Origin of the sequence: Changchengzhania lutea (assembly GCF_006974145.1) — a bacterium.
In the GTDB taxonomy this organism is placed as follows: Bacteria; Bacteroidota; Bacteroidia; order Flavobacteriales; family Flavobacteriaceae; genus Changchengzhania; species Changchengzhania lutea.
Window position 1 is genome coordinate 3,843,572 of the sequence record NZ_CP039456.1, and the last position, 115,343, is coordinate 3,958,914.

Sequence of the window (115,343 nt, forward strand, 5' to 3'; positions counted from 1 at the left end):
TGACCAACAGTAGCTGTCCCCCCATTGATGGTGTAACTATACGTTGACGCAAAATTTGAAACTGTAAATTCCCCAGATCCATCGGCTCCACCATTACAACCCACATCACTCAACAATAATCCTGAAACCGTAATATTGATTACTGGATCTATGGTATAAGATTCTGTATAATAGCATCCGTTGGCATCAGTAACTCTAAATACATAAGTACCTTCGGTTAATCCTGAAAATGAATTTGATGTTTGTTTTGCTACGATTATTGGTGAAGGTGAAATGGTTTCATATTCCAATGGCCCAACACCATCTGTAGCTGTTAGATTTACCGTTGATGTGGTTGCGGTACAGGTTATTTCCGTAGACGTAAAATCTAAATCTGTTGGAGGGTTTAATTGTAATATGGTAACAGAGCCTCCTGCAGTACAACCTTGTGCATCTTGAACAGCATATGTTATAATTTGATCTGTTCCATTGTCATTTACAGTTAAAGCATTATTCGAACTGTATCCAGAACCGTTAAAACTATAAAGGTAAGGTGCTGTTCCTGTTGTTGGTAAATTTATAGTAACCACTGCTGATTGCTTTGTATTTGCAGCGTCACAACTAAAAGTGGTTACACTTGCCGAAGCTATCAATACGGTTGGCTCAGTTAAGATGACTGAACCAGTAAAAATACAATCTTTAGTATCTCTTACTTCATAAGCATAAGTGCCTGCACTTAAACCTGTGTAAGATGACGTTGAAGTAAATGCACTGCCATCAAAACGATAGGTATAAGGGCCTACGCCATCAGCAGGTATAATTTGCACCGAGCCATTAGCATCACCGTTACAACTTGGATTTACAACTGTTGTAGTTGCTGTTGGATTTGATATGGGATTAACCGTAATTACATTCGATACTACCTGACAACCATTATCATCAGTGACTTGAAATTGGTATGTTCCATCTGTTGTAGCATTATATGTAAACGATGTTCCAATAGCCCCTAAATCGGTGTAAGCACCTCCATTAAAAGATACAGCATACATATAAGGCGTATATCCATTTGAAATAGTTCCTGTTATAACAGCATTTGGAGAACTGGTACAATCCAATTCTTTTGTGAGCGTTACATTTACTGAAACTTGTGGTGCTATAGTTTCAACTGGTAAAGTTAGAGTACAACCGTAGGCATCTCTTACAATTATAGTATAAGTACCTGATGCTAGATTACCAAATACTGGATCAGTTTGAAAAGCACTTCCATTGATATTATACTCATAAGGTGGTTGTCCACCCGAAGCTGAAACCTCAAGACTTGCTCCATTGGCAGCATCATAACAATAGTCAGCGTTAATAATAGTTGCCGTTGGTGGCGTTGGGTTTATTAAGTTTAATGTTGTTGTTTCAGTACAACCGTTGGCATCTGTTACTCGAATGATATAATCTCCAGCACCTACATTAGTTAAAACACCATTACTTGGAAAGTTTGACACCAAATTCAAAGATGTATTCAATAATTCATAAGAGTATGCAGCTGTACCTCCTGTAGCAGTTGCAGTAACCGTAGACCCATCTAGACAGGTGATTGCTGTTGCTGAAGCATTAACACTTACAGCCATAGGTGTGTCAATATCTTGATTAAAAGTAAAATCACAACCCGTTACCACACTATCATAACGCATTTGCACGCTATAGCTACCATCGGCTAATCCAGTAATAGTATATGGCGATGTCATTTGCGTAATCCAAGTGACACCGTCCAAAGCATATTGAAAACCGTTAGCAGAATCAAAATTTTGTGCCGAAATAGTGATTGTTCCATCGTTAGCACCAGCACATGTTACATCTGTAGCACTTACAATACTTGCTGTAAAAGCATTTCCTGAACCAATAACAATAGGGAAATCACTTTGTTTAATACACGAAGTAGTTCCGCTTTGTAATTGATAAGAAACACTAATGGTATGAGAACCTGCTGTGACATTTAAAAATGTTGTTGGATCTGCTGTATTTGTATTTTCAAAACCATCAATTAAATACGTATACGTAAATGTATTCGTTCCAGAATTGGTTACCGTTACTACAAGGTTTGCTGTACCGTCACAATTAAAATCAGGGTCTGATATATCTATAGTTGGTGCTACTGGCTCTGGTTCAATAGTGATATCTGTCATGGGGAAAACACAACCATTAGCATCCCTAATATATACAGTATATGTACCTGGGTCTAAATAAGCTTCATTTGTAGTTGCCCAAGTCGTTTGATTATCAAAACTATATTCATAAGACGTAACGCCTCCTTGAGGATTAGTAATACTTATCCTACCTTCTCCCGTAGGACCACAACCCGCTAATTCCGTAACTTCGGCTGTAGCGGTTACAGCTGCAGCGGGTTGAGTTATAGTAATAGCTTCTGGAGTACTAAAACATTCATTTCCATTTAATGAATATCTTATAACAGTTTGATATGTTCCAGCAACTAAATTTGAAAATGTTGGATTAGCTACATAAGTTACACCATTGTCAATACTATATTCAATAGCATACCCGTTGGCATTCGTGACATTAAATTGTATTTCTCCAGAACTATCCCCATAACATAAAACATCTATTTTGCTTACGTTAAAATCTGGTTCTGGGATTTGATCGACAGTAATAGATGTTTGAGCAGAACAGTTGTTAGAATCTACTACCCTTACGTCAAAAGTTCCAGGCGCAGTTACTGCAATTGTTGGAATCGTTTCAAAGTCTGTACTGCCATTAAGAAAATAAAAGTATGGTGGTGTTCCACCAACGGGGTATATAGTAATTTCACCATCTGTACAAGTTAATGGGGTTGTTAATGCTGAAGTGGCTTCTAATAAAGGGGGATCAATTATTTGAACATCGTCTGTAAATACACAACCATCTTCAGTAGAAATATCAATCGTATACGTGCCCGGATTTAAATTTGAAAACGTATAATCCCTATCCACTATGGGTCCAACACTATTAACTAGTGTGCCTCCTTGAGAAATTGAATAGAAATATTGTGGTCTTACATCATTAACTGCAATAACCACATTACCAAGATCGCCATTACAAAAAGGTTGATTAATAATTGTTGAAACCGTAAAATCACGTGCTCTTATTTGAACATCTGGAACAGTAAAAATACAAGGGTTAGGAGAAACGCCTACTTGTTTAATGTAAACTGTATAGAGATCTGGAACCGTTACAACAAATGTATTGCTACTTTGGTAATTTGTTCCATCAATGCTATACTCATAGCCACTAGGTACGCCTCCCACAACAATTTCACCTTGTGTAGTACAAAATATATCCCGTTTAGTTACCGTAGGAGTTAATAAATTCGTGTAAATATTAAAGTAAAATTGGTTAAAGCACCCTCCTGGGTAATTTAAGGTCAATCGATATTGGCCAGCAGTATCTGCCATATAATCTGGTCCTGTGGCTACTTGATTCCAAGAACAATCAGGATCTTCATTAGCACAATCTTGATCTATAACAGCAGCACAACTAGCCTCATCCAGTTTCTCCCAAATCAACGATGTCGTATCAGTAAGATTAGTTTGAATAAATTTTCCACCAGCTCCTCCACATAAAAAGATATTTGGTAATTGCTTCCCATCATTAGGGCAGGTTACAAGTTGATCTGCATAAGGAATTACAGGGTTTTCTACATCCGCTCCAAATGTAATAACTTCAACTTCTTGATTTGTAGATTGACACGGTGCTAACGCTGTGTTACGAACATAATATGTTCCTGTACTTGTAATTGTAATGGTTTGTGTTGTACCTATTATAGGGGTTCCTGATGGGCTACTTGACCATTCATAGGAGTCATACCCGTCAGGAGCCGTTAGCGTCGTGCTTGCACCACAAAGAATAACTTCTTCGTAATAAGTACAGTTTGCTATATCTGCTAAAAAATTAGTGGCCTGTGGGGATAACAAACAACCATTATTTGCATCATAACTCGGATCATCTGAAATAATAAAAGAAGGATTTAATTCACTTCTGTATGTGGCAAAAGCTTGATTGCTTACGCTATCAGAACAGGCATCATTTAATTGGTTACAAAACTCAACAACTTGAACGCTAAAGCGAATTTCGGTTACCGGTCCAAACTCTTCTACCAGTGAGTCATCAACTCTAAATATTATTTCTCTGGTAGCGTCGTCGTAACTTTCTATGGTAACACCCGCTGGTAGAGGATCTATATCTGATGGATAGTTGAAGTTAATGTTAGTAGGAAGAATATCTCTAATTGTAAAATCTGTAGCATCATCATTTCCTATATTTTGAAAACCAATAACATAGTTTAATTGATCACCTAAATCTACGACCTCTCCCCCTATATCCATTCCCATTTCATCTTGTACAATTTTTGTTAAAACGATATTGGGTTCAATAATATCTACCGCAAAAGAGGTCACGAAAGCTCCATAACCATCACCACTTGTTGTTAATCTTAAATCACCTGCTGTGGCATCATTAGGTAAAACCGAATTATCTGGATTTGGTATAATAACATTGGCAATATCATAACCAAGAACATTGGTACTGTTTGGATTCCTATTATTCATATAGGCACCATTATTTGTTATTTTAGAGTTAAAAAAATTGTTGGTTGAATTTAAGGCATCACTGATACGCGTATAAGAGCCAGATGTACTTGCTCTAAATCTAAATGAATCACCACTTATACCTAAATCACCTTCTAATGCTGCTACACCAATTTTAGCGTTTACTGGTAATGGTGCTGGTAAGGTTTGAAATCCTGAAACTGGGATATCCAGCGCTGTGCTTCCTTGAACTCCCGCATAACCATCAAAAAGTGAAATAAACTTACTTGGAAGTAAAGGGCTTTCATATATAACCACAAGTGTCCAACCAGCAGCACAACCACCTCTTCGTCTACCTCGAGTAGCTCTCAAATTGGCAACGGTATAGGTCCCATCTGCTTCAGTTAATCCTTGTAATAAATTTGTTACGTTTTTATAACATATTATTGGTGAATCTTTAAAAGAATTATTAATATTTACAGGATCATAGCCATCAAAAATGATATCATCTTCCTCTCCAGTTGGGTCTGCATTGCCATCTGCGACCAAGTCTATAAATGTCCCTGTTGGTAATTTAAACTTTATTTGATTCCAATCTTCGATTCTTGGTGTCCCTTGAAACTGTTGACTACTATTGTTGGCAACCTCTAGAGGATAAACAGATGCCCAATATAAACCGGCATATATAATATTTTTACATGAATTATTTATTTCTAAATCTGCAGTACTTGAACTAAAAATGGATGGATCTCCCCCACTCGCAACATTTATATACTCACCTGTATATGAGTTATTATTCCCATTACCATTAAATGGAAGTGATAATCCTTCTCCAGTAATAATACTATTCCCAATTAAAACAATATCTCCTTTTACTTTAATACTACCATTTGGCAGCCTTGAAGAAAATGGCACTGCTAGTTGTGCAAATACATTATTACTAACAATAATCATTAAAAAAATTGTAAAAAGAATTGTGCCTTTTTTTTGAAAGAAAAAAAAATTTGAATTTACTTTAAAAAAACGTCTGAAAAGAAAAAGTATAAATACAAAAAAAGTAGGTTTTTTCATGCTGATTGTGTTTAGTATTTCTTTATTGCTTGGGGTTCAAAAGAAATAATACTCTAAAATTAATTACATTATAAAATACTCGTAAGTATATTACTTCTTACAAAATTTAATATTTAATTTTTTTAAAAGATATAAAAATCATAATTTTTTTATAACAACAATAATAATTTTTCTTTATATTTCATTCTTTTTTTACATTTCATCGATTTTTTGAGTTGTTTAAACGGGTATAAATTATATTTTTGTAAGAAATGTAATTTAATCAAAACTATGTGTAAATGTTTCTTACTTAAAAAATGTTAAGGAAAAAAATTATTAATTAATTTTCTATTTTAACCAGCGACATTTTGCTTTTATAGGGAGCATCTCCATTTGATTCAATAGCTCTTTTAGCACTGCTTATATCATCGTATTTTTCTTGGTAGATATAGTATTTACTCGTATTGACATCATAAAAGAAGTTTATATCTTTCTCTCCAGTAGATACTGTTTTTCTTAAAAATTCATCGCGTTTATCCATATCTGTATGTACCGCTAACACCACGTAATAACCACTATCTACATTCTTGATATCTTTAACAATTTGAATATTCTTCTGTGTTTCCCCAAAATCAAAATCTTCTTCTTGCAGCGGCACATTACTAGTAGGTGTATTTTGTGTGATTTGATTTAATGTGGATTTATCTTTTAAATATCTGTCTTCCTCATTATCATAAGCCGCTCGCTTAATTCTACGTTTTCTCTCAAATTCAGTAGCTACTTTAATCTCCTCTAAGGTTGTCATTAAAGTCTGCTTTGATTGCATGGCTACCATTTGTTCAGATTTTAAAACTTGTATGGAATTTTGGTAAAATGCATTAGTAGCATCATTTACATTAGAAACCGTTTTGAGTCTTTCTGCATATAAATTCTCTAATTCTTTAATCTTATTATTTTGAGCAATGATAACATTGTCAATTTCCAACGTTAAAGATTCTAATGCTGCATTTTCTGCCGTGAGACTTTTAAAAGGCTTTGGTGCTTTAAAAATTCCTTGTTCACTTAAGTCATTTTCTTCTTTCAAATCTTTAAGATCCTGTTCTTTACTAGCAACTGTTTCACTTAACTTAGTTAATAATTGCTGCTGCAATAACTTTGATTCTTCTGTAGATTTCGCTAGATTATCAAGCGATATTGTCGCAGCATCAGTAGGTGCACTGTTTTCTTTCACTTGCGCCTCCGCTAACAACTTAGCCTCTTGCTCTGCTAACAATTTAGCCTGTGCTTCTTCATCAGCCTTAGCCTGAGCTTCTACTAATAACTTAACTTTGGCTTCTTCATTTGCCTTTGCTTGCTTTTCTGCTAATAACTTAGCCCGTGCTTCTTCGTCTGCCTTAGCCTGAGCTTCCGCTAACAACTTAGCCTGAGTTTCTTCAGTCGCCTTAGACTGAGCTTCTGCTAATAATTTTGCCTTTGCTTCTTGTTCTTCTTTTGCTTTTACTTCAGCTAATAACTTAGCTTCTTCATCTTCCTTAGCTTGTGCATTCGCTAATTGTTCAGCCTGCGCATTTTCATCCTTCTTAGCCTGAGCTTCTGCTAGTAACTTCGCTTGTGCTTCTTGATCTGTTTTTGCCTGTGCATCTGTTTGGCTATCATTGTTAGCAACAGGTTTAGATCTAGCTTTTGTAATTGATTTAGTCGGTGATTTTCTGCTCGCAACAGGTCTACGCTTTCTTTTAGCAGGTATTATAAGTGCTTGTTCCTCGTCATCATCACTATAGTTATATCTATTGCGCTTCTTAAATTTATATGCCAATGTTATTTCATGCGAATTACCAAAAGCTGCAAAATCCCCGAGTAACTTTTCGTAATTGTATTCCATAGCAATTTGTGTGCTAATATTCAATCCGACACCAGCTGATGCCCCATAAAGCGTATTATATCCTAATTGTGCCCAAATTCCTTTAGGAATGGTTAGCATGACCAGTCCAGAAATAACTGTTTGCTCTTTTTTAAATTCTGATCTTACCAACCCTGAAAATTTGCTTTCATCAAAAAAACCGCGACTATCAAAATATCCCGTATACATCATATGCGCTTGAATACTTTGTTCTGGATTTTCTTCAATAATCCTAGAGGTTTGTAAATTGTACTGAACTATATTATTGAAAGCCAAACCAAAATCAAAAAAAGTGGTACCATAATTAATACCAGGATTGATGGTGATTAAAGAATTGGACGGAATAGTCTCTAATGATGGGTCGGGAAAATTAGTAATCACTTTGCCTTCGTTAACACCACTTTTATAAAAACCTAGGTTTACACCAAAAGTCAAATTACTATCTCGATTAAGTACAGCATTATAGGCATAATTTAAAACACCACCAAACGTGGTTAACACACCATAATCTTGTTGAAATACCCCCACTCCAATCCCTGCATTTTCTCTAAACCTCCCTGCGTAACTAAATAAGTATGTTTGTGGTGCATCATCAAATTGCACCCATTGTCTTTTATTGGAAAAACTCACATATTTATTTTGCTCTCGTACAAAACTGAAGGTTGGATTTATAACATATTTATTAAATTTTAAAGAATTTCTAACGGGTAAATTAAATGCAACAACACCATTTTCCTGAGAAAATGACAGCTGCACAAGACTGAAAAATAAGACGATATGTAATACGTGTTTTTTCACCTTATTTAATGACCGTTATTGAGCCTTTTCTCGTTTTGTTATCTGACGTTGTAATGATATAGTAATAAACTGGGTTAACATCTTTAAAATTGATTTCGGTTTGAGGCCAGTTGTTTAGGTAATCCTTCGTTTTAAGTACAATTTCTCCTTGTGAATTTAATATTTGTACTTCTGTATTGGTGCCACTCACATAATTTTGAGGAATAACCCAAGTATCATTGAAACCATCTGCATTGGGACTAATGAGATTAGGAATCTTTTCTACATCAGGAAAGGCTTCTGTAATTTGAAAAAGAAATTCAGTAGACGCCACACAACCTATGGTCTGTGTAACCACCGCTTTATAATTGCCAATTTGTGTAGCTTCAAAACTACTTTCTGTAGCATTCAAAATCATAGTATCATTTAAATACCACTGAAATTCTGGATTGTTGGCCGTAGTCGTTATAGTAGCAATCAATGATTCATCTGACTCAATAACATTGTTTTCTGGCACATCAATGCTACTTGTATAATCTTTACTTTGAAGATCAATAGATGCATCAGCAGTACAATCACCTAAATCTATAGCCACGGAGAATATACCAGATTCATCCGTTGTGTACATTTGTCCTGTAGCCTCTGGAATTTCAATACCATCTTTATACCATTGATAACCGTTCCCATTTATAGTGCTTAAAGTGGTCGTCCCTTGACTAGCACAAAACGGATTACCAAGACTAGAATTAATAGAAGACACACTTGTGGTGCCTGATTCACTAACGGTCACTCGATTTGAAAATGAATTCGATGTACAGGTGCCATAATTCGTTTCAGCAAAATATGTCCCTGATTGATTGACGGATAAACTATTTCCTGAGGCAACAAAAACAGATGTTGTGGGACTTGTTTCTCTATACCAATTGAAAGTAAGAGATGGGTATTGTAAAGGCGAGTCGTTATCGCCTGTTCCTGGGTTATCTATAGTTAACAAATAACTCCCTCCATTACAATACACGCCACTATCAATTAAATTATTGATTGAAAATGGGGTATCTTGAATTTTATAGTATGCTGCAAAAGCATCTGAACCTGTACTTGTAGCTACTGGTGACGTACTTTTTACTCTAACTTTATAAGCCTCTCCAGCAATAGTAGTTGGAACTGAAAAGGATAATGTGGCGGGTGATACCGTTACCGTTCCCTGAACTGATGTATAAAGGACTGTAGGGTTTGAAAAGCTTCCCGAATCATCCGACAATTCTATAATAAATTGATTTGAAGCACTTATACCAGCTTCTGGAGAAAAGCTAAATGTAACATTATATGTATTGAATGAAGGGCTCGCACAAGCCTGACTAAAACCAAGGTTTGGTTTGCTTATTACAATCTGCGCATGGGTAACTTTAGAAAAAGCTAAAAAGACAAAAACAACGATATAAATAATAGTAAAATTTCTCATTCGATATTATTTTCTTAATTAAATAAGACTCTAGAAACAATTATCGCTCTAACCTTGTTATTAGAATTGAAATTCACTTATATCATTGTTTTAGATTTAATCGGAAGAATTCCTAAAATTTATTTGGGAAATAAACTGAAATAAAAGGGATCTAAGGTTTAATTAGAAACTAGTATTTAAATTATCAATTAGTCGCCTTCTCTTAAATCTGGATCTACTTCGTTTGAAGCAATAATTTTATTAATTCTTAATCTATAATCTGGTCTTCTTTCGTTTCTTAAATCAATAAAGGTCTCAGAATTGGCACTTTTAGAGTATACATTAAAAAAGGCCCTATTGCCGTACCAGTTTTCTAAATCTTCATTATTTGAATTGTTTTCAGTAAAAATGTTTCCGTTACAGTTATTAAAATACATATCTGTAAATTTAATTTTCTCTAAATTTTCCTGATTTACAGTAATCTTATCTTCTAGCAAAACTGCTGGATTAAAACCTGAAATCACGCTTTTATTCATGTCCAGTGATGCGAAATGACCAACGTACACAGCTTCTTTAACTAAACCTTTATCTATATCTGCTTGTAAGTTTTCACTATCATTAATCAAGGTTAAGTTCCTTGTGATGATTGATGTTCCTTTTTTTGTAAAATCAACTTCTTCTTTTTTAACATACGAATTGATCTGCATACACCTAGCTCCATTACTACTAGAGACATAAGGCGAACGAATGGCTAAAGAATTATTTACCTGAGATTGAGAACCATAATTGAAATAAAAATCGTTACTGTTAGATTTATAGGACACTACTTTATCTAGATTTACTGCGCCTCCCCAAATTTCAAACGAATCTCCTTCAGAGAAACTCACCATAATATTTTCCAATACAGTTTGTGCGCCAACTCCTGCTAACAATAAACCATTAAAATAGCCTGCATTTTTAACACGTTTCCCTGCATATTCTATTCTAACATATTTTAATACACCGGAACAACTTTCTATATTTTCACCTCCAAAATTTGCACTGCCGTAAGCGGATGGATCTAGCTGCGAATAAAATGACGCCACAGAACCATTACCAAACTTATTGCTTGGGGCATCACCAAGAATAATTAAACCACCCCAATCTCCAGATCTTTTAACACCTCTATTGGAAGTAAATACAATTGGATCTGTCTCTAAACCATCGGCCATAATAATAGAACCTTTTGAAATTGTAAGCGACGCTTTTGAGTCATAATCTCCCAGAATAACGGTACCCGGTTCTATAGTAAGTGTCACTCCATTTGTAACAAACACATTTCCAAGTAACAAGTACGTATCTCTTTTATATAATTTCGTGTCTTCGGTAATATTGCCTGCCAAAATTTGAGTAGGTTCATCATAATCTTCTTGGCCAGGTTGAAAATTGGTCCAGTTATACAACCAATTGTTGGTGCCTATGATTCCTTTTTCTTGTTGTCCAGACACACTTCCTATCACAATAAGAAACATCCATAACATTTGGGTAAATTTTTTCATCATCTTAAATTTAAAATTAAAACCACTAATGATTTTATATAAAAGTAATGCTCAAATATAAACAAAAAAACCTATGAAATACCAATTGTTTCGATAAAGTGTATTATTTAATTAAATTATATAGATTTTTCTTACGACGAAATGCATCTTTTACTAAAATATTTTAAAAAATAAGTCATCCCCTTAAATCCTTTCTATTTGAGACATATGAAATTTAAGAAATTTCTCTGTTTTTTGTATAGAATACATGTGGGCAACATAGAAAAAAGGATTAGTTAGACTAAGTACTTAGTCTAACTAATCCTTTTATAATACTTGATAATAAAAATGAATGACATTGTTGATGTCATCTTTTTTACTGAAATCATCTTGACTTTTTGTTTTTAACCGAAAACGAGATAAAATTTGTACAGATGAGATACTTTTTGAAAGGCATAGCATCGCTACGAATAAAAAAAATAACGAAATATGGATAAATTTTAGCCGTTTTTTAGGAAATAGAAAAAGTCAAGATGATTTCACTATAAGCCCAAAACATTAATTAATGAAATTCACTGTATTCGTGCAATGATTTCATGCTTTCTTCGTAAAACAAAATAGCTGCAACCAAGTTGCTGGTATCTGAATACGGTAATATTTTTTTATGAAAATCAACTGTAGATTCTAAAAAGTCTCCGGTTGCTTCAAACTGATTGTCTAAAACTTTTCGGTTATCATTATTATTAGGAATACCTAATGTTGTCATAGTAACACCTGGTTTTGTAGCAAATGCTATGTAGGGCAATGTTTTTACTAAACTTTCAATACGTTCAATATACAATGTTAACAATTCACCTTTAGGCATACGCTCTAATTCTTCTTTATTATGATATTTTTTTATCGATACGCGCTCGCTAATAATGCTTTTAGGTTGATTCTTTTTTTGGGCATAACCAGCACCAATAGCTAAGAAAAAACTAAAACTGAATAAAATGATTTTCATTCTCATGACTAAGATTTAAGGGTTTGATTTCACAAATCTATGTAATTTATCGTAAAAAACAAGCGCTTTATCGAATTTTTTGACAATAAACTTTAAATACACTTGATTTTATATTAAGTGATTAGATTGTAAAATACTATGATTCAGCTAAAAAACAGTCCTTTTATTTATAATTTAAATAAGCAACTGCAACATCTAGAGCAGGTTAAAAACCAAAACAAAAGCTAGTGATAGGAATAAAAAATCACTGAAAAACCAAAATCTCTTTGTTCTCCTAGCATTTCTGCAATAAGAAAAAACATGATATAGACCATAAAAAATTTCTTGAAACCGACTTCCCCGAAACAGAGCCATTGGGGAATTATTTAGATTAAAATGTCGATATAACAGAGGGCATCATAAGTAAGGAGTTTATTTAAGATTTCTTTTTTTTGGAATTATTTTTTTTGGAATTATTTTTTCTTTTTCTAGAGTTTTTATGAGTTTTTCAGCGTACATACTAATGGTTTTATTTGAGCTATTGGGATCTACTAAATCGAAAGATCCTACCCAAACTAAAGCTTTATCGGCATCCTTTTTTAAATTATAAATGGATGTTTCAATATTAAAAACCTTGTAGCGCGTGTAGTAGTTTTGTTCAAAATAAGCATCTTGATACATTAAATAGTAAAAAATAAAGCGACGCAAATGATAATCTGTTTTTGAAGATTCACTACCATAGGATTCGTTCTCATCCACACCTTTTACTAAAGAGACTAAAACCGTATCATAGCCTTTTGAAAGTAAGATTTCTACTTGATCTTCAATTTCTTTTTCTGTCTGTTTAGAGTCTTGAAATGACGTTTCAAAAACCACAGCACTTTGTAATGCATATATTTTTCTGGCGTTTAATGCGTTTATGAGTTCAAATTCAAAAGCTTTACGTGCCTCTTTATTTGGTGTGACACCAACAACCAATATTTTTTTAGGCTTAAATATTTGATATTCTGGATTTTTCCAACTTGTTACAAGCTTTGTTGAAGAGCAACTTATCATCAATGACATTAGAATTAAAGACCCTACCCTTTTAGATATTAAAATTATATTACATAATAGCGTTTTCATTTATATGATCTTCCAATAGCACTGGATTGATAAGCTGCTGCTCTTCTAGTACAACAATGACTAACCTAACATAATCATTTATAGTCTCACTCATGGAGTGTGGGTCCATAATGTCTATATACCCTTTCCAAATAAGTTCTCTTTCTTTTGTTGGGCATATACAATACATGGCTGTTTCTGTATGATAAACAGTATATTCTTCATAATAATCTGGATTGTAAAAGGCGTCTTGATATTTTAAATAGTCCTCACTAAATCTCCTATATGTATTATCGTAGCCATCATAATACTTCTTGTAGGCAATTTTATCTTCTACACCAATTACCTTTGTAAACAAGATGGTATCAAACCCATTAATAATGAGGCTATCTTCTAGTGTTTTTAGTTGTTCTTCGGTCTTTTTTTCCAAAAGAAACGATGGTTCAAAAAATTCCAAACTCATTACAGATTCTATACCTCTGGATTCATATTCCCTTTTTAATTGTTTTTCAAATTGTTGTCTTGCTTTCTTGTTAGAAGTCATGCCTACCAATAAAACTTTATCTGGACTATAACTCTCTATATCTGGGTTTTTCCAGTTTTCAACGAGTTCTGCTGTTGAGCAGCAACATGCTAATACGCATAGTATCAATCCCTTTAAAAGTTTCATTGCTTTAGTTTTAATGTATCATTACGTCGAGTGATAAAGAAATTACAAGTATTATTAAATAAATCATTCTATTTAATTTTTCTATTGAAGCAAACGCTTCTGTTTCCCTTCTTTAATAATGCTTTTCACAAGCGTAAATAGTTTTGTTTTAATTGCTCTATACTTTCTTTTAAAGTCACTTATAACTACAATGAGTTTTCCGTGCTCCTTTTTATAAGCCTCCTCTTTATCTAATTGATCAATGCCATCCACCATAATTCTAAGATCATTTTCGTGGGTTTTAATAATTTCAATTAACCTATTGGTTTCTTTTTCTAACGTGCTTATTTTATCTATAAGCGCTTTACTTTCTTTAAAATATTTGGAGTCTATAAGTTGAAGTGTATAAGATTTTATTAAATCATTGAAAAATAATTCTTCATCTTTTGCAAATCGTAATTCAGATAACCATTTGCGAGATGCATTGTGCATGATTTCTGGACTTAACCAAGCTTCATATTTTCTTGTAATGTGTTTAGATTTCATGGATTCCTTTTAATTGATTTATCTTGATGATGTGAAGCCGTTAATGATTAAAATAGATATTGCTAGGTCTGCCCAAAGATTATTTTAACCAATCAGTTTCACTTTGTGTTTAAAAATTTAAAGAGAGCAGAAGGTAATTAATTATAGAATTATTACTTTCTGCTCAATAAATTAGATCACCTCTATAACTTTTTTAGGAGCTTGTTTTTCAATAATATCCTCATGCTTTAGTAGCTTTACTTTTAAGATACCATTTTTATAAGATGCCTTGACATCTTGATCTAAATCTGTAGAAGGTGGAAGCATCATAGATCTTTTAAAAGATTTGTAACTAAACTCTTTTCTGGAATAGTCATCATCTTTTTCTTCTGAATCTATCTCTTTTTCCCCACATACATGAAGAACATCCTCTTCAATAGAAACTTCAAAATCTTTCTTGTTAAATCCAGGAGCAGCCAATTCAATTTCAAAATTGTCATCATGCTCTTTAATGTTCATTGCTGGCATTAGGCTGTCATCTTCAAAAAAATCATCTTTAAAAAAATCTTCAAATCTCGATAAATTATTAAAATTACCAAAATCAGAGTTGAATAATCTACTTCCCCAAGGTCTTAAAAAAGGAGTCGCTAATGTATTGTCAAGGGGCATTAGCCGGTTCTTTTTTCTGCGTTTCATTAATGTTGTCATAATTTTTTATATTTAAGTTAAACGTTTATTGCATCACTAATATATTTACTGAAACCGCTTTTCACAATGATATATATCAGTTGACTCATAGTGATTTCAATCATTGTTATATCAAATTTTAAGGAGCCACTACGCCCTGTATATATTGTAAAAACTCGAATTTAAACACTTGCAATTCATTATAAAAGTTGATAACCCGTAGTTCTAAATTATCATGTTTTTTAATAAAAAAATTATCACAGGCCAAGTCTTCACATTCTATTTTAGTCCTAATTTGATTAGAATGTGAGCTTAGGTCATCTATGAGATTATTACGCTTTTCATTTAGAGTATTGATTTCTTTTTTATAGCGAGCAAGTATTTCATACAGATTCATGACATGTTGTTTAAATATAGGTTTATCTACTAAAAATTTATAAAAATCCAGTTCCAACTGAAAATTTTTCAAAGTTTTAATATAATGCCATATATTCTGCTGTAACTCTTCAATTGTTTTATTACCATTAAAGGTCTTATAGGAATGGTCTGTTTTCATTTTTTTGAAATTTATAGTATTAAAGCATCACTTTTTCAACGTCTGATAGTTTTGGAATTTTGACATTCCAGTTAAAGCTGTCCTTTATTTTTAAGCGAAAGGCGTCTAATGCCGTAGATTCTCCGTGAATTAAATAAACGGTTTCAGGAATATTTTTAATATGGCCCATCCAATTTAGTAAATCATGCTGATCTGCATGTGCCGATAAGCTCTCTACATGTTTTATTGTAGCTTTTACAGAATAATATTTACCAAATAGACGAATTTGATGAGCACCATCCTGTAATTGTCTGCCGCGTGTGCCTTCAGCTTGATAACCTACCAATAGTACCGTGGTGGAGGATTCTTCTATAAGTTGTTGCAAATAGGTTAGTACACGCCCACCAGTTACCATACCACTACCTGCTATAATTATTTTTGATCGTTTGTCATCAATGGTGTCCCATGTTTCTTTATATGATTGTACGATATTTATATGATTGCACATAGCATTATAGTCTGATGCAGATAATTTATGCCACTTAGGGAAACGTTTAAAAACCTCTAAAACATTATTTCCCATAGGACTATCTATAAAAATGGGAATGTTTGGTATTTTATTTTTGGCATAAAGTCTCCAAAGTAAATACATGAGTGTTTGCAAACGTTCTACAGCAAAACTAGGGATGATTAGATTTCCCTTTTTATGAAGCGTTTCTTTGATGAGATTGGATAAAAGTTCTTCAATATTTTCATTGGGATGCCATTTATGACCATACGTGCTTTCAATAAACAAAACATCTGCCCATTCGGGTTTTTTAGGGTCATTTAATAAATAGTCATTGGAGCGCCCTATATCTCCCGAAAACACAAACCGTTTTCCGTTAATATCTAATTCAATAAATGTAGCGCCAATGATATGACCGTTATATTGAAAGCGATACGATATACTTTCAGATAGTGTTATCCATTTATCAACTATTTCTACTTGAAATAATGCCAGGGTTTTCTCTACTTCCAATAGCGTATAAAATGGTAGTGCTGGGCTATGCTTGGTATATTTTTCTTTATTTGCTTTTTTAGCCTCTTCTTCGTGGATTTTAGCGCTATCTTTTAAAATAATCTCTGCAATGGCCAAAGTTGGTGCTGTTCCTATAATTTTACCTGTAAATCCTTGTTTTATCAACCTGGGCAAATAACCAACATGATCTAAATGCCCATGCGTCAATAAGACAACATCAATATTGTTAACAGGAATTGGCAAATCGCTCCAATTAAGTTCCCTTAATCCCTTTAGTCCTTGAAACATACCACAGTCTATTAATATTTTTTTTTCTGAGGTTTCTATAAAAAATTTAGATCCGGTAACAACACCTGAGGCTCCTAAAAAGTGTATTCTTGCAAAGTTTTTCATAACTTCTAATGATTGCACAGTAATTTTATTTCATTCAATATTTTATCCTTTCTCACTTGTGAAATCCCCAAATGATCTAAATAAAATACATCGCCTATTAACTCTCTACACAGCACTATATCTCTGCTTAATAAAAACTGCTTTTCCCTTTTTGTAAGTAAGGTAGAGGCTGTTATTGGATATAGTCGTAACCTGTCGATTCGATCTTTTAAACTGTCATTTTTAGGATAATCCCAACTTAATAAATAGAGATTAACACATTTACCATATTGTAATGCATCTTCTGTAAAACGGGTATTGGTTACCACCCATCCCTCTGTGAGTATGGATTTCTTTTTTTGATTAATATGCCAATTTGCTTTTACATCATTGTAGCGCGCATTGACATAGAGCGGGATTTTTACGTTGCACTTAAGTCCTTGTTCATTATGAAATTTACATTCCACAATGGTAGTTTCATTGTTTTTATAAGCCATAACATCTATTTCATGGGTAACACATCGTCCCTGTAAAATTTTATCGATTTCAGTTTTATATCCTGAATATTTTAATATGGCTCCAATAAAACGCTCAAACGGAAAACCTGTTGGTCCAAATTCATAAATGGCTTTTTTAAGCTTGTATCTTGATGCTAAATAGCTTTTTTTCTTTTTGAGCAAAGCAAATGCTCTGTTATATATTTCCTTGGTTGAAATCCCTTGATATAACTCATCGCTTACTTTATCAATAATTAGATTTACAGTTTGATTATCAGCACCTATGCGTTTAAGTGAAGTCTTTAATTTCTCCAATGAAAATTTTACTTTTTCGCCTGAAAACTTAATGATATAAATAGAATCAGTTTCCATTTTTATCTTTTTATTATATTATCGAGAGCTAATATTGATTTAGTTAGTAACTAACCACCCAACATGTATTAGTGTGTCATTAGGAAAAAATCCTTAACCCAAGCTTTTACTTGGCTTTTAGTCATACTGTCTGCTTTTACAACATCTTTAACTTTAGTACTCAATTCTGTATGATAAGTGATTAACTCTTTATTAAACTTAAAACAGGCTTCTGCTGGACCAAAAAGGACTATAGCATTGGCTTCTTTTATTTCTATAATAATATCATTAAAGTATTTTTTTAATTGATGTTTTTCACGTTCTAAATATTTACTATCTTGAACAACATCCTGTGGACCACCCTTTTTTCGGGTGCCAGAGCCACCATGAACATGAAAATGTTCTACCTTAGATAATATGGTGTTCATGCTTACTTCACCATTATAAAGGGTTACAATAATAGCTCTTTCTTTATCCAACCAAACCCCTACTCTTTTCATCTGATTAAATTTTAATTTTGACATTATATCTGTGTTTCTTAATACTCTTTTTTAAAAAATTCAAATTGGTTATTAGTTTCTCAAATCATGCATCACCAATATGGGCACTTTGGAATCTCGTCCTATATTCTTCACCAAAGGATGCGTTAATATACTTCCGAAAAAAACGTGTTTTTTATTTATAAAAGTAACCATATCACTCGCTCTACTTTCAACAAAACAGTTAATTGCAGTTGCTACATCAATGTGACTAAGTGTATGGTACGAATGATTAATATCTTCAAAATATTCCTCTAGAAGTTTTTTATTGCTGAGTTGTTTTTTGTCTAAATTATCTTCCTCAGAAACATGAAGAATTTTAATACTTGATTTACATTTCTTTGCAATGTCTATTAAGTAGTTTAATTCTCGCTTTTTTAAATGGGTTTTGAAACTTGTGGGGAAAACAATTTCTTTTGGCAAGTCGTGTTTTGCTGATTCAGGAACTACAATGACTGGACAGTTACGCACTTTTTCCATAACGTTAATGGCAGTGCTACCATAAGCAACACCTCTGGAATTTGTTTTACCTTTTGTGCCCATAATTATCATTTCAATATCTTTCTCTTCAACTATATTTTTAATAGCCTCAATGACATCATTAAATGTTGAAATAGGCTTAAAATGATGCTTCGGGTTTTTATGATCCCTATAGGCAAGCATGTCCAAAACTTGGGCTAATTCGCTTTCAGATGCTGCTTTTGTGGTTTCATATAATTCACTACCCGGTTCCATGCTTATCAAACTTTTTATAACATCACTGGTTGCCGAAAATACATTTAGAATATAAAAATCGCAATAATCATCTTTATACAATTTTAAAGCATAATTTATGGCATGCCATGCATTCTTTGAAAAATCTGTTGGTAATAGGATTTTACGCTTCATGGTTTTATAATTTTAATTAAATGTATAGGACAAACACTAATATAGCAATGATATATATCAGCTTAATCACCCTTGAAAACCCACTAAAATACAGCTTATGCATAAGGCCATATCGCATTGTTTTTGAAATTTAAGCCGGTATGACCAAAAATCAGGGCAAACTCACACTTTTTTCAGCCATTTTGTTTACTTAAAAACACACTTAATTATCTGATATTTAGTTAGATAGCTGTTGTTTTTCATTTTAAATTATTGTATATTATACTGATAATCAATAATTTAAGTGTTTTAAAAACAATGAACAAATTCAAGTCTATATTCAGTAAGATAAACGATCCTAGAAGCGATATAAACAAGCTTCATAACTTAGAAGACATCCTTCTTATTGGTATAATTAGTGTGATTTGTGCGGCAGATTCATGGAAAGATATGGAAACTTATGCCAAAGCAAAAGTAGATTTTTTGCGTTCATTTCTTGATTTGCCAAATGGTACGCCCTCTGATGACACCTTTAACCGAGTGTTCTCTTCCATTGATTCAGAACAATTTGAAACCTGTTTTATAGATTGGGTCTCTAATTTGATTGATATAACGGCTGGCGAGGTTATTCCCATTGATGGTAAAACCTTGAGAGGTGCTAAATCTAATGGTAAGAAATCCCCTTTTCACATGGTAAGTGCTTGGGCAAGCAAAAACAATATGGTTTTAGGACAGGTCAAGGTTTCTGAAAAATCCAATGAAATTACGGCCATACCAAAACTACTGGAACTAATTACTGTAAAAGGATGTGTAGTTACCATTGATGCCATGGGCTGTCAAAAGGCTATTGCAGAAACTATTATTAAACAAGAAGCAGATTACATCTTAGCTGTAAAAGAAAACCAAAAGCAATTGCATCAAGATATTCTAGACGAATTTCGCTTTGGCAAGACTATAGATAGCCATACCGATGAAGATCTGGGACACGGCAGGATAGAAACACGAAAATGTAGTGTTATCAATGACTTTAAATTTATTGAAGACCAAGATAAATGGACAGGGCTGGAAAGTATAGTAAAAGTAGAAAGTATTAGAGAATTTAAAAACTCCGACAAGCCAACAGAAACAGCTACAAGATATTATATATCAAGTGTGAAAACAGATGCAAAAGCACTACAGAAAATGATACGCTTACATTGGGGAATTGAAAACAAACTACATTGGGTACTCGATGTGGCTTTCTCTGAAGACGCCTCAAGAAAAAGAGCTGGTAATGCTGCCCAAAATTTCTCTATACTAAGCAAAATTGCACTAAACTTGCTAAGAAAAGATAAACAAACCAAGCAAGGACTAAAAGGAAAAAGGCTAAAAGCGGCTTACGATAACAACTATCTTATTAAGATCTTAGGAATAAAAGTGTGAGTTTGCCCTGGACCAAAAATGGTATTCTAGGATTAAAACCAATTTTTTTTACTACTGATTCCTTAAAAATGTTTTCGACTAAACTATGTTTATATTTCACCATAGCAAGTATATTTATTTGTAGCTCTTCGATGAAATCATTAATTTCTATGACTTTTTTGGAGTAATCTGGCATCCAATGAAAACTATAGTCATGATTATTTAAATAATTTTTAAGCATAGTGAAATTATACTCCTGTACGCTATTTAATTCTTTTTCAACGTTAATATGAACAATCCTAATTTTAGAATTATATAAATCAGCTAAATGCTTCAAAGGCACTAAGTCTTTATTACTATATGCATGTTTATAATCTGTTGCAAACGCTAGTTGAGTGGGTTCTAAATAATCATAATTTTGTGGCACAATTAACATTGGACAATGCCTCAGGCTTTGTATAGCGCTTACGGTATTACTCCCAAAAAGTAATTCTTTTGCACCCGTCGCGCCTTTGGTTGCCATAATAACTAAATCAATTAATTTTTCTTTAACGGCTACCTTAATGGCGCTTTGTAAATGTTTTGAACTTAAGATTACCTCAAAGCTGTGATTTGAGTTAGTATCTGCAACGTCGGCTAATTCCTTTAATTCCAACAATTCCTTCATAGCCTCTTCCCGCATAGTTCTTAATAACTTGTTTGAAAGACTAGACATGGTTGAAGCTTTAAGAGATGTGGAGTTTAATAAATAGAAAGTGCACACCTCATCCTTGTAAAGTTTTAGTGCATAAACAATAGCATTCCATGAATTATCCGAAAAATCTGTTGGAAGTAAAATGTTGAGCATGACCTTAAGTTTTATTTGTTTGTATTGGAATGACCAGAAAAGGAATAGTTAAATGAAATCCAATCTGATTGATTGTAGATTTAAAAAACAAGTTCTCAAAAAATGAATGCTTGTTATTAATCATGACCAACATATTTATTCGCGATTTTAATTGAAAATTAGTGATGGCCTGAGGAACAGTTTGACCACTTACACTATGATATAAATGTGCTACTTCTTTAAAATAATCTTCTAGATTTTGTTTATTCTTTTCTTGTTGTTCAGATAAATCATAGCCATAGGACACATTTAGAATATTAACTCTGGAGTTATAAAACGATAAAATATCCAATATCGGTTTTATGTGATGATCTTGATAATGAACCTCATAATCTGTTGGAAACAAGACTTCATGAGGAGCTTCAAATTCAAAGTTTTCTGGTATGGCCAATATGGGACATTTTATATTTTTAAATACGTGTACGGTGTTTGACCCAAATAACACTTCTATGGCACCTGTAGCGCCTTTAGTTCCCATAACAACGTAATCTATACCCTTCTCTATTACAACCTCTTTAATTTCAAGTATAAGTGTATTGAAAGCGGATATGCTTTCTATGGTATGTTTTGGATTATTAAATTCCTTTTCTATTTTTTTTTCAAAGGTATCCAAATGTTTTAAAGAGTTTTCTCTAATCACGTCGCCTAAACCAAATTGAGCAGGACTCACTAAAACATATTCTACATGATAAATAGCCGGTGTATAGGTATTTAACAAATAGAATTTACAAGTATCATTCTTAAAGAGTTGTAACGCGTACTTGATAGCATTCCAAGAGTTTTCAGAAAAATCGGTGGGAAGAAGAATCTTTTTCATGATATACGTTTTAGTTAATAGTTTAAGGTCGTCTCATATTTTGCAATGCTAGAAATGGAATACCCAGATTTAAACTCAATTCATCTATAGTGCTCGATTGAAACAAAATATTCTCTAAAAATGAATGTCTTGTATTGACCATAACTAGCATATCTATTTTATTCTGTTTGATATATTTATATATAGAATTAATAATGTGTTTGCTTTTTACGGTTTTAAAATGGGTTGGGGTTTTGCATAACTCCTCCTTTATGAAATTTTTATTATCGAGTTGCCGCAAGGATAACTTTTCACTTAATGATATGTAAAGTATGTCTATAACTGCTCTATAGGGGCAGGCCATTTCGCAAAGCAATTTTAATTCTCTTCGTTTATATGGGATCAAGAAATCGGTAGGGAAAAGTATATGCTTAGGTTGCGTGTATTGATATTGCTCTGGTATGGCCAGTACAGGACATTGTACATATTTTAAAACTTGCAAGGTATGACTCCCGAGCGTTATTTTTTTATCATTTGTTTTACCTCGGGTTCCCATGACAATGATGTCTATGTTTTTATCATCAACAATTTTATCTGCTTCATCCATTAACAAATTATTAGATGATATAATCCTGTAAATATGTCTTGGATTTGGAGATATTTGTTTAATTTTCTTTAAAATACTTCCCAATTGTTCTTCAGAGGTCTTGCTAACCTGTGTAGTCACTTTTTCTAAGCCTAGATTATTTAATAATTGATCATCTGTATAAATGTCATCTTGGTAGGCGTGCATAATGTAAAACACGCTTTTTTCATATTTAAAAAGTTCTAAAGCGTACATGAGCGCATTCATAGCGTTCTCAGAAAAATCGGTGGGAATTAATATTTTTCTCATGGCCATCAATTATTATGACTAAAGTTAAAAATTAAACCGTTTTAAAACTATGATATATATCAGATTAAAGAACTGAGCAAGTCTTCCTAGTTATTTAATTGCCTATTTACAAACAAAAAAAAGGAATTGTTAATCATAACATTCCCTTTTTTCTTCACAACCTAAGCATGTGAATTGATTAATAGCCACATTTAAAAGATAGAAACAGGAAGCCAAAACTTCCTGTTTCCTCTTTAAAACATTCGATTTTATCAATTAACCTTTTCTAATCATCAATACACCTAATGAAAGTTATATTAAATCTTCAGTTAAATAATATCTTCAAACGTTTCTAAACTAGATTAAGCATTTTTACAATGAAATCTCTAGTTGTTTTGATTAAAACAGGAAGCCGAAACTTCCTGTTTTCCCAAAGTATCTAATGTCATCATCTAACGTTCAGTTTTCTACAATATCCTCCTTATCGCTAAAGACTACACTGAGGTTGTTCTGCCAAACAATAGCTTCAAATACTTGGTTTCGGCATTATCGTTTTGCAACAACAATACCTATTTTTTATAACTATGTAAAAAACTTTTTAATTATGATGCCAATTTAAATCTCTTTTTTCTATTTGGAAATGATATATCAGTTTCGAAACAAAATGGCATCGGTATTAATGCGTCATTTTATTAAAAACAGGAAGCCGAAGCTTCCTGTTTTCCCAAAGTATCTAATGGCATCACCTAACGTTCAGTTTTCTGCAATATCTTCTTTATTTCTAAAGACTACACTGAGGTTGTTCTGCTAAACAATAGCTTCAAATACTTTGTTTCGGCTTCATCATTTTTCAATAACAAAACCTATGCTTTATAAGAACCAGAAAGCCGGAACTTCCTGGTTCTTCAAAGTACTTAATTTCATTAATGTATCTTATAATTTTCTACAATGAACCCCTTATCACTAAAAGACTACATTGAGATTTATTCGGACACATAATAGCTTTAAATACTTTGTCCCGGTCTCATCATGTTATAATGATAAAACCTGATTTTTATTTTGATTTTTATTTTAAAAGAACGTTGTAATTACAGGCTAATTTAAATGACTTAATCTTACTAGGAAATGATATCCATCAGTTTTGAAAAGAAATTTATATTGGTACAATAACATAAGCCATATTCAATAGAAAAAGCCCTATTAAAAATAATAAGGTGTAAATAACCTGTACCAGTTTGATATTAATAAATTCCAACCAAGCTACTGTAGGCTTGGGAAATATAAACAATGATAAGCCCATAAACAAAGAACTCCAACCAATGATGGTAATAATGAAGGTCCATTTAGGTTCCCAAATGTTGTGAATTAATATATTGATTAAGCCTATAATAATGGCTAAAAATGCACCAATAATTAAAAATTTCTCATCCTTAAGATCATTAAAAACCTGCTGAATCCGTTTGGGGTTAAAACTTAATATCAAAAAGAAAATAATGAGGTACCAACCCCAAAACTTCGCTAAAAAAATAGAATGGTTCATAATCTTTTTTTTTCATGTAACACTAAAAATGGAACATCTGTATGGTAACTTGTAGGCTTCCCAAAACCTATTAACATGCTGGTTAAATAGTAATGATATAAACTGACGACTTTAAAAACAGAAAATAATTAACCTAAGATTTAGCCCGTAACTGATGGTTATCATTTTCTAAATTGATTTATGTGGCTATTTTTATTTCATATTAACTTTTAAAAGTTTGAATTATGAAAAAATTAATGCTCGGTTTATTTCTTATGGGATTAACCACCCAAATCTTTGCTCAAGACCCCACACAATTACCAGAAGTTGTTATTGTACATAATTATAAATACTTAAACAGTGTAAACTCGGAAGATGTAGCTATACCAGTTGAAAAATTACAATTAAAAGTGAGTGATTTTAATGTAAAAAACTTAGATATCTATTCAGACGAATATGATTTATATGATGTTTATTTTATTATTCCAGAAGGGAAAATACTTGCATCTTATAATAATGAAGGTGATTTATTGAGCACAGCCGAAAGATATAAAGATATCAATTTGCCTTCACCTGTTTTGAAATCAATTGTGAATAGATTTCCAAATTGGTCTATTTCCAAAAATGTATATTTGGTTAATTATCATGACACTGGCAACATAAGAAAATTATATAAAATTACCTTGGAGAATGGTAAGCAACGTATTAGAGTTAAAGTGGATGATCAAGGCAATTTTCAATAACAATTAATTTAAATATTCAACCCCCATTTATCCATGTGATTAAAAGACGCCATATCTTAAAAACATACATAAGTATTAAAAGCATTTCCAACTTTTCGGGAGTGCTTTTTTATGTGCTTCTCTCAACAGACTCATTACCATAAAAGCAAAAATCAGTCGTGTTTTGATTGGACTTCTAGAATTAATTTACATTACACCATGGCTACTTTGTCATTATGAAACATCCATAACTAAAACTTGATACCCAAGTGAAATGATTAAATGGATGTCGCATGTGACCAATAAAAAACAATAAATATAAACACATGAAATATATCATTGTAGCACAGATTACATAACTATATTTTTAATGGTATAATTTAAAATAAAATAATGAACACAAAATCTCAATTTTTAAGTGAGTCTATCCTAAAACTTCTTAATTATCGAATAGAGCAAGAATAATTTTTATCAAAATTATATCCCTCTATGTCACTTTGGACAACAAATACAGACTTTTTGGGAGCAGGTAAATTATTCATAAAATATAGTGAAGAAGAACTCAAACATGCCGATAAAACCAGAGAAGTATTATTGGCAAATGGGCTGCAACCCATAACACCTGCTTTATCAAAACCCGAACAGGATTTTAAAAACCTTCTAAATGTTATAAAATTAGCTTTCAATCATGAAACAGAAATTACAAAGCAATGCTATGCACTAACAAAATCTGCTTATAATGAAGATAATTATATGGTTGCCGAATTGGGGTTATGGACAACTTAGGGATGAACATTATTTAGTGGAACGTTAATGGCCTACGCGCCATAATAAAAAAGGTTTTTTTTTGAATCTATTAAGCAATTAAACCCAGATATACTTTGCATTAAAGAAACAAAAGCTCAAAATATTGAGTTTACAAAAACAATATCTCCTTTAAACACCTATAAACTGTATTGTAATTCGGCAGATAGAAAGGGGGATTCTGGAGCAGCGTTATTAAGCAAAACTGTTCCAAATACCATTATGAATACTATGCACCGAGGCTAAAGTTGTTGTCTGGGCACATAATTCGCACATAGGTAATGCCTTGTCCACAGAAATGTATACCAGAGGTGAAATTAATATAGGGCATTTATGCAAGGAACATTTTGGTTCCAAATCTTATCACATAGGATTTGGAACGCATATAGGAACGGTTGCTGCTGCTAAAAACTGGGGTGGTACAATGGAAGTGATGGCTGTTAACAATTCAGTGGAAGGAAGTTATAAAAATCTCTGCCATAAAACCAACATTACAAATTTCACGCTGCATTTACGCGAAAATGATTCTAATAAAAAACTAATGGGATTTTTGAGTATTCCAAAACTTGAACGTGCCATAGGGGTGATTTACCAACTAAAAACAGAACTTATGAGTCACTATTTTCAGTGCCTTCTTGCGTCACAATTTGATGAATATATTTGGTTTAATGAATCAAAAGCAATAACCCCTATTTCAGCGAAAAAACAAGCGACCAAACTCCTTAAAATTCATCCTTTTGGCTTTATTGACACATAAATTATAATCTGCTAGTGTTCATTTCGCATGGGCTTTATTTAAAAGATAATTCACCGTTTTATCTTCTACTTGATCAAAATCGTCATAAAACTGTCCAACTGCCCGAAAATTTTCTGGTGATAAAATGTAAATAACCTCATCAATGAAAGGTGACTTATGAAGTTTGCGCAAGGTATCAGGTGGTGCAACGGGTATTGCCACAACTATTTTACTTGGCTTTTCATCATGAAGCATTTTTATTGTAGACAAAATAGTGTTACCTGTGGCAATACCATCATCCACAATAATCACTGTTTTATCCTTGATCTCCATAGGCTTTTTATTTCCATAATACATTTTATAACGCTTTTTAAGAAGCTCTTTGATCCTGTTTGTTTCATCTTCAATATATTGAGGTGCTACATTTCTTGCTGCGTCACTTAAAATTCTACTTTTTAACGTGGCTGCACCAATGGCAAATTCCTTATGATAAGGATGTCCGATTTTTTTAGAAAGTATCACCTCTAATGGTAATTTTAGTGCATTGGCTATAATAAATCCCAAAGGAACACCGCCTCTTGGTATCGCCATAATAATGGCATTGGAATTCTTATATTTTTGTAATTTTTTTGCCAGTATTTCAGCAGCTTCATTTCTATCTTTGAACTTCATGATATTTTACTTTAAGTATTTATCAAACCATTTGTTAGTTAACCGTGCCACCTCTTCTAATTTACCTGGTTCAGAAAATAAATGTGTAGCACCTTCAACAATCTCTATTTTCTTAATTCCAGCCAGCTTAGAATAGGCCTTTTGGTTCAATTCAATAACCATATCATCATCACCTCCTACTATTAAAAGTGTTGCACATTTAATTTTATGTAAAATGGGTAATGCCAAGTCGGGTCGTCCACCTCTGGAAACTATGGCTTTTATTTTATTTCCCAGTTCTGATGCGGCATATAAAGCAGAGGCAGCGCCTGTACTTGCCCCAAAATAACCAATAGCCGCATCTGTAAACCTATCTTGCTCAGCCATAAATGTGGTTGCATGTATTAGTCGTTGTGCAAATAAATTGATATCAAATCTGTTTTCATAGATGGTATCTTCTGCTTCAGTCAATAAATCAAAGAGCAATGAGGAAAAGCCATTTTGCTGAAGTAGATCAGCGACATAGTTATTCCTACTACTCAACCTACTGCTACCGCTTCCGTGTGAAAATATAATTAATCCTTTTTGATTCTTAACATGTCTAATTCGTCCCATTAAGTTTATTTCTGAAATGGGAATATTAATGTCTTTGTAGGTGTTATATATCGTTTTCATCTATTTATGGTTTTGTTTTTATTAAGTTCGTATATGATTGGCCAATCAACATTTTCATCTATTCTAATATTTTTCTCTTTTATTAATGAGTTTAGTTCTCTTACTAACACAGTACTACAGTCTAATTTTAAAAATAAGGCTTGAAAATCTTGTATAAAATGATTTATATCAGCACAGCTTCTAACGGTGCTTTTAAAGAAGAAAAAGCCTTTTAAGATTGATTAATATCATTGCCCTAATTTGTCCACTGTTATATTTTTATTTTACAATAAATAATACGTTATCATGAAAAATTATAAAAAAGCATTTCTGATAATATTAGTATTACTGTTCTCAAACATATTGTTTGCACAAAATAAATGGTCAGCAGAATTTAGACCAGGTATTTCTGAAGATTTTAAATATTCAAGCATTAAAACAGGCTTTGGTTTTGAAGTTACTGTTGCATATCGCTTTATGGAACACCTTTCTGCTTATGCTGGTTGGGGCTATAATAATTTTGGAATTGAGGATTCAGATTTCGACTTAGATGGAACAGGATATGCTTTCGGGTTACAGTTTATTCGTCCAATAGGAAGTCCTGAATCACTATCTTATCTATTCAAAGTTGGCGATAGCAACTTGGGATTTTGAAAATGATTATAAATATGTTGGTGTTGTTGGTAAACCAAAAATCAATAATGCTAAACTGATTTTTGAAGGTGAAATGTGTGAAAAGAGAAAATATTGTTCACTTTTAAATCAGAGCAATATGATTTTTTTGACGCTCCTACCCGCTTGTTTTTCATGAAGGCAAAAGTTACTGGTATGCTCACAAAGAAGACGCTACTGTGCAAATTAAATTAATGTCATTAGTATTGGTCAGACACTACGGTATTTGGTGCCAATGCTCTATTTGTAGTTACCCAAGTATTACAGCTATTGGGAGCGCTAACCTATCCTTATGACGAAATATTCATATATGCTTTTTCACTTTGCATTGTCTTCCCTTTTTTGATTGAAATACCGGCGTTACATTATGTTACTCCTCAAGAGAAAAAGTTTTGGAACCACACTGCATTGATTTTTACCATAATTTATGCCGTATTCGTTACAGCGAACTATGTGGTGCAATTGGCTACAGTTATTCCAGCAATGTTAAGGACGGAAGGAAAATTCAACTTCTTATCCAAACGCCGCATTCTTTATTTTGGGATTTTGAAGCCATAGGATACATCAGCATGGACATTGCATCTTGTTTTTTACCACCTATTTTCAAAAAAAAAATTCAACGTAGGATACGAATTGCTTTTTTGGCAAACGCACTGGTTATTATACTACTGTCTTGCCAAAAACCAGACCTTAGACCTGTATGTATGATGATCCAGAAAATTCTGAGTTGCTCCTAAAAGATCAACATTGTTCAAACTGACAAAAATCATTGTAGCAAAAGCACTCCTTACGTACTTTTAAGTGATAGTCAGCGATACCTAAAACCCAACGCGATATTTCAAATCGTTGAGTTCTGCAATATATTCGAATTAAAAATATAAATGATCCGACCAGATGAAAAGATACACCCTTAATTTACCGAATATATTTTATTTCTCTAGCAGCTTGGTATTGTTTATTTGGTTGTTAATTGCTGCCAAGGTTCTTATTATGCCTATTTTATTCAGTTTTTTTTTGCTTTGATGCTAAAGCCTATTGTAAGCTTTTTTGAGAAAAGAATTCGAAATAAAATCCTTTCCATACTGATGGCTTACCTAGTTGCGGTATTTCCGCTAGTGGTCTTGATTCTATTTTTTTTCAATCAGTCCAGAATTCTATTTATGGGACTTCCATCTGTAAAAGGAAAATTGGAAAGCATTACTTCTGTATTTATGGATTGGCTAAATCGGAAATTGCAATTGGATCCCCAAACATCGTCAGATTGGATTTCTGAAAATTTTGGTTCATTTTTGGACGTCTCAGTGGGTTTTTTACAGGATAGCTTTGAATCTGGCACGGCACTCCTCGCATATATCACGTTGATCATTCTGATTACCTATTTTATGCTATTGTACAGGACCGCATTCAAAAATTTTATGATTTCGCAAGTAAATCGAGGTAGCAGAAAAACACTGGAGCAATTATTCGGTCAAATACAAAAATTGACCAAACGCTATATGATCGGTCAAGGATTGGTCATCATTATCCTAGGACTTCTAATTGGAACTGGCTTGTGGTTAATAGGTGTTCCCTATCCTTTTTTCTGGGGATTTTTAGCAGGGTTTCTTGAGATTATTCCTTATGTGGGCACCACTATTGGAGGTGTTCTACCATTTACATATATGTTGCTTGTATCCGATACCTTATGGCAGCCATGGGCGGTTATTGGCCTTTATATCCTAATTCAGCAAATAGAAGGTAATCTTATTTCTCCCAATGTCATGGGACCCAGTATTAAGATCAACCCACTATTCATCATTCTCGGTCTTTTTTTGGGAGGATTTATGTGGGGCATATCCGGTATGATTCTCGCCTTACCGATGCTAGCAGTTCTGAAAGAGGTTTTTAGAAGTTTTGATGCACTGGCACCTATCAGTTACTTAATGGAAAATGGCCTTTCTAGAAAAGGGAACATTTTTCTAGACGAATTTGATAATCCCAAACATCGTTTTTTCGGCCTTTTCTTTGAAGAAATAAAAGATAAGCCCTAAACATATAGATCTCGAATGAAAATGATAACCCAGATTCTTAACCATTAACGAAATGGTTGTCAATAGCATATGCTATTTTAGGGTTCCCGCCATTACGAGGCTCCAAATATTCTAAATGACATTAAAATCAAGTTTAAATAAATACCATTGCTGGGTTCATGTGTATTTTTTTTCTAAAAAAAGAATAAATAAAGCATGCTATTATGACATATATCATTTCATAAAACAAGGTATCATCTTAGATTTATTAGGTTAAAAAACCTTACTATGAAAACAATACTATATGGCACAGATTGTACTGATAATGATGCCAATGCATTAAGGTATGCTTATCGTTTTAGCTCTATTATGAAAGCGGATTTACATGTTTTGCACGTTTATGATTTTCCCCCAATTAACTTTTTAACAATTCAACCTAAAGAATTATTAAAAAAACGCATGCAACAAGAGCAAAAAGATATTTTAACAAATTACTGTACAAAGCATCTTAAAAATGAATTTCGCCAAAAACCCATTACCATACATGCCGTTGAAAATGTTTCAATTATTAATGGTATTCTTGATAAATCTAAGATGCTACTACCAAATTTGGTCATTTTAGGTATGAAAGATAGTCGCAGCAAAAGAAGATATTTTTCTAGTAACATAGCTGAGGCTCTTTTGGATAAAATTGAACTACCAATATTGATAGTGCCAAACGGTTTAAGGCATGAGGGTCTTTCAACAATAGTTTATGCTACAGATTTTGAGAAAGAAGACATAATGTCTATAAAAAAACTCATAGAAATTGCAATCCCGTTTGGGGCACTTATAGAAATTATTCATGTTTTTGAAACGGAACACTATCACGCCAAAGAAAACATGGAAAGATTTAAGAACATCCTTTTAAAAGAGGTTTCATATTCGGAAATTACGTTTAGAACGATCACGTCTGTCAAAGTTAAATCTGGTTTGTTAAGTGTTTTAAAGAAAGAGCACGCCACTATGTTAGCTATGTTAGCTATGTTAGAACGTAAACACAATAGTGGTTTTAACCTATTTTCACGTAAAGATTTAGTAAAAGATATAGGTGCCACGGTCTCCATACCGCTACTCGCTTTCAGTAAACATAGTACAAAATCTAAAAAAGCAAATATACCCGGTAACAAAAAAATAATGGAATATTGAACAGTTTTCAAAATCAACCTAACTGATTGATATCATTTGCAAAGCACTCCCATGCATGTACTTTTAAGTTAAACTATTATGGTTTGATTTAAAATCGTATTATATGAGAACAAATTCAAAATTAAAGAAGATATCTTAGATGAATTAGCATGGCAACCAAGTATTGACGAAACTCAAATTGGAGTGATTGTAGAAAATGGTATTGTAACGTTAACAGGAGTTGTTGATTCTTATGCTAAAAAGGCAGCTACCGAAAAGGCCGTTTTAAATTTAATACGAGCGAAGGGCGTAATTAATAATGAAGGGCATAATTAATAATATTAATTCAAAACAAGCTGTAGAACATTTTGAAATTTAAAACACAATTAACAAAGCATTTGAAATATCTGCTGAACTTGAAGCAAAAAACATTAAGGTTGAAGTAGATGGTCGTGTCGTTAAATTGTCTGGCACGGTATATTCACTAGCAAAAAAAAGAAGAGGCTCGTAAAGCTGTTTTTTTGCTCCTTGTGTAAAGTAGAAAATAATTTACGGGTAGATTATTATCCAGCGTATGTATAAATCCTTACTGATACGTTTACTTTTTTATTGTAAAACGCCTTGATAATTTTAAAATTGTCAGGGCATTTTAAGAAATTATTGTTATCAGTTTTAGGTTTTAAAATAGCTTTCTTTTATCAAAATGAAGAATATTAAGTTTTTGAAAAATAATATAAATGATAAAAGTACCACATTCATTATCAGTACAAGAGGTTACTAAAAAACTACAAGTTAGCCCAGATGATGGATTGACAACTTCTGAAGTAAAAAAACGTCAATCCAAATATGGAGAAAACATACTTACCTATAAAAAGGCAAAAAGTGGTTGGCTTATATTATTTGAACAATTTTTAAATCCTATAATTTATGTTTTAGGTACTGCTTCTATTTTAGCATTTGCATTTAATGAATGGTTGGAAGGATTTGCAATACTCACTGTTATTCTTTTTACAGCCATTATAGGTTTTTTTATGGAATGGCAGGCATTACGCTCTTTTGAAGCGCTTCAAAAGATTGCACAAACTTCTGCGCAGGTGATAAGAAATGGTATTACAAAACAATTAAAAACACGCTTTTTAGTTCCGGGTGATATTATATTACTAACCTCGGGTGACGTTATTCCTGCTGATGCCCGTTTAATTACATGTCAAAGTATGGCAGTTAAAGAAGCCGCTTTAACTGGCGAGAGTAATCAAGTAGAAAAAAACAAAGCTAAACTTTCTATACAAACACCTATGGCCGAACGTTCCAACATGGTTTTTAAAAGTGCTATAGTTGTTAGAGGTTCGGCAAAAGCTGTTGTTACAGCTATAGGAGATCAAACGTATATTGGGCAAATAAGTAATTTGGTACAAGATGCCCAAAAAGAAAGATCACCTTTAGAGAAAAAACTAAATAAACTAAGTATTTGGCTTATTTGGCTTACGTTATGTCTAGCTTTTTTAATAGTTATTAGTGGCTATATTAATGGGAAGGACATCACCTTAATGATAAAAACGGGTATTGCATTGGCAGTAGCCGCCATTCCAGAAGGATTGCCTATTGTGGCAACAATTGCCTTAGCAAGAGGAATGGTAAAACTATCAAAAAAGAATGTTATTATTAAAAAACTTGAGGCAGTACAGACATTAGGAGAAACAAACATAGTATGCACTGATAAAACAGGTACACTTACTCAAGATAAAATGTCAGTTCATAAACTTATAATGTATGGCAGTGTTTTAGACTATAAAAACTTAGAGAATAAAGAATCAATTAGACATTATTCTGAAGAACATTTAGCATTAAACAAAATTATTGAAGTAGCTGTATTGTGTAACAATATTCAGTCCAAAAAATTGGATAAAAATCCTGATTCTATAGAAATGGCTTTAATCGATTTTGCTTATAAAATTGGCTATAATGTTGTGGAAATAAGACAAAAGCATCCAGAAATTAAAGAAATTCCTTTCGAATCTGAAAGTAAATGGATGGCTACCCTAAACCTTTACAGCACTGGCTATCAAGCATGTGTTAAAGGGGCTTTTGAAAGTATAATTAATCATTGTAATTACATTTTAACAAAAGATGGTGTAAAACCATTTATTGATAAAGCAGCATGGTTCAATCATGTTAAAGAGCTTTGCTCTAATGGATTAAGAACTTTAGCCTTTGCTTTTAGGTATACTGATAATAAGCCCAAACCTAATATGCTGGTACAGGATTTAGTATTCTTGGGAGTTATTGGTTTTTTTGATCCTCCCCGTAAAGATGTAAATCAAGCCATAGAAACATACAAAAATGCTGGGATTAAAGTGGTAATGATAACTGGAGATCATCCAGATACTGCCAGAAAAATAGCCGAAGAAGTTGGATTAATAAACTTAAAAGATAATGCAAACACGGTTATTCACGGAAAATTGATTATGGATATTGATAATCTTAGCTCCGAAAAAGAAGAAACCATATTACATGCTAAAGTCTTTGCTAGAATGACACCAAAACAAAAACTAGACATGGTATGTTTTTATCAAAAACATAATGCTATTGTAGGTATGATTGGTGATGGTGTTAATGATACACCAGCTTTAAAGAAAGCCGATATAGGTATTGCAATGGGAATACGTGGTACCGAAGCTGCTAAAGAAGTAGCTGACGTTATTTTAATGGATGACAGGTTTACTTCAACCGAATTAGCTATTCGTCAAGGAAGAACTATTTATGAAAACATTCGTCATTTTGTTGTATATCTTCTATCTTGTAATTTTGCAGAGATTATTTCAATTGCAATTGCTGCAATATTTAGTTTACCACTCCCATTATTACCCCTTCAAATACTTTTTCTTAACCTTGTTACAGATGTGTTTCCTGCATTGGCTCTGGGTATGGGTATGGGTAAAAAAGATATAATGAAGCAATTACCACGTGATCCTAAAGAGCCTATTATTACTAGAAAACTCTGGATATCCACAATTATTTATGGCATGTCTATTACCTTGGCTGTTATTGGTATTTCATTTTATGCACACATAATTTTGGAACTTCCTTATCGAACAGTTAACAATATGGCTTTTTTTACGCTTCTTTTTGCGCAACTAATTAATGTATTTAATATACCTCATCGTCGTTTTTCTTTCTTTCAAAACGAAGTTACCAAAAACCTTTGGGTTTGGCTCGCCCTTATACTTTCATTGCTAATAGTTGTTACAGTATATCTCATACCATTAACCAGAAAAGTACTTTTACTTGTGCCATTAACAATGGACCAATTTATAACAATTGGTGTTTTTGTCTTATGCTCTCTATTAATTTCTCAAGCTATTAAACGTTTTGGAGGAACTGTTTAGAACTTGTTTATAATCACATACTTGCTTTATAATTGAAGGAATTGGTATTTCAAACTGATCAATATCATGGTAGACAACTATAAAATATAATAGTTTTACTAACATGTAATGGTTAGTTTTTTAACTATAACAAGCTGTAACCTATAAAAACAAAATAATAAACAGATGAAAGGGTTAGAAAAATATGGAATTCTTTTGAGTCCAACAGAAAACGAATTCGAAAATGATGGTGTCTTTAATCCAGGTATTTATCAAGAAGGAGACACCGTACATATTCTATACAGAGCAGTACAACATGGTAATTTTTCCACCATAGGATATGCTAAAACAGATGGGGCTTACAAAATAAAAGAGCGCTATAATTATCCTATAATAACACGTGAATTAGATTACGAAAAACACGGTGTAGAAGATCCAAGGATCACAAAAATTGATGATACTTACTACATAGTTTATACGGCTTATGATGGTATTAATACGTTAGGGGCATTAGCAACTTCAAAGGATTTGGTTCACTTTGAAAAGCATGGTATCATAACACCCCAGCTCAATTATAAAGAATATGAGAAATTAGTAAAGTGTTGTGATAAAAAAGGATTAAACCCTAAATACCATCATTACTTTCGTCTTTTTGCCGAAATTGGATTAGTGGATGAAAAATCCAGACTTTTGAGGGACAAAGATGTTGTTTTATTTCCAAGAAAAATAAACGGAAAATTTGCTATGTTACACCGCATTTGGCCAGGAATTCAAATAGTTTATTTTGATGATTGGAAAGATTTAACAAAAACCTTTTGGGAGGATTATATTAAGGATTTAACAGATTATATTGTTTTAGACCCTAAAGGCATTTTTGAAGTTAATTATATTGGTGCTGGCGGGCCTCCAATAGAAACTGAATACGGTTGGTTGTTAATTTATCACGGTGTTCAAGAAACAACAAAAGGGCGAACATATCATGCCAAAGCAGCATTATTGCACATAGATAAACCCGAAATTGAAATATCAAGGTTATTATATCCTTTATTTTCTCCAACAAAAAAATGGGAAAAATATGGTATCGTAGATAATGTTGTTTTCCCCACAGGACATGCCGTATTCGGGGATGATTTATATGTGTATTATGGTGCAGCCGATATGTACACTGGTGTTGCAAAAATGAGTTTAAGCAGGCTATTACAAGAATTAAGAAAGCAACCCTAAAAAAGGATACTATGAAATTTTTAGAAAGAGGAATGAAAATGTTAATTGTCGGGTCGTATCCACCAAGAAAATGTGGGATAGCAACTTTTTCTAATGATACTGTTAACGCCATTGGTAATATGTTTGGGAGTACACTACCCATAGAAGTATGTGCATTACAAAATGAAGGACCACCTTTGTCTTATGGAGAAGAAGTATCCTATATATTGAGTACTTCAATTTTAAAAAATTACCGTTTAATTGCTGAAAAAATAAATGAAAGAAATGATATTGGTTTAGTTTGTATTCAACATGAATTTGGGTTGTATGGTGGGGTATTAGGAGATTACTTATTAGCATTCTTGCTAGCATTAAATAAGCCGGTTATCACGGTTTTTCATTCAGTATTACCTAACCCAAATGAAAAGAGAAAAAAAGTTATTCAAACTATCGATGCACTTTCAGACAAGCTCATTGCACTTACTAGCATATCTAAAGAAATACTTATAAATGATTACAAATGCTCACAACATAAAATTAGAATAATACCGCATGGGACTCATATTGTTCTTTGGGAACAAAAAAACGCATTAAAGCTTAAGTATGAATACCATAATAAAATTGTGTTATCAACATTTGGTCTGCTCAGTGAAAATAAAAACATAGAAACCGCTATATATGCTTTAAAAGATGTTGTAAAAAAACATCCTGATGTGGTTTATTTGGTTATTGGTAAAACACATCCCGAAATCATAAAAAGAGAAGGTGAAGTTTATCGTAATCGGCTTTTGGAGATTACAAAAAAACTTAAGCTACAGGACCATATAATCTTCATCAATAAATATTTAAAATTAAAACAATTACTTGAATATTTAACATTGTCCGATATCTATTTATTTACTTCCAAAGACCCTAATCAAGCTGTTAGTGGCACATTGGTTTATGCTTTAAGTTGTGGTTGTGCTGTAATTTCAAATCCCATACCTCATGCTGTAGAAACATTGAAAAACGGAAATGGTTTATTATTAGAAAACTTTGGGGACAGTAATGAAATCAAACAAAAAATATTAGATCTCATAGAAAATAAAAATAAGCGTGTTAACATGGCTAAAAATGCTTTTGCAAACATTCGGTTTACAACTTGGGAAAATGTAGCAATAAAATACGGATTGCTTTTTGGAAAACTAGCGGAACGTATAGAAGATTTAAGGTTTAATTTACCCCCAATTAAACTAGATCATATTAAAAAACTAACTACCAATCATGGCATACTGCAATTTTCTAATTTTAGTGAACCAGACATAAATTCTGGTTATACTTTAGATGATAATGCCAGAGCTTTAATAAATATGGTTATGCACTATAATTTATATCGAAAAAAAAGCGTGCTTAACTATGCTGATATTTATTTAGGCTTTATTGAAAATATCCAGAGAGAAAATGGTTGGTTTGACAACTATCTGAACTATGAGCTCCAGCTAACAAAGGAAAATTACGAAACTAATCTTGAAGATGCTAACGGTAGAGCCGTTTGGAGTTTAGGCTATGTTATAGGGCATCAAAATATATTACCTTCTGGTTTTATTCATCGGGCAAAAAAATGTTGGCATAAAACTATAGATAGAATAGATGATATGAATTCCCCCAGAGCAATAGCATATACTATTAAAGGACTGTGTCACTATTATGCATCATACTCTGAAGAATCTGTAAAAAGCAAAGTAGAAAGATTAGCCAATAAGCTTTTACAACATTATAAGGTAAACTATGAAGAAGGTTGGCATTGGTATGAGGATTATATGACCTATGCCAACAATATCCTGCCAGAAGCTATGATGTACAGTTACTTGATTACTAAAAATGAGGATTATAAGAAAATAGCAGAAATTACTTTTGATTTCTTATTATCACAATATTTTATGAAGCGTCAAATAAAAGTAATCTCGAACAAAGGGTGGTTTAAGAAAAAAAACGAACGTGAATTTTATGGCGAACAACCTATAGAAATAGCTACCACTATTATTGCACTGGATTTATTTTACAGAATAACCGGTAAAACTAGGTATAAGAATCAACTTGAAATTGCCTTTAGTTGGTTTTTAGGTAATAATCATCTTAATCAAGTTATGTATAATCCTATAAATGGAGCCTCTTATGATGGTTTGGAAGACACACATGTAAATATTAACCAAGGAGCAGAATCTACCTTATGTTTTTTTAAGGCACAAATGATAATGGATAAATATACTAGAAAAGTAACTGTTTACAATCTTCGTAAAGCAGAATCCAAAGGGCAATGGGACAGTATTTTCCCAACAATTTTTAGTGATTAAATTTTAAAAACACAAATTAATTTATAATTAATTTGATTGTCTGTAAAGAATCATAAATGTACAAAGCACATCATTCTAAACTTGTTTCAGAATCTCATAAAAATATAAATCAATATAATTATATGAGGCGTTAAAACGAATTTAGGGTAACGTTAAGTCAATGACAAAAAACGGACATAAAAAATTAGTTAAAAGCCTGTATTTAATTTAAACCTACAGGCTTTTTAATGTATTAAATAACTCCTAATTATAATAACCTAATCCTGCAAAATGCTAAAGCATACCTTGGCAGTAACCCTATACATTTCTATTTTATTATTATTTACCGTTACCTGCATATCTTGTACATATACAGACTTAATTTTTTTTATAGTTTTAGAGGCTTCATTTACTATGTTTTTAATGGCATCTTCAAAACTAATGGGAGAGTTTCCCAAAATCTCAACTACTTTTAATACGGACATAATTTCTAATTTTATAATTAATAAATATGAATATAAAAGTTAATATCATATTATGAAATGATATAGATCATTTACAACCAATAATTAATCAACTAAATAATCTCTCTAGTATTCGTTGCTATTTCTCTTTTCCGGATTTTTTGTCGTTACTTTTTTCTTGCCGTTCCAATTTTCTAAAATAGGCTCGCGTTAAAAAATTGTGCTTTAAGGCTTCCATGTTCTGGTTGAACCTATCTGTGCCCTCATTTATGTTTTTGATTGCAGACTTTAAATTATTGACCAAAGACGTGTCCTTTAGAATATAACCATAGGCACCTTCACTAGAACTGAAATCATCAACAACGGTATTGATATTTGCCAAGACAGTTTCAATCTCAATACTTGAGGTTTCAAGATGACCAACAATGTTTTTTAGTTTTATGCCAGATATAGTGTCATTCATCAACATGCCCAAAACGGTGCCGTCATTTGTTTTTATCGAAGAGATGATTGTATTTAATCCGTTAATTGCATTTGTTGCCCCTCTACTAGCAACTCTGAGGTTGTTGACGGATCGCTTTAAACCTTCTGCCATGATCGTATCATTCAATAGCACACCCAAAGTACCTTTGCCCTCAATCATAGCGGTTGTGATCTTTAATAGATCCGAGGTAAGGATCGCGGCATTTTCAGAACCCACACTTAAGGTGCTCAAAATATCATCTGCTCCCAATTTGCTATAAGATTCAATAATATCGCCATTGCCAATGGCTTCAGAGCTCCCCTTGCCCGGAACGATATTGACAATCATGTTACCGACCAACCCGTCTGAGCCAATCGTAGCAATGGCATTCTTTTTAATGTGGGCCACAATAAATTCTTCAATGGCCATGTCTACCTTGATTGTAGAGTCATTAACCATGGCGATCTCTTTAATTGTCCCGATGCCAATTCCCGAGTAGCGTACATTGTTCCCTTTTTGCAAGCCATTTACATTTTGAAAAAAAGCACTTATTGCAAATGTTTTTTTGAACATGTTTTGCCGCTGCCCAATTACATAAACACCCACAATAAACAAAACCGTGCCTATGATGACAAAGAGTCCTAACCGTAATTTTTGTGGGCCTGTATCTCTCATAGTTCTTGTTTAAAAAAAGCTTTAATTTTGGGGTCCTTTAAGGTTGATAATTCGGCAAATGTTCCGACAGCGTAATCGATGCCGTCTATGAGCAATATCATCCTATCCGAAATAACCCGTGCACAATCCACATCATGGGTGATGATGAGTGAGGAGGTGCCATATTTTTTTTGAATGTCCTGCATCAGGATAATAATTTCCTTGGCCGTTATGGGGTCCAATCCACTAGTGGGCTCATCATACAGTATTACTTTTGGTCGTAGAATAAGGGTTCTTGCCAAAGCTACTCGCCGTTTCATCCCTCCAGATAGTTCTGCCGGCATTAAATCGATGGCACTCGCTAAACCGACATTTTCCAAAGCTTCAACAACCAACTTTTCGGTGTCAACGGTTTGATCATTTTTTCTGGTATGCCGCCGTAAAGGAAACTCCAAATTTTCTCGGACAGTCATGGAGTCATATAGTGCGCTGCCTTGAAATAAAAAGCCAATATCTGCTCGTAGCGTATCCAGTGCACCCTGATCCAGTTTGGTAATGTCCCTGTGCATTACCGAAATAGAACCGCTATCGGCTTCCATGAGCCCTACCAGGCATTTGATCATCACCGATTTTCCAGAACCTGACTTCCCCATGACCACTAAGTTTTCACCGTGGTACAATTGCATATTGAAGCCATTAAGCACATGGTTATCTCCAAAGCCCTTATGCAAACCTTTAATTTCAAGAACAACCTCTTTATCTGGTATGTTATGGAGCTCTGTCATAAACCATAAAATATATCGGTTACCAAAACAGCCATAAAATCGATAATAAACAATAACAATGATGAAAAAACAACCGCAGAGTTTGCTGCCTTTCCAACACCAGCCGTTCCTTTTTTACAATAGTAGCCCTTAAAACAACCCACAAGGCCAATGGCCAGACCAAAGAAAAATGATTTAATGGTTGCAGGCACAATGTCACCAAATTCCAACGAATCGAACACCTTGTTAAAATAGAGAACAAAGGAGACGTTACCTTTTACGCTTTCAACCAAAAAAGATCCAAATAACGCAATCGCATCTCCTACCACCACTAATAACGGAAGCATTAACGTGACCGCCAATGCCCGGGTCACCACCAAATATTTGAAAGGGTTGGTTCCAGACACTTCCATAGCATCAATTTGTTCTGTTACGCGCATAGAACCCAGTTCCGCACCTATACCGGAGCCAATTCTACCAGCACAGACCAAGGCCGTAATTATTGGGCCAATCTCCCTTACGATAGAAATACCGACCATGGACGGCATCCATGATACGGCACCAAATTCCATGAGGGTTGGACGGGTTTGCAAGGTCAGTACGAGTCCAATTATAAAACCTGTAATGCCTACCAGTACTAAGGAGCGATTTCCCATATTATAGCATTGGCGCCATAGTTCCTTCAATTCAAAAGGTGGTTTGAAAACATTGTTAAAAAAACGTGCCGTAAAGTAGGACAGCTCCCCAATTTCAACTAAGAAGGCCTTTAATTGGGCACGTATATTACCGAATCCTGACATATTGAATATAGCATTCTATCCAAATGTATGGCAATCGCGGTATACGTGAAATGATAAAAATCATTGGTCTGATAAATATCATTTCGAGCAAGTGGCCTTGATTGTAATTTTCCGCAAATACTTATAGTGGTGAAAATAGGTTTGGTACTATCAGGTGGCGGTACAAGGGGCATTGCCCATGTTGGCGAAAAGCCTTGGAGGAAAACAATATTTTCCCTACACATATTGCAGGGGCAAGTGCCGGGGCCACTGTGGGCGCACTATATGCCCATGGTTACAGCTGGAAAGCCATTTTAAGGTTTTTTAAGGACATCCAGGTATTGGACATAAAAAAATATGCTCTTGGCAAACCTGGGTTTATTGATACTGAAAAGTTTTATCCCCAATTTAACGATTATATAAAAGAAGACCATTTTGATGCCCTCCAAAAACCATTATATATTACTGCAACAGATATTTTAAATGGACAGCGTAAAACGTTTCACTCTGGACAACTTATCAAGCCCATACTTGCTTCTGCAGCATTTCCTGGTGTATTTGCGCCTGTAAAAATTGAAGGTTCTTGTTATGTTGATGGCTACAATGCCATAACCATTAAGGATTTAAAGCATTCGCATCATGGGATAGAGCACGCTTTTAAACTAAGGCCGGTTAAAGGTGGCCGTTCAAAATTTAGCGATTGCGATTTGGTCATTTCCCCAAAGGAGTTGAACAAATACGGAACGTTCGATAAAAAATACCTCGATGGTATTTTCAATATAGGCTACCAGGCCACTGTCAAGGCACTCAACAGGGATCCTTTGTTTAAGTTAAAATCCACTCTTAGGGTTAGTTGAACTGAGCATTATCATTTCAATAACTCTCAAGGACATTTATCTTTAAATTTAGATTAAAGACTTTCTTAAATTTATAATATATAGTATGTCTGTAAGCAAAAAAAACAGTAAAAACCTTAGAATTTAAAACAACTTAAAATATTAAAATGGAAACACTACAGGAAAAAGAAGACAAGGTATCTATACCCCGAATTGGAGATATGGCGCCAGAATTTGAAGCAGTAACCACACAAGGGAATATCACGTTCCCTAATGATTATGTTGGAGAATGGGTTATTTTATTCAGTCATCCGGCCGATTTTACGCCTGTTTGCACCAGTGAGTTTATAACCTTCGCCCATCTCGAAGATAAATTTGCCAAAGCCAATTGTAAGCTGGTTGGTCTTTCTATAGACGGCTTATACAGCCATATTGCTTGGTTAAGAACCATAAAAGAAAAAATTGAATTCAACGGCATGAAAAACGTTGAAGTAAAATTTCCATTAATTGAGGACATTACCATGGAGATTGCCAAAAAATATGGCATGATTCAACCAGGAGAAAGCAAAACGCAAGCTGTAAGAGCGGTGTTCTTTATTGATCCAAAAGGTATTATTCGAGCGTTAATTTACTATCCTTTAAGTTTAGGACGAAACTTTGATGAAATTTATAGAGCCCTGATTGCGATGCAAACATCAGATAAGTTCGCTGTGGCCACCCCTGCAGATTGGACACCAGGAGATGATGTAATTGTGTCACCAGCAGGGTCATGTGATCAAGCGCAAGAGCGCATGATTAATACGGATGAATTGGAATGTGAGGATTGGTTTTTCTGCACTAAAAAATTAGACAGAGACACTATTTTAAGTGATATTTTAAAAAATTAACACAAAAACTAACAAGATGTTCCTTAAGTTAAGCCCCCCTGTTTTTTTGGTAATTACCTTGTTAGTTTCATTAAAATTTTGCTGTCCTAAAGAAGATGATAATCTTATTGTGTATTCTAACACCAGAAATATAACTGCTTCAATTCAAAGTTTAAAAACTATTGTAGTTGATACTCCAATCACGGTTGGTGACTATTTTGAGTTTTTAGATTCTATTGTTTGTAAATACGATTCTTTAGTATCGTATAAATTAAGCGAACATCTTTTGGTTAGGGCAAACCCCTGGATTATAGACACACTTAAAAGTACTGATTATTATAGAATGAAAGCACAAGATTCATTTGTATATAATCAAAAAAAGATGATTGTTTTGCGCAAAGGAACTTCTATAATAATCCCCGATTCTACTAATGCTATAAATCTTCTAAACTCATTCAAAAGGACTAGTATTGATATAAATATCCCTGAGTTTAAACTGCGCATTTTCGAAGATTCTATTAAACGTTATGAATTTCCAGTTCGAGTTGGAATAAACCAAAAGAAATACCTTAAAATGGCCGGTAGAGCTGTCGATTTAAAAACTAAAACGGGTAGTGGTGTCATTGCAAATCATGTTCTAAATCCGAGCTACTACAACCCAGTAAATGGACATCGATATTTTGTAACCAAAAGAGATGATGAAAAAGTTACCAAATTACCTCAAATTCCTTTTATAGAAACTGAAATAAATAGTATTAGAAACGGGCAACTAATTCATCCAACCACCAACCCTATAACATTAGGGAAAGCCTATTCCAATGGGTGTATTGGCACAAAAGAAGCCGATGCTTGGGTTATTTACTATTATGCCCCAATTGGTACAAAAATAAATATAAGATACGATTTAAACGTGACGGATGAAGAAGGTAAAAAAGTAACGTTAAAAGATATTTATGGTTTCAATAAATGATTACCCGTTTTTATAGAATTTGTTAATTCATTTTCCGTTTTCTTATTGTCGTTCCAAAAACCTAAATTAAATGGTCGTATCTGCAATATTGGCCAAAGCTTCATCAGTTAAAAAAGCGTGATGACCCTTAATTTATACGTTTGGAACTGCATTTAGTTTTATAAGCATATCATCCTTTGGATTGGACTTGCAACAAAAAGTCGGACAAATTTTCTAAGACCTATAATCTGGTCCAAATGCAGATTTTAAATTATTTTTTTGCATAATTATATATAAAAGCATATAGCTATAACATAATTACATTAAATATATGCAATTACATATAATTTAGTGTATTTGTCTTCAATTATATCTAAAAACATATAGAACTCATCTTGACTTTTTCTATTTCCTAAAAAACGGCTAAAATTCGCCCATATTTCGTTACTTTTTTTATTCGTAGCGATGCTATGCCTTTCAAAAAGTATCTCATCTGTACAAATTTTATCTCGTTTTCGGTTAAAAACAAAAAGTCAAGATGAGTTCAATGAAAGAATTATTCAAATTTTTAAAAACACGTAGAAGAGAAGTAAATCTTACATAAAAAGAATTTACTGAATGTACAGGGGTTGCCTTAACTGTTGTTAGAAAGATAGAGCAGGTAAAAACAAACTTGAATATGGATAAGGTTAACCTTGTATTAAGCATGTTTGGACATAAGCTTGCAGTAGTTAGTTCTAAAATACTAGAAGATAATGCTAATTATATAGTTCAATATCCAGAACAATTTATAACATTCTCTATACCAGCAAGATAAAAACCTTATAAAGATAATAGACTGTTCCCTTTTTTGAGGGTTTAATCCCCAAAGGTTGGTTATTAAATATCGCCACAAAAAACTGGAAGTTAAACCCAAATGACCGTATGGGATTATTACTAGCCTGTTGTGAAAATTGCATTGGAGCAATAAGTGTTACGTAAAGAACCATCGTTAAAAACGGTGGCTTTGGTTTTCAGATTAGACCCAATGGGTCATAACTATGATGTTCTTGATATTTGACATATCGTCTTATAATTGATTCATCTAATCCTACTGTGCTTAAAAAATATCCTCTTGACCAAAAATGATTGTCCCAATATGGCTTCTGTTTCAGGTTTGGGTATATTTTGAAAAGTTTGATTACCATCTTCCCTTTCAATATACTGTAGGCTTCCCCTTTTTAGGACACGTTAAAATTCGACAAATAATTACATTTTTTTGAAAACCTAGCTGGCTTTTGGAAACTAGTCCTTAATCTGATACTATATATCAGCATTCCGTAAATTTAAGATTATTTTGACAGTTTAAATATTCTTTTGGCGTCAGTTTCGTGTGGCTTTTAAAAGTGGTAAAAAATGAATCATAGGAAATAAAACCTACCTTACCAGATAAATTTTCTAACATTGAGGCATCTAGACTCCCTTGATCAATAAGTTTTAGAGCATCTTCTATTCTACAGTAATCTTTATATTGTTTAAAAGAAACTATTGAGTGATATTTAAAAATATAATGAACATGACTTGAGGGTATGTTTAATAGCTCTACAAAATTTTGATACGAAAATTTAGTGTTTCTAAAAGGGTGTTTTTCTTGAACAATATTTTCAATATCAGCAATATAAGGCAACACGTTTTTTATGTTACAACTATGCTTCTTGTTATCAAGTTTTGAAATATTCGCTAAATCATATATCCAGATACTATTGTTAACCGTTGTTATTTTTTGAATTTCTATTAACCTTTTTTCTAATTTTGGATACCCATATAAAATTTCGGGATTAATCAAAATTTTACCATAGACAAACAACCAAGGTATAATAGTTACAAAAGAAAAGTTATGTGCTTGAAGTAATTGATTGGAAATCTTTTCAGAATAGACTGAATATAAAATTCTTAAAAATAAAAATGTTGAAATTATAAAAACAAAAAAAGTCCAATTTTTTATTAGGTAATAATGTCTTAAGTCAACGGACTTACTACAGTCTTGCCTCCATAAGTTCTTATAAAGAAGATTAAAGGACAAAATTAAATAAGCTAAAAAGAATACAACCAAACTCATAAAACGTATGTTTTCAATTGATTGGTTTTTTAAAATGGGAAAATATCCTTGCCCTAAATTTAGGACTAAAATCAAAAATGGATAGAGGAAATGGATTAAATCCTTTTTGTGAAAATATTTATAATCTTTGATTAAAGATTTAAAATATAGATATAAACACGGCACAACAGTAAGGTAGACTGGTGAAATGTATTTTGGATTTAGAATAGGTATGGTAGTGTTGGTAATTTCCAAAAAACCAATTAAGATGTTTCTAGTTGAACACAAAACAAGAATGACCACCAAATAAATATTAACTAACTTATTGGATCCATATGAAAATAACATCAGTGATATCACAAATAAACCTAAGATGCCAACTAAAATCAAGGTTGAGTTCACAAAAAAAGGGGGCATGATTTTTATTTTTTGTTTAATTACAATTTAAATATAACGTTTTAAGTTTACAAAATTTTTAAAATAATTCTATTCGTTAAACATTTATAAATAAACTTCTAATAGACTTGCGTCCTCTGCGCTAATTTTTAAATGATCTATACTGGCTGGAAGCAATAATGTTTCCCCATTTTTTATGCTATAAGTGTTGTTTTGATGCTCTATCTTTAAAGAACCACCGACACACATATAGATAACAAAAGAATCAATATCTGCATAATCCCTTTCTATTTTGCCTGAAACATTAATAATATTGGTTTTAAAATAAGGTGAGTGGACTAACTTATTGGAAACATTAACATGGTTATCATACTTTGTCTTATAATCATCGTAAGCTTTAAAGTCAATGGCCTTCATAGCTAAATCCGTATGTAATTCTCTTTTCGCTCCTGTTTTCTTATCAACTCTATCATAATCGTAAATTCGATATGTTATGTTCGATGTTTGTTGAATCTCAGCCAATAATACGCCAGCTCCAATGGCATGTATTCTTCCTGTAGGGATATAAAATGCATCTCCCTTTTTTACCTTTTCTATATTTAATATGTCGCTTAAAGTTGAATTGTTAAGGTGCATAATATAGTTTTCTTGTTCAACTTTTTGATTAAAACCAACTATCAATTCAGCATGATCTTCAGCCTCCATCACATACCACATTTCATTTTTTCCCACCCCAAATACGATAGCTATAAACTGGATTAAATTTTAAAGGATATAATTCCATTTTGTTTTAAGATTATTTTATAATTAAGTATTTATTGGACTGAATTGTTAATTCTCCAAGTAAAATATTCTCGTTCTTTTCTAATGTTATTTTATTAGAATTTTCACCAAAATTAAAGTAGCATTTAATAGTGGTCCCTTTAAATGTTCTGGAAAACCCTATGACACCATTTAAAAAAGACAATTGTTTGTATTTACCATATTGAAGGGCTGGCTCTGAATTTCGCAAAGCAATGAGTTTCTTGTAATTGTTTAATAAAGAATTTTCATCTTTCGCTAAAGATTCTACATTTAAACAGGTATGATTTTCATGAACCTTTATCCAAGGGGGTTTATTTGAAAAATCAGCAAATTTGGTAGCATTCCATTGCATCGGACTTCTAGATTTATCTCTGTTATGCTTATTTCCTATTATAAGGGCTTCTTCCTTAGACTTTCCATTATCTAAAGCCAAATGATAGTGTGTTCGACCTTGAATATCCATCATTTCATCTATTGAATTTGCTTCAATGTTCTCCATGCCAATTTCTTCTCCATAATATATAAAAGGAACGCCTTTTGCCGTTAGCATTAAAGCTGCTAAAGTTTCAGCTCTTTCAGGATTATTGTTTGCCAGACGATTTATAAGACGTGGCATGTCATGACTTCCAAAAAATAATGTTGGATAGTTGCTCATGTTTTTTTCCATGCTTTGCAACTCATCAAATATTCGTTGTGCAGAAAATTCAGAAATACTTCCAAAATTAAAATTGAATATAACATCTAATAATTCTGTCCCTTGATATTGTTTTAAAACGTCAATTTTATCGCTTCCTATTTCTCCAACTATAAAACGGTTATCGTATTCATTAACGGTCGCTCGGATCCTTTTCATGGCCTCTTTAACACCTTTTTGATTAATATCATTTAGGTGTTCCTGTTCTCCTTTTTCATTTGTTGGATTGTCTAAAGTGATACCTTCTGTAGTCAAAAAGTTGATAACATCCAACCGAAATCCGTCAACACCCATATCCAACCAAAACCTTAGGACATCCTGAATTTCTTTAACAACTTTTGGGTTTCCCCAATTAAGATCAGCCATTTTAACATCAAACTGATGGTAATAATATTGGTTTGTTGTGCTATCCAATTCCCAAGCAGATCCACCAAAAAAAGACTCCCAATTATTGGGTTGGTCTTTCCAAATATAATAATCCCTGTAAGGATTGTCTTTTGATTTTTTTGACTCTTGAAACCATTTTGATTCGGTAGACGTGTGATTTAACACCAAATCCATAATTATTTTGATGTCTTTTTTATGTGCTTCATTTAAGAAAAATTTAAAATCTTCCAAGGTTCCATAAGTTGAATCGATTTTATAATAATCAGAAACATCATATCCATTATCTACTTTTGGCGATTGTAAAAAAGGCGTTAACCAAATCCCTTTAATTCCCAAGTTTTGAATATAATCTAATTTGGATGTTAATCCTTTAAAATCGCTATAACCATCGCCATTGCTATCTTTGTAACTGGGCATATAAATTTCATAGAAAACAGTTTCTTTCCACCATGTTTTATCTGATGAACCTGAAATAGTCTTTGAATTGCATGAAGAAATCAATAGAAGACATAAAAGAAATGGAACAACCGCTTTCATGCGCTATGCTTTCGATTTATAGTGATAATCTATTACCACCTCATCTGCATATAATTTTCCGCTTTTCTCTGAAATAACAGCTTTTTGAGGAACAAAGATCAATAAAGCTGAATGCTCTTTGGCGACATTAAAAATAAAACTACCTATTACATTTTCAGCAATAAATGCTCTTTGAATGGCATCGTAAATCTTTAATTCTTGTTCTCCTGTTGAAATGGTTACGGCTTTAACTTCTGGATTTGGATTGTAATATAGATATGAAGGATGTGCTTCGGATTTATAAAAATCTGTTGCTAACAAATCTAACTGCAAGATATTATCAACGTTGGTTTTAGAAATAATGGCTCCCGCAATGCCTACATGCCCACTTCCATAAACACTGAACTGAGACACTTTCGGGTTGTCTTTGTTCCAATGCATGCCATCTCCAATGGCTACAGGGGCTTCAATATGTTCATACTGCTCATAATGTGCTTTTTTAATAAGCCCTTCGTAGGCAATGACGCCTTTAGTATGTGCTTTCTCTTCAGGAATTGTTTGATGCTCGTCTGGAATTTCATTAGGATAAAATAATCGGGATGCATTGGCTGCGTTCAACATCCATTTCCCTATAGCATTTGCATAGCGTTGATCGTATCTAACCATGGGCACTAAAGGCCACATAGTATCATAGGTATTCATTAAAAACCCAAAACCTCCATGATCTACAGTGCTTCCAACAATTCCCGAAATATCATAACCATTCCAATTGTCAACGAGAACGCCCCAACCTTTTCTACAAACCGAGGTACCATCAAAAGTCCAATCCAATATTTTTGAATAGTCATAATTGGTGTCTTCTTCGGCATTTAATCTGGCCGCTACATAAGCTCCAAAAGGCATTAATATTTCATAAAACCTATTTTCTTCCAGGTTTAAAAGTGCTTCTAATGATGATTTCGCAGCCTCTAAGTATTTTGGATCATTAAATTTCTGATAGGCGGCATACAATACATAAGCATGTCCTGCAGCCACATCTTCTTGTGCACAAATCCAATTTTTAGTGGGTTCCATAGTGGCGTAATTAAAAAAGGAATAGCCGTAATCACCATTTAAAACAGCATCAGCCTCATAAAACTTATCGGCTACAGAACGTAAAATAGGTTCAAAACCATTTTCGTTTGGATAAAAATCCGCTACCGCATAAAACATCACGTTGGGGTACACATCATACCACCAATCGCGGGCATAACCACCACCTAATTGAGCTACTTCTGGGCAGGTATTGTTCATCATAATATCCCATTTCGTTTCAGAATTGAAATAATTTTTTAGCATGCCTGTATAATTTTCACCGTTCTGGTTCGATTTATCTACACCTACCAAACTGCCCCCTAACACCGAACCAATACTCGCCAAGGATTCATGAAAAATACCATCATAATGTGCTATTCCTTGTCTAACATCTCCCATTGCTGTATAAATCCCGTAGGTTTCTTGATCTACATTTTTACGGGAATTATCTTTCCAGATTAAGGGCCAATACATTCCTGTTTGGTTGGGGTCGTACACCAATCTATCATAATCTTTTGCTATCTGGTGGAAGTCGATAATCTTAAATGGTTTTGGTAAATTGGGCATGGCATCAATCCTGCTCAAATGAAGTTGATCGACTGGATTTTCTATAGTTAATTTTGATGCTTCGGTTTTACATGAATAAATACCCAAACCAATCATTAAAACTAGGATGTACTTCATTATTTTCATCTGTAATATTCTTTTTTTATTGAACTGTCGTAACATCTACCTCTATAGCATCTTTATTTTGAGTGCCTATATTTTTAGATGTGAATGTTTCATTTTCTAATGTTTCTTGCTGTTTTAAAAGCTGCTTCGCAATAATTATGGAAAGCAATTGAAGTACACCAATAATCAATAAGGCGTATCTTAATGCGATGTCCGTATTTATATAAAAAGCGATCACCAAAAAAGTACCTGCTCCTAAAAAACGACCGACAAACAGACCAAATTCATGATTTAAAATATAGGAAAACTCATTTCTGTTTTCTATTGATGAAAGTAAATCTATAACTTTTAATTGAATAGGAAAATAAGCAATATCAAGAACCGGTCTCGCTATCAATAATAAAAACATAAATAAGATGACGCCTGTTGTATTAAAAAGCAACCCATTAAAAAATGATGCTAAGAAAAAGCAAATGAGCCCCACGGAAAAAATAGCCAATCGGTGTTTGGGTTTTGAATATTTCCCTAGAAGCAGCATAATTACAGCGGCTATAACGGCGCCTATTGATATTGCCGAACCCAATGCGCCTTCTGATTGGAAAAATTTCATCATTAACATGGCAGGTGCCGTAACTATAAAACCTTGTGCCAACCCCTTTAATACGGCCAATTGAAGCATTTTTTTCCAGAGTTTGTGAAATTTAAAATATAAAAACTTTTCATTCTTTGGTTTTTCATAGGTCCCAAAATGAAATACGATAGATGCTAAAATGGTAATTCCAAAAACAATCATGGTTATCACCCTATAAGCTGAATTAACACCTTCATTTGACAAATCGCCTTCCACTTCCCCGCTCATTAAAAACCATCCTATAAGGACAGGTACCGTAGATGCAATGATGGTGTAAAGAAATGTTTCTAAACCATAATAAAAATTTCGTGTTCTATCTTTTGTGGTAGCTAGCACCAAATAGTCTCTATTGGCCCAATACAGCCCAAAAGACATGCCCATAATTAAACCGGCAATGGCTATTCCTGTATAATTAATTTCATCTAAAGACATCATAAACACCATGGAAACACCACTTAGTATCATTCCCAAAGAAAATAATCTTTTGATATTGATTTTGTTCAATAAAAATCCATTTATAAAAAAAGTAATGGGAATCCCCACATAAATTGCCAATTGATATAAAATAACTTTTGATGGATCGTTAGAATTTCTCATGATGTACGACGCAACAAAAATATCGATTACGGGTAACACAAAAGCATAAATGGTATTTGTAAGTATCAGTATTTTTGCACTTCTCGTAAAATCTTTTAATCCTACTTTTGCTAAATCTATCATTATTGTCCTAGTGTTTTTAATATTTGATTCATTGAAAAGCTAGCCAAACAGACATGTTCATCTGATGCTCCATAATACATTTTGATGGTATCTCCATCGACTATATGTCCGTTGGTAAAAACTACATTTCCAAAAAATCCAGTTTGTTCATAACTAGCAATGGATTCCATAATGGGCTCTTCAGAACGCGCAATGACTATTGAAGGGTTTTCTAAATCCAATAAAATGGCTCCTAAACAATAGCGGTTTCCCTCTGTAGCACCATGATAAATTTCCAACCACCCTTTATCCGTTTTAATGGGGGCAGCCCCTGCCCCTAATCGTTTGCTGTCAAACTTACCAGCTCGTGTTTTTGCTATACATTTATGATTGCCCCAATGCACACTATCTGGGGACTCTGCAAGCCATATATAGTTTCCCCCTAGTTCTGGGCTGCTTGGTCTATGAAGCGCGAAATATTTACCATTTATTTTTTCTTCAAAAATGGCGCAATCTTTATTGTGCGGACTAAATATCATGCCCTTCTTTTCAAAATTTTTCCAATCCTTTGTAGTCCTTAAACCAACGCCTACACCATTGGGTGACACCATAGTATAGGTTAAATAATAGGTGTCTTCAATTTTTGAAACCCTACAATCTTCAATACCATAACTTTCATAGTCGCCTTCTCCAAAAAGTGACGGATATAGTTCTGATGCTTCGAAGTTGGTTCCGTCGTCGCTAAAAAGCAATCTAAGGTGGGATATGGTTGTTAAATAATCTGTGCCATCATAACTGATAACTCTGGCATCAGATGCATCCAGCTTTGGTTCATCTAAGTCGAAATCCAAAATTTCCACTTTACCAAAGTCATTGTAAATGGGTACGGACAGGAGGCCTTCTTTTTGAACCGTACGTTCTGCCACCCTTACAAGAAGCCCTATTTTTCCATTAAATTCAAACACGCCGGGATTTAGCAAACATTCAATGATCATATTCTCATTGCTAGGTTCTAAATCTTTGGGAGACAATAATGGGTTTTGTTTATATCGAATTGCTATATCTGCCATATCTCATTTAATTTAATATTGAAGAATAAAAAAAAGAATATCGTTTTTTTAGGGCTTGTTTAGAAATCATAAAAAAGAGAAGTAGTAATTATAAAAAACAACCACTTCTCTACAAATTAAACTAAACTCAAAAACAATTATTTATAAAAAGATGTTTAATAACCTGGATTTTGTGTAATTGCACCTCCAGATCTATCAATATCCAGTTGTGGAATTGGATATAAATTATGTTTATCCTCGAAGTTTCTTCCAAGCCCTGTTAATACTGCTTTAGCTGTTCCCCATCTTTTTAAGTCGTTAAATCTTTGAGATTCCCAACCTAATTCAACTCTTCTTTCGTGCATTAACCAATCCTTTATTTCAGATGCATTTGTTGAACTTGCTCTGTCTGGTAACGTTCCTGGAGGTATTACAGATCCATCAGCTGTTGAACTTGTTCTTGCTCTGTTTCTTATTTGATTAATTATGGCAATGGCTCCAGATAGGTCCCCAGTTTCAAGAAGTGCTTCAGCTTTCCATAATAATACATCGGCATACCGGATAAATACTTTATTTCCAGGGCCATCATCATTACCACGATAATCTGTTGTAGATCCTAATATTTTATTTGAACGTTGATTGGGCACATCTATGGTGTATAATAATCTTGGATCATTGGTTTCAAAAGCAGCTAAAAAATCACTTGTTGGCGCAAAAAAGCCCCATTCTGTTGGTGCACCAAGACCATTTCCATTTCGTGGTGATTCTCCTGTACGGTGATCATAGGCGAAAATCACTTCATTTTCGGTAAATTCTAAATTAGCATCAAAACTGTCAAAATATTCTCCATTTAGGTTATAATTTCCTAACCCATCCAATTCCGAAATTAAAGTTAATACTTCTGGCCAATTCTCATCATACAATGCTATTTTTCCCTGTAAAGCAATAATAGCCCCTTTTGACACTCTCCATGGATCTGCTGGATCTGGGTATTTTGCATTGGTTGCTAATGTCTTAGCTGCTGTTAAATCTGAAGCTATTTGTAGCTTAACCTCGGCTGCAGGAACTCTAACGGAAAGCTCAATTGCAGCTGCAATTGATTCTGGAAAAGCAAGCACCAGTGGCACATCTCCAAAATTGTTTACCAAATCAAAATAATAATAAGCTCTTAAAAAATAAACTTCAGATAATAATTGATTCTTACGGGCATCACTCATGCCTGCTTCTTGAACAAATTCAGTATCGGTTAAAAATTTTATGGCAAGGTTCGATCTAGAAATACCTTCATAATCAAATATCCAAATTCCTGTGGGACCTCCATTCACCGGCGTAAAAGTAAAATTACCAATTTTATCCATCCAAGCTTGATCACCGTCAGGATTCCATTTTTTATTCATATCATTAGCCGCCATGTCCTGTACAATAATATCACCTCTAAATACAACTCCTAAATTCCATTGCCAATCAGGAACAACACCATTTAAGGTGTTTTTAAGTGGTCCGTAGGCTGTGGTAACCGCAAACTCTAATGTAGTGATTGATGGTGTTGTATCAAGTAAATCTTCAGTGAGAAACCCTATAGGCTTTTCATTTAATTCATCATTGCAACCTACGAAGGTTGTAAAGAAGAATATCAAAACGAGGCTTTTAAATATATTTTTCATGATTAACAATTTTTTAAATTAAAATTTAATATTTACACCAAATAAAAATGATTGAGAAGAAGGATAGGTTCCTTTATCAATTAAATCTGTAGTTTCGGGATCTAAGCCAGAATAATCCGTTGAAGTAAAAAGATTTTGAGCAGAGATATAAAGACGCATATCTTGAACTAATGGTACTGATTTTATAGTATAACCAAGTTCAATATTTTTAAGACGTAAATAGGATGCGTCTTCTACATAAATACTTGATGGGTTAGAGCTTCCATTATCATCAAATGTAACGCGGGGTATGCTGTTGCTGGTTCCTGCCCCATCCCAAGCCCCTAGAATAGCTGTAGTATAGTTAAAAGGACGTGTATCGTAATCTACAATTTTCTTGCCATCGTTATATCTATCTATACCCTCAACACCTTGAAAAAGCATAGAAAAATCAAACCCTTTATAATCTGCAGACAATGATAGCCCATACGTAAAGTCTGGTATTGATGAACCTATAATTTCTCTATCCTTATCCAGAGAAATTAGTCCGTCTCCATTTACATCTTTAAATTTAATATCTCCAGGCACTACACTATTCCCTGCGGCTAAATGACTATCTATCTCTGCTTGATCTTGGTATATGCCAATCATGGTAAAGCCATAATAAGAATTTATTGCAGATCCAACTTCAGTTCTTATTTGATCTCCTGTAATATTAGGTACTAGCACATTAAGGGCTTCAACTTTATTTTTTAAAGTAGCAAAATTTGCATTTATACCGTATTTAAATTCATGATCTGAATTTCTATAATTTGCTGAAAATTCAAATCCTTTATTACTCACTTTACCCGTATTAAAAATAGTAGGATCAATAAACCCTGCTACAGATACAGGAAGACTTATATTTAGTAAAATATCGTTAGTATCCTTTGTGTAATATTCGGCTGTTAGTGCCAATTTATTATTAAATAAGCCTACATCAAGACCAATATTTGTTTGGGTACTGGTCTCCCAACTTACATCAGGATTCGATAATCGAGACTGTCTAACCAAACCATTTTCTTGAGATATCAATGGTAAGTAACTATAGTCAGGAATGTTTTGGTTTCCAAGTTGCCCCCAACTTGCTCTTAATTTTAAATTGGACAACCACTCTACATCACTTAAAAATTCTTCGGCAGAGATTTTCCAACCCGCTGAAAAAGATGGAAAATATCCCCATTGTTTGTCTTCTGCGAATTTCGAAGAGCCATCTGCTCTAATATTAGCAGTAAACATATATTTATTATCATAAACATAGGATGATGATGCAAAATATGAGAATAATGCGAATTCTGAAGCACTTCCCCCATTTCCATCATCTTCTAAACCTCCAAAATCTAAAAATCTAAATTCATTAGTAGTAAATGGAAAACGACTTCTACTAGCACCTATTCCAGATTCTAAATTGTCTATAAATTCCATTCCAACCAAGGCTGTAAAATCATGTAGGTCATTAAATGTTTTTGTATAGTTCAAGACATTATTATAAGTAATTGTATATTTCTCTCCTCTACTTTCATTTAAACTGTTAGGCCTGTTATTTCTACCCATCAATTGTTCTGCAGGGGTATTTCCACCATCTGGATCACCAAAATTTGCATGAAAGGATTTGTCATGATAAAATGAATAATCGATACCCAAATTGGTTCTGAATGTTAGATTTTTATCTTTTAAAAATGCATATTCTGCATATACATTACCAAAGGTGTTAAATGTTTTTCGAACATCGTCTGTAAAAAACACTTGAGCAATTGGATTACCAGGTCTGTCAAAATTTTGATCAAATCCTGTAGGTGTGAAAAATGGCAAATCGGTAAAAGGATCCCTTTCTGAATAGGTAGGGTCATTAACATCTTTATAAACCGAAAGAATAGGAGCCCTTAATAAGGCAAACCTAATAACACTCTCTCCTGTAGACGCTATGGCATCTTGTGTTGTATGAGATAATTGAACATTTGCTCCAACTTTTAAACGCTCTGTTAGATTTGCATTAAGATTGGTTCTAAAATTAATTCTTTTGTATTTATCTCTATCAAAAACTACAGCACCGTCTTCATCGTAATAGCCTAAGGACATTAAATATTGTGATTTGTCACTGCCTCCACTAGCACTCAATTGCAAATTTTGAGATCGTCCAGTTTCAAACAATTCATCAAGCCAATCAGTATCTGCTAAATCTGTTCTACTTTTATATGCTGTATAGGGATTGGGATCAGTTCTATTAGAATTATTATAAGCTTTTTCTACTGTATTTAGATATTGATCTGTATTTAATAAAGTCGGAAGGTTAGTTACATTATGAATTCCTGTAAAATAGTTTACATCAAAACTAACTTTTCCTTTTGACCCACTGTTGGTCTCAATAAGTACCACACCATTACCTGCTCGTGCGCCATATACTGCAGCGGCAGCAGCATCTTTTAGAATAGTCATTTTTTTAACATCTCCTTGATTTAAAAAACTAATATCTGTTGTAGGAATCCCATCAACTACATATAATGGGCTTCCATCCAGAAAAGAGTTTTGACCACGAATTTGTATTTGAATAGGTGCTCCAGGAGCCCCAGAATTTGATGTTACCTGTACGCCTGCAATTTGTCCTTGTAAGGCTTGCGCAATATTAGGGACTCTTGTTTTTTCAAGATCTCCCAAATCAACAACCGAAACAGCAGATGTAACATTAGATTTTTTTACTGATGAATATCCTACAAGGACAATCTCATCAAGTGCCTGTGAATCTTCAACCAATACGACATCAATAACTGTCTTTCCATTAACAGAAACTTCCTTTGTTGTATATCCTAAAAAGCTAAAAACCAAAATGGCGTTTGGTTCTACATTATCGATGGTATAGTTACCATCAAAATCGGTCACCGTTCCTTTAGAGGTGTTTTGTACAATAATGTTTACACCAGGTATGGCACCATTACTATCTGAAACAGTACCTGTAATTGTTTGGGCCAGCACAGTTCCCCCAAATAATAATACACCTATTAAGAACAGGTTATAAATCATATTTTTTTTCATAATAAGAACATTTTTAATTGATTCATCATTTGAGTAGTTTTTTTCATAATTCTAAATAATTAAGTGAATTGAATTAGTTAAGGTTTTGTTGTATGGTTATGATTAAAAAAATCACATGATAAAGGTATCAGGGTAACATGGCAAATAGTGTACACTATTTGCCCAATAGTGTACACTATTTACTAATAACCTTGTTTTAAGGTAATTAAAATGGACTATTATTGAATTATTCTTGAATTATTCTTGATTTGATAATTCTTAGGAGTACTGCTATACATTTTTTTAAACTCCCTATAAAAATAAGATCGGTTATTAAAACCTGATCGATAAGACACCTGTGAGACGGTACAATTGCTTTTCCGCAATAATTCGGCAGCATATTTTAATCTAATAGTTCTTATTAAATCTGCAGGAGAAAAACCAAAGTTTTGTTTAATCTTCCTGTACAATTGTGAATTACTAATCCCTAGCTTTTTTTCAATAAATAGACTTTGCATATTCTCATTATCTATATTATCACGTATTAAGTTAATAACGTTTCGCAATAATTCTTTATCATCATTATGAACTTGGAGGTTGTTAATATTTTCTATAAACGTATCTTGAGATAGATGTTTTATTATAAGTTCCCTTTCTTCAATAAGCTTTTGTACTCTAACAAGAATATGGTCTGGGTGGAATGGTTTTGGGATGTATGAGTTTGCACCACTTTCTAAGCCTTCAATACGGTGTAAAATTGAACTTTTTGCGGTAAGCATTATTATAGGTATATGGCATGTTTTATTATTTTTTTTAACTTTTTCACAAAGCTCTATACCATCCATAACAGGCATCATAACATCTGTAATAATGATATCGGGTAGCTCATTTTTCATCATTTCTATGGCCTCAAATCCATTATTGGCAATTAAAATTTTATATTTTTCTTTTAATAATTCATTCAAAAACAGTTGAATTTCTTTTTCGTCTTCAACGATTAATATCACTTTACGTTGCTCTAAAAAGGCTTCTAGTGATGACATTTTATTAAATGTATCTTCAGCTTCATTTGGGGTTTCTTCAAGAATATTTTTAAGATAATCTGAAATCAAAATTTGACTTCGCTCTGTATCAAATTCATGGTCACTAAATGATTCTTTAGAGCAAGGAAGCATGATTGTAAAAACGGTCTCTTTATCTACCTTACTGGAAACATGAATTTTACCTTTTAATACGGTTACTAATTTTTTAATATATGCCAACCCAATACCCGTTCTAAACAAACTTGTATCAGAATCATAGATGCCTTCAGCTAAGAAAAATCTATCAAATAAAGATTCTAGTTTTTCTTTAGGAATTCCTTTACCAGAATTGGACACTTTAATGTGAAGTGTTTTTATAACATCACCTTGAATATTAAACTGTAGTTTGATGTTTCCATTTTTGGGCGTATATTTAAAGGCATTGGACAACAAATTAAAAATAATTTTTTCGATTTTATCCTTATCGTACCAACCTACTAATTTATTTGGCAATTCTAAATCATACGCAATATTTTTATCTAATGCCCATTCATCAAACAATTCTGCCATCTGTTCAATCAAATTAACTAAATCAAATTGCTTTACAGTGACTTCCAAATAATCATACTCAGCTTTTCTAAATTCGAGTAACTGTTGTGTTAAAAAAAGTAGTCTTGAAGAATTTCGCTGTATCATATTTATGAACTTCTTACTTCTTTCTCCCAGATTCTCAGATTCCGCGAGTTTTTGAACAGGCCCCACTATCAAGGTTAAAGGTGTTTGAAATTCATGGGCTATATTTGTAAAAAAAGTCAGTCTGTTTTGGTGAATTTCCTCTTCACGTTTTTGAAGAAGAATATTTTTCCTTAATTTATACTGTTTACTAAAATAGCTCCATACAAAAAGGAGAAAAAGACACAGTAAAATAAAATAAATAAATAGTGCCATGTTGGATTGCCAATAAACAGGCTTGATTTTTATGTCAATGGCATGAACGGCATCACTCCAAATGCCATCACTATTGGACCATTTTAACCATAGTGCATAAGATCCTTTGGGCACATTCGTAAAAGAGATGATCCTTCTATTATTAATCGTATTCCAATCTTGATCAAAATTATCCAGTTTATAGGCATACTGACATTTTTCACTATTTATATAAGTTAAAGCTGCTAATTCTATATCAAAAAAGTTTTGGTCGTGCTCTAAAACAATAGATGGATATGTCTTTGAATTTGTAGATATAATGAGACTTTGATAATAGGGAGCGTCTTGATTTTGACCACTAATTTTATCGATAAGAAGATCTGGTATCAATTGGGATTCTTCTATTTTGAAAGGTAAAAAATAGTTAAATCCTTTGATTCCACCCATAAAAACAAAATCTGTACTATTATTTTGATAAAAAGCCCCATCTGCAAATTCATTATTTTGCAAACCTTCATTTTTAGTATAGTTAATAAATTTTGACTCCTTGAATATAAAATTAGATACCCCAAAATTGGTGCTTATCCAAAGATTTGATTCTTTATCAGAAACAATCCCATGAATGGTGTTATTGGGAAGCCCTTCATTAACCGTAAAGTTTTTAAATTTAGGTTCCTCTCCATACTTAAATTCTTCTAACAAATTCAGGCCCAAACTCGTGCCTATCCAAAGGTTTTTATTTGCATCCGTATGAAGACATAAAATATCGTTATTGGATAAACTTTGTAAATCGCTCTTACTATTTTTGAATGTTTTAAACCTACCTGTTTTTTTATTAAAAAGATTTAATCCTCCCAATCTTGTTCCTAACCAAAGTTCATTATTGCTTTTTGGAACTATTGAAAAAATAATATTGCTGCTTAAAAATCCATTTGCGCCATTTGCAGCTAGGTATTGCTTAAAATCGGTAACTTTTAAAGTTCCGCCCAAACGGGAAATTCTAAAACGAATCATTCCATATCCATTGGTTCCAAGCCAGATAAATCCCTTTTCATCCTGATAAATGGCATACGTTGATTTAAAATATTCACAGGCTTCACTTCCCACAATGTCCTGCCAATTAATGAGCTTTGAATTTTTTAAGTCAAAAACATTCATTCCTTCGCCATCCGTCCCAATAAAAATAAGATCATCCTCTCCTTTACAAAGTGAAAATACGGCATTGTTTATGGCGCTATTACTTTCATTGAAATGCTGATAACTTAATGGTTCATTTGGATTTAGATAGAATTTTGAAGGAAAACGGAATAAGCCCTTTCCTTTTGTTCCTACCCAAAATGAATTTCCTTCCACTTCTAAAAATACCCTGACAATACCCCCATCCATTTCGGGGACCTGTGCTTTAGAAACAAGATGAAACACTTTGTTAAGCGGGTTCATTTTAAAGAGCCCATCACCATCAGTCCCTGTCCAAATTATATTTTCAGTTCCTTGTATTAATGTGGTTATTTTTTTATTCTTTAAATTTTTAACCCATGCATTATTGGTAGTTGTTCCTAAGCTATCAATTATAAAATATCCTGAATTATCATGTAATAAAAGACCTTCTTTAGTACTGGATATAATATTTTGAAACGCACCTTTATTGATTTGCAGCTCAGTTTTGTCTTTAAAAGAATATAGCACCGTACTTCCTGAAGTAGAAATAAAACATATTTTATGGTTAGACAATACCCCAAAATCCTTGACACCATTTAAGATCTTCTCAATTTTAGAAACTATTTTTGCACCTATCTTAGTTGTGTTTATTTTTAGGGAATAGAGTTCATTATTATCCAATAACAAAAGTAATTCTCCAGTTGGTGCAAATGTCATTTTTTTAATAGCGTTCGTGGGAAGGTTTTTAGTATCCAATAATTGGAAATCATTTCCATCAAAATAACCAATTCCCCAATCTTTAACTGCGCAATAAACCTTTTTGGAGGCATCAAGCGTCATGTTAAACTCGGATTCTGAAAAAAGAGGTTTATCTTTTCTCGAAAAGTAATATCTCTTAAATGTATTTGACTTTTTATCGTACCTATTTAACCCGTGCATGGTCAATACCCATATACACCCCATGTAATCTTCATCAATTTTTAAGATTACTTGATTGGAAAGACTATTTTCATTATTTAACTCAGGTCTAAAAATCTTGAAATCTTTCCCATTGAATCTGTTTAATCCATCCCATGTGCCGATCCATAGTAAATTTTCAGAATCTTGAAAAATAGTATTAACGGAACTGTTCGAAAGGCCGTTGGTGTTATCTAACTGCTCATTATAATAGTTTCCCTTATTGGTTTTTAATGAGTCAGAAAAAATATCCAACTTACTTAATTTGGCCTTTAATCCTAAACTATCAATTATTCTTTTTGATGATTCAGCAGATTGCTGTTGTATATTTAAAATAGTATGTGATATTCCAAAGGATTTATTTAAACAAATAATGACACACAATAAAAAGAACCACACTTTATTATATGTTAATAAACTTCCCATTTTCTAGATATCAAATTTATTTAAAGAATAACACAAATATAAATCAACCTTCAAGAATAAAAGGTAATTAACTTTCCCTATTGTTGAAGTCTTATATTTTTTACTATGAAGTCATCTTGACTTTTTAAGTTTATGAAATTTCTTTAACCCAATTACTATAAAAGCTAGGAAGTTAAATCCTTTCCAGTTTGTTATGGTTGTGTCAAACCTGTTTAGCAAAGACCTAAAGCTGTCCATCCAAGCATTGGTTCGTTCGATGCAGTAACGTTCTTCATATAGTTTTTATCAAAACAATGGTCATTTTCATCACTTGATCCGTTTCGTTTGTTTCGAGCTATATTGGCAATGATTCCTTTGCGCTCGCATTGATACCTCAATTCTTGAGAATCAAATCCAGCATCAGCATTCATGAATAGGCCATCTACTGAAATATCGGCCCGTTCCAATGTAGCGGTAACTTCCTCAAAATGGACCTCGATTTCAAACAGGTCATTATGGTTACCAGAAACTGGTTCTGACATTGCCAGCGGTAAGCCTTGCGGTCGGTTAGATATAACGAATTGGTCGTTCTGCGCTTCTTCCTTCCTTGATAGGCCACTTCTTCTCCGCCTTTTAAAGCCGTGGTATGACCGCCATCTAAATCGCCGCTTGATAGATCCAGCACTGATTTGTTGTTTTTCAAAAGCTGTACCCAATAAGATTTCCATACATCCTCTTCACACCATTTGCGATAATGACCAAAAACGGTTTTGTAATGCAATACCACATCACTGAACAAACTTTCAACAGGCAAATATTCCCACTGGACTCCAGTTTTTAGCTTATACAATATGGCATTAACAATCTCGTAAAGAGGTGCTTTGGGCTTAAAACCTCTTTTTGTCTCTGGTAAATATGGTACAATTTCCATTTCTATCATATCTTTGCTCAGTACTTGGTACACGGGGTTGTGGTTTTTATGTTTCGCAACACAAATTTCTGCAACCCTTTCTTTATTATAAAAAAAGTCAAGATGAGTTCTAAGTATTAAAAATTCGTTTAAAAATATGATTCGCAAAATAAAGAGCATATCGCACTATGTTTAAGCTGATTAAAAAATTAGGCACTTGATCCCTGATAACTTAATCGGACTGCTTCTAATTTGAATTCTGTACTGTAAACATAAGCTCCGAGTATTGTTATTTCAGTTTTAACATCTTCTCCTTTATACTTTCTGTAAACATCATCTACATCAAAGCTATCTAGTAAAACTTGAAGCATTAAAAAAGCCTCATTAATCTTTTGACTAATAAGGCTTAACTGTATGTTGATTAAATTGTTTTCTATATTCGGCGGTTTTGCTAATTGCAGTGTGTTATTCCAATGCTTTGGATTAATGAATAATCCTATTAAAATTCTTTCCTTTTTTTTAAATATGTTACCCTACATCTTATAGGACACTTTCCTTGCTTATTCAATCTAACTTTCTGCAATAGAAACAAGATTGATACTTTATAGTTGTTCATATTGTTTAGCTTTTTATGGTACACCTGAAGTAAAAACGGTACACCCAATAGCACACCTAAAAAGATGTGAATTGATTAAATATTATATTTTATAAAAACTCTATTTATAGTCTAATAAAAAATGAGAAGTATAGTAAAATAAGAAGAAACCATTAAAAACAAGAAATCCCTTCCAACTAAATGAAAGGGATTCTGTGAGCCCTGAAGGATTCGAACCTTCGACCGCCTCCTTAGAAGGGAGGTGCTCTATCCAGCTGAGCTAAGAGCCCTCAATAAAGAAAAACAACTTGTTTTTTCTGGTCTGCAAATATAAATTGGTATTCATTATAAACAAAATAAATTCACTTAAAATTTAATCGTTATTTTTTGGTATTGGTACGCTCTTGGAACAATAGAAGCTAACTCATGTCATATCAAATCAATGAAATACAAATACTGTTCCTTGTATATATAAAAAACACTCTTAAAGAGAGTGTTTTTTAATGATTTATTATAATTTCTAGTCGCTAACGCCTTTGCTATCTAATAAAAAGTTTTTTAAATAGAACCAGAAGTCCATATTTTCCAGCAAACTTAAGTGCAGACTGAACCCAACCAATAGGTTGTAAACTCTCCTTAAATTCGTTTTTAACTCCTAGAAGTTCTTCATATGCAATTTGACGCTCCAATTTTTTAACATTGAGATCATATTCAATTTCCTCAAAGCTATTATAAATTTTATTATCTGTTCTAGTAGTCATAAATGCTTAATTGAAAAATTTCTTAGAGATTTCTTGAATGACACGCCTATCAATAAAATCCCTCTTATAATGAATAACGAACGCTATGATTAAAAACACAACCCCCACTATTACATAACCAAGAGGTAAATTATTTAGAGCGTTACCAATGGCAATAGCCGAAGCTATAGATAGAAACATTAAACCAATAATAAAAAAGCCACCAATAACAAATACCTTAGTCATTAAACTAAGTGAAATTGTTAGTTGTTGGAAGATTTTTAACTTATAATATTGATGTGAAGTCTTAATAAATTTTTCACCAACATCTGAAGCTTTTGCTGTATTATCGTTTAGCGACTCTAATATGCTCATACTAATTAGGCGATTGGTGCTGTTGGATTATTTTTTTGATATCTTTTATTTTTGTCTTTTAATCCTTGTAATTTACTTTCTAAAGTTGTAATGACATCCTCAGCCTTATAACTAGCATTAGACATAATAGATTCAACCTGCTCATCTAAAGTTTCTTTTTTTGATGAGATTGTAGTTGCCGCTTTTTCCTTTAAGTCTAAAGCCGTTTCTGTTAATTTTTCCTTAGCTATTAATGCTTCGTCTGTTAAACGCTGTCTTGTCTTGCTTCCTTTGTCTGGTGCAAAAAGAATTCCTAGTGCAGCACCTATGGCACTACCTGCTATAATTCCTAAAAGTGTATTTCCGCTATTGTTACTCATGATTTTGTATTTTTTATTTATTAAACGATTTCTTATGCAAATATCGTTATAAATATCGATGTTTATTAACTGTAATCATTTAATTATTGACTTGAAAAGAATACGTAACATTTATCCGAATGCCACACGCCTAAAAAGGAAATAAATTAAGAAAAATGTCGGGATAACAGGATTAATTCAAAATATACAATCCATTAATGCAAAACATATTAAAATCAAGTCCGGGGGTAAATCAGTATCCTTAATGCCTAAATTCAAAACTTCCAAAGCTTGCTGACCGTCTTCAACTATCTGTATATCTTCTGTGCAGCCCACTTTTTTAATTATATACTTGTTGAGAGGGCATGAAGTGCCCGATTATCATCCACAATTAAAATTATGTGTTAATTTGTTTTAATCGTGAAATAAAATACACTGCCCGTATTTGGATTGGGTTCCACCCAAATTTCCCCTTTGTGCAATTCGACAATTTTTTTGCAATGCGCAAGGCCAATCCCATCACCCTCATAGTCTTCTTTATTATGCAAACGCTGGAAAATAATAAAAATCTCTTCCTTAAATTTTTCATCTATACCAATACCGTTGTCCTTAAATTTGAATAACCAGCCATCATCTTGTTTTTTAGCTGAAATATGGATTATGGGGAACACATCTGGTTGGCTATATTTTAATGCGTTGCCAATGAGGTTTTGGAACAATTGTTTCATTTCAGTTGGATAAGCCTGTATTTCCGGTAGTCCTTCGCAAGTGACAACGGCTCCTTTTTCGTGAATAAGTACTTGCAGATCGTCTTCTATAAGTGACAGTAGCTCATTACAATTCACCTTTTCCAATGTTCTTTTACTGCCTATTGTTGAATACTCAAGTAATCCTGTAATTAGACTTTTCATTCTTTTGGTAGATTGCCGAATAAAATTAAGATATATATCGGCATTGTCACCCAATTTATCTTTGCACTCTTCTTCAAGCAGGCCAACAAAACTACTAATAGTATTAAGGGGCGCTTGCAAGTCATGCGAAACGATATAGGCAAATTGCTCTAACTCCTTGTTCTTACTTTCCAATAATGTTATCGCTTTTTTTATTTCAATAGTTCCTTCAGCCTTCTTTTGCTTCGTAATATCCTGAACTGCCGACCAGATTAAGGCCTCACCATTTTTACCGTTTATTTTAACCCTATTTAGTAATACGGGGTATCGATGTCCATTTTTATGGATATACTCTTTGTCATATGATCCAAAAGCATTGTTTTTTTCCAACGAATCGAACTGTATTTGTTCTTGAGCATGATATTCATCAGGAGTTAGATCCCAATAGGAAAGATTATTCAACTCATTGACAGAATATCCAGTAAACCTCGAAAACTCTCGATTTACTTCGATGAATTTCCCTTGCATATTATTTAAGGCTATCCCCACTGGGGCGTTATCCAAAAAACGCTTGAGTTTAAGCTCATGTTCTGCAAGTGTGTTTTGCTGTAATTTAAATGCTGTTACATCTCTTATAAGATATTCAATGCCAAGGAAAATACCATCTTCATCTCTTTGCATCCTGGAATTAATCAAAACATGTAATAGGCTGTTATCTTTGGTATAAAGATCTGTTTCAAAATTATTGCTAGACCCTGTTTCCTTTATTTGAAGCAATCCATTGTTTCTGTCTTTTTCATTCATAAACACTTTCAGTCCTTTTCCTATGACTTCTTCTGGTTTGTAGCCAAAAAGTTCGTAAACGGAAGGTGAGATCATTTCAATGAAGCCATCATTATCCACTCGAATAAAAACATCATTTATGAATTTAAATATGTTATGAAATTTATTTGCTTTCTCTTTAAGCACGATTGAAGCTTTGTTTTTATCAATATCTAATTGATACAACTGAAGTGCCCCATCTATTGTTGATTTCATTTCCCTAAAATCGAAAGGTTTATTTATATAACGGAATATCCCTATGTCATTAATGGCCTCTTTTATTACCTCAATATCAGCATAGCCTGTTAATAAGATACTTTTTATATCTGGCCATTTTTGCTTTGCCTGTTTTAAGAATTCTATTCCCGACATATTTGGCATGCGCTGATCGGTAATAATAAGTCTTATAGGATGTTGCTCTAGTATTTTAAGTCCTTTTGCCGCAGATTGTGCCGTGAGAATATGGTAATGACGATTAAAAACCGTTTTAAAAACACTGATGTTACTGGCTTCATCATCTACATAGAGTATTTTGAGTTTTTCTATTTTCATAATTGTTTAGCTTTTTTAGGGCTATAAATTGTAAATTCAGTCCCTTTCCCTAGGTACATTTAACAGTGGTTTTTGGTTTTTTAAAACTAAATACTAAAGATTTTCCAACATGCTTAATACTAAAGGTTTGGTAAGGAATTTTTTTACAAAAGGATATTGAAATGAACGTTCAATATCTTTTGGGTCATTAGAGGATGAAAGCATGATTACCTTGCATTGGGTTCGAATGGCTTCCGGAAATTTTTTAAATGCTTCAAGAAACCCAAACCCATTCATTTTAGGCATCTGGATGTCAAGAAAAATAGTATCGGGAAATTCTTCAGGATTATTTTTTAGTGTATCTAAAAATTCTAAAGCATCTATACCAGAGCTCTGTACGTTTATTTTTTGTGCCATGTTACTTTTGGTAATGCTGTGTTTGGCAATGTAATTGTCAATTTCATTATCGTCAATTAATAAGACATGTTTCATAAGTTGGATTTTAATTAAGTACTGTGAGTTGATTGGGAAGGGTTACAATAAATTTGGTCCCTTTGCCCAGTTCCGATTCAACGTTAATGGTACCGTTAAGCTTATCAAGGGCTTCTTTAACAATATACAAGCCAAGCCCAGACCCTTTGGAAGTCTTAGTGGCCCTGTAGAACATTTCAAATATTTTTTCCTTATCCATTGTGTCAATGCCAATACCGTTATCTTTAATATGTATCATGGCCTTGTCTCTACTACATTTGATAGCAACCCTTACAAAAGGCTTTTCTTTTGAGGGATCTTTATATTTTATGGCATTGGAAATAAGGTTGTTCAAAACCACGTTAACCCTTCTTTTATCCGAAACAAAATTCATGTCCTGCCGTATGTCTACTTTCAGTTTTATTCCCTTGGCTCCATCCATGTGTTTGTGCCCATTTTCAATGTCTTGAATGATCTCCTTAAAATCGATGGCTTCTTGTGCTACCTCGGTACGCGCATTGCGCGAATACTGCAAGATGTCTTCAATAAAATCATCGAGTTTTATAATGCTTTTCTTCATCATGTACATCTGTTCTAATTCAACAGTGTTTCCCATTTCTATGTCGTCTAAAATCAAATCTGACAGGCCTATCAATGATTTTAATGGGGATCGCAAATCGTGCGAGGCACTATATACAAAGCGGTCTAATTCGCTGTTTGTTTTTTTAAGCTGTTGGTTAGTAATATTCAACTCTTTTGACCGTTTTTCTATCTCTCTGTATTGTTCTTTGAGCTTTTCCCTTATTTCATTTCGTTCATGAATATCAACAATGCTAGCATAAATCTGTGGTCTTTCGTCCCCAGGTATTAAGGCAAGGTGCACTTCACACAAAATATTTTTTTTGTTGGCATCACAATGCATCCATTCAAAACTCACTCTTTCGCCCTGCATTGCTTTTTCAATATACCTCATTGCTTTTTCTTCTGATAGACTGCCATCCAGTTGGAACTCCGGGCTAATATCTGCAGGTCCCTTTTCAATAAATTCTTCAATGGAATACTTGAACAATTTTACAGTGTTCTTATTCGCTTTTGTAAATTTTAATGACATTAAATCAAGTACTAAAATACTTTCAGGTGCATTTTCAAAAAGATCGCGAAACCTGTGTTCACTTTTTTGTAGTCTAGCTTCTGCTTTTTTCAGTGCTGTAATATCTCTTATCAAGGACTGTGTCCCTTTAATGGTTCCATTTTCAATAACTTGAGCCACTCTCACTTCAACCCATATCCTTTTACCATCTTTCCTAATACCTTCGTATTCAAAAATATCTGGGACTTCTTCTCCTGCCACCCTAAGGGTGTGCCTGTCGAGAAGCATTTCGCAATATTCCGGCGCTACATAATTTTCCAATATAAGGTTATCGACATCGGCTTCTACCAGGCCAAATATTTTTAAAAATTTCTCGTTGGCAAATATCACTTTTCCCACCATATCGTCAACAATAAAACCATCACTCATTTTATCCAATAGGGTTTTATATAACTGCTTACTTTTTTCTGACTCTTCTTCTGCTTTTTTTCGTTCAGTAAGGTCGTGAACAGAACCAATAAGTTTGATACAGTTACCGGTTTCATCAAAAATGGGGGCAATACTTACTTCTCCAGTAAGCCGTCTTGGGTAATCGCTTACTTCTTCCCACCGTACTATTCTCTTTGTCCGGATGGCTTCCTTGCATTTCTCATCCACCAAACTTAACAATTTTTTTGGGATGACATGTGTGATTTTTTTTCCAACTACCATATCATAATCTAGCTGGGTTATTTTTAGAAATGCCGGGTTTACAGAATTAAACCGGTAGTGACCATCTTTCTCCACGTCCAAAGCAAAAATAACATCTGCTACCGTATTGAATATGGTAGTGAGTTGATTTTCCCTGGCAGTAAGTTCCTCGGTTCGCACCTTTACTTTTTGCTCTAATTCAATATTAAATTGTTTAACTTCCGTTTCCAATAGTTTTTGCTCGGTAATATCATTTCTTATCACCATATATTGAAAGGGCTTCCCTTTTTCATTTAGAAAAGGTATTATAGAAGAATCTACCCAATAGATGTCTCCGTCTTTAGTTCTGTTTTTCATTTCGCCCCGCCATGGCTTTCCATTGGCAATGGTGGTATTTAAATCCGTTAAAAGTTCCTGGGTGTTAAGGCCCGAACTTATTATTTTGGGATCCTGTCCAACTAATTCCTCGCGACTGTATTTTGAAATTTTGCAGAAGTTGTCGTTCACAGATTTAATAATACCGTTTTGGTCTGTAATAGCCACTATGGAAGATTCGTCTAAAGCATATTTATAATCGGAGACTTCTTTTAAACTTAACCGAAGTCTGTGTTTTTTTTGTTTGCTTTCCGTAATATCCCAATTGGTACCAATCATTCGTAGCGGGTTGCCATCTGCATCAAATTCAACAATCGCTATCGCCCGTAAATAATGAATAGATGAGTCGGGCCATATCACCCTGTATTCGGTGTTGAACTCCTTGTTACCTTGTATAGCCTCCTTAATTTCACGATTGCAACGCTCCCTATCATCGGGGTGGAGTCCCTGTTGCCACGATTCGTAAACATTACCAAAGGTTTCGGGAGTACGACCATAAATGGTATACATTTGATTATCCCAAATAAGTTCATTATTGACAATATCCCAGTCCCATATGCCTACCCCTCCAGTACGAACGGCAAGCGACAGTTTTCTGTTCGCTTCAAAAATCTTTTCTTCGGCTTCTTTTATATGTGAAATATCGATCCAGTTACCTACTATTTCAATGGGTTTTTCCTGCGCATCATATATCAGTTTTAATGTATCGCTCATCCAGTGATAAGTGCCATTTTTATACTTCCAACGGTAATTGTGCTTATGCGTTCCTTCTTCAAAAAGTGTGGTGAGTCCGTTAAAAACCTTTTCCTTATCGTCGGGATGAATGTTGCTTGCCCAAAAATTGGGATCACTAATATAATCTTGAGGCGTATAGCCTGTAAGTTCATTCACATTTTCACTTATAAAAGTGGCACCAAAAGGGGCTTTGGCCTCACAGGTATAGGTGATGGTAGTGGTAGATTTAAGTAAAAAATGCAAACGCTTTTCCGAATTAAACAACGTTTTTTTCGCCCGTTTTGTGGCTTTAAGTTTATCCGTGATCTTTTGGAGGGTTTCCAGCGCATTCTTATGCAGACCAGCGGCTTCATCCAATAGGTGACCCTGATGCTTCAATGCTTTATTCGCAGATAACAGATGTGCTGTCAGTTCCTTGTTTTTTTTAACTAGGAGCTCATCATGTTTATTTTTTGCCATATGTTGCTACTTAAATGATTTTATGAAAACTTTTCAAATCTTCATTACAATTTTTCAATTTGTGGTAAAATACTTTTATTTTTCGTCTCAAATGGTTTTTAATTTAACTCTAACACTATTTTTTTGTTTTTTTAAACTCCGATCATCTCTGGAAACTCGGATTTATTAAAAAAAATCAGCTCCCAATGTCTTGCTCTTTTTCTTGAATATGGAAAATGTATAGTTAGTGACCATAGTATTTGGTGAGTATAGCTTCAAAAAAAACCAAATACCATCATTGTATCGTTCATTGTAAATAAGAAGAATAGAACTAAGAATTTTATTTTGTTTTAAAAATAATAATAAAAATTAAACAAAATAGAAATCGATTCATAATATATTATGAATAGTTAGCTTTTTAAAACTTCATAACAATTTTTCAATTTGCGATAAACACCTTTTATTTTTCGTCTCCAATGGTTTTTATCTAACTCTCTAAATCATTTTTGGTTTTTTAAACTTCCATCATCTCTTGAAAATTCGATTTATAAAAAAAATCAGCTCCCAATGTTTTGCTCTTTATTAAATCCTGGAAATGGGTAGTCTGTGAACATAAAGACCGTAATGTATGATGTTTCCTTTTAATCTGTTCCAAAACACAAAGGCCTCCATTACCCGGCATCAAAATATCCAGGATGATTGTATTAGAGAATTTGCCCTAATAATGTCTATAGCACTTTGTGTACATACTGCTTTATATACCTTAATTAATCCCATGAATGATTTGTAAAAACAATATCACTATCAGCATCTAAAATCATTAAGGAATCTGGGATCGATTTAATAATACCAATTATAATATGTATGTACTTAAACATTTTAATAGTTTTGTACGAAAGATATTCCTTTTTAACTATCTTATTTGATATAATTAGAAATCTTTTAAGTAAAATATGGTGTATTAGTGCTTAGCTTAAACACCTGCTTGGTTTTATACTATTATATTTTTGAAAATCAGCAAGTTAGTTAAAATGACAAATTATATTGAACTCGTTTAAACTTTTTGTATTGAGGTGAAAATCAGTCATTTTGTGACCAGTTGAAGGCTTTTTGAGTTACATAGCATCGCTACGGAACGAAAAAAAATAAAAAATAAGTTCATTTATAGGATAGTGTGAACAAAATACCAATCAACTTAACTCACTCCAAACAGGTGCATGAGGCTGTCTAAAAACTGATTAACCCTTGTCGAACTGAGCATTGGTGAGAAACAATAGATATTTTGTTTAGAAGGCACCCAAGCGTAGCTTGTCGTAGTTTTAACATTTTAAAAACCAAAGTATCTCGACTTTAGTTTACCCTGAGCGCAGTCGAAGGGCTCAAATATGACATTCCGAATAAATCCCCACTTTTAGACAGCCTCGATCAATACAATTAACTCATGCTTTTTAAAAAAACCGGCTAATATAGCATTATAATCTATCAATCCAATGATTCAAGGATGTTTTTCAGGTTTTATTGGATTAACGGCGTAAAAAACTACTTTGCACTCCTGAATGCTCAAGATTAGATTTAAGTGCCAAAACATACCAATAGCACCAAAAACCAACACGAGAGAGTTCAATCGTAGATTAAAGCATTTAAAAAACTAAAAATTATAAAATATACTGTTTAACCTTATTACCGTTTATAAGCGTTTTTAATATTGCAAAAAGCAGGCTTCTGGTCAGGTTTGGGACTTTGAATTCAAAGGCCTCCGCAATGTTATCTTAATAACATGTATTATCAGTTTCAAAACCAGCAAAAACATGAACCCAAAAATTATACTATTTATGAAGCCACTACATTATAACATACAAGGTTTAATGATCCTCCTAATAGCTTGTATGCATAGCCTTGGTGTGGCCCAAGTAAAAATTGGAGACAATACCACTACAATGAACAGTAGTTCACTACTGGAAATGGAAAGTACCGATAAGGGGCTATTGATCCCTAGAATGACGGAAGCGCAACGCACGGCCATTGGTACCCCATCAACGGGTTTAATGGTATTTCAAACAGACCTTCCTTCAGGTTTTTATTTTTACAACGGCACAGCATGGGAAATTATGCATGCAGACACATCAAATACCCATATGGCTAACAAGGGTCTTAATGTTGTGGGAAAGGGTGCTGGATCAACTAAAACTACAACAGTTGTGATCGATAACATCGTAGCGGAACAATTTGGCAACAATGATGAATTATATTTTGATATTTCCGGTTTCACAGATTATGCGGATGGAGACGTATCGATTAATTTGATTTTTATGACCATGGGTGCAGAAACCGGTAAAATAGTCCGCTGGAATGCCATCTATAAATTACACATAGAGGGAACATCGGTTTCTGGAACCACTGGAATTTTAGACTCTGGTGATCTTGCTGTAGACCCTGGTCAATATGAGCAACAAGAAACTGCGTTTATGATACCAGAAGCGACATTGGCTGGCGTAGAATCTATTCATTTTAGAATTAAGAGAATAGCTACTGCTGGAGGAACAGCACCTAGTGCAGGACCAGCTGTTTTACACGTTAACGTTCAGTATAATGCTACTAGATAATTGCCACATCCCTCCTATTAACTTAAAAACTTACTTGAATGAAAAAATATTTACTTTTATCGGTTCTTTATTTTAGCTGTATATTCTTTGGCTTTCCCCAGATTGTCAACATGGGGGATTTACACATAAACCCATTGACAGTCGTTTATTTTGGAAGTGATTACACCAATAATGGTGTCCATAATAATGAAGGCGATCTTTATTTAAACAGTCACTTTATAAATAACGGAACCACATCGTCAACTTCGGGAACCACTTTTTTTAAAAGCGCTGTAAATAACACACTCACTATTTCGGGCACTACGGCTTCTATCCATTTTTATAATTTGGAAGTCAATGTCACCGGTATTAATAAAAAAGGGGTCTCTGTGCCAGATGGTTTTGGACTGTATGTTGAAAATTCGCTGATTTTAGAAAGTGGAGATTTACGCTTGGTTGGTGATGCACAGCTTGTGCAAACCCATACCGGTGCCAGTGCAAATACTGCGGTTTTAGGAACATTGCTGAAAGACCAACAAGGCGTTTCTACCGCTTATGCATATAATTATTGGGCATCACCTGTTACTAATAGCGGGAGTTTTTCCATGTTGGGCGGTCTTTTTGATGGCACCGACGCCAATGTAAACCCATTTACGCCACAACAAGTGTCGTTTAATATGGGATCTCCATTTAATGGAACGCCATCAATCACAGATGGTGGCGGCACCGTAACCACGCCTTTGGAAATAAGCACTACTTGGCTATATACATATTCTCGTGGAAGTGGCAGTTATGCCGATTGGATTCAAATAGACGAGAACAGTACTTTGGCTCCAGGAGAAGGGTATACCATGAAAGGCACCAATACCGTTGACCCTCTTCAAAATTATGTGCTTAAAGGAACACCCAACGATGGCACCTACCTGCTTCCAATAAGCGCGGGAGAGTCTTCCCTTATTGGAAACCCCTACCCTTCCGCTATCGATTCCCATAAGTTTATAAATGACAATATGGCTTTGTTTAATGGGACCTTATATTTTTGGGTCGATGGGAGTTCCATGTCCCATAATTTATCCGATTATTTAGGGGGTTATGCGACTCGGAATTTAACAGGCGGCACGCCACCATCGGTGGCATCTTCGCAAATTTCAGGAATAGGAGATGCCGGAAGCATTACGCCTCCCACGCAGTACATGTCGGTTGGTCAAGGATTCTTTATAGACGCTACGGCAACCGGAAACATCGTTTTTGATAATTCTCAAAGAGTTTTTAAAACGGAGAGCTCTGGCGATTCTAAATACTATAAGAGTTCTGCAAATAAAAAAACTGCTCCTGATGACAGTTATGTGAGAATAGGCTATGAAGACCCTGAAGGATTTCATAGACAATTACTTTTGGGATTTTTGCCGAATTCAACGGCCGATTTAAACTATAACCTTGGCTATGATTCAGAAATATCAGATGTTCGGGAGGATGAGCTTTTTTATATTATCGATGATAATTTAATGAAAAAACATGTTATACAGGGGGTCGGGACTTTTGATGAATTGTATGAATTTCCTTTAGGTTTAATCATTACCGAAGCAGGGACACACACGATTATGTTGGACGCTGTCGAAAATTTTAGTGGTCCCGTTTATATCAAGGATCATGTCTCGAATACAACGCAAAGTTTAAGTGCATCCCATTTTGACCTCAACTTAGCCCCAGGAGACTATTTGGATAGGTTTTCTATCGTTTTTAAACCCCAAGAAGTTCTTAATAACGACGCGTTCGAACCAAAAAATATAAGGGTGAATTATGATGGAATGGACAACATCAAAATTATCAATAAAAAACAAATAAAATTAATTGATATTTCAGTTTTTAACATACTGGGGCAAAAAATAATCGACATGAATCCGGATGTATTGACCCAAAAAGACATGACCATTCCATTGCCTTATAGTGACGGCTTGTATTTAGTAAGAATTGAATCATCACAAAGTAAAGAAACCTATAAAATTTTAAAACATTAAAAAGCAATGCTTTAAAGTGTTCTATGTTTTAAATAAGATGTTTCTGACTCTTTTAGGATTATAGATTGAATAATATCACAAAAATAATTCGATAAAATACATATAAGTCCGATATAATACACTATGTTTGTATTCTACCCAAATCATTACCATCACATTTTTTAAAATGGAAAAGGTTTGGCCCTAACTAAAAAATAGCCTATGACTAAGTCTTTTCCTTTAAAAGATGAGTATCGTGCGGTACTCCAAGAGCATCCGTACTTATATGATTGGTTAACAGATGATATACTTTACGGCGTTTGGTATTGCAACTTTAAAAAACCCACAGAATTTTTTATAAATGATTCTTTTAAGAAAACCTTAAACTACCCTACTTCAATAGTTGAAGAACCGTCAGAGGTATTTGCTGACATTTTAACCCCATTGGATAAGGAAAAGATTGATAAGGAGGTACACGATTGCCAAAAAAGTATTTCCGATCAATTTGATACCATTTTTCAGTTTAAGGATTATCTGGATGAAACCATAGATCTACAAGCCATAGGAATAACTATTTTCGAAGAGTCTGGAGACAAGAAAGGCTTGATTATAAAATTTTTGAAGCCAGAAAAAACCGAAGGATATAGTTCTAATTTATTGAATAAAATTCTTGCTTTTAAAAAATTACACAGCATTTACGATGAGACCAATGAAATTGCCAGAATAGGCGGCTGGGAGGTAAATTTGATTACCGAATCGGTTACTTGGACTAAAGTAACAAAGGATATTCATGAAGTAGAACCAACTTATAAACCCGATTTAGCTACAGGGATCAATTTTTATAAGGAAGGTCATTGCCGAGACCTGATAACCAAGTTGTTTAATAAAGCAGTAGATGAAGGGGTTCCGTTCGATGCTGAGCTTAAGATAATTACTGCAAAAGGCAACGAAATATGGGTAAGAACTTTTGGCAAACCTGAATTTGAAGATGGAAAATGTGTCAGGATTTATGGCGCATTTCAAGATATAGATGAAAAAAGGAAGCAGGAGCTGCAGATGAAGGAAACCAAGGAACGTTTCGAAAAGATTTTCACGAATTCTTCCATTGGGATACTTCTTGTCAATACGGATAACAAGGTTTTAATGGTCAACCATGCGGTCCTTAAAACTTTTGGCTTTAACAAGTCTGATAATGAGAAGGTCCTGAATATGACCTTTAAGGACATGATACATCCTGATGACCTGGAAGAAGCAAAATTATATCGACAAAAGTTGCTGGCGGGAAAAATCAACAGTTATAAGACCGAAGCCAGATATTATACAGCCAAGGGGAACATGATATGGTGCACCATATATACTTCTATGGTACGTGGCTATGAGGACTCTGATGATCTTATCATAACTCAAGTAGAGGATATTACAGAAAGGAAGGAACTGGCGCGGATTGCATTGGAGAATTCCAATAAATTTATGAATGCCTTTGAATATTCGCCTAATGGAATGGGAGTTGTTTCTATTAACGGTGAATGGCTTATGGTCAATAAAAATTTATCCCAAATGATCGGGTATAGCAAAGAAGAACTTTTGCAACTAAGATCAAAGGATATCACGCATAGGGATGATTTATATAATGACACGGAATTTTTACGGGAGTTAATAAATCAAGAACGCGAGTCGTACGGTATTAATAAGCGGTACATACATAAAAATGGTAAAATAGTATATGGTTTTTTAAATGTTTCTTTATTAAGAGATAAATATGGTAAGCCTACTTCTCTAATTGGCCAAGTTGTGGATATGACTGAAAGTGTAAAATCTGAGCGGGTATTAAAAAACACCTTAAATGATCTGCAAAACCTTCTCGCCGCCACTACACATGTCTCTATAATAGAAACAGATCTTAACGGCATAGCCCGAAAATTCAATAAAGGTGCTGAAAATCTTTTGGGATATAATGCAGCGGATGTCATAGGCGCCTTTAATGTTGGGGCATTGCACGACCCCACAGAAGTGGCCAAGAGGGGTATGGAGCTTTCAAATGAATACAAAGAGGAAATAAAGGGTTTTGAAGTATTTACATACAAAGCAAACATAGGAGAACATGACTCTAGCGAATGGACCTATATCCGTAAAAATGGTAAAAGGTTCCCTGTACAATTAGTGGTTACTGCCATTAAAAATTCCGAAGGGGAAATAACCGGTTATTTAGGGGTAGCAACAGATATATCCAAATTAAAGATGATGGAAGCTTCCTTGGTGAAGTCCAAACTCAGAGCCGAGTCTGCCAACAAGTCTAAATCTGAATTTCTCGCCAATATGAGCCATGAGATAAGAACGCCGCTAAACGGTGTGATAGGCTTTACCGATTTGCTGATGAGAACCAAGCTTTCTGCGGTTCAGAAAAAATATATGCATACCATATTTAATTCGGCAAATGCCTTGCTGGATTTATTAAATGACATACTCGATTTTTCAAAGATCGAAGCTGGTAAATTGGAAATAAACAAAGAAAGAACCGACTTGGTCCAGCTTTGTGGGCAGACTATTGATATTATTAGACATCAAGCACACGAAAAAGGATTGGAAGTGATACTGAACATCCCTCCCAATACAAAAAGGTATATCCAAGCAGATTCAGTGCGTTTGCGACAAATTCTCACGAATTTGCTGGGCAATGCCGTAAAATTTACCAAAACCGGAGAAATTGAACTTAAAATAGAAACAGAGCCAAACCCCAATAACAAAAAGGAAATGCTTTACAAGTTTTCCATCAGGGATACAGGTATAGGCATTGCCCCGAAGAATTTAAAGAAGATCTTTTCTGCCTTCGATCAGGAAGATGCATCCACCACCAGAAAATATGGAGGTACCGGCTTAGGTTTGACCATTAGCAATAAATTGCTCGAACTAATGGATACCCGTCTCCATGTCGAGAGTAAATCGGGCTCTGGCAGTACCTTTTCATTTGTGGTGAATTTTGAAATCGAGGACCAGAAAAACCGTAAAGTTACATTGGCTAAAACGATTAAAAATGTGTTGGTCATTGATGATAATTCCAACAACCGTACTATTTTAGAGAGCATGTTGGCCATTGATAAAATTGATTCAACCTTGTTTGCCAATGGCATAGATGCCATTGAATGTTTGGAAAAGGGAAACCCTTTTGATCTGGCAATAATAGATTACCATATGCCCTATTTAAACGGCCTGGATTTAATCAGGCATTTTAGGGAAGAATTGGCATTAACCTCAGAAGACCTTCCTATTATCCTATTGCACAGCTCGGGGGAAGATAAAAAAATTCACGAAGCATGTAAGAATCTGGATGTGCAATTCAATGTGGTGAAGCCCATCCAAATGAATAATCTGTTTGAATTGATTGACAACATCCAAAACCCAACCAGAAAGATCAGTCAGCATACGCCTGCCGAACAAGGTGTGAATCTACACCTGTTTTCCCCTAACATATTGGTGGCAGAAGATAATCCGGTAAATAAATTTTTGTCCAAAACCATCATACATAAAATCCTCCCCAAGGCAACCATCCATGAAGCAAATGATGGCCTTGAGGCTGTAAAACTTTATGAGACAAAAGACATAGATCTTATTTTTATGGATATACAAATGCCAAACATGAGTGGCTTTGAAGCCACTAAACGTATAAGGGGCATGGAAAAAAGTGGTGAGCACGTACCTATAATAGCTTTAACAGCAAGGACCGTAAAGGGTGAAAAAGAACGCTGTATAAAAAAAGGCATGGACGATTTTATTACCAAGCCCGTGATATTGGAAAGAATGAAAACAGCCATTATTGAATTTTTGTTAGAGCCAGATAAACAAAACCATAACAACAAAAAAAACGTAACTAAAAGCAAAGCTATTAATTGATGATATTTATTGACCTAAAACGAACTATAATCAGTGCACACAAAATATTAAATAGACCATGAACCTACAAAACCAATCCTTAAAACAAATCAAGATTTTACTTGTGGAAAATGATGCTGAACATACAAACACCTTTCTTCAATTGGCAGAGGCACAGGGCTGGATAGTTTTTACTTGCCACGGTAGTATGGATGCCATACGGTGGGTAAAGGATAATAATATCCCAGATTTAATGGTGATTGATAAAAATGCATTACCGTTGGATGGCTTTCAAACACACGATTATATACAATCGGAACTAAAAATTAGTGTACCGGTCTTAATTTCCTGCCAAATAAATGCAACGGCTAAGAAAAATAATAAGAAGTTGCTGAGTTTTATAAATAAGCCATTTTCGGAAAAATCCATTGTTCTTATAAAATCAAAACTTAAAGAACTGGGTCAGCCAACAGATATAGAAGATAAAGACTATTCGCTTGACTATTTAAGGGATTTATCTGATGGCAGTGAAGAATTTGTCCTAACGTCCTTAAATATTTTTAGGGATTCGGTGGCGGTTAAATTAATGGAAATAAAAGAAGCACTTGCAATTAACGAATTTAAGACGGTTCGTGAAATAGCACATAATATTAAACCCTCTTTTGAAATGTTGGAGAGCACGATAGGCAGTGATCTTTGCAATGACATTGTTTATAAGGTTGCTGAAGAAGAAATTTCTGGACTGGTGGAGCAATTATTTCAACTATTCTTAACAATTGATGCACAACTTCAAAAAGATATCCCAAAATTCGCTGAAGCATGAAACATCCATAACTAAAAGTTCGATACCCAAGAACAATGATTAAATGGCTGTTACGTGTGACCAATAAAAAACAATAGATATAAACACATGAAAAAAAGAATTCTGATCATAGAAGATAATCCCATGGTAGTAAAATCATTGGAATTTAAATTAATCAAGGATGGTTATACTGTAATTATCTCTGAGGATGGCAGGGATGCCATGGAAAAATTAAAGACCGAGGATTTTGATTTAATCCTTACCGACCTCATGCTACCATTTATTTCTGGTAGCGAAATAATAGAATATATAAAACAAAATATACCTGGACTGCCTATTATTGTATTATCCACATCGACCCAAGAGGATATAATCACCGAGGCCTTTACAATGGGTGTAGAAGATTTTATTACCAAACCCTTTAGTCCTAACGAGCTATCTCTTAGGGTAAGAAGGACTTTAGCTAACATTAATTAAAAACATACATATGGCATAACATTAAATTAAGATTTAAACGACCCCCAAGTCAACTAAATACCTAACCTATGAATTTTTACACCTTAATTTTTGAGGCATGGCCCTTTATCTTAAAATTGAACTTTGTTTTGAGCATTTGTTTTTTGTGTATCTCATTACTGTTAATTAGCGCTGTGTATTATCAAAGATTGAATAAAATTTTAAAGCTTAAAAGAAGACAGGCTTTGGAACACATTTTATTGAATTTTATAAACGCTTATTTATTTGATGAGGATTTTGATAAGGATAAGGAAGTGTTTATGCTAAAGGAAACGCACTTGCATACTGACTTTCATCTAAAAATAGCCATTAAACAGCTATTGATGTTCAATGAAAACCTTAAAGGGGAATCCACAGGGATGATCAAGGCACTTTTTAAGTTGCTCGGCCTTCATGATTATGTAATGAAAGATTTAAAAACCAATAGTTGGCAGAGAAAAGCAAGATCCCTTTATGTACTTTCCCAATTATCTATTAAAGTACCTGATGGGTTAATAGAGCCCCTTATTAACGATAAGCGGATTGAAGTTAGACAGCAGGCTATACTATATATATTGAATCTATCGGAAACCAACCCATTGGGTTTTCTAAACAAAATAGATAGTTCATTAACATTGTGGCAACAAATTTATATTGAGAATAGTTTAAAGAACGCCTATAAAGGTGACATTCCCGATTTTTCTCAATGGATACATCACAGGATGTCCAGTGTGGTTAGGTTTTCAGTAAGAATGATGGCAGAATTCAATCAATTTCAGAATATCCCAGCACTCATGACATTAATCGAACATAAGGAAGAGACTATAAGAATGGAAGCCATACGGAGCCTTGGCAAGATGCAGCATACGGAACTATTACCTAATTTAGTTTCTAGATTTTACAATGAAACACATGCCATAAAACAGGAAATACTAAGGACCATAAGATATAATGGCACCTATAAGCAGTTATTATCTTTTCGTTTAGGGATGTATCAGGAAAAAGACAGCATAAAAGTCAACTATTTTAGGCTTGAACATTATTTTAGGTCAAAATTATCTGTTAACTTGGACGGCATAGATTCAACTCTAAAAAAACCCTTGCTGACCACATAGTTTTTTCAGTTTTTAATAACGGGTCAATAGTATGAAAAGGGTTTGCTTTTCAATGGTATTTTAAAACGATATTAATTTTTGGATATTAATTTTCATCAGATTACAGAAATTGCCAGTTGGATATTTTTGGCTTATGGTCTCATTATTTGTTCAGGTTATATTTTTTCCGCCGTATTTTCTTTAATTGAGCTCAGGGACTACAAAAGGAGACATAATTTTCAAGATGAGATTGCCCTGCTTAAATCCTCGAGCCTGCCGCCAATTTCAATCCTTGCTCCTGCTTATAATGAAGAAGCCAATGTTGTTGAAAATGTCCGTTCCTTATTGACCTTGGCCTATCCATCCTTTGAAATTATAATTATCAACGACGGTAGCAAGGATGACACTTTAAAAATCCTTTTGGATACTTTTGATATGGTTCGGGACGACTTATTGTACCATAATCCAATTACCACTAAAAAAGTAAGGGCCGTTTATGTTTCCAAACAAAAGGCGTATAAAAACCTAAAGGTTATAGACAAGGAAAATGGAGGCAAGGCAGATGCATTGAATGCGGGCATCAATATAAGCAATCATCCAAAAATATGTTGCATTGATGTGGATTGTGTGTTGGAAAGGGATGCTTTGTTAAAGCTTATAAGACCCTTTTTAAACAATGATAAAAAGGTTATTGCCTCAGGGGGCATTATCAGGATTGCAAATTCCTGTATTATTGAAGACGGTCGCATTATAGAAGTAAGGTTACCGAACACCTTTTTGGCACGAGCCCAAATACTTGAATATTTTCGCGCATTTTTAATGGGCAGAATGGCATGGTCCAAAGTGGATGGTTTATTACTTATATCAGGTGCTTTCGGGATGTTCGATAAAGAAACCGTTATAGAAGTTGGAGGTTATAACACCAATACCGTGGGAGAAGATATGGAGCTGTTGGTAAGAATGAGAAGAATGATGCAAGAAAAAAATATGGATTATACAGTGGGCTTTGTACCAGATCCATTGTGCTGGACGGAAGTACCCCAACAATGGAAGGTATTGCACCGACAACGAAACCGTTGGACACGCGGTACTATTGAAACACTTTTATTACATAAAAAAATGATTTTTAACCCTAAATACAAAGTATTGGGAATGCTAAGTGCACCATACTGGTTCTTTTTTGAATGGCTTGCGCCCATAATCGAGTTTATTGGTATCCTCTTTTTCTTGTTCCTGTTGATTTTTGGACAAGTCAATTGGCTGGTTTTTATGATATTCTTTGGGGTGGTTTATAGTTTCTCCATTTTATTTTCCTTTACGGCCCTTTTCTTTGAAGAATTTTCGTTTCAACAGTACAAAAAATCAAAATACATACACGTATTAATAATGACAGCGCTTTTGGAACCCTTGCTTTATCATCCATTCGTCATGTGGGCTGCCATAAAAGGGAATATCGATTTTTTACGGGGCAAGAAATCTTGGGGAGAAATGGGCCGTCAAGGATTAGCAAATCATAAATCCTCTAAGGGTAAATAGAAATTTAAAAAAATATGAAGTTTAGCATAAAAAATAAGGGGATATCCAACTACTTGCGTGCCGTACTGGCATTAATTGGTGCTTTTTGGATTATAAGCAGTTATGAGCTTTATATGTCCAACCCATCAGTTAATGACCCTAATTTGGCAACGGTTTTGGTGTACAAATTATTAAATGATTTTTGGAGCGGATTTATAATTGGCATGTTATGTTTTCCTATATACTTTATTATTAGTACCATCAGAAAAAAAGTGGCCTTTGTTGTAATAAGTATAGTATTTACAGGATTGATAATACTTCAATTCTCACTTGTGAAGTATAGCATGACCACACTAATAAATTTAGGAGCCGATATTTTAGGGTATTCCTATGACGATATATTTAGTACAGTATCTGTTTCCGAATCGATATCGGTGACCTACTTTTTACCTTTTATCATTTTTCCAGCCTTGTTTTTTATTGTTTATGTTCTTCTCAAAAGATATAGTAACCCACGATTTACTATTGGTATTGGAGTTTCATTACTATTACTATTTGGTGCCTTAAAACTAACACTAGCTAATGCTTCTGCCGAAAGATTTCAAAATAAGACCGCCTATTTGGTAAAGGACATTGTAAAGTTTCAAAGCGAGAAAAGCAAAATCAATGCTTTTAACCATCAGGACAGAACTGATTTTCCGTTATTAAAACCTTTTAATAACACCGAGGACGTTTTGTCTTCATTTATAGAAGGCGAAGAAGACAAACCGAACATTGTGGTTATTGTTGTTGAAGGTTTAGGGGCTGAGTTTGTTAATGGCAATACGTATAGCGGGTTTACACCTTATTTTGATGCATTATCATCAAAATCACTGTACTGGGAGAATTTTGTTAGTACCACTGGCAGGTCTTTTGGGATATTACCATCATTATTTGGGTCATTACCCTATGGAGAAAAGGGTTTTCTGGAACTTACAGATATTCCGTCTCATCTATCATTAATAAGTGTCTTAAAAGCCAATGGCTATCATACCTCATATTATTCAGGAGGACCGTCTAGCTTTGACCGAAAAACAAATTTTCTAGAGTATAATGGTGTAGACAACCTTATAGATGAAAACAAATATGGATCCGACTTTGTTAAAACAGAAAGTAATGCCAGCGGTTTTTCTTGGGGCTATCCAGATAGTGAAATTTTCAGAAAAGCCTTATCGTCCCTGAATGTTGAAAAGCAACCACGATTGGATATTGTTATGACCCTATCTAACCATGATCCCTTCGAGTTTCCAGGAAAAGCCATTTACATGGCAAAGGTTGATAAGCTGTTGCAGGATTCCCGAAAACCAGAAGCTCTAAAAAATCAAATTTCTTCCCACAGGGATATTTTTGGATGTCTGTTATATACTGATGATGCCATTAAAGGGTTTATGGAAGCGTATTCCAAAAGACCGGATTATAATAATACCATTTTCATAATTACCGGCGATCATAGGCTGATACCAATTACACAAAAAGATAAACTCTGTAGATTTCATGTACCCTTTCTTATTTATAGCCCGATGTTGAAAAACCCCGAATCTTTTAAATCGGTATCATCACATTGGGATGTCACCCCTAGTTTGCTGAGTTATCTAATGAACAATCATAAGTTCAAGCCGCTAAAAAAAACAGCATGGATGGGAAAAGGATTGGATACGGTCAAGCATTTTAGAAATGTAAATAGTATCCCTCTTATGAGATATAAAGGAAGCATCAGTGATATGATCTACAAGGACTATCTCTTTGCCAATGATGAATTGTTCAAGATAAATGAAAATTTTGGAACCTATAAAATCACAGATAAAACCTTGATAAAAACCATTTCAGATTCATTATTGGCTTTCAAAAAGATGAACGCCTACGTTACCCAAAGAAATAAGATATTTCCTGATTCTTTAAACATTTATGTCACGCCAAAAATTGAATTTTCAGAAGCGCAATTAGCTACCATTAACACATACGCCAAAGAGAAAACCTTCGATGAGTTGTTGCTAATAGCCAGAGATTTGTCATTTAATAAAAAATATAAAATATCACAATTACTATGTGATTATATTTTAAATGAGTTTCCAAATTATACAGATGCAAGACTATTAAAAGGACGTATGCTAGCCTGGGAACAGGATTATAAAAATTCTGAAATAGCTCTGTTAAGTGCCTTACAACGCTCACCCTATTACGATGATGCCTACTTGGCCATTTTAGATCTGTATTGGTGGTCGGGTCAGGAGGAAAAATCAATAGCAGTGTTTAACAAGGCCTTAAAAAATGACATGACTAATCCTGAAATTAGCTTTAAAATAGCTAAGGCCTATCAACGTATGGAAAATATGGATCAAGCCAATAAAATAATGGATAGTATTATTAAAGTACACCCAGATAATTCAGACTATTTAACCTTTAAACAAGCCCTAAAATTATGGTAACGAACGCTATGAGCAACTATATAATGGCCATACTTTTTTTTGTGTGTACGGTGTCATTTGGGCAGCAAGTCTTTAAAGGAGATCCTGATAGAGCTTTTGAGGTAGCTCGTGAAATGGCATTTAACAAACAGCGTAAACAGGCTCAAGATACCTTGTTGCTCATTTTAACAAAGTATCCAAATTATCATGACATTAGATCGTTTTTAGCCAACACGTATTCATGGGATGGATCCTATAAAAAGGCAAAGAAAGAGTTTGGGTATATTTTAAAAAGCAGCCCAAAAAGATTAGATACTTGGGAAGCAGCCATAAAGAATGAACTTTGGAGTGAAGCGCCATTTAGCGCCTTAGAAATGTCTAATAATGCATTAAAGCATTTTCCTGATAATCCTGATATTTTATACCTAAAAGCTAGTGCTGAAGACGCTTCCAATAATAAAGAAGAAGCCTTACTCACTATTGAGGACCTCTTAAGAAACCATCCTAATCACGAAAAAGCGACAACCTATAAAAAAAATTTAATTGACAAGCTTAGTCACAACACTATAGGGTTAACATCTTCAGTGGGTATATATTCAGAAGTATTTGACCCCATGCAGTATTATTTATTAAGTTATGGAAGACAAACAAAACGAGGTAGTATATTAGCTAAAATTAATGTGAGCCATAGGTTTCAAGAAACGGGTGCGCAATTTGAAGTTGATATGTATCCTAGAATAATAAAGGGCCTATACGCCTATCTCAATTTTGGGGTGTCTAATTCATTTTTGTATCCGGATATTCGATATGGTGCCGAATTGTATAAGTCATTACCCAAAAGCTTCGAGGCTTCTATTGGATTCAGAGCCTTGAAATTTAGTACAACAACAACTATCTATACCGGATCTGTAGGCTGGTATACGGGTAATAGTTATTGGTCTTTTCGCGCTAACATTACCCCTGGAGATCCCGGTTCCAGTAAGTCAGGAACCCTTAATTATAGAAAATATAGAAGCGATGCCAATAATTATTTTAGTATTGCTGCTGGAGCAGGGATTTCACCTGAGAATAATATATTTTTTTTTGAAGGTAATGAGAATGCCGTTATAACCCTTAAATCTCAAAAATTTAATTTAGGGTATTATTTTACTACAAATGCCAATAAAAATTCTTGGGGTGTACAAGCCGGTGTATCACATCAAGAAATTAGTTTTGATCCAGGGTCTTATTTCTGGATTTATTCTTTAGCTTTATCTTGGAATATGAAATTTAGATAACAATACATAAATATAAAATAGATGAATCAAAAAATTAAAACATCCATTGCATTTACCAAAAACCTGTTAGTCACAGGAGCAATAACTGAAACCAGTAGAGAGGTAGAAGTGGATATCTGTAAATATATTTCAAAAGAAGACCATAAAACTGTTGTAGAATTTGGAATGGGACATGGTAATATAACTCGCGAAATATTAAAGACCATATCGCCAACATCTAAACTATATGCCTTTGAGGTCAATAAGAGTTTTTGTGAGCATGTGAGAGAAACCATTACAGACGATCGATTAATTATCATCAATGATGGCGCCGAAAATTTAAAAAAACACATCACTGGTAATATTGATGCTGTGGTTTCTTCCATCCCTTTTTCGTTTTTTAGTAAAAAGAAGGGATTGGCCATTATACAAAGTGCTCACGATTTATTAAGGCATAACACGTATTATAGTCAGGTGCTGTATACAAAATTCAATTTTAAAAAGTTTCAACAAATTTTTCAAGAATGTTATATGGTATCTAATAAAAAGACTATTACAGAACATATTTATTACTGTAAAAAAATAAGTACCCTTTAAATAACACGACGCTTGCCAATATATTTTTCATTATGCTTTATACATTTAAGTTGTTAAATATGGTTTTACAATTAATATTATATAAGCTTTTTAAGTTAGTTAAACTAAGAATAGCTATTGGTCATCAGGGCAAACTCACACTTTTTTCAGCCATTTTGTTTACTTAAAAACACACTTAATTATCTGATATTTAGTTAGATAGCTGTTGTTTTTCATTTTAAATTATTGTATATTATACTGATAATCAATAATTTAAGTGTTTTAAAAACAATGAACAAATTCAAGTCTATATTCAGTAAGATAAACGATCCTAGAAGCGATATAAACAAGCTTCATAACTTAGAAGACATCCTTCTTATTGGTATAATTAGTGTGATTTGTGCGGCAGATTCATGGAAAGATATGGAAACTTATGCCAAAGCAAAAGTAGATTTTTTGCGTTCATTTCTTGATTTGCCAAATGGTACGCCCTCTGATGACACCTTTAACCGAGTGTTCTCTTCCATTGATTCAGAACAATTTGAAACCTGTTTTATAGATTGGGTCTCTAATTTGATTGATATAACGGCTGGCGAGGTTATTCCCATTGATGGTAAAACCTTGAGAGGTGCTAAATCTAATGGTAAGAAATCCCCTTTTCACATGGTAAGTGCTTGGGCAAGCAAAAACAATATGGTTTTAGGACAGGTCAAGGTTTCTGAAAAATCCAATGAAATTACGGCCATACCAAAACTACTGGAACTAATTACTGTAAAAGGATGTGTAGTTACCATTGATGCCATGGGCTGTCAAAAGGCTATTGCAGAAACTATTATTAAACAAGAAGCAGATTACATCTTAGCTGTAAAAGAAAACCAAAAGCAATTGCATCAAGATATTCTAGACGAATTTCGCTTTGGCAAGACTATAGATAGCCATACCGATGAAGATCTGGGACACGGCAGGATAGAAACACGAAAATGTAGTGTTATCAATGACTTTAAATTTATTGAAGACCAAGATAAATGGACAGGGCTGGAAAGTATAGTAAAAGTAGAAAGTATTAGAGAATTTAAAAACTCCGACAAGCCAACAGAAACAGCTACAAGATATTATATATCAAGTGTGAAAACAGATGCAAAAGCACTACAGAAAATGATACGCTTACATTGGGGAATTGAAAACAAACTACATTGGGTACTCGATGTGGCTTTCTCTGAAGACGCCTCAAGAAAAAGAGCTGGTAATGCTGCCCAAAATTTCTCTATACTAAGCAAAATTGCACTAAACTTGCTAAGAAAAGATAAACAAACCAAGCAAGGACTAAAAGGAAAAAGGCTAAAAGCGGCTTACAATAACAACTATCTTATTAAGATCTTAGGAATAAAAGTGTGAGTTTGCCCTGCATGGGCACACCGAATATTACAAATTATAAAAAAACCGATTACCAAAGTGGCACACAAAATTGGGGTATCGACCAAGATAAAAACGGCAATATGTACTTTGCCAATAACAATGGGCTCTTGCAATTTGACGGTTCGTCTTGGCGTAATTACACCATATCCAACTCGCTTTCTATCAGAAGTGTGAAAATTGATGATAATACAGGTCGCATTTATGTTGGCGGGTATAATGAGTTTGGGTATTTTGAATCGGGCTTAAACGGAGAGCTGGTGTATGTTTCGTTGATAGATCTTATTGAGAACGTAAACTTTACAAAATCAGATTTTATATGGAAAATCCATATTTATAATGATGAAGTGATTTTCCAGTCTTTCAGTGTGGCCTATGTATATACCAATGGTAAAATAAAATTATTGGAAGCCCTTAATCGTTTTCAGTTTTCATATATGGTTGGCAATAGTATTTATTTTCAAGACCCTACAACTGGTATTTTAGAATACAAAAATGGAAGTTTAAATTTGCTGGATGGCACTGGCTATCTTAATAATTCTGAAATATGGGGCATCTTTTCCATGCCAAACGATAAATTATTAATAGCTACTTTAGAAAAAGGACTATTTGTTTATGAAAACGAAAAAATAACATCATGGGATACCGAGTCCAATAATTTTATTAAAAAGAACAGTTCTTTAGGAGGCGTCGCTATAAATAATGAATTAATAGTATTGAATTCTGTATTGAACGGTATCATTATTTGTGATTTTAATGGTAAAATAATTCAACATTTAAGTATTGAAAGCGGACTTCAAAACAATACGGTTTTAAGTTCTTTCATAGACAGTAAAAACAATCTCTGGCTGGGTTTGGATAATGGTATTTCGTTTGTTAATACAAATTCTCCATTTACTTATTTCTCTTCAAGCGATAACCTTAGTACCGTTTACGGCTCTGTAATACATAAAGGGTTTTTATATGCTGCGACAAACCAAGGGGTTTTTTGCCATTTATTGAACAGTTCTTTTTTAGACAACTCTTTTACTTTGGTAGAAGGCACAACTGCCCAATCTTGGAATATTCAAGTATTAGGAAACAACTTGGTATGCGCAAATAATAAGGGAGCCTTAATAATTGAGGGTAAAAAAACTATTGAAGTTTTAGACAACATAGGTTATTATACTTTTAGGAAAGTACCCAACAAACCTAACTTTGTTATAGGGTCAAACTATCTGGGATTTGCTTTATTCGAAATAACAAAAAAGGGGCTGATCTACAAAAATAAAATTAAAGGCTTTGATAAATCGTCAAATTCATTTGAATTAGATGATTCATATCTATGGTTAAACAAGGACGATCTTTTATATCAAATGGAAATTTCCAATGATTTAAAAAAATTCATATCCATAAGAACTATAACCCATTTAACTCCAGAACATCACGGAATTAGTAGCCTACAAAAAATAAATGGCAATGTCTGTTTTCAAAGCAACAATAAGTTCTATTCTTACTCTAAAAGTCAAAACACATTCAGTGAAAAAGAAGCGCTAAGTAAGTTATTTGAAGTAATACCCAATATTAATTCATTAATAGAAGATTCGCGTGGGAATTTATGGTACACCTTTAATGGGTCTTTAGGTGTATTGATGAAAGGTGAAAGGGGTAATTATAAAAAACATCAAGCCACATTTTCTAATTTAACAGGTAATTTAGTTGATAACTATCTATCTGTAAACACTATAAATCCTAAAAACATTTTTATTGGTTCCACAAATGGCTTGGTACATTTCGACTCACAGTTTACAAACAAAATCAATACTAAACCTAGAATATTTATTAGGAGTTTTTCTTTTGCAAATGATACCATCATGCAAGGCAACCCACAACAAAAAACTCATGAGTATCAAATTCCTTACAAAGCAAACAACGTTAAATTTACATTTTCTTCTCCTGAATTTGAAAATATAAACAATGTTACATATGCCTATCAATTAGAGCCATTTGATAATAAATGGAGCAACTGGACCAGAACAGCAATGAAAGAATACACCAACCTTATAGAAGGTGATTACACCATGAAAGTTAAGGCAAAAAACAGTTATGGGATTGAGTCTGATGAAGAATATTTAGCTTTCAGTATTTCCCCTCCTTGGCACAGGCATTATCTTGCCTATATAGCATATTTAATATTTTTGGCACTTGGTATTTACTTCATATCTATCATTATAAGGGCACGATATAGAAAAAGAGAATATTATAAGACTATTGAACAAAGAAAAATTTATTTAGAAAAAGAATCAAAAATTAAACAGGAGCAGTACCTAATGGAAAAGGAAATTGAAAAATTGAATAGAGACAAACTTAAAACAAGAATTCTATCAAAGGACAAGGAGTTAGTAAGTAATTCATTACAAGTTGTAAAAAAAAATAAAATCTTAAATGGCATCATCCAGAAGTTAAAGGAAATAGATACCCAATCAATGAATGAAGAAACAAAATTTCAATTTAATAAATTAAAAAAAAGCATCATTAAAGAAGTAAACACCGATAAAAGTTGGAAAGACCTAGAAAAACATATAAAAAACGTTCATTTTGAGTTTTTAAAACGATTAAAAGAAAAACACCCGACAATCTCTCCAAGAGAACTTGATTTATCTACATACTTGTTAATCAATATGTCCACCAAAGAAATAGCCGAGGTTATGAATATTTCAAACGGAGGTGTAGAACTTGCTAGATACCGATTACGGAAAAAACTTGGTTTGAAAAGAAAACAGAATCTAACAGGCTACTTAATGAATATATAATATGGCTATTTTAACTTACACACTTTTTTGGGACTATAAATTATTTTGTGTTTTAGCAATTTATTAAATTGAAAAATGATTTTAAAATTCGTAGGCAAGAAGCTAATTTTGATTTTTAATGATTTCAAAAATTTGGTTTCTCAAGATCTCATTGGTTGATATGATAATGTTTGGTCGTTTATTTTCGATTTTGATCAAAGCTTACCATCCATTGATACCCTAAAAGTCGGGATGACAGGATTTGAACCTGCGACCACACGACCCCCAGCCGTGTACGCTAACCGGACTGCGCCACATCCCGAAATAATTTCTGAAACCAAAGAACGCATTTTTATATCAAAACTGAAAAAATTTACAAAAAAATTATGACATTTTTTTTTAAATTTTTGACATAAAAAAACCGAAGCATGGTCGCTTCGGTTTAAATAATTCTGATTTAAGATAATTAATCTACAGCATCCTCAATATCATCTGCTACATTTTCCATAGCGTCTTCAACGTCATCTGCTTTGTTTTCTCTGCAACTAGTAAAAACTGTTGAGATTGTAAATAATACTAAAAATAGTTTTGCTAATTTTTTCATAAGTAATAATATTTAAAATTTAATTGATTGGTATTTATTTTTTTATAACGCCTCTTAGTAAAGATAATATAAATAAAACAAGAAAGATATAAAATAAAATTTTAGCAATTCCTGCTGATGCTCCAGCAATTCCTCCGAAACCTAATATAGCAGCTATAATAGCTACTACAATAAATATAATGGTCCAACGTAACATACTTTTTTAGATTTAATGGTTAGTTGATTTCAAAGTTTGACATTCAAACTCCTGCACTACAAAGATCCTATAAATAAGGTTTGTAATTTAACTCATTTAATAAACTTGTTAACCTTATAGAATATCTTTAAGAAAATAAAACCATGATAAACATAAATATTATAGCCTAATATAATTGGTTTCTAATCAAAAATAAAACCCATATAAGCACAGTTTCAATTCAAATTAAGTATATCTTTAACAATTATTTTTTCTTAAAAAATATCTCATATGTTAATTTGCATTCCCGATATAAGTGGCTTTACTCAATTTATGAGCGAAACGAATTCTGAACTTAGTTCGAAGGTTATCCCTGCCTTATTGAACGAAATTATTTATTCTAATGAAATAGGTTTGAAAGTTTCTGAAATTGAAGGCGATGCTGTGCTTTTCTACAGAAGGGGAAAACTGCCTCCTTTAAAGCAACTCATTTCTCAATGTGTTAGATTTTACGTTCAATTTTATAAAAAGTTAGGTGAACTTGTTGATACCCATAGTGATGAAAAAGAAAGCTACAAAATACCTGAAACTTTAGGTCTAAAAATTATATTGCATTTTGGGACTGAAGTTGAAACCGTACAAATAGGAAAGCATATTAAATTGATGGGGGAAGATGTCATTATTGCGCACAGGCTGTTAAAAAATGATATTGAAAAGAAAGAATACCTCTTATTGTCCAATGATCTTTTAAAGTACTATAATATGGATCATCTTGATGGTAATTTATATTGGAGTGAATTAAAAGATGGTGGTCATATATATGAGCACTTAGGAGAAATAGGTTATACTTATGTAGATTTAAAACCCTTAGTAAATCATATGAGGTAATTATATATTTTATATGACTATAAAAAAACCGAAGCTGTGCTTCGGTTTTTTTAGTTTAAATACGCCTTAGTATTGAGGCGTTGTAAATTCGAATTCCGAATGTTTAGCTGCTAAGTAACGTTCTGCATCTAGCGCCGCCATACAACCTGTACCTGCAGCAGTTACAGCTTGCCTATATACATGGTCTGCCGCATCGCCAGAAACGAATACGCCCTCTATATTTGTTTTTGCTGTTCCAGGAACATTAATAATATAGCCTGTTTCATCCAACTCTAAATAGTCTTTAAAAATATCGGTATTGGGTTTGTGCCCAATAGCTACGAAAAATCCAGTCGCCGGAATATCCATTTTCTCTTTGGTTTGATTATTAAAAACGCGCACACCAGTAACGACTTGTCCATCTCCTAAAACCTCGTCGGTTTCTGTATTGAATAAAATCTCAATATTCGGGGTATTTTTTACGCGCGCTGCCATAATTTTGGAAGCACGAAATTCATCTCTACGAACCAACATCGTTACTTTTTTACAAAGTTTAGATAAATAATGAGCCTCTTCACAAGCTGAATCGCCAGCACCTACAATAACCACTTCCTGATTTCTGTAGAAAAAGCCATCACAAACAGCACATGCAGAGACACCGCCTCCGAGTTTCAAATATTTTTGTTCAGATTCTATTCCTAAATATTTTGCAGACGCTCCTGTAGATATGATAACCGTATCACAATGAATTTCGGTAGTTTCATTCACCCAAACTTTATGGATATCACCTGTAAAGTCTACTCGAGTAACCCAACCATCACGCACATCGGTTTCAAAGCGCTCCGCTTGTTTTTGTAATTCCATCATCATTTCAGGACCTGTAATGCCATCTGGGTAACCTGGAAAATTCTCAACCTCATTGGTGGTTGTTAGTTGTCCGCCTGGTTGTGTTCCTTGATATAAAACAGGTTTCATATTTGCTCTTGCTGCATAAATTGCCGCTGTATATCCCGCAGGACCAGAACCAATAATGAGACATTGTACTTTTTCTATAGTATCAGACATAATTTTTATAACATTGTTTCAAGACAAAAGTAGAATTTTTGTGGAAATCCTTACTTATAAGTTATCAACAGTTTTTATTAAAATATAAAATTTGTTTATGAAGTCGTTTAAACTTTTTTCAATTGGCTGCAAAAGGCTCCTTTTCACCCCTTTTTCGCCTTTTTATTACTTCGTAGCCCTGCTATGAAGTGCAAAAAAGTCTTTAAAATGAATAAAAAATAGCTATTTTTCGCTTCAATCAAAAAAGTTTAAACCACTTCTATTAAAAGAATTAGCTTCTGCATAAATCACAATTCATTTTCATGAAATAGGATACATTTGTTACACAAGTACAACATCCTATTTCATGAAAATGAATCTTGAATTATAACTTAAACCAGTTTTTTAATATCACAGCAGCTGTATCGGGTTCACTCTTATGAATAAACTCATTTTTAATAGCGTTATATTCATAATCTTTTTTCCATGCCTTAAAATTCTTAGAAACGGCTTTAATAGCATCGCAAATAAAGTTCACTTCTTCATTGGTCATGGTTGGATGAATAGACATACGTATCCAACCTGGGCGCTCAATTAAACAACCATCGAGTATCTTTTTTTCTATAGATTTTGATGTAGATTCGTCTACATTCAACAAATAATGCCCATAAGTTCCTGCGCAACTACATCCGCCACGAGTTTGCACTCCAAACCTATCATTTAAAAGCTTTACTATTAAGTTGTAATGTGCGTCATCAATATAAAATGAAAACACACCTAATCTATCAATATGCTCAGGAGCTAAAATTTTTAAGTTATTAATGGTATTTAACTTATCAAAAATAATGGCATTCAATTCGTGTTCTCTATCCAAAATATTTTTAACACCCATTTTTTCTTTCAATTGAATTGACAGTGCAATCTTTATGGCTTGTAAAAAACCCGGCGTTCCACCATCTTCTCTAGTTTCAATATCATCTATATAATCATGGTCGCCCCAAGGGTTTGTATAACTTACTGTGCCACCACCAGGGTTATCTGGCACTACGTTTTTATATAATTTTTTATTGAAAATTAAAACTCCCGAAGATCCTGGGCCTCCCAAAAATTTATGGGGAGAAAATGTTATGGCATCTAAATATGCATCCTCATCATCTGGGTGCATATTGATAGTCACATAGGGTGCGGAGCAGGCAAAATCGACAAAACACAGACCGTTGTTTTGATGCATGATTTTAGCAACTTCGTGATAGTTCGTCCTGATTCCCGTAACGTTGGAACAGCCCGTTATGGCAGCAATTTTTATGGGACATGCTTTGTGGGCTTCAATCAAGGTTTTCAATCCTTTTATACAGGGCAGCCCGTCTTCATTGGAAGGAATGATTCTCACCCTTGCAATGGTTTCCAGCCAAGAGGTTTGATTGGAATGGTGTTCCATATGCGACACAAAAATAATGGGTCTTTTTTCTTCTGGGATTTCTGTACAGTCTTTTAAATTCTCGCTTACTTTTAATCCTAAAATGCGCTGGAATTTATTGATGGCCCCTGTCATGCCAGTACCTACCGTGATTAACACATCATCTCCTGATGCATTGACATGGCTTTTAATAATTTTTCTTGCATCAATGTAAGCCGAGGTCATAGCTGATCCCGTGATAGCCGTTTCAGTGTGCGTGTTGGCAACATAAGGCCCTATCTCATTGAGTAGTTTTTCTTCAATAGGTCTGTACAGTCTTCCGCTAGCGGTCCAATCGGCATAGATGATTTTTTTTCTTCCATAAGGCGATTCAAAATAGTGATCATTGCCCACGATATTCTTTCTGAAAGGCTCGAAATAATCTTCTAGATTAGATCTCTTTTTAATACTGCCAACAATAGACTTCATCTTTATTATGACTTTGAATAATTCTACTTATTTAAATTTGGAAACACCTGTTTTTAACCAAGTATAGTATTCGTCAACATCTGGGGTATAGGCCACGGGGTCTAATAAATTCTCTTCATTATGATCCATGAGCACGTAAAATGGCTGTGAATTGGTCTTGTATTTAATGGTTTGCAGTTCGCTCCATTTCTGGCCAATATATTTTAACTTTTTACCAGGTTTTAATTGGGAATCCACAATGTCATCCTCATCTAATTTACGCTTATCATCTACATATAGTGATATCAATACCACATCATTTTTAAGAATGTCCAGCACTTTTGGTTTTACCCATACGTTTTGTTCCATTTTTCTGCAATTCACGCAGGCATGTCCCGTAAAATCTATCATGACTGGTTTGCCCACTTTTTTGGCATAGGCCAAGCCCTTATCATAGTCATTGAATGCCAAAATGTTATGGGGCGGTATCAAATGGGCCCCTTCAGGAATTTTATCATAATCACCTCCAGGGACATTTCCAGATCCCAATTGTGTGTAGCCCACGCCGTATGGTGATTCGCTATAATGTTGTGGCGGTGGAAATGCACTGATTAAATTCAATGGCGCGCCCCATAAACCAGGGATCATATAAATTGTAAATGCCAGAACCAGCAAGCCCAAACTCAATCGTCCTACCGAAATATGGGGTAATGGCGAATCATGTGGTAATTGTATTTTTCCGAAAAGGTAAAAGGCCAATGCTCCGAATATGGCGATCCATATGGCAATAAATACTTCGCGTTCCAGCCAGTGCAGTTGCAAGACTAAATCGGCATTCGATAGAAACTTGAATGCTAATGCCAATTCTAAAAAGCCCAATACCACTTTTACGGTATTTAGCCATCCTCCAGATCTGGGCAGGGAGTTTAACCATCCCGGAAATGCGGCAAAAAGTGCAAATGGCAGTGCAATGGCGAGCGAAAAACCTAACATCCCTACAATAGGGCCAATTTGGCTACCGCCAGTGGCAGCTTCAACGAGCAGTGTCCCCACTATGGGGCCTGTACAGGAAAAGGACACTATTGCCAATGCCAATGCCATAAAGAAGATACCAATAAGCCCGCCCCTATCTGCTTGTTTATCTACCTTGTTCGCCCAGGAATTGGGCAACATAATCTCAAAGGCCCCTAAAAAAGAGACCGCAAAGATGATGAGCAGGACAAAAAATGCCAAATTGAACCACACATTGGTGGACAGGGCATTGAGCGCATCGGCTCCAAAAATCAGACTTACCAGAGTTCCCAATAGGACATATATTATTATTATTGATAGTCCGTAAATAATGGCATTTTTTATCCCGGCAGCTTTATTTTTACTCTGTTTGGTAAAGAAACTCACCGTCATGGGAATCATAGGGAATACGCACGGTGTAAGTAAAGCTGCAAACCCTGAAAAGAAGGCTATGAAGAATATGCCCCACAGTCCTTTTTTTGATTCTTTTGGGCTAGATGATTTAGCTTCTAAACTGTCTTTATTAATTTGTTCATAAGGTTCGCTAGCTATAGCCTTAGCATTTTCCGAAAGATTGAAAACCAAATCGACCTCGGTTGGTGGCAAGCATCTGGTGTCGTCACAGACCATAAATTCTACGGTCCCATGTATAGTTGCTATATCCCCTGTAATTTCAATAAGTTGAATAAAGGTCGTTTTGTCCTCAAAAAACTTAATCTTCATCTCGAACACAGGATCATTGACCGTGTGACCTTCCTCTTCTAAAGTGTTTCCAAGAGTTTTAAGAGCACTGTTGGAATCATCATAACCAAAAGTCGTGGGGATTGGGCCGCCTTCTGGCACATCCTGTGCATACAGATGCCAGCCAGGTTCTATGGAGGCCTTGGTAATTAACCTGTACTGTGTGTCTGAGACTTTTTCAACGGATGTAGACCATTTAACGGGATCCAAAATTTGGGAGTTCCCTATCGATAAAGTCAATAAGGTCAATAGAAGGTAAAGGTTTTTCATTACTAAAAAATGGATTAGTCTTTTTGATTTTTCTGTGAAGTGGTTTAAACTTTTTCGCTTCAATCAAAAAAATTTAAACCACTTCTATATCAAATTAGTGCGATAAAGATAAATAATTAAGATTTATTGAACATCTGATTTAACTTTAGTTTAATTAGATTTGAATTCATCTAAATTTAATTTTCCTTAACTGAATGCTTAGGCATGTTAAAAAAGATCATTTAATAATTTATTTTCAACTAAGCTAGCTAATGTCACTTTAAGGTTTGGTGTGCGTTCCATTTCTCTCTTGATTGCAAATATCGCTTCATTATTTCTAGCCCAACTTCGACGTGCGATTCCGTTATTTACATCGTAAAACAACATGCTCTTTAAACGTTCATCGGCTTCTGGTGTTCCATCCAGTAACATGCCAAAGCCTCCATTTACAACTTCACCCCAACCAACACCACCACCGTTATGTATAGACACCCAAGTCGCGCCTCTAAAGCTGTCTCCAATAACGTTATGAATAGCCATGTCTGCCGTAAATTTACTACCATCATAAATATTTGAGGTTTCGCGGTACGGTGAATCTGTTCCGCTTACGTCGTGATGATCTCTTCCCAGAACAACAGGGCCTATTTCGCCTAATGCAATGGCCTTGTTAAAAGCTTCTGCTATTTTAGAACGACCCTCCGCATCGGCATATAAAATACGGGCTTGTGAGCCTACAACCATTTTATTCTGTTTTGCGTTTTTAATCCACGTGATGTTGTCTTGCATTTGCAGTTGAATTTCCTCAGGGGCATCTTTCTTAATAGCTGCTAAAACGTCCATGGCTATTTCATCCGTTTTGTCTAAATCTTCTGGTTTTCCTGAAGCACAAACCCATCTAAACGGTCCAAAGCCATAATCGAAACACATAGGTCCCAAAATATCCTGTACGTATGATGGATACTTGAAATCAATATTGTTCTTTGCCATAACATCTGCTCCGGCTCTAGAAGCTTCTAGTAAAAAAGCATTGCCATAATCAAAGAAATAGGTTCCTTTGGCAGTGTGTTTGTTAATAGCAGCTGCATGACGTCTTAAAGTCTCCTGTACTTTTTGTTTGAACAGGTCTGGTTCTTCCCTCATAAGTCTATTGGATTCATCATACGATATGTCTACAGGGTAATAGCCTCCTGTCCATGGAATATGCAATGATGTTTGATCGGAACCTAAGTGAATAAAGATCCCTTCTTCATCGAAACGTTCCCAAACATCAACAATATTTCCAATAAAGGCAATGGAAACCACTTCATTGGATTGTTGCGCTTTTTTGACCCTGGAAATTAAACCATCCATGGCATCAATTAAAACATCAACCCAGCCTTGTTCGTAACGTTTGGTCGCCGCTTTTGGGTTTACTTCTGCTGCAATAGTAATACAACCGGCAATATTTCCTGCTTTTGGCTGTGCCCCACTCATACCACCTAACCCAGCTGTTAAGAATATTTTCCCATTCGGCGATTCCTCTTTTGATAAAATTTTGCGAAACGCATTCATAACCGTAATCGTAGTGCCATGAACAATACCTTGTGGTCCGATATACATAAATGAACCCGCTGTCATCTGCCCATACTGCGTAACTCCCAATGCATTAAATTTCTCCCAGTCATCCGGTTGAGAATAATTTGGAATCATCATGCCATTAGTTACAACTACTCGTGGTGCATTTTTAGATGAGGGGAACAAACCCATGGGGTGCCCCGAATACATATGTAATGTTTGCTCATCCGTCATGGTAGCCAAATATTGCATAGTGACTAAATACTGTGCCCAGTTTTGAAATACAGATCCATTACCGCCATATGTAATTAATTCCTCTGGATGTTGTGCAACCGCTGGATCCAAATTGTTCTGTATCATGAGCATTATGGAAGCTGCTTGTTTAGATTTTGCAGGATAGGTATCCATAGGTCTGGCATACATATCGTAATTTGGTATAAACCGGTACATGTAGATCCTGCCAAAATCTTTTAATTCTTGAGCAAATTCTTTAGCTAAGGTTTTATGCCAATTTTTAGGAAAGTAGCGCAGTGCATTTCTAATTGCCAATTTTTTTTCGTCAACAGATAGAATATCCTTTCTTTTGGGAGCCCTATTCAACCCTATAGAATAAGCTCTTTTTTCTGGTAATTCGGATGGAATCCCTTGTGTTAATTGCTCTTTAAATGTCATGGCTATAAACTTATTTAACTACAATTGATTTATTAACTACGAGCGCTATCATGTGATCTATATCAGGTTTTAAAACTCTATCTTCTTCTAACTTCTTAACTTTTGCTCTAATAATTCTAAAATTTTCTTCTATAATATCTGAAAATGTATGAGGTCTTCTAAATTCCAATGCCTGAGCCGCATACATGAGTTCTATAGCTAGAATTTTTTCTAGATTACCCAAGATTTGATTAAACTTTCTGCCAGAAATACTTCCCATAGACACATGATCTTCTTGTCCTAAAGAAGTTGGAATACTATCTGCAGAAGGCGGAAAACACAGCGACTTGCTTTCTGAAACTAAAGCAGCGGTTGTGTATTGTGGAATCATAAAACCAGAATTTAGCCCACCAGACTCAGTTAATAATCGTGGTAAACCATATTTCCCTTCTATTAATAAATAGCACCTTCTGTCTGAAATATTTCCTAATTCTGACGCTGCAATTGACGTATAATCTAAAGCCATAGCCAGAGGTTGTCCGTGAAAATTACCTCCAGAAATGGCAACAGTATCACTTAAAATTATAGGGTTATCTGTAACCGAATTCATTTCAATTTCTGCTAATTCCTCCAAATGATAATAGGCGTTTCTTGAAGCGCCATGAACTTGCGGTATGCAACGCATGGAGTAAGGGTCTTGAACGCGCTCACAATTCTCATGGGACATAATGTTTTCTGAATTTTTAAAAAGCATGCGCATACGCTTAGCCACTTTCAAATTACCTTTAAAAGGCCGGATGGTGTGCAATGCCTCTTTAAATGGCGAAGCACTTCCTTTGTAACCTTCAATACTCATCGCTCCTGCCAAGTCTGCCAAATCAAGTAAATAACGCATCTTATCGAGGCCAAAAATAGCATGTGCTAAAATAAACTGAGTGCCATTAATTAGTGCCAAACCTTCTTTTGCTTGCAATTGAATGGGTTCTAAATGGTGATTTTTAAGGACTTCCTTTGCATTAACTATCTTATTTTCAATCCAAAATTCACCTTCAGCAATTAAGGGTAAGAATAAATGAGATAGCGGCGCCAAATCTCCAGATGCCCCAACAGATCCTTGTTCTGGAACAACCGGAAGCAAATCATGTTCTATAAAATAAATAATACGGTTTATAACCTCTATACGAATACCTGAATACCCTTGGCACAAGGCATGTACTTTACATATCATCATGATTTTTGAGAGTTGCTTTTGTATTGGATTTCCAACGCCAACTGCATGGGTAATTAAAAGGTTCTCTTGGAGTTTGTTAGTTTGCTCAGGTGTAATTTGCACATCACATAAAGGGCCAAACCCTGTATTTATGCCGTAAACAGCCTTATTAGAATGCGCCAATATTTCTACTCTTTTTCTACTATCATTTACTTTTTTAATAGCATCATCGGCAAGTAAAGCTTTTAAGCTTCCGTTTGATATGTTAATGACCTTTTTTGCAGAAAGTCTATCTATTCCGTATTTGAACATGTTAAAATGAAGTTTAGGGTATAAGTTAATACAAAGTTATGATTATTTTTGATGCTTTATAAGACTAATTTAATCAAATATTAATAACTATTAGTAATCAATTAGAGCTTCGACATTTAAAATATTTTTTAGCTGTGGCTGAAGATTTACACTTCCGGAAAAGCAGCAGAACGCTTGTTTATTTCTCAATCAGGTTTAAGCCGTTAAATTAAGCAAATGGAAGCCGATTTAGGCTTAAGATTATTTGAACATCACAACCGAAAAGTAGAATTAACCAATACAGAAACCTATTTAAAAAAAGAATTAACAATACATCTGAAGCAGCTTGATGATATTATAGGTCATGCCCAATTGCTTCATGATGGTAAAAAGGGCCAATTAAAGATGGGCTACGTAGGTTCTGCAATGCAAGAACTTATTCCGAATTTATTATTAGAATATCGAAAAAATTATTCCGATATCATTATTAGTTTAAAAGAAATGGACAACCAAAAGCAAATTCATGATTTACAAAAACTATAATATTGATATTGGCTTTAATAAGATTAGATCGTGTACCAAAGCATATTGAAATTTTACCTGTTTTAAAAGACACCTTTTACCTTGTATTACCCGAAAATCATCCCATAGCCCCTTCTAATTATAAAAATCTCTTGCAGTTTAAAAACACTCTTTTTATATTATTTGACCCGGAATATAGCACATCTTAATTATTATAAAGTGATGTAAATTTTTAATGATAGCGGCTTCTCCCCCTATGGTATCTCATCTTACTATTCATGCGAGTTCTGTATACAAATTAGTTGAAAATAATTTGGGTATTTCTATTGGGTCGAAGTAGGTCATTACTTAGCAAAAAAAGAATAGCTTACAACACCTGTTCTAAAAATAATTACTATTTTAACCTAAACCAAAAGTCGTTGCTTTTTTTTGCTGCATCTGATTTTCCTTGGGAAAATCCTCGCACACAAAACTGCACTATTCTTATACATAAACGTTCGGCGGTATTGACCCGATAGGGCTAGATACCGCCGAACATCTGCGCAACTGCGCGGACGTTGTGGGTAAGCTGAACAGACCAAGAAAAATTGTTGATTAATTCAAGTTTTTCGATTTTTAAGAGCAAAAACTGAAATCGAAACTGAACAGTTGAAACATAAGAATATGTTGAAAATTATTCATTACAAACTAAAGAAACACGTTATGGGTAATGCTGACTTTTATAAACAATAAAAAAAAATGTATCTATTTTTTGACACAGAAACAACTGGACTACCTAAGAATTGGAAAGCACCAGTAACAAATTTGAATAATTGGCCAAGAATGATTCAAGTGGCTTGGATTTTATGTGATAATGAAGGAAATCGTATTGAAACATATGATTGCATTATTAAGCCAGAAAATTTTAGTATTCCTGTTGATTCTTCAAGAATTCACGGAATTTCTACAGAAAAGGCTATTAACGAAGGTGAAAATCTTGAAAAAGTACTTGTGAGATTTAATGAATTAGTCGAAAAATCTAATTTTATTGTAGCTCACAACATTAGTTTTGATGAAAAAATTATTGGAGCGGAATTATTAAGAAAAAGAATTCAAAGCGACTTTGGACGAAAAAGAAAATTATGTACTATGCAATCCTCGACTAATTATTGCAAAATTTCTGGACCTTACGGATATAAATGGCCAAAACTGTCAGAATTACATATTAAATTATTTGGAGTTGATTTTGACGAAGCACACGATGCATCAGTTGATATAAATGCGACAGAAAAGTGTTTTTGGGAAATGAGAAAAATAGGGCTGATATAAAGCACGTACCCACAACAAGCCTTATAAAAAATTGCTGGTTTTTAGCTTTAATAAAGGCCGTTGCTTGTTTTGTTACATCTGATTTTCTTGTTGAAAATCCTCGCACACAAAACCACAACTATTCTTAAACAAGACCGTTTTGACTGCGCAGGGCCTTGTGTTTAATACAAGAACAATGAAAAACTTATTGAACTAAATAATTTTATGGAACCAAAGATTGGAATAATTTATTCTTCTGTTGATGGGCAAACTCTAAAGATTTGTAAAAAATTGAGTGCCTTTTTCAATGAGAAACAAATACAAACAGAACTTTACTCAATTGATGATTTTAATGGAAATTTATCAGAATTTCACACATTGGTTATTGGAGCAAGTATTAGATATGGAAAACATAATGAGAAGATTTCTGAATTTATACGGAACAATAAAGATCATCTTAGCGAAATAAAAACCGCTTTTTTCTCAGTTAACCTTGTCGCAAGAAAAAAAGATAAAAATTTGGCTAATACAAATCCTTATCTGATCAAATTCTTAAAAAAAAATGAATGGAAGCCTGATTTTTTGGATGTGTTTGCTGGAAAATTAGATTATAAATCCTACTCACTAATTGATAGGATAATGATTAAACTAATCATGAAATTAACTAATGGCCCAACTAGGTCAGACGGTCCAATAGAATTTACAGATTGGAAAAGAGTAGATAGTTTCGGATTAAAGATAAGCGAGAACTATAAAAGTACTAAGCACAACAAAGAGGCATAAGAATAATTGCTCGATTTTAGCCTTAATACCAATTATAATTAAAAACATTATTGTCCGATAAAAGAATTAAGACCACTGCGCAGCTAGAACATAGAATCAAGACATGATTTTAACTAATTGATAATCATAGTATAATACATTTATCATTTCAGAAAGTATATAATTTTTTATTTTTTGTATAAGCAAGATGCAAATCTTAAAAAAATCTTTTGACCCATGCCCAACCTATTGTTCGGGCTGTTTTTACATATTTTAATTGAACACTATTGAATTAAAAATAGAAACTAAACATGAGCTTAATCATCTTTTAGCCTTTCAATTTTTTCTAATTTTAGTAATTCGTTAATATTACATTATAAGTGTGTTAGAATTTTCATTTACAGCAGGATTATTAGCCTCCATATTACATGTTATTATGGGGCCAGATCATCTTGCCGCTGTGTTGCCTTTTGCTATTGAATCAAAGAAGAAAGCATGGAAAATAGGATTGGCTTGGGGCATAGGCCATCTATTGGGAATGATTGCCATAGGGTTGCTATTTGTACTATTTAAAGAACTTATTCCTGTTGGAAAAATCTCTGAATATAGCGAACAACTTGTTGGTGTCGTTTTAATAGGCATTGGTTTATGGGCAATTTATAAGATATTCAAAACGCAAGAGCAGCACAAACACCTTCACATACATAGTGAAAATGCTCCAATTATTCATAAACATACACATGAGCACACTCATGAAACAACACACGAGCATAAACATCCAAAAAACATCAAGCAGAGTTATGCTGCTTCATTAAGCATAGGCGTTTTACATGGTCTTGCAGGTATTGCCCATTTTTTAATATTTCTTCCTGTATTGGCTTTTGAATCTCAAATGGACTCTATACTTTATATCGTCGGATTTGCTTTAGGTATCATTTTAGCAATGACCATTTTTGCGTTTGTTATTGGCAAAATTGCTTCGTCCGCAAAATCTGGACATCACGAATTATTCTTTAATGGAATCCGTCTAGCAGGTGGCTTGTTTGCTATAATAATAGGTATTTATTGGTGTGTGAGTTTCTAACAAATCCTTGGTAATTGCTCTCCAATCATGGGGCTGACTATACGTTTACCTCCAATAGCACTTTTCATAACAACCTTATTAGGGTGCTCTTTGGTAATGTCACCAATACAAACAGCATGTCTGCCTTTGCTATCATTTTGCATTAATTTAACGACTTCATCTGCAATGCCCCGATCTACAATGGCAACAAAAACACCTTCATTTGCTACATACAATGGGTCTAATCCTAAAATTTCACATGCCGCTGCTACTTGCCTTTCTAGAGGTAAATCATTTTCATTTATTGAAACGCCTTTCTTAATATCTGAAGCAATTTCGGTTAACACACTTGCCAATCCTCCACGAGTAGCATCTCTAAACAAGTGAATTCCAAGTCCAAATGCATTTATCAAATCATTCGCAATAAAATTTAAATTGGTGGTGTCACTTACTATGGTCGATTCAAACTCCAAACCTTCGCGTTGCGACATTATTGCCATTCCATGTTGAGCAATACATCCATTTACAATAATCTTATCACCAACTTTAATATTTTCAGCAGCTATATTTCCCTTAGGATTTACCGATCCAAAACCAGTTGTATTAATAAATATTTGGTCGCCTTTACCGCGCTCAACAACTTTAGTATCTCCTGTTATAATTTGAACGCCACAATTATCAGCAGTTTTTTTAATTGAATTTACAATCTTTACAAAATCGTCAACTTTCAAGCCTTCTTCAATAATAAATGCCAGTGATAAATATTTGGGTTGGGCGCCGCACATGGCGACGTCATTTACAGTACCATTTACAGCTAACTCACCAATATTTCCACCTTTAAAAAAGATTGGGGATATTACAAAACTATCTGTCGATATAGCAATTCTCCCTTCAATTTTAACAACAGAACCGTCATGTTTTTTATCTAAAAAAGGGTTACTAAACGTTTTAAAAATAATGTCGTCTAGAAGATTTCTAGTCATTAATCCACCACTACCATGTCCTAAATTAATAATCTTATAATCTATCATTATTGCTTTTTAGATTTCGTTATTACTAAAATGAAAATATGCTGCGCACGCACCTTCTGAAGAAACCATTGGAGCACCTAATGGATTTGAAGGGTTACATGTTTTTCCAAAAGCAGGACATTCCCGAGGTTTTTTTATTCCTCTTAAAATTTCTCCAGCTATACATATTGAACTTTCAGGCACTTTAATATTTTCAATATTAAATTTAGTTTCTGCATCATAAGCAATAAATTCCTTTCTCACTTTGTATCCACTGTTTGGAATTTCACCAATACCTCGCCATTCTCTATTGCCTACTTCAAAAACTTGCTGAATTACTTTTTTTGCAGCAAGATTTCCTTCTTCTTTAACAACTCTCGAATATTGGTTTTCAACTTTATGTATCCCCGCTTCCAATTGGCAAACTGCCATATAAATACCCTGCACCAAGTCTAGCGGTTCAAATCCTGTAATTATTATTGGGATGTTATATTTTTTTGATAGCGGATGATACTCTTCATTACCCATTATAGCGCAAACATGTCCAGCTCCTAGAAAAGCATCTATGTTACAAAATTCGTCGTCTAAAATAGCTTCCATTGCTGGAGGCACTAAAACATGAGATACTAAAATTGAATAATTTGTCAAGCCTTCTTTTTGTGCATGAAGTACTGACAATGCATTTGCTGGAGCGGTGGTTTCAAAACCAACAGCAAAAAAGACAACTTCTTTTTCTGGGTTGTTTTTAGCAATTTTTACAGCCTCCAAAGGAGAATATAGTATGCGTAAGTCTCCGCCATCTGCTTTAGCTTCCAATAAGCTTTTTTTGCTGCCTGGAACTCGAATCATATCACCAAAAGAACAAACTATAATACCCTTTTCCAGTAATTCTATGGCCTTATCAATAAGACTTAAAGGCGTCACACAAACCGGACAACCGGGGCCGTGTATCATTTGAACCTGTTGTGGCAACAAATCAAGAATGCCGTTGCGAACCAAACCATGAGTTTGACCACCACAAACCTCCATGATGTTCCAAGTTCTTGTTACTTTGTTGGCAATAAGATCTAAATAGCTTTTTGTAGCTTCTAAATTTCTATATTCACTTAGATATTTCATTAAAAATTCTCTTTGTTTTCACAATTTAAATAATACATAATCTGTCCGAATGCAATATTCTCATCGTTAGGTGTTAAGTTACGATTAAAATATAATTTATACTTGTTATCATTAAGTTCAATTAGCATATCCATTAAGGTTGTATTCTGAAATACGCCTCCATTTAAACAAATTTTCGAACTGTTACTGTTTTCAGCAACCATATAAATTATTGAAGCTAATGTAAATAGGAAATTAGCTGTAATTTGTTCTGTTTCAATGCCTTTTCTTAAATCTGATTGTACCCCTTTAAGAATTTGTGATGTTGGAATTGTTTTTCCTGAAAACCTCTTACAATAATTGATACAACGCTCTAAATTATAATCAACAAGGTTATTTTCAAGAAGCATAGCCGCTTCACCTTCATACGAATTAAAATCACAAATATTTAATAAAGAAGAAACCGCATCAAAGAGCCTTCCGACAGAAGATGTCTTAAGCTTATTTTTCTTTTTGATAGTCGTTAAAACTTGTAACGCTTCACTTGAAAATTTTGAATTAAGTAGGTCATTGAATGATTCGTCTGCTAAAGAAAACAAAGACAATCGAGGTTCTTTAGACATTTTATCTCCAGAAATCCAATTAAAATACTCAAAATGAGTCAACCTTTCAATGTCTTTAGAATTGTATTTAAAAAACTCGCCACCCCAAATATTGCCATCGTCTCCAAATCCTGTTCCATCCCAAACAACACCCAGAACATTATCATCTTCGAATAAATTATACTCACCAAGCACAGCGGCAAAATGCGCTTTATGATGCTGTACCTGATAAAGCTTCGTTTTCCAGTTTTTAGATAGTTCTATTCCGTGTTGAGTACTCTGATAATTAGGATGCTTATCTACTAATATCACTTCTGGTTTTTGTTCAAAAATGTTTATAAATGCGTTAATCTCTTTCACAAACCTATTGTAAACGTCACAGTTTTCAAGGTTACCTACATACTGTCCAACATATAGATGCTCATTGGGACAGAAGGCTATACTATTTTTTAAATCTGATCCTAATGCTAATATTTTTTCATTCGATTTAATCTCAATATCCAAATAATTTGGGGCATATCCGCGGGAACGCCTAAAGAGACATTCTAAACTATATTTATTGCTAATTTTTAATACTGAATCGTCTTGAGGATGTCTAATTTCGAGGTTATGATGTAAAAAATAATCTGCAACATTCTTTAGTTTAACCTCAACATCCTTTTTATGACTAATAATTGGAGAGCCATGAATATTGCCACTGGTAGCGACAATAGGGAAGTCCAATTGGTTGGCTAGTAATTGTAAGATTCCGGTATATGGTAACATGACCCCAAGTTGGTTTAACCCTGGAGCAACTGCTTGAAGCGCAATATTTCCTTTATAGTTTGATACAGATATAATTGTAATTGGTCGTTCGGTTGATGTTAGCGCTTTTATTGCTTTTGGTTTTAGCTTTATTTCTTTTTTTAAAAGGGCTAGTGAAGGATAAAGTACCGCAAATGGCTTATTAGGTCTATTCTTTAATTTTCTTAGTTTCTTAACAACAAAATCATCTTCGGCATTACAACATAATAAGTAACCACTTGTGTTTTTAATCGCTATTATTTTTCCTTCTGAAAGTAGTTTTGAAATAGTAAAAAATATATTATTTGATTTTATCTTTCCCCCATTATTATCAATAAATTCAAAAGTTATTCCACATTCATGGCACGTATTGTTTTGTGAATGGAACCTTCTGTTTGCAGGATTCATGTACTCTTCGTTACATGATTTACACATGGGAAAATCATCAATGCTTGTATGTGGGCGTTCAAACGGAAACGTTTTGGTAATTGACCAACGCGGGCCACAATTGACACAAGTTGTAAAAGCGTACTTGTACCTTCTGTTTTTAATATCGGCTATTTCTTTTTGACAATCTTCACAAATCGCAAAATCTGGAGTTAAAGGTAAGTTTACTTGACCATCTTTACTTGATGGAATAATTTGAAAACCAGTAAATTCTTGGATAGGCACTTCTTCCATAGTTTTTGAATTAATTTTAGAAACTGGAGGTGGTTTATTTATTAATTCATTATAAAAACCCCTAACATTTTGAAGCTCTCCAGTGATATAAATAATAACGCCATCTTCGTTATTTGAAACCGTTCCAGCTAATGAAAAAATTTTTGCCAGATTATATACATAGGGTCTAAATCCAACACCTTGAACTTGGCCAGAAACTATTATTTTATAAGTTTTTGCCATTTAAAAACCTTTTAAAATGTAGAATTAGGATTTTTTGTTATGTAATTCTTTACACAAGCTTAGGATGTTGGTAATAAGCATAGGCAGAGCCTCTTTTACCTTTACATTTAGGTCTATCGTCATTGGATTAATCTGCTCCACAGAAACTGTAAACAAATGAATATCGGGTACATGTTCCATTAAATAAACAGCTTCAATCATGTCTTTTAAGCCAACATCATGTACACTCAATGCCTTTGGGAAATCTGCTGCAAATTTTGGTCGAAGTTTGGTAATTGTACCTTCTGGTTTACCATCCATAGTGGCGTCAACAAAAATGATGGTTTTATATGCTTCAAAACAGTTTAAGAGCAAAAATCCGCCAGTGCCACCATCAAGAATATCAACATACTCGGGTAAATCTAATTTTGACATTTCCTGCATGGTATGAACGCCGATGCCCTCATCTCCCATCAAATAATTCCCGACTCCTAAGACAAGAATGGAATTTGACTTGTCCTTCTCAAAAAAATAGGCATCACTACTAATGGCAACAGGCGTTCTTTCCTTCATTTTCTTTGTTCAATTTAAAAACAAATTCATCCAAAATGTGTGCAACACGTAATGAATGAATTTTCTTTTCTTTATATTATCCTGTATCTTACAGCGTATCTATATCCTTTACCTTGTCTTCTTCTCTCAGTCTATCTTCACGCACAAATTTATAGCCACCAACCATAGATGAAACTTCACCACGCCCTTCTAACCAATCGTGATACATAACGAGATACACATGAACCATAGCAAAGAATATAAACAGCCACATACACACATGGTGAATTGTTCTAACTAAATAGTCCCCTCCAAAAAATGGGACGACCCATTTAAAAGATTTCGGCAACCACCAGCTAGACATGTCAGCATATAAACCAAAACCGGTAATTATCATTAGTATTGCTATAAAGAACATAGCGATATACGATATTTTTGCAATACTGTTGTGACCAATACTAATTTTAGTTACATCTTCAACTTTTTCATTTTGTAAAAATATATCCATTTTTAGTACGTGTGAAAAATTTCTCCAAAACGCTTTTCTAAAAGGCCAAAATGCTCTCCAACTTGCAAATCTATTCCCAACAAATAGCCAATAAATACGCATTATCATTACAAATAAAAACACATAAGCCGAAACAAAATGTATAAACCTTACATACCCAAAGTAATGTGTATTAGTTGCTTCTTGGCTTGATGATATTATTGCAGGAGGATCAGCAATTATAAAACCTGTTATAGTTAATACGATCACTGCAAACACATTAAGCCAATGAAATATGCGAACTGGAAGTTCCCATACCATGACACGTTTAAAATTATAGGTTTTCATAATTTAAAATTTAAACATCACAACTAGATATATTCTGAACTTGAGAAATATGTTTACCGTGTTCGTCATATAAATGTACCGCACATGCTAAACAAGGGTCAAACGAATGAATAGTTCTTATAATTTCCAACGGTAATTCTGGGTCTTCAACAGGAGTTCCTATAAGCGCAGATTCATAGGCTGAACGTTGTCCTTTAGGATCTCTGGGAGAGGCATTCCAAGTACTTGGCACTACCAGTTGGTAATTCTCTGTTTTACCTTCCTTTATTTTAATCCAATGTGCTAGTGCCCCTCTTGGTGCTTCCATAAATCCAACACCTTTAGCTTCATCTGGCCAAGAAGAAGGCTCCCAATTTTCTGTGTTTGCCATTCTTTCATCACCGTTCTTGATATTATTTATTAAAGTATCGTAGAATTCTTGCGTCCAATTAGCCACTAGTTGAGATTCAATTCCTCTAGCCGCTGTTCTACCTAAAGTCGAGAACAAAGCATCAACAGGAACGTCTAAATGTGCTAAGGCCGCATTTACTGCTTCTTGAATTTCTTTATTTCCTCTTCCGTAACCAACCAATAATCTAGCAAGTGGACCAACTTCCATTGGTAGGCCTTTCCAACGGGGCGTTTTAATAAAACTATACTTTTCTTCCACGTTTAAGAAATCATAAGGTGGTTTTGGCCCTGAGTACTTAATTTTAGTTTCCCCTTCCCATGGATGTCTTCCTTTATCTTGGCCTTCTGCATAGTTTTCATACCAAGAATTGTTTACAAACTCTTCTATTTGGTCCCCTCTATGGTCTACATCATGAACTTTAGATAGGTCTCTATTCAAAATGACACCTTGAGGGAATTTAAAGCTAGACATATCTGAATATCCATTGGTTGGGAAATCTCCATAAGACATGTAATTACCAAACCCTTTGCCTATGGCTCCCCAATCTTTATAGAATGATGCTATAGCTAATAAATCAGGAATATAAACTTGATCTATAAATTGTTTTCCTTCTTTAATTAGCTTGCCAACCATCGCTAAACGTTCTGCATTTATGCCTCCAGGGTTTTCTGTATTTATTGCACATGCCATACCTCCAACTAAGTAATTTGGATGTGGGTTTTTACCACCAAAAATAGTATGAACTTTTACAATTTCTTTTTGCCATTCCAGTGCTTCAAGATAATGGGCAACAGCCAATAGGTTTACTTCTGGAGGTAATTTCATTTGCTTGTGTCCCCAATATCCATTAGCGAAAATGCCTAGTTGTCCGCTTTCAACAAATTTTGTAATTCGCTTTTTTATATCAGAAAAATAACCCGGTGAACTTTTTGGCCAACTGGATATGCTCTGAGCAATTTCAGATGTTTTCTTCGGATCTGCCTTAAGCGCATTAACAACATCCACCCAATCTAAGGCATGTAGATGATAAAAATGAACCACATGATCGTGCATGTACAATGTACCTGCCATAATATTTCTTACCATTTCAGCATTTGGAGGAACCTGAATTTCTAAGGCATCTTCAACAGATCTTACAGATGCCAATGCATGCACGGTAGTACAAACACCACAAGTTCGTTGAACAAATGCCCAAACATCTCTAGGATCTCTGCCTTTTACAATTTCTTCAATGCCTCTAACCATTGTACTCGAACTAAAGGCATCAACAATTTTGCCGTCTTTTATTTCTGCTTCTATTCTTAAGTGACCCTCGATGCGCGTTATGGGATCAACAACTATTCTATTTGCCATTGTTCTATGATTTAAGACTCAATATGTGCTTCGTTAGACTTTCCTCTTTTTATACGACTCGCCACTTCTTTTCGTTTTGAAACTGCTGCCGCAACTGCATGAACGGCAATACCACCGGCTAAAACACCAGCCGCCACTTTTCCAAAGTCATCTGCAAAGCCTTCTTCTTCAATTCCAGGAATATTGGTTCCTCTTTTGTAGAATGGTCCTGCATCCCAGAACCCAGCTTCACTACAACCAATACAACCATGACCTGATTGAATTGGATAACTTACGCCGTTATTCCATTTTATAGTGCCACATGCGTTATACGTAGTAGGCCCTTTACATCCTAATTTATACAGACAATACCCTTCTTTGGCATTTTGATCATCAAACGTTTCCGCAAAAAGTCCCGCATTGTAATAAGGACGTCTGTAACAACTGTCATGAACACGTTTTGCATAAAATGCTTTTGGCCTTCCTAATCTATCCAATTCTGGTAGTCTGCCAAAAGTTACCAGATGAACAATAACTCCAGCCATTACTTCTCCAATAGGAGGACAACCCGGAACTCTAATAATTGGTTTGTTTTTAATAATCTTATGAATTGGAGTAGCATTTGTGGGATTTGGCCTTGCCGATTGTACACATCCATTAGATGCACAACTTCCCCATGCAATAATTGCCTTGGCGCCCTCTGCTGCTTCAATTAATAAATCTTTTGCCGATCTACCAGCTATACAGCAATAGTTACCATCATCGCCCAGTGGCACAGAACCTTCAACACAAAGGATATACTCGCCTTTATGGTTTTTCATGGTAGCGTGTTTTGCAGCTTCTGCTTGATGTCCTGATGCAGCCATTAAGGTTTGCGTATAATCCAATGAAATTTTATCCAGAATTATATCGGACACAATAGGATGGTCTGATCTAATAAACGACTCACTACAACAAGTGCATTCCTGGAAATGTTCCCAAATTACAGGGAGACGTTTGGTGGTCTCAAGAGCTTTAGCGACTTGTCCAATCATTGTAGATTCCAATCCCATGAATGCAGCTATAAAAGCCGAAAATTTCAT

At 33.9% G+C, this 115,343-nt stretch carries 85 protein-coding genes, 2 tRNA genes and 3 pseudogenes (2 of these 90 running past the window's edge); 32 read left to right on the top strand and 58 right to left on the bottom strand.

The features are described from left to right. The 14 genes from FAF07_RS17225 to FAF07_RS17290 form a co-directional block, all read right to left on the bottom strand. On the bottom strand, nt 1-5,504 hold the start of the coding sequence (locus FAF07_RS17225) for a T9SS type B sorting domain-containing protein (RefSeq protein WP_185956472.1). Its footprint begins 7,717 nt before the window's first position; the window shows 5,504 of its 13,221 coding nt (coding positions 1-5,504); it begins with the start codon at nt 5,502-5,504; the stop codon falls past the left edge of the window. Between the two features lie 436 nt (nt 5,505-5,940). Continuing rightward, nucleotides 5,941-8,298 carry a PorP/SprF family type IX secretion system membrane protein gene (locus tag FAF07_RS17230; protein ID WP_142786289.1) on the bottom strand — a complete coding sequence of 786 codons (2,358 nt, stop codon included), beginning with the start codon at nt 8,296-8,298 and terminating at the stop codon, nt 5,941-5,943. Nucleotide 8,299: 1 nt separating this feature from the next. After that, nucleotides 8,300-9,739, bottom strand: a complete 1,440-nt coding sequence (locus FAF07_RS17235; protein WP_142786290.1) for a T9SS type B sorting domain-containing protein — start codon at nt 9,737-9,739, stop codon at nt 8,300-8,302. Between the two features lie 188 nt (nt 9,740-9,927). Then, nucleotides 9,928-11,256 (bottom strand): hypothetical protein, encoded by a 1,329-nt coding sequence (locus FAF07_RS17240; RefSeq protein ID WP_142786656.1) that lies wholly within the window; start codon nt 11,254-11,256, stop codon nt 9,928-9,930. A gap of 541 nt (nt 11,257-11,797) precedes the next feature. Next, entirely contained in the window at nt 11,798-12,244 is a 447-nt protein-coding gene (locus FAF07_RS17245) for a hypothetical protein (protein WP_142786291.1), read from the bottom strand. Nucleotides 12,245-12,649: 405 nt separating this feature from the next. After that, nucleotides 12,650-13,342, bottom strand: coding sequence for a hypothetical protein (locus tag FAF07_RS17250; RefSeq protein WP_142786292.1), 693 nt, complete (start codon nt 13,340-13,342; stop codon nt 12,650-12,652). Continuing rightward, nucleotides 13,323-13,991 (bottom strand): hypothetical protein, encoded by a 669-nt coding sequence (locus FAF07_RS17255; protein WP_142786293.1) that lies wholly within the window; start codon nt 13,989-13,991, stop codon nt 13,323-13,325. The genes FAF07_RS17250 and FAF07_RS17255 overlap by 20 nt, the downstream gene beginning before the upstream one ends. An 81-nt stretch (nt 13,992-14,072) precedes the next feature. Beyond that, nucleotides 14,073-14,516, bottom strand: coding sequence for a hypothetical protein (locus FAF07_RS17260; protein WP_142786294.1), 444 nt, complete (start codon nt 14,514-14,516; stop codon nt 14,073-14,075). 171 nt (nt 14,517-14,687) lie between these two features. Next, on the bottom strand, nt 14,688-15,203 hold the full coding sequence (locus FAF07_RS17265; RefSeq protein ID WP_142786295.1) for an Hsp20/alpha crystallin family protein: 516 nt from the start codon (nt 15,201-15,203) through the stop codon (nt 14,688-14,690). Nucleotides 15,204-15,321: 118 nt separating this feature from the next. After that, nucleotides 15,322-15,738: a hypothetical protein gene (locus FAF07_RS17270; protein ID WP_142786296.1), complete on the bottom strand. Its 417-nt coding sequence runs from the start codon at nt 15,736-15,738 to the stop codon at nt 15,322-15,324. A gap of 19 nt (nt 15,739-15,757) precedes the next feature. Further along, nucleotides 15,758-17,131, bottom strand: coding sequence for an MBL fold metallo-hydrolase RNA specificity domain-containing protein (locus FAF07_RS17275; RefSeq protein WP_142786297.1), 1,374 nt, complete (start codon nt 17,129-17,131; stop codon nt 15,758-15,760). Nucleotides 17,132-17,136: 5 nt separating this feature from the next. Continuing rightward, a complete protein-coding gene (locus tag FAF07_RS17280) occupies nt 17,137-17,979 on the bottom strand; it encodes an ATP cone domain-containing protein (protein ID WP_142786298.1) in 843 nt (280 codons plus the stop codon). A gap of 68 nt (nt 17,980-18,047) precedes the next feature. Then, nucleotides 18,048-18,458, bottom strand: a complete 411-nt coding sequence (locus FAF07_RS17285) for a hypothetical protein (RefSeq protein WP_142786299.1) — start codon at nt 18,456-18,458, stop codon at nt 18,048-18,050. A 72-nt stretch (nt 18,459-18,530) separates the two neighbouring features. Further along, entirely contained in the window at nt 18,531-19,385 is an 855-nt protein-coding gene (locus tag FAF07_RS17290; RefSeq protein ID WP_142786300.1) for a universal stress protein, read from the bottom strand. 297 nt (nt 19,386-19,682) lie between these two features. Between FAF07_RS17290 and FAF07_RS17295 the strand changes: the two genes are divergently transcribed. Continuing rightward, a complete protein-coding gene (locus FAF07_RS17295) occupies nt 19,683-20,786 on the top strand; it encodes an ISAs1 family transposase (protein ID WP_142784254.1) in 1,104 nt (367 codons plus the stop codon). Here FAF07_RS17295 and FAF07_RS17300 read toward each other — a convergent pair. The 4 genes from FAF07_RS17300 to FAF07_RS17315 form a co-directional block, all read right to left on the bottom strand. Further along, nucleotides 20,761-21,612, bottom strand: coding sequence for a universal stress protein (locus FAF07_RS17300; protein WP_142786301.1), 852 nt, complete (start codon nt 21,610-21,612; stop codon nt 20,761-20,763). The two genes, FAF07_RS17295 and FAF07_RS17300, sit on opposite strands and share 26 nt — an antisense overlap. A 4-nt stretch (nt 21,613-21,616) precedes the next feature. After that, nucleotides 21,617-22,468: a universal stress protein gene (locus tag FAF07_RS17305; protein ID WP_142786302.1), complete on the bottom strand. Its 852-nt coding sequence runs from the start codon at nt 22,466-22,468 to the stop codon at nt 21,617-21,619. A gap of 22 nt (nt 22,469-22,490) precedes the next feature. Continuing rightward, on the bottom strand, nt 22,491-23,342 hold the full coding sequence (locus FAF07_RS17310; RefSeq protein WP_142786303.1) for a universal stress protein: 852 nt from the start codon (nt 23,340-23,342) through the stop codon (nt 22,491-22,493). A 1,132-nt stretch (nt 23,343-24,474) separates the two neighbouring features. Beyond that, a complete protein-coding gene (locus FAF07_RS17315) occupies nt 24,475-24,861 on the bottom strand; it encodes a hypothetical protein (RefSeq protein WP_142786304.1) in 387 nt (128 codons plus the stop codon). Between the two features lie 224 nt (nt 24,862-25,085). On the opposite strand from FAF07_RS17315, the gene FAF07_RS17320 reads away from it, so the two are divergent. The 3 genes and pseudogenes from FAF07_RS17320 to FAF07_RS17330 all read left to right on the top strand — a co-directional run bounded on the left by FAF07_RS17320 (nt 25,086) and on the right by FAF07_RS17330 (nt 27,123). Beyond that, complete coding sequence (locus tag FAF07_RS17320; protein ID WP_142786305.1) at nt 25,086-25,583, top strand: nicotinate-nucleotide adenylyltransferase; 498 nt, start codon at nt 25,086-25,088, stop codon at nt 25,581-25,583. 459 nt (nt 25,584-26,042) lie between these two features. Beyond that, nucleotides 26,043-26,348, top strand: a pseudogene (locus FAF07_RS17325) (ferritin-like domain-containing protein); the annotation flags it as partial. Between the two features lie 316 nt (nt 26,349-26,664). Next, complete coding sequence (locus tag FAF07_RS17330) at nt 26,665-27,123, top strand: erythromycin esterase family protein (RefSeq protein ID WP_246067731.1); 459 nt, start codon at nt 26,665-26,667, stop codon at nt 27,121-27,123. 18 nt (nt 27,124-27,141) lie between these two features. Here the strand turns inward: FAF07_RS17330 and FAF07_RS17335 are convergent, their stop codons facing one another. Both FAF07_RS17335 and FAF07_RS17340 read right to left on the bottom strand, forming a co-directional pair. Continuing rightward, nucleotides 27,142-27,774, bottom strand: a complete 633-nt coding sequence (locus tag FAF07_RS17335; protein ID WP_142786308.1) for a phosphoribosyltransferase — start codon at nt 27,772-27,774, stop codon at nt 27,142-27,144. A gap of 6 nt (nt 27,775-27,780) precedes the next feature. Next, entirely contained in the window at nt 27,781-28,428 is a 648-nt protein-coding gene (locus FAF07_RS17340; protein ID WP_142786309.1) for a dienelactone hydrolase family protein, read from the bottom strand. A 285-nt stretch (nt 28,429-28,713) separates the two neighbouring features. Here FAF07_RS17340 and FAF07_RS17345 point away from each other — a divergent pair, with 285 nt between their 5' ends. The 7 genes from FAF07_RS17345 (at nt 28,714) to FAF07_RS17375 (ending at nt 39,156) form a co-directional block, all read left to right on the top strand. After that, on the top strand, nt 28,714-29,061 hold the full coding sequence (locus tag FAF07_RS17345) for a porin family protein (RefSeq protein ID WP_142786310.1): 348 nt from the start codon (nt 28,714-28,716) through the stop codon (nt 29,059-29,061). Nucleotides 29,062-30,038: 977 nt separating this feature from the next. After that, complete coding sequence (locus FAF07_RS17350; protein ID WP_262710934.1) at nt 30,039-31,109, top strand: AI-2E family transporter; 1,071 nt, start codon at nt 30,039-30,041, stop codon at nt 31,107-31,109. 267 nt (nt 31,110-31,376) lie between these two features. Continuing rightward, nucleotides 31,377-32,276 (top strand): universal stress protein, encoded by a 900-nt coding sequence (locus FAF07_RS17355; RefSeq protein WP_142786312.1) that lies wholly within the window; start codon nt 31,377-31,379, stop codon nt 32,274-32,276. A 120-nt stretch (nt 32,277-32,396) separates the two neighbouring features. Next, nucleotides 32,397-32,591, top strand: a complete 195-nt coding sequence (locus tag FAF07_RS18920; RefSeq protein WP_142786313.1) for a BON domain-containing protein — start codon at nt 32,397-32,399, stop codon at nt 32,589-32,591. Between the two features lie 401 nt (nt 32,592-32,992). Beyond that, complete coding sequence (locus FAF07_RS17365) at nt 32,993-35,641, top strand: cation-translocating P-type ATPase (protein WP_142786314.1); 2,649 nt, start codon at nt 32,993-32,995, stop codon at nt 35,639-35,641. A 165-nt stretch (nt 35,642-35,806) separates the two neighbouring features. Next, nucleotides 35,807-36,844, top strand: coding sequence for a glycoside hydrolase family 130 protein (locus FAF07_RS17370; protein WP_142786315.1), 1,038 nt, complete (start codon nt 35,807-35,809; stop codon nt 36,842-36,844). Nucleotides 36,845-36,855: 11 nt separating this feature from the next. Next, complete coding sequence (locus FAF07_RS17375) at nt 36,856-39,156, top strand: glycosyltransferase (protein ID WP_142786316.1); 2,301 nt, start codon at nt 36,856-36,858, stop codon at nt 39,154-39,156. Between the two features lie 257 nt (nt 39,157-39,413). Here the strand turns inward: FAF07_RS17375 and FAF07_RS17380 are convergent, their stop codons facing one another. From FAF07_RS17380 to FAF07_RS17395, 4 genes are all read right to left on the bottom strand, one after another. Next, nucleotides 39,414-39,620, bottom strand: coding sequence for a dodecin family protein (locus FAF07_RS17380; RefSeq protein ID WP_142786317.1), 207 nt, complete (start codon nt 39,618-39,620; stop codon nt 39,414-39,416). Nucleotides 39,621-39,738: 118 nt separating this feature from the next. After that, a complete protein-coding gene (locus tag FAF07_RS17385; RefSeq protein ID WP_142786318.1) occupies nt 39,739-40,737 on the bottom strand; it encodes an MlaD family protein in 999 nt (332 codons plus the stop codon). Continuing rightward, nucleotides 40,734-41,501 (bottom strand): ABC transporter ATP-binding protein, encoded by a 768-nt coding sequence (locus FAF07_RS17390; protein ID WP_142785882.1) that lies wholly within the window; start codon nt 41,499-41,501, stop codon nt 40,734-40,736. Before FAF07_RS17390 ends, FAF07_RS17385 begins: the two co-directional genes overlap by 4 nt. Further along, the gene (locus tag FAF07_RS17395; RefSeq protein ID WP_142785881.1) at nt 41,498-42,280 is read right to left on the bottom strand and encodes an MlaE family ABC transporter permease; all 783 of its coding nucleotides are present in this window, start codon (nt 42,278-42,280) and stop codon (nt 41,498-41,500) included. Before FAF07_RS17395 ends, FAF07_RS17390 begins: the two co-directional genes overlap by 4 nt. A gap of 194 nt (nt 42,281-42,474) precedes the next feature. Between FAF07_RS17395 and FAF07_RS17400 the strand changes: the two genes are divergently transcribed. The 4 genes and pseudogenes from FAF07_RS17400 (at nt 42,475) to FAF07_RS17415 (ending at nt 45,891) form a co-directional block, all read left to right on the top strand. Further along, a complete protein-coding gene (locus tag FAF07_RS17400) occupies nt 42,475-43,116 on the top strand; it encodes a patatin-like phospholipase family protein (protein WP_317130307.1) in 642 nt (213 codons plus the stop codon). 146 nt (nt 43,117-43,262) lie between these two features. Next, nucleotides 43,263-43,982, top strand: coding sequence for a peroxiredoxin (locus tag FAF07_RS17405; protein ID WP_142786319.1), 720 nt, complete (start codon nt 43,263-43,265; stop codon nt 43,980-43,982). Nucleotides 43,983-43,998: 16 nt separating this feature from the next. Then, complete coding sequence (locus FAF07_RS17410) at nt 43,999-44,931, top strand: L,D-transpeptidase (protein ID WP_142786320.1); 933 nt, start codon at nt 43,999-44,001, stop codon at nt 44,929-44,931. Between the two features lie 685 nt (nt 44,932-45,616). Continuing rightward, nucleotides 45,617-45,891, top strand: a pseudogene (locus FAF07_RS17415) (HipA N-terminal domain-containing protein). Between the two features lie 32 nt (nt 45,892-45,923). On the opposite strand, the gene FAF07_RS17420 reads toward FAF07_RS17415, so the two are convergent. The 19 genes and pseudogenes from FAF07_RS17420 to FAF07_RS17510 form a co-directional block, all read right to left on the bottom strand. Next, the gene (locus tag FAF07_RS17420; protein WP_246067732.1) at nt 45,924-46,097 is read right to left on the bottom strand and encodes a transposase; all 174 of its coding nucleotides are present in this window, start codon (nt 46,095-46,097) and stop codon (nt 45,924-45,926) included. A 122-nt stretch (nt 46,098-46,219) separates the two neighbouring features. After that, entirely contained in the window at nt 46,220-47,008 is a 789-nt protein-coding gene (locus tag FAF07_RS17425) for a helix-turn-helix domain-containing protein (protein WP_221930765.1), read from the bottom strand. 480 nt (nt 47,009-47,488) lie between these two features. Continuing rightward, nucleotides 47,489-48,088 carry a class I mannose-6-phosphate isomerase gene (locus FAF07_RS17430; RefSeq protein WP_142786322.1) on the bottom strand — a complete coding sequence of 200 codons (600 nt, stop codon included), beginning with the start codon at nt 48,086-48,088 and terminating at the stop codon, nt 47,489-47,491. A 91-nt stretch (nt 48,089-48,179) separates the two neighbouring features. Continuing rightward, the gene (locus FAF07_RS17435; RefSeq protein WP_142786323.1) at nt 48,180-49,805 is read right to left on the bottom strand and encodes an alpha-glucosidase; all 1,626 of its coding nucleotides are present in this window, start codon (nt 49,803-49,805) and stop codon (nt 48,180-48,182) included. 3 nt (nt 49,806-49,808) lie between these two features. After that, nucleotides 49,809-51,542, bottom strand: a complete 1,734-nt coding sequence (locus tag FAF07_RS17440; protein WP_246067733.1) for a hypothetical protein — start codon at nt 51,540-51,542, stop codon at nt 49,809-49,811. Between the two features lie 25 nt (nt 51,543-51,567). Next, on the bottom strand, nt 51,568-52,881 hold the full coding sequence (locus tag FAF07_RS17445; RefSeq protein ID WP_142786324.1) for an MFS transporter: 1,314 nt from the start codon (nt 52,879-52,881) through the stop codon (nt 51,568-51,570). Continuing rightward, the gene (locus FAF07_RS17450; RefSeq protein WP_142786325.1) at nt 52,881-53,930 is read right to left on the bottom strand and encodes a glycoside hydrolase family 130 protein; all 1,050 of its coding nucleotides are present in this window, start codon (nt 53,928-53,930) and stop codon (nt 52,881-52,883) included. Before FAF07_RS17450 ends, FAF07_RS17445 begins: the two co-directional genes overlap by 1 nt. Before the next feature lie 155 nt (nt 53,931-54,085). Beyond that, nucleotides 54,086-55,573 (bottom strand): RagB/SusD family nutrient uptake outer membrane protein, encoded by a 1,488-nt coding sequence (locus FAF07_RS17455; RefSeq protein WP_142786326.1) that lies wholly within the window; start codon nt 55,571-55,573, stop codon nt 54,086-54,088. Nucleotides 55,574-55,591: 18 nt separating this feature from the next. Further along, nucleotides 55,592-58,621 (bottom strand): SusC/RagA family TonB-linked outer membrane protein, encoded by a 3,030-nt coding sequence (locus tag FAF07_RS17460; RefSeq protein WP_142786327.1) that lies wholly within the window; start codon nt 58,619-58,621, stop codon nt 55,592-55,594. Between the two features lie 218 nt (nt 58,622-58,839). Beyond that, nucleotides 58,840-63,090 (bottom strand): hybrid sensor histidine kinase/response regulator transcription factor, encoded by a 4,251-nt coding sequence (locus FAF07_RS17465; protein ID WP_142786328.1) that lies wholly within the window; start codon nt 63,088-63,090, stop codon nt 58,840-58,842. 111 nt (nt 63,091-63,201) lie between these two features. Further along, nucleotides 63,202-64,009: pseudogene (locus FAF07_RS17470) on the bottom strand (IS5 family transposase). Between the two features lie 179 nt (nt 64,010-64,188). Next, nucleotides 64,189-64,350 carry a hypothetical protein gene (locus FAF07_RS18930; RefSeq protein ID WP_246067734.1) on the bottom strand — a complete coding sequence of 54 codons (162 nt, stop codon included), beginning with the start codon at nt 64,348-64,350 and terminating at the stop codon, nt 64,189-64,191. Between the two features lie 440 nt (nt 64,351-64,790). Beyond that, nucleotides 64,791-64,864 (bottom strand) — tRNA-Arg (locus tag FAF07_RS17480). Nucleotides 64,865-65,113: 249 nt separating this feature from the next. Continuing rightward, a complete protein-coding gene (locus FAF07_RS17485; protein ID WP_142786330.1) occupies nt 65,114-65,335 on the bottom strand; it encodes a DUF6327 family protein in 222 nt (73 codons plus the stop codon). A 6-nt stretch (nt 65,336-65,341) separates the two neighbouring features. After that, nucleotides 65,342-65,689: a phage holin family protein gene (locus tag FAF07_RS17490; protein WP_142786331.1), complete on the bottom strand. Its 348-nt coding sequence runs from the start codon at nt 65,687-65,689 to the stop codon at nt 65,342-65,344. 5 nt (nt 65,690-65,694) lie between these two features. Continuing rightward, nucleotides 65,695-66,048, bottom strand: a complete 354-nt coding sequence (locus FAF07_RS17495; protein ID WP_142786332.1) for a YtxH domain-containing protein — start codon at nt 66,046-66,048, stop codon at nt 65,695-65,697. Nucleotides 66,049-66,431: 383 nt separating this feature from the next. After that, nucleotides 66,432-68,291 (bottom strand): PAS domain S-box protein, encoded by a 1,860-nt coding sequence (locus FAF07_RS17500; RefSeq protein ID WP_142786333.1) that lies wholly within the window; start codon nt 68,289-68,291, stop codon nt 66,432-66,434. Between the two features lie 93 nt (nt 68,292-68,384). Beyond that, nucleotides 68,385-68,762 (bottom strand): response regulator, encoded by a 378-nt coding sequence (locus FAF07_RS17505; RefSeq protein WP_142786334.1) that lies wholly within the window; start codon nt 68,760-68,762, stop codon nt 68,385-68,387. Nucleotides 68,763-68,772: 10 nt separating this feature from the next. After that, entirely contained in the window at nt 68,773-72,090 is a 3,318-nt protein-coding gene (locus FAF07_RS17510) for a PAS domain S-box protein (RefSeq protein ID WP_142786335.1), read from the bottom strand. A 1,811-nt stretch (nt 72,091-73,901) separates the two neighbouring features. On the opposite strand from FAF07_RS17510, the gene FAF07_RS17520 reads away from it, so the two are divergent. From FAF07_RS17520 to FAF07_RS17575, 12 genes are all read left to right on the top strand, one after another. After that, nucleotides 73,902-74,672, top strand: coding sequence for a hypothetical protein (locus FAF07_RS17520; protein ID WP_142786337.1), 771 nt, complete (start codon nt 73,902-73,904; stop codon nt 74,670-74,672). A 38-nt stretch (nt 74,673-74,710) separates the two neighbouring features. Continuing rightward, the gene (locus FAF07_RS17525; RefSeq protein WP_142786338.1) at nt 74,711-76,669 is read left to right on the top strand and encodes a T9SS type A sorting domain-containing protein; all 1,959 of its coding nucleotides are present in this window, start codon (nt 74,711-74,713) and stop codon (nt 76,667-76,669) included. Between the two features lie 201 nt (nt 76,670-76,870). Next, nucleotides 76,871-80,536 (top strand): PAS domain-containing hybrid sensor histidine kinase/response regulator, encoded by a 3,666-nt coding sequence (locus tag FAF07_RS17530; RefSeq protein ID WP_142786339.1) that lies wholly within the window; start codon nt 76,871-76,873, stop codon nt 80,534-80,536. 58 nt (nt 80,537-80,594) lie between these two features. Beyond that, entirely contained in the window at nt 80,595-81,338 is a 744-nt protein-coding gene (locus FAF07_RS17535; RefSeq protein WP_142786340.1) for a response regulator transcription factor, read from the top strand. Nucleotides 81,339-81,425: 87 nt separating this feature from the next. After that, the gene (locus FAF07_RS17540; protein ID WP_142786341.1) at nt 81,426-81,794 is read left to right on the top strand and encodes a response regulator transcription factor; all 369 of its coding nucleotides are present in this window, start codon (nt 81,426-81,428) and stop codon (nt 81,792-81,794) included. Nucleotides 81,795-81,982: 188 nt separating this feature from the next. Then, entirely contained in the window at nt 81,983-82,927 is a 945-nt protein-coding gene (locus FAF07_RS17545) for a HEAT repeat domain-containing protein (RefSeq protein WP_142786342.1), read from the top strand. 78 nt (nt 82,928-83,005) lie between these two features. Then, the gene (locus tag FAF07_RS17550; protein ID WP_394344961.1) at nt 83,006-84,442 is read left to right on the top strand and encodes a glycosyltransferase family 2 protein; all 1,437 of its coding nucleotides are present in this window, start codon (nt 83,006-83,008) and stop codon (nt 84,440-84,442) included. A 14-nt stretch (nt 84,443-84,456) separates the two neighbouring features. Continuing rightward, nucleotides 84,457-86,886 carry a sulfatase-like hydrolase/transferase gene (locus FAF07_RS17555; protein WP_142786343.1) on the top strand — a complete coding sequence of 810 codons (2,430 nt, stop codon included), beginning with the start codon at nt 84,457-84,459 and terminating at the stop codon, nt 86,884-86,886. Beyond that, nucleotides 86,880-88,142 carry a YaiO family outer membrane beta-barrel protein gene (locus tag FAF07_RS17560; protein WP_142786344.1) on the top strand — a complete coding sequence of 421 codons (1,263 nt, stop codon included), beginning with the start codon at nt 86,880-86,882 and terminating at the stop codon, nt 88,140-88,142. Before FAF07_RS17555 ends, FAF07_RS17560 begins: the two co-directional genes overlap by 7 nt. Before the next feature lie 21 nt (nt 88,143-88,163). Further along, the gene (locus tag FAF07_RS17565; RefSeq protein WP_142786345.1) at nt 88,164-88,718 is read left to right on the top strand and encodes a class I SAM-dependent methyltransferase; all 555 of its coding nucleotides are present in this window, start codon (nt 88,164-88,166) and stop codon (nt 88,716-88,718) included. 270 nt (nt 88,719-88,988) lie between these two features. Beyond that, the gene (locus tag FAF07_RS17570) at nt 88,989-90,092 is read left to right on the top strand and encodes an ISAs1 family transposase (RefSeq protein WP_142785143.1); all 1,104 of its coding nucleotides are present in this window, start codon (nt 88,989-88,991) and stop codon (nt 90,090-90,092) included. Next, nucleotides 90,089-92,902 carry a triple tyrosine motif-containing protein gene (locus tag FAF07_RS17575; RefSeq protein WP_246067735.1) on the top strand — a complete coding sequence of 938 codons (2,814 nt, stop codon included), beginning with the start codon at nt 90,089-90,091 and terminating at the stop codon, nt 92,900-92,902. Before FAF07_RS17570 ends, FAF07_RS17575 begins: the two co-directional genes overlap by 4 nt. 226 nt (nt 92,903-93,128) lie before the next feature. On the opposite strand, the gene FAF07_RS17580 is transcribed toward FAF07_RS17575, so the two are convergent. The 3 genes from FAF07_RS17580 to FAF07_RS17585 form a co-directional block, all read right to left on the bottom strand. Further along, nucleotides 93,129-93,203: transfer RNA gene (locus FAF07_RS17580), tRNA-Pro, on the bottom strand. Nucleotides 93,204-93,347: 144 nt separating this feature from the next. Continuing rightward, nucleotides 93,348-93,485: a hypothetical protein gene (locus FAF07_RS18630; RefSeq protein WP_185956474.1), complete on the bottom strand. Its 138-nt coding sequence runs from the start codon at nt 93,483-93,485 to the stop codon at nt 93,348-93,350. A 34-nt stretch (nt 93,486-93,519) separates the two neighbouring features. Next, nucleotides 93,520-93,681, bottom strand: coding sequence for a DUF1328 domain-containing protein (locus FAF07_RS17585; protein ID WP_142786346.1), 162 nt, complete (start codon nt 93,679-93,681; stop codon nt 93,520-93,522). A 270-nt stretch (nt 93,682-93,951) separates the two neighbouring features. Between FAF07_RS17585 and FAF07_RS17590 the strand changes: the two genes are divergently transcribed. Continuing rightward, complete coding sequence (locus tag FAF07_RS17590) at nt 93,952-94,548, top strand: DUF2652 domain-containing protein (RefSeq protein ID WP_142786347.1); 597 nt, start codon at nt 93,952-93,954, stop codon at nt 94,546-94,548. 66 nt (nt 94,549-94,614) lie between these two features. Here the strand turns inward: FAF07_RS17590 and trxB are convergent, their stop codons facing one another. From trxB to hutH, 5 genes are all read right to left on the bottom strand, one after another. Beyond that, on the bottom strand, nt 94,615-95,592 hold the full coding sequence (trxB, locus tag FAF07_RS17595; RefSeq protein WP_142786348.1) for a thioredoxin-disulfide reductase: 978 nt from the start codon (nt 95,590-95,592) through the stop codon (nt 94,615-94,617). 364 nt (nt 95,593-95,956) lie between these two features. Continuing rightward, entirely contained in the window at nt 95,957-97,456 is a 1,500-nt protein-coding gene (locus tag FAF07_RS17600) for an aminotransferase class V-fold PLP-dependent enzyme (protein WP_142786349.1), read from the bottom strand. A gap of 27 nt (nt 97,457-97,483) precedes the next feature. Next, nucleotides 97,484-99,457, bottom strand: a complete 1,974-nt coding sequence (locus FAF07_RS17605; protein WP_142786350.1) for a protein-disulfide reductase DsbD family protein — start codon at nt 99,455-99,457, stop codon at nt 97,484-97,486. A 207-nt stretch (nt 99,458-99,664) separates the two neighbouring features. Further along, nucleotides 99,665-101,662: a urocanate hydratase gene (locus FAF07_RS17610; protein WP_142786351.1), complete on the bottom strand. Its 1,998-nt coding sequence runs from the start codon at nt 101,660-101,662 to the stop codon at nt 99,665-99,667. A gap of 10 nt (nt 101,663-101,672) precedes the next feature. Beyond that, nucleotides 101,673-103,163, bottom strand: a complete 1,491-nt coding sequence (gene hutH, locus FAF07_RS17615) for a histidine ammonia-lyase (RefSeq protein WP_142786352.1) — start codon at nt 103,161-103,163, stop codon at nt 101,673-101,675. 216 nt (nt 103,164-103,379) lie between these two features. Here hutH and FAF07_RS17620 point away from each other — a divergent pair, with 216 nt between their 5' ends. From FAF07_RS17620 to FAF07_RS17635, 4 genes are all read left to right on the top strand, one after another. After that, complete coding sequence (locus FAF07_RS17620; protein ID WP_142786353.1) at nt 103,380-103,685, top strand: hypothetical protein; 306 nt, start codon at nt 103,380-103,382, stop codon at nt 103,683-103,685. A gap of 717 nt (nt 103,686-104,402) precedes the next feature. Then, nucleotides 104,403-104,972, top strand: coding sequence for a 3'-5' exonuclease (locus FAF07_RS17625; RefSeq protein ID WP_142786354.1), 570 nt, complete (start codon nt 104,403-104,405; stop codon nt 104,970-104,972). A 204-nt stretch (nt 104,973-105,176) separates the two neighbouring features. Beyond that, nucleotides 105,177-105,734: a menaquinone-dependent protoporphyrinogen IX dehydrogenase gene (gene hemG / locus FAF07_RS17630; protein WP_142786355.1), complete on the top strand. Its 558-nt coding sequence runs from the start codon at nt 105,177-105,179 to the stop codon at nt 105,732-105,734. A gap of 361 nt (nt 105,735-106,095) precedes the next feature. Continuing rightward, entirely contained in the window at nt 106,096-106,797 is a 702-nt protein-coding gene (locus FAF07_RS17635; RefSeq protein WP_142786356.1) for an urease accessory protein UreH domain-containing protein, read from the top strand. On the opposite strand, the gene hypE is transcribed toward FAF07_RS17635, so the two are convergent. From hypE to FAF07_RS17670, 7 genes are all read right to left on the bottom strand, one after another. Then, nucleotides 106,794-107,807, bottom strand: a complete 1,014-nt coding sequence (gene hypE, locus FAF07_RS17640; protein WP_142786357.1) for a hydrogenase expression/formation protein HypE — start codon at nt 107,805-107,807, stop codon at nt 106,794-106,796. The genes FAF07_RS17635 and hypE overlap by 4 nt on opposite strands. Nucleotides 107,808-107,816: 9 nt before the next feature. Beyond that, a complete protein-coding gene (gene hypD / locus FAF07_RS17645) occupies nt 107,817-108,905 on the bottom strand; it encodes a hydrogenase formation protein HypD (RefSeq protein WP_142786358.1) in 1,089 nt (362 codons plus the stop codon). After that, on the bottom strand, nt 108,905-111,172 hold the full coding sequence (hypF, locus tag FAF07_RS17650; protein ID WP_142786359.1) for a carbamoyltransferase HypF: 2,268 nt from the start codon (nt 111,170-111,172) through the stop codon (nt 108,905-108,907). The genes hypD and hypF overlap by 1 nt, the downstream gene beginning before the upstream one ends. Before the next feature lie 24 nt (nt 111,173-111,196). Then, complete coding sequence (locus FAF07_RS17655; RefSeq protein ID WP_142786360.1) at nt 111,197-111,724, bottom strand: hydrogenase maturation protease; 528 nt, start codon at nt 111,722-111,724, stop codon at nt 111,197-111,199. A gap of 88 nt (nt 111,725-111,812) precedes the next feature. Further along, entirely contained in the window at nt 111,813-112,538 is a 726-nt protein-coding gene (gene cybH, locus FAF07_RS17660; protein WP_142786361.1) for a Ni/Fe-hydrogenase, b-type cytochrome subunit, read from the bottom strand. Nucleotides 112,539-112,548: 10 nt separating this feature from the next. Next, nucleotides 112,549-114,282 (bottom strand): nickel-dependent hydrogenase large subunit, encoded by a 1,734-nt coding sequence (locus FAF07_RS17665; RefSeq protein ID WP_142786362.1) that lies wholly within the window; start codon nt 114,280-114,282, stop codon nt 112,549-112,551. A gap of 11 nt (nt 114,283-114,293) precedes the next feature. Then, nucleotides 114,294-115,343, bottom strand: partial view of a hydrogenase small subunit gene (locus FAF07_RS17670; protein ID WP_142786363.1) — the 3' portion only. It continues 75 nt past the right edge of the window; only the last 1,050 of its 1,125 coding nucleotides appear in the window; its start codon lies off the right edge, out of view; it ends in the stop codon at nt 114,294-114,296.

Excerpts from the sequence above, each read along its gene's own strand:
- FAF07_RS17335 (WP_142786308.1), bottom strand. The coding sequence starts at position 27,774 with ATGAAGTTCAAAGATAGAAATGAAGCTGCTGAAATACTGGCAAAAAAA.
- FAF07_RS17300 (WP_142786301.1), bottom strand. The coding sequence starts at position 21,612 with ATGCTCAACATTTTACTTCCAACAGATTTTTCGGATAATTCATGGAAT.
- hemG (WP_142786355.1), top strand. The coding sequence starts at position 105,177 with ATGGAACCAAAGATTGGAATAATTTATTCTTCTGTTGATGGGCAAACT.
- FAF07_RS17530 (WP_142786339.1), top strand. The coding sequence starts at position 76,871 with ATGACTAAGTCTTTTCCTTTAAAAGATGAGTATCGTGCGGTACTCCAA.
- FAF07_RS17485 (WP_142786330.1), bottom strand. The coding sequence starts at position 65,335 with ATGACTACTAGAACAGATAATAAAATTTATAATAGCTTTGAGGAAATT.
- FAF07_RS17590 (WP_142786347.1), top strand. The coding sequence starts at position 93,952 with ATGTTAATTTGCATTCCCGATATAAGTGGCTTTACTCAATTTATGAGC.
- FAF07_RS17390 (WP_142785882.1), bottom strand. The coding sequence starts at position 41,501 with ATGACAGAGCTCCATAACATACCAGATAAAGAGGTTGTTCTTGAAATT.
- FAF07_RS17235 (WP_142786290.1), bottom strand. The coding sequence starts at position 9,739 with ATGAGAAATTTTACTATTATTTATATCGTTGTTTTTGTCTTTTTAGCT.
- FAF07_RS17280 (WP_142786298.1), bottom strand. The coding sequence starts at position 17,979 with ATGGAAACTGATTCTATTTATATCATTAAGTTTTCAGGCGAAAAAGTA.
- FAF07_RS17305 (WP_142786302.1), bottom strand. The coding sequence starts at position 22,468 with ATGAAAAAGATTCTTCTTCCCACCGATTTTTCTGAAAACTCTTGGAAT.
- FAF07_RS17430 (WP_142786322.1), bottom strand. The coding sequence starts at position 48,088 with ATGGAGGCTGAAGATCATGCTGAATTGATAGTTGGTTTTAATCAAAAA.
- FAF07_RS17290 (WP_142786300.1), bottom strand. The coding sequence starts at position 19,385 with ATGAAGCGTAAAATCCTATTACCAACAGATTTTTCAAAGAATGCATGG.
- hypD (WP_142786358.1), bottom strand. The coding sequence starts at position 108,905 with ATGAAATATCTAAGTGAATATAGAAATTTAGAAGCTACAAAAAGCTAT.
- FAF07_RS17450 (WP_142786325.1), bottom strand. The coding sequence starts at position 53,930 with ATGGCAGATATAGCAATTCGATATAAACAAAACCCATTATTGTCTCCC.
- FAF07_RS17525 (WP_142786338.1), top strand. The coding sequence starts at position 74,711 with ATGAAAAAATATTTACTTTTATCGGTTCTTTATTTTAGCTGTATATTC.
- FAF07_RS17610 (WP_142786351.1), bottom strand. The coding sequence starts at position 101,662 with ATGACATTTAAAGAGCAATTAACACAAGGGATTCCATCCGAATTACCA.
- FAF07_RS17405 (WP_142786319.1), top strand. The coding sequence starts at position 43,263 with ATGGAAACACTACAGGAAAAAGAAGACAAGGTATCTATACCCCGAATT.
- FAF07_RS17375 (WP_142786316.1), top strand. The coding sequence starts at position 36,856 with ATGAAATTTTTAGAAAGAGGAATGAAAATGTTAATTGTCGGGTCGTAT.
- FAF07_RS17620 (WP_142786353.1), top strand. The coding sequence starts at position 103,380 with ATGGAAGCCGATTTAGGCTTAAGATTATTTGAACATCACAACCGAAAA.
- FAF07_RS17340 (WP_142786309.1), bottom strand. The coding sequence starts at position 28,428 with ATGAAAACGATATATAACACCTACAAAGACATTAATATTCCCATTTCA.
- FAF07_RS17500 (WP_142786333.1), bottom strand. The coding sequence starts at position 68,291 with ATGAAAATAGAAAAACTCAAAATACTCTATGTAGATGATGAAGCCAGT.
- hypE (WP_142786357.1), bottom strand. The coding sequence starts at position 107,807 with ATGATAGATTATAAGATTATTAATTTAGGACATGGTAGTGGTGGATTA.
- FAF07_RS17270 (WP_142786296.1), bottom strand. The coding sequence starts at position 15,738 with ATGAAAACAGACCATTCCTATAAGACCTTTAATGGTAATAAAACAATT.
- FAF07_RS17560 (WP_142786344.1), top strand. The coding sequence starts at position 86,880 with ATGGTAACGAACGCTATGAGCAACTATATAATGGCCATACTTTTTTTT.
- FAF07_RS17460 (WP_142786327.1), bottom strand. The coding sequence starts at position 58,621 with ATGAAAAAAAATATGATTTATAACCTGTTCTTAATAGGTGTATTATTA.
- FAF07_RS17665 (WP_142786362.1), bottom strand. The coding sequence starts at position 114,282 with ATGGCAAATAGAATAGTTGTTGATCCCATAACGCGCATCGAGGGTCAC.
- FAF07_RS17425 (WP_221930765.1), bottom strand. The coding sequence starts at position 47,008 with ATGAGTTTGGTTGTATTCTTTTTAGCTTATTTAATTTTGTCCTTTAAT.
- FAF07_RS17540 (WP_142786341.1), top strand. The coding sequence starts at position 81,426 with ATGAAAAAAAGAATTCTGATCATAGAAGATAATCCCATGGTAGTAAAA.
- FAF07_RS17585 (WP_142786346.1), bottom strand. The coding sequence starts at position 93,681 with ATGTTACGTTGGACCATTATATTTATTGTAGTAGCTATTATAGCTGCT.
- FAF07_RS17315 (WP_142786304.1), bottom strand. The coding sequence starts at position 24,861 with ATGAACCATTCTATTTTTTTAGCGAAGTTTTGGGGTTGGTACCTCATT.
- FAF07_RS17395 (WP_142785881.1), bottom strand. The coding sequence starts at position 42,280 with ATGTCAGGATTCGGTAATATACGTGCCCAATTAAAGGCCTTCTTAGTT.
- FAF07_RS17345 (WP_142786310.1), top strand. The coding sequence starts at position 28,714 with ATGAAAAATTATAAAAAAGCATTTCTGATAATATTAGTATTACTGTTC.
- FAF07_RS17330 (WP_246067731.1), top strand. The coding sequence starts at position 26,665 with ATGTATACCAGAGGTGAAATTAATATAGGGCATTTATGCAAGGAACAT.
- FAF07_RS18630 (WP_185956474.1), bottom strand. The coding sequence starts at position 93,485 with ATGAAAAAATTAGCAAAACTATTTTTAGTATTATTTACAATCTCAACA.
- FAF07_RS17600 (WP_142786349.1), bottom strand. The coding sequence starts at position 97,456 with ATGAAGTCTATTGTTGGCAGTATTAAAAAGAGATCTAATCTAGAAGAT.
- FAF07_RS17370 (WP_142786315.1), top strand. The coding sequence starts at position 35,807 with ATGAAAGGGTTAGAAAAATATGGAATTCTTTTGAGTCCAACAGAAAAC.
- FAF07_RS17605 (WP_142786350.1), bottom strand. The coding sequence starts at position 99,457 with ATGAAAAACCTTTACCTTCTATTGACCTTATTGACTTTATCGATAGGG.
- FAF07_RS17380 (WP_142786317.1), bottom strand. The coding sequence starts at position 39,620 with ATGTCCGTATTAAAAGTAGTTGAGATTTTGGGAAACTCTCCCATTAGT.
- trxB (WP_142786348.1), bottom strand. The coding sequence starts at position 95,592 with ATGTCTGATACTATAGAAAAAGTACAATGTCTCATTATTGGTTCTGGT.
- FAF07_RS17435 (WP_142786323.1), bottom strand. The coding sequence starts at position 49,805 with ATGAAAGCGGTTGTTCCATTTCTTTTATGTCTTCTATTGATTTCTTCA.
- hutH (WP_142786352.1), bottom strand. The coding sequence starts at position 103,163 with ATGTTCAAATACGGAATAGATAGACTTTCTGCAAAAAAGGTCATTAAC.
- FAF07_RS18930 (WP_246067734.1), bottom strand. The coding sequence starts at position 64,350 with ATGCTTCAAGTTTTACTAGATAGCTTTGATGTAGATGATGTTTACAGA.
- FAF07_RS17625 (WP_142786354.1), top strand. The coding sequence starts at position 104,403 with ATGTATCTATTTTTTGACACAGAAACAACTGGACTACCTAAGAATTGG.
- FAF07_RS17240 (WP_142786656.1), bottom strand. The coding sequence starts at position 11,256 with ATGAAAAAATTTACCCAAATGTTATGGATGTTTCTTATTGTGATAGGA.
- FAF07_RS17465 (WP_142786328.1), bottom strand. The coding sequence starts at position 63,090 with ATGGGAAGTTTATTAACATATAATAAAGTGTGGTTCTTTTTATTGTGT.
- FAF07_RS17555 (WP_142786343.1), top strand. The coding sequence starts at position 84,457 with ATGAAGTTTAGCATAAAAAATAAGGGGATATCCAACTACTTGCGTGCC.
- FAF07_RS17250 (WP_142786292.1), bottom strand. The coding sequence starts at position 13,342 with ATGAAAACGCTATTATGTAATATAATTTTAATATCTAAAAGGGTAGGG.
- FAF07_RS17520 (WP_142786337.1), top strand. The coding sequence starts at position 73,902 with ATGAAGCCACTACATTATAACATACAAGGTTTAATGATCCTCCTAATA.
- FAF07_RS17385 (WP_142786318.1), bottom strand. The coding sequence starts at position 40,737 with ATGAGAGATACAGGCCCACAAAAATTACGGTTAGGACTCTTTGTCATC.
- FAF07_RS17255 (WP_142786293.1), bottom strand. The coding sequence starts at position 13,991 with ATGAAACTTTTAAAGGGATTGATACTATGCGTATTAGCATGTTGCTGC.
- FAF07_RS17490 (WP_142786331.1), bottom strand. The coding sequence starts at position 65,689 with ATGAGCATATTAGAGTCGCTAAACGATAATACAGCAAAAGCTTCAGAT.
- hypF (WP_142786359.1), bottom strand. The coding sequence starts at position 111,172 with ATGGCAAAAACTTATAAAATAATAGTTTCTGGCCAAGTTCAAGGTGTT.
- cybH (WP_142786361.1), bottom strand. The coding sequence starts at position 112,538 with ATGAAAACCTATAATTTTAAACGTGTCATGGTATGGGAACTTCCAGTT.
- FAF07_RS17510 (WP_142786335.1), bottom strand. The coding sequence starts at position 72,090 with ATGGCAAAAAATAAACATGATGAGCTCCTAGTTAAAAAAAACAAGGAA.
- FAF07_RS17505 (WP_142786334.1), bottom strand. The coding sequence starts at position 68,762 with ATGAAACATGTCTTATTAATTGACGATAATGAAATTGACAATTACATT.
- FAF07_RS17495 (WP_142786332.1), bottom strand. The coding sequence starts at position 66,048 with ATGAGTAACAATAGCGGAAATACACTTTTAGGAATTATAGCAGGTAGT.
- FAF07_RS17655 (WP_142786360.1), bottom strand. The coding sequence starts at position 111,724 with ATGAAGGAAAGAACGCCTGTTGCCATTAGTAGTGATGCCTATTTTTTT.
- FAF07_RS17275 (WP_142786297.1), bottom strand. The coding sequence starts at position 17,131 with ATGAAAAACTTTGCAAGAATACACTTTTTAGGAGCCTCAGGTGTTGTT.
- FAF07_RS17535 (WP_142786340.1), top strand. The coding sequence starts at position 80,595 with ATGAACCTACAAAACCAATCCTTAAAACAAATCAAGATTTTACTTGTG.
- FAF07_RS17445 (WP_142786324.1), bottom strand. The coding sequence starts at position 52,881 with ATGATAGATTTAGCAAAAGTAGGATTAAAAGATTTTACGAGAAGTGCA.
- FAF07_RS17260 (WP_142786294.1), bottom strand. The coding sequence starts at position 14,516 with ATGAAATCTAAACACATTACAAGAAAATATGAAGCTTGGTTAAGTCCA.
- FAF07_RS17455 (WP_142786326.1), bottom strand. The coding sequence starts at position 55,573 with ATGAAAAATATATTTAAAAGCCTCGTTTTGATATTCTTCTTTACAACC.
- FAF07_RS17410 (WP_142786320.1), top strand. The coding sequence starts at position 43,999 with ATGTTCCTTAAGTTAAGCCCCCCTGTTTTTTTGGTAATTACCTTGTTA.
- FAF07_RS17420 (WP_246067732.1), bottom strand. The coding sequence starts at position 46,097 with ATGGTAATCAAACTTTTCAAAATATACCCAAACCTGAAACAGAAGCCA.
- FAF07_RS17265 (WP_142786295.1), bottom strand. The coding sequence starts at position 15,203 with ATGACAACATTAATGAAACGCAGAAAAAAGAACCGGCTAATGCCCCTT.
- FAF07_RS17570 (WP_142785143.1), top strand. The coding sequence starts at position 88,989 with ATGAACAAATTCAAGTCTATATTCAGTAAGATAAACGATCCTAGAAGC.
- FAF07_RS17295 (WP_142784254.1), top strand. The coding sequence starts at position 19,683 with ATGAACAAATTCAAGTCTATATTCAGTAAGATAAACGATCCTAGAAGC.
- FAF07_RS17245 (WP_142786291.1), bottom strand. The coding sequence starts at position 12,244 with ATGAGAATGAAAATCATTTTATTCAGTTTTAGTTTTTTCTTAGCTATT.
- FAF07_RS17440 (WP_246067733.1), bottom strand. The coding sequence starts at position 51,542 with ATGAAGTACATCCTAGTTTTAATGATTGGTTTGGGTATTTATTCATGT.
- FAF07_RS17355 (WP_142786312.1), top strand. The coding sequence starts at position 31,377 with ATGAAAACAATACTATATGGCACAGATTGTACTGATAATGATGCCAAT.
- FAF07_RS17285 (WP_142786299.1), bottom strand. The coding sequence starts at position 18,458 with ATGAAAAGAGTAGGGGTTTGGTTGGATAAAGAAAGAGCTATTATTGTA.
- FAF07_RS17565 (WP_142786345.1), top strand. The coding sequence starts at position 88,164 with ATGAATCAAAAAATTAAAACATCCATTGCATTTACCAAAAACCTGTTA.
- FAF07_RS17320 (WP_142786305.1), top strand. The coding sequence starts at position 25,086 with ATGAAAAAATTAATGCTCGGTTTATTTCTTATGGGATTAACCACCCAA.
- FAF07_RS17365 (WP_142786314.1), top strand. The coding sequence starts at position 32,993 with ATGATAAAAGTACCACATTCATTATCAGTACAAGAGGTTACTAAAAAA.
- FAF07_RS17310 (WP_142786303.1), bottom strand. The coding sequence starts at position 23,342 with ATGAGAAAAATATTAATTCCCACCGATTTTTCTGAGAACGCTATGAAT.